Raw genomic sequence first — 115343 nt, forward strand, 5'->3', positions numbered from 1 at the left:
ACCTGATGAGCCTGGGCGGCCTGGCCATCGCCCTGGGCATGCTGGTGGATGCCGCGGTGGTGGTGGTGGAGAACATAGAGACCGCGCTGGCGAATGAGTCTGCGGGCGCAACGGCCATCGAAACGGCAGGCAGCGCCCCGCCGCAGGACCGGGCCGTGCTGATCCGCCAGGCGGTCTCGGCGGTCTCCGTGCCCATGTTGGCCGGCGTGTCCATCATTGCCATCGTGTTCCTGCCGCTGCTCACGCTGCAGGGGCTGGAGGGCAAGCTGTTCGCGCCGGTGGCGCTGACCATCGTGCTGGCGCTGGGAGCCTCGGTGCTCATCGCCTTCACCGTGGTGCCTGCGCTGGCCTCGCTGCTGCTGCGCTCGCATGGCGGCGATGAACCCTGGCTGATGCGGCGCGTGGCCCGGGGCTTCGAACGCATGCAGCGCTGGAGCCTGGCCCACCGGCCTGCGGTCTTCGGCATTGCCGGGGCATCGCTGGCCGGGGCGGCCGTGCTCTACCTGTCCGTGGGCAAGACCTTCATGCCCACCATGGATGAGGGCGACATGATCGTGCAGCTGCAAAAGACGCCCTCCATCTCGCTGGCCGCTTCGCTGGACATGGACGGGCGCGTGCAGCGCGCGCTGCTGGAGCAGGTGCCCGAGATCCGCTCCATCGTCGCGCGCACGGGCTCGGACGATCTGGGCCTGGACCCCATGGGCCTGAACGAGACCGATACCTTCCTGGTGCTGCGCCCGCGCGACGAGTGGCGCGGCAGCAAGGAAGACATCGCCGAGGCCATACGCCAAGTCATGCAGGGCTTTCCGGGGCTCATCTACGGCTTCACCCAGCCCATAGAAATGCGTGTCTCCGAAATGCTGACCGGCACGCGCGGCGACGTGGCAATCAAGATCTTCGATCCTGACCTGGCGCGGCTGGACACTGCCGCCCAGGCCGTGGCCGCGCGCATGCGTGCGGTGGCCGGGGCCTCCGAAGTCATCGCGCCCAGCAACAGCGGCGTGCAATACCTGCAGGTGGCGCTCAACCGCGCGGCGCTGGGCCAGTCCGGGCTCAGTGGCGATGGCCTGCAGGCGCAACTGCGCGCCCTGGTGGAAGGCGAGCGCATTGGCATCGTGCCCGAAGGCGTGGCGCGCACGCCGCTCATCCTGCGCGGCGGGGCGGCGCTGCGCCAGTCGCCCGAAGGCCTGGCCGGGCTGCTGGTGACGGCGGCGGACGGCAGCAGCTGGCCGTTAACTTCCCTGGCCACGCTGGCGGCCCGCGACGGCCCCGTGCGCGTGGACCACGAAAACGGCGCACGCTTCGCCGTGGTGCAGGTCAACGTCGAAGGGCGCGACCTGGCCAGCTTTGTGCGCGATGCCCAGGCGGCCATCGCCAGTGATGCCGGCCTCAAGGACATGCGCATCGTCTGGGGCGGCCAGTTCGAGAACCAGCAGCGCGCCGCCGCGCGGCTGGCGCTGGTGGTGCCGCTGGCGCTGGGCGCCATCTTCGTGCTGCTGGTGCTGACCTTCCGCTCGCCCAGGCAGGCGCTGCTGGTCATTGCCAACATCCCGTTCGCGCTGGTGGGCGGCATGGCAGCGCTGAGTGCGGCGGGCGAGTACCTGTCGGTGCCTGCCTCCGTGGGCTTCATCGCGCTGCTGGGCATTGCGGTGCTCAACGGCGTGGTGCTGGTATCGCACTTCAACAACCTGCTGGCTGCGGGCCAGCCCCTGTCCCAGGTGGTGCGGCACGGCGTGCGCGACCGGCTGCGGCCCGTGCTGATGACGGCCTGCATCACCGCGCTGGGCATGGTGCCGCTGCTGCTGGCCAGCGGGCCGGGCTCGGAGATCCAGCGGCCGCTGGCCATCGTGGTGGCGGGCGGGCTGGTCAGTTCCACGGCGCTGACCCTGCTTCTGCTGCCCTTGCTGTTCGAACGCTTCGGCCTGCCGCGCCGCCAGAGGGAGGCCCGGCCATGAACGCCACCCGCACCCACACCACCTCCCCCCACTGCAGGGCGCAAGGCCTTGCCGGACTCTCTTTCAGGAACATGCCCATGAAACCCCTGCTGCATGCCTGGGCCGCTGCCTTGCTGTGTGCCTGCGCTGTCCAGGCCCAGGCCCAAAGCCATCTGCCGCCCGAGGCCGCCGTGCGCGAGGCCGTGGCCCGCTCTCCTGCCGTGCAGGCGGCCGACGCCGCGCAACGCGGCGCTGCGGCGCGCGCCCAGGCCCTGCGCGCCGGCCCGCATGAAACCGTGGTGCGTGCCAGCGGCCAGCGCCGCTGGGTGCACGACGGCTCGGGCCAGCGCTTTACCGAGGGGCAGATCGCCATCGAGCGCCCGCTGCGCCTGGGCGGCAAGGCCGAGTCCGATGCGCAGCTTGCCGAAGCGACCCAGGCCGCATCGCGCGTGGCGGCCCAGGATGTACGGCACGAAGCCGCACGCCAGTTGCTGGCGCTGTGGTTTGCCGCACAGCGCGCAGGCCAGGCGCAGCAGACCGCCCGGGACAATGCCGACGCTGCCGCCGAATTGGCCCGCGTCACCGAACGCCGGCTGCGCGCAGGCGATGCGGCCAGGCTGGACGCCGAACTGGCCGCAGCCGAGCACGCGCGCATGCAGGCCGCGCTGGCAACGGCGCAGGCCGCGTACCAGGCGGCCCAGGCCGACCTGCAGGCACGGTTTCCGGGCCTGGAGGCTGCGCGGACGAAGGAGGGGGAGGCTGCGCCACCGCTGCTGGATCTGCCACCGCAGCCCGATCTGCCACCGCTGCCGCAGCAGCCACCGGCCCAGCTGCGCCTGCGCTACATAGAGCACAGCCACGAATACCTGCTGGCCCAGGCCGAGGAAACCCTGGCCCTGCGCCAGGCCCGCCGTGCCGACCTGGAACGTCGGCCCGATCCCACCGTGGGCGTGTTCGCCACCAGCGAGCGAGGGGGAAGCGAGCGCATTGCGGGCGTCAGCCTGTCCGTGCCCCTGGGCTCGGTGCACCGCCAGGCCCAGGCCGACCAGGCCCTGGCCGATGCAGATGCCGCGCTGTCCCGCCGCCTGGCGGCCGAGCGCCGCCTGGGCGCGGAGTTCGACGTGCTCTGGAGCCTGCTGGCCGGCAAGCGCGCCGCCGCCCAGGCCCAGGCCCGCGCTGCCGCACTGCAGCAGGGCGCCGCCGACCGCGCGCTGCGCGCCTACCGCGCCGGTGAATCGGGCCTGACCGAACTGCTGGCCGTGCGCCGCACCCTGGCCGAAGCGCTGCTGGCCGAACGCCTGGCCCGCAGCGAGGCGCTGGAGGGCGACAGCCGCCTGCGGCTGGATCTGCATGAGCTGTGGGATTTTGATGACTGAGTGCGGCTGCAGCCCTCGACAATCCGTGTACAGCGACCCAACCCCAGCCAATCCATGAGACCCAGGATCCCTCCCCTCAAACGTCTGCTTGTTCTCGTCATGGTGGTGGTGCCAGCCCTGGCCTGGTGTCTGGTCAAGCCAGTGCGCGTGATGGCTCCCGGGCTGGTCGGTGTGTCCTGTACGGCGGACCGGATCTGCGTGGACGATGTCTCGCGGCTGGAGCAGGCCAGCGCCATGGTGGAGGAGGCCCATGGATTCCTGGCGGCGCGCCTGGGCACTGCGCCGCACCGGCCCCGGGTGGTGTTCTGCGCCACCCAGGCCTGTGCGGACAGCTTCGGGCTGGGCGCGCGCTCTGCCATGAACCTGGCGGGCCTGGGCACGGTCATAGGCCCCAGGGCCTGGACCGCCTACTACCTCCGCCATGAACTCATCCACCAGGTGCAGAGCGAGCAACTCGGCATCGTCCGCATGCTGCTGCGGCCCGCATGGTGGACCGAAGGCATGGCCTACGACCTCAGCGAGGACCCGCGCCCCGTGCTCGCCGAGCCCTGGCAAGGCTACAGAGCCAGATTCCATGCATGGCATGCCCGGGCTGGCGACGCGGGGTTGTGGACTGCGCCGCTCTAGGGTCGACCACCACCCAGCGTCGCAATCAACTGCCCGTACATGGCATCCACGGCCGCCGAGCCCTGCGAGGCCTTGCTGCGCAGGGCCGACACTTCCATGGACACCAGCGGCGGCAGCTCGAAGCCGGCCGGCAGGTTTTGCAGCACCTGCAGGTGCGGGGGCACGCTGCAGCGCGTGAACACGGCCACGGCCAGGCCGCTTTCCACGGCGGCCAGCTGGCCGGCAAGGCTGGAGCTGTGATAGACCACGCGGTGCGCGCGCCGCTGGGCCGCCAGGCTGGACAGCGCCGCCGTGCGCGCCAGGCTGGCGGCCTCGTAGACGGCAATCGGCAGGGGATTCTTCCTCCACACCTCGTGCTGCGGCGCGCCCACCCAGACCAGAGGCTCGTGGAACAGCAGGCGCCCGCGCTGCGGCCTGTCGCGCGAGACCAGGGCCAGGTCCAGCGTGCCGCGCACCACTTGCGGGATGAGTGCGGTGGACTGCTCGCAGGTCAGCTCGATCTCCACGCCCTGGTAGCGGCCTGCAAAGCTGCGCAGCACGGGCGTCAGATAGGTGGATGCGTAGTCGTCCGGCACGCCCAGCCGCACGCGCCCGGACAGGTCGGGGCCGAACAGAGCCGCCTGCGCCTGGGCCTGCAGCTCCAGCATGCGCCGCGCATAGCCCAGCAGCTCCGCGCCGGCTGGCGTCAGTTGCAGATGGCGCGGGCCGCGCAGCAGCACGGGCTGGCCCAGGGCGGTCTCCAGCTTCTTGATCTGCATGCTCACGGCGGCCTGTGATCGGTGCAGCAGCGGCGCGGCAGCCGACAGCGAGCCCGCATCCACCACGGCCACCAGGGCACGCAGCCAGTCGATCTGCAAGTCGGGGTGGTTCACGGCACGCTCCATGGATTCGAATATCGAATACTAAACCTGCAAACTATTTGCTTTACGAGAATTTCCTGCCACGAGACGATCGCGGCCATGCAAGACAGAACCCATTCCTTACGGGCCGCATCCGTAGCCTCCGCCGCGCCCGCACAAGCCGCTTCCACAGCGCAGGAGACACGCGGCCAGTGGCTGATGATCGCGGGCGGCGTGCTGCTGGGCACGGTCGGCATATTTGTGGAAGAGGCCCGCCAGCACCCGTTGGTCACCGTGCTGTTTCGCTGCGCCTTCGGCGCGCTGGCGCTGCTGGCCTGGGGCCTGGCCACGGGCCGCATGGGGGAGTTGCGCGTGCGCGGCAGGAGTTGGCCGGTGGTGGTGGCCACCGGCGTCCTCATGGTGATGAACTGGGCGCTGTTCTTTGCCGCCATACCGCGCACCTCCATTGGCGTGGCCACCATCGTGTTCCACATCCAGCCGGTGTGGATCATGCTGTTCGGCACCCTGGTGCTGCGCGAGGCCGTGGCGCCACGGCAGGTGGCGGCCATGTTGGCGGCGTTGCTGGGACTGGTGTTGAGCACGGGGCTGCTGGGTGGCGATGCGGCAGCCTGGGGGCCAGACCATGTGTCCGGACTGCTCATGTGCCTGGCCGGCTCGCTGTGCTATGCGGCCGTGACCATCCTGGCCAAGACCGAGAAAGTGGTCACGCCGTTTGCGCTGGCCTGGTGGCAATGCGCGGTCGGCACCGTGCTGCTGCTGTGGGTGCCGCTGGTTCATGGCTGGCCGCAGGCGCCGTCGTCCTGGGCTTGGCTGGCAGGGCTGGGCGTGCTGCACACGGGCCTGGCCTACGCCATTCTCTTTGCGGGCATGGCCCGCCTCACGCTGGGCCGCATCGCCGTGCTGCAGTACGTCTATCCGTTGACGGCCATCGTGCTGGACTGGACCGTCTACGGGCGCGCGCTGGGCGCTGTGCAACTGGCCGGTGTGGGCCTGATGGCCGGGGCGCTGCTGGTGGTCAAGGCCCGACAGCTGCGATGAGCCGTGCGGGCCCTGGCATAGGGCCTACTCCTTGCACAGCGCCTTGTACTGCTCGTACAGCTCGTCGGCCAGCCGGCGCAGGGCGCGGCCTATGGCGGCGTACTCGTACTCGTTGAGGTTGGCCAGCGAGGCACGGCCGGAAGGCCGGTCGGACCCGAAGCCACGGCCCGGCAGCAGCACGATGCCGGTCTCATCGGCCACGCGGAACAGCATGTCGCCCGTGGACGACTGCTGCACGGCCCATTGCGAGAAGGCCTCGCCGTAGAGCCGGCAGGTCACGTTCTGCAGGTCGATCAGCGTGTAGTAGTTGACCGAGTTGGGATTTTCCAGCGGGGGCATGCCCAGTTCGCGGTACAGCGTGGCCTCGCGGCGGCGGATCAGCTGCTTGAGCGCCTGCTTGTAGGCGTCCGCTTCATCCATGAGCGCAAACAGCGAGAACAGTACCATCTGCACCTGCTGCGGCGTGGACAGGCCGGCCGTGTGGTTCAGCGCCACCACGCGGCTGTCGGCCACCAGGCGGTCGATGAACTTGAGCGAGCGCACATCGGGCAGCAGCGAGCGGTAGCGGTGGTCCAGCGCCTTCTTGGCGGACTCGGGCAACTGCGCCAGCGCATGGTCGAACACGTTGTCCTTATGCGCCGCGATCACCCCCAGGCGCCAGCCCGTGGCCCCGAAATACTTGGAGAACGAATACACCAGCAGCGTGTTCCGGGGGCAGACCGAGAACAGCGACTGGAATTCATCGGCAAAGGTGCCGTAGACATCGTCGGTGAGGATCAGCAGGTCGGGCCGATGCTCGGCCACGATGGCGCGCACGCGGTCCAGGCTGCGCTGGTCCATCTTCACGGACGGCGGGTTGCTGGGGTTCACGCAGAAGAAGATCTTGACGTCCGGGTCCTTGAGCTTGTCCAGCTCGGCGTCGGAGTACTGCCAGCCGTTGTCGGGGTCGGCGTGGATGGGCACTTCCTTGAGGTCGTACTGGGCCAGTTCGGGGATCTCTATATATGGCGTGAACACCGGCATGCCGATGGCCACCTTGTCGCCGGCCTTGAGCAGGCCGCTGATGCGCAGGCTTTCGAAGATATAGGCCATGGCCGCCGTGCCGCCCTCGACCGCGAACAGGTCCACCGACTCGGGCGGCACTGCGCCGCCTGCCATCTCGCGGACGATGTACTGGCGCACGACCTGCTCGCTCACGGTGAGCATGCGCGGCGGCACGGGGTAGTTGCAGCCCAGGATGCCGTCCACCATCTCGTGCAGGAAGGCGGCGGGGTCCAGCCCCAGCTGGTCGCGCACATAGCTCAGCGACTTGCCCAGGAACTTCACGCCCTCCTGGTCGCGGTGCTCGGCGATGAAGCGCTCGAAGCGCCCCTCGATGCCGTCGAGCTTGGCCAGCCCGCCCACGCCCACCGTCATGTAGGAGTACGACAGCTCCGACTCCGCCGCCGCGAACAGCCCCAGCCGGAAGAAGGCCCGGCGCGGCGTGGTCGCCAGGAAGTTGGGATTGCCGCGCCCCGCATTGAGCATGAGGCGGTTGGCCTTGCCCGAGGCCACCTTGATCAGTTCGTCCTTGAGTTCGAACGGGCTCAAATTCGCCAGACTCCGATAATCCTTGCTCATTGCGCAGCTCCTTGTGATGGTCCTTGGTGGTCCTTGGGAATAGATCAGGGGTGTTCAGGCAAAGGCGATGACCAGCGGGCCCAGCAATGTGAGGAACACATTGGCCAGCGCATAGGTGATCGCAAACGGTGCCGTGGGAATCGAGTTGCCGGCCTTGTCCAGAATCTCGCCAAACGCCGGGTTGGCGCTGCGCGCCCCCGACAGCGAGCCCGCGAACACGGCCACGTTGTCATAGCGCAGCACGTACTTGCCGAACAGCATGGCGATCAGCAGCGGCACGATGGTCACCACCACGCCCAGCAGGAACAGCGTCAGGCCCTGCTGCATCACCGTGGTCACGGCCTGCTGGCCCGACTGCAGGCCCACCATGGCCACGAAGCCGGCCAGGCCCAGGTCGCGCAGCAGCGTGGAAGCGGCCGTGGGCATGTTGCCGAAGGTGTGCTTGCGGCTGCGCCACCAGCCGAACAGCAGGCCCGCCAGCAGGGCGCCGCCGCCGCTGCCCAGCGTGATGGGAATGGAGCCCAGGCGCAGCACCAGGAGCCCAATCAGCAGGCCCACCGTGATGCCCAGGCCATGGAAGACAAAGTCCGTCTTGTCGCTGGGCACGATGATGGGCCCCACCGACTGCGCAGCCTTTTGCACATCCTGCGGCGTGCCAAACAGCGTCACCACATCGCCAGGCATGACCATGGTGGCCGGCGCAATCGGCACCGGCGTGCCCGCGCGCATCAGCGCCACTGCGTACACGCCGTGCTTGAACTCCTGCGACAGGCTGTCCAGGATGTCCTTCACGCTGCGGTTCAGGTACTGGTTGTTGGAGATGGCCACGTCGCGCCGCACCATCACCACGTCCATGCCCTCGGCGCCCTGCAGCTCCTCGCCCACCGAGGCGCCCAGCGCCACCACGGCCGCGCGCCGGCCCACCAGCAAGATGATGTCGCCGGCCTCCAGCGCCAGGCTGCCGTCCACGCCCACCATCGCGTTCCTGCGCTGTATGCGCTCCACCGTCACCGTGCCGCCGTTGGCGGTGGCGCTGGCCTCCAGTTCGGCCACGGTGCGGCCTGCCTGTCCCACGCGGAAAATGCGCCCCACCAGATCCGGCACGGCCGGTGACTCGCCGGTTCCGTACACGCGCACGCCCTTGAGCAGCTCCTGCTCGGCCTGGATCGCGTCCTCGCGGATCTTGCGGCCCGTCAGCCACTGCAGCACGTTCACGCACATGATGATGGCGCCGAAGGAGCCGAAGATATAGGTCACCGCATAGCCGATGGCCACATTGGCCTGCATGCGCTGCACCTCGTCGGGCGCCAGTCCCAGCTTCTCGATGGCAGAGCCCGCCGTGCCGATGATGGCCGACTGCGTCAGCCCGCCCGCTGCCAGCCCCGCCGCCAGCCCCTTGTCCAGATGGAACACCCGGGCGATCACCACCACCGTGACCAGCCCCGACACGGCCACCACCAGGGCCATCAGGATCTCCTTGACCGACTGCCGTCCCAGCGAGCGGAAAAACTGTGGCCCGCTCTCGAAACCCACGGCATAGATGAACAGCGCGAACAGCACCGCCTTGATGCCCGAATCAATGGTCACCCCCACCTGGCTGATCAGCACCGCCGCCAGCAGCGACCCCGCCACGCCCCCCAGCTGGAACGACCCGAACCTGAACTTGCCCACCCAGTAACCGAGCGCCAAGGCCGCGAACAGCGCGATTTCCGGAGCCTGATGAAAGATGCTTCTGAGAAAGTCCACAGCCACCTCTGCTTCTGGGTTGAGGTCCACGGCGGTGCAAGGCAGCGGGGAAACGGGAACGGCTGCCCGCGAAGGGCAGGGGGCTTGCGTGCGCGTGGACCTGGGGGAAACGGTGTGTTGCTATTAGAAAATGCCTATCGATATCTGATGAATGCGGCGGTTTTCGTATTCATCAATATTCAATTGGATATGGCGTTTCCATTGGCTTGCTTGAATCAGTATCTTGTCGAAAACAGAGCCACTATTCATGACAAAAAGGAGTGGCGATGTAGGACTTGGCCGTCAGCCTGGAGGCGGCTGATGTCGTAGAAGCTGGACAGGCAGGGCTGCACGGGCCGCCCTGCGCCTGGGCAGACCCTGTGCCATTCACGCTCTCAAAAAATATCCGGCTCCGGCACAGCGCTCCCAAAACCCGTCTCCAGAAAATCAAAATCGCATCCCTCATTGGCCTGCAGGATATGGCGGCCGAACAGCCATCCATAGCCGCGCTCGTAGCGCGCGGGCGGGGGAATCCATGCGGCGCGGCGGGTGGCGAGTTCCGTGTCGCTGACTTCCAGGTGGATGCGGCGGGCGGGCACGTCCACCGTGATGCGGTCGCCCGTGCGCACCAGGGCCAGCGGCCCGCCCACGGCGGACTCGGGCGAGCAGTGCAGCAGGCAGCCGCCGTAGCTGGTGCCGCTCATGCGGGCGTCGGACAGGCGCAGCATGTCCTTCACGCCTTGCTTCAGCAGCCTGGTGGGAATGGGCAGCATGCCCCATTCGGGCATGCCCGCGCCCTTGGGGCCGGCGTTGCGCAGCACCAGGATGTCTTCGCCGTTCACATCGAGATGGGGGTCGTCCACGGCCTGCTTGAGGCTGGGGTAGTCGTCGAATACCAGCGCGCGGCCTGTGTGGCGCAGCAGGTGCGGGGCGCAGGCGCTGGGCTTGATGACCACGCCGTCCGGCGCCAGGTTGCCGCGCAGCACGGCCAGCGCCCCTTCGGCGTAGATGGGGCTGGACAGGGGGCGGATCACGTCGTCCTGGTGGACCTGGCTGCCCGCAATGTTCTCGCCCAGGGTCTTGCCGTTGACCGTCATGGCCCCGGTGTCCAGATGCGGGCGGATGCGTTCCAGCAGGGCGCGCAGGCCGCCTGCATAGAAGAAATCCTCCATCAGATAGCGGTCGCCGCTGGGCCGGATGTTGGCGATCACGGGCACGCGGCGGCTGAAGGCGTCGAAGTCATCGAGGCTGACCGGATGGCCCGCGCGCCGCGACATGGCGATCAGGTGAATGATGGCGTTGGTGGAGCAGCCCATGGCCATGGCGCAGGCAATGCCGTTCTCGAAATGCGCACGCGTGAGCATGCGGGCGGGCGTGAGGTCTTCCCACACCATCTGCACGATGCGGCGGCCGCACTCGGCGCTCATGCGGATGTGGTTGGCGTCGGCGGCCGGAATGGACGAAGCGCCGGGCAGCGCCAGGCCCACGGCCTCGGCAATGCCCATCATGGTGGCCGCCGTGCCCATGGTCATGCAGGTGCCGTGGCTGCGGGCAATGCCGGCTTCCATCTCGCGCCAGGCCTGCTCGTCCAGGCGGCCGGCGCGGCGTTCGTCCCAGAACTTGAAGGCGTCCGAGCCCGAGCCCAGCACCTGCCCCTTCCAGTTGCCGCGCAGCATGGGGCCGGCCGGCAGGTAGATGAAGGGAAGGCCCATGGAGATCGCCCCCATGGTCAGCCCCGGCGTGGTCTTGTCGCAGCCGCCCATGAGCACGGCGCCGTCCACCGGGTGGCTGCGCAGCAGCTCCTCCGTCTCCATGGCCAGGAAGTTGCGATAGACCATGGTCGTGGGCTTGACCATGCTTTCCGACAGCGAGATGGCCGGCAGCTCCAGCGGAAAGCCGCCCGCCTGCAGCACGCCGCGCTTGACGTCTTCCACGCGCTGCCTGAAGTGGGCATGGCACTGGTTGGCATCGCTCCAGGTGTTGACGATGGCGATCACGGGCTTGCCCATCCAGTCCTCGTAGCCATAGCCCATCTGCAGCACGCGCGAGCGGTGGCCGAAGGAGCGGAAATCATCGGGAGCAAACCAGCGTGCGCTGCGCAGGGATTCGGGGGAACGTGTCATGGTTGTGGGGCTCCTCAGTAGCTGCCGGCAGTGGATGCGGGCCCTGGCGGGTTCGCGGCCAGCGGCCTTTTCCTGAAGCGCGCCGCCGCCGCATCCAGCCCGTCGCGCAGCAAGAGCGTGTCCAGCGCCACGGCCACGAACTGCGCGCCCAGCTCCAGGCATTCGCGCGCCCGTGCCTCGTCCACCATCAGGATCCCCGGCGCCTTGCCGCAGGCGCGGATGCGGGCAATGGCCTGGTCGATGGCCCGGTTCACCACAGGGTGGCGCGCCTGGCCCGGATAACCCAGGCTGGCCGACAGGTCGGCGGGGCCGATGAAGATGCCGTCCACGCCATCGACGGCCGCAATCGCCTCTATCTGCTCCAGCGCCTCGGCCGTCTCCACCTGCACCAGCAGGCATAGCTCGTCGGCCGCACGTGCCACATAGTCGGCCGTGCGCCCGAAGTTGGCCGCGCGAGTGGAACCGCCCATGCCGCGCATGCCCTGGGGTGCATAGCGCATGGCGCGCACGGCATCCCGCGCTTGCTGCGCGTTCTGCACAAAGGGCAGCAGCAGGGACTGGGCGCCCAGGTCCAGGTAGCGCTTGATCAGCACCGCATCGTTGCAGGCGGGCCGCACCACGGCATGCACGGGCAGGGCGCCCGGTGCGGGCAGGGCGGCGGCCACGGCCTGCAGCTGGCCCAGCATCAGCGGCACGTCGGTGGGCGTGTGCTCGGTATCGAGCAGCACCCAGTCGTAGCCCGCGCCGCCGATCATCTCGCAGACAAAGGGAGAGGGAATGGTGGACCACAGGCCGATCTGCGGGCGGCCTTCGCGCAGCGCGCGCTTGAACGTATTGGTGGGCAGCATGCTCATGGGGGCTTTCCTGAAGCTGTTCATTGGACCTGGATGTTTCCCTTGCGCACCACCTCGCTCCAGCGCGCCACCTCGGCGGCGATGAAGCTGGCGGCCTGGGCGGGCGTGCCCGGCGTGGGCTCGTTGCTCATGGCGGCCAGCCGGGCCACCACCTCGGGCTCGGCCAGGAGGGACTGGCAGGCCTGGTTGAGCCGCTCCACCACATCGGCCGGCATGCCCGGCGGCCCCGCCAGGCTGGTCCATGAATAGTTGACGACCTGCGGCTGGCCGGCCTCGGCCATGGTGGGCACATCGGGCAGGGCCGCCAGACGCCGCTCGCCTGCCACGGCCAGCGCACGCAGCTTGCCCGCCTGCGCAAAGCCCACGGCCGAGGTGGCGGGCACGAACAGCAGGTCGGCCTGGCCGCCCATCACATCGGTCATGGCGGGCACATCGCCCTTGTAGGGAACGTTGTTGAAGCTCACGCCGGCCGCCTGGCGCAGCAGCTCCGTCGTCACATGGCTGGACGAGCCAATGCCCGTCAGCGCCACATTCACCGTGCCGGGGCTGGCCTGGGCCAGGGCCACCACATCGGCCACCGAAGCGACCTTCAGCCTTGGCGAGGCCAGCAGCAGCATGGGCCCGCGCCCCAGCATGGCAATGTGCGTGAAATCCCGCCGCGCGTCGTACCTCACGTTGGAATTGACCAGCTGGTTGATGGCATGCGTGCCCGGCCCGCCAATCACCAGCGTGTAGCCATCGGCCCGCGCCCGCGCCACGGCCTCGGAGGCCAGCGAGCCATTCACGCCGGGCCGGTTCTCCACCACCACGGGCTGACCCAGGCGCTGCGACAGGCGCTCTCCCACCAGCCGGCCCACCACATCGGTCTGGCCACCGGGAGGGAAGGGAATCACCAGCGTGATCGGCCGGATGGGCCAGGCGGCCTGGGCGTGGGCCTGGGACTGGGCCGGTGCCGGGGCCAGCATCGAGGCCGGAGCCAGGGCCGCAGCCAGCAGGCGCGCCATGGCGCTGCGGCGGTTGGAGAGCGAAGGGCGCATGGTGGTCTCCTCTTGAATGATTGCGCAATCATTTCAAGCAAAGGCAGCACTCTCCATTCGGACGTACGAGAGGAAACAATCAGACCGTGCTGATGGACATCATCGTTAACATGACCACGCAATCATCCTCAAGCCGCCTCTCCATCGCCATTCCAGGCAAAGGCCTCGCATGACCCTCCGCACCCTGCGCAACGCCAATGCGCCCACGCTCAAGGACCTGGCCCGCATTGCCGGCGTGTCGCCCATCACCGCCTCTCGCGCGCTGCACCGGCCTGAACTGGTGGCCGAGGCCACGCGGCTGCGCGTGGCGCAGGCCGTGGAGCAATCGGGCTACGTGCCCAACTCCCTGGCTGGCGGGCTGACCTCGCGCCAGACGCGGCTGGTGGCGGCCATCGTGCCCTCGGTGGGGCACTCGCTGTTTTCCGACATGCTCGATGCGCTCATCCACACCCTGGCCGCGCAGCGCTATGAAACCACGCTGGGCATCTCCAGCTATGACCCGGAGCATGAGGAAACCTGGCTGGCCGCCATGCTCAGCCGCCGCCCGGACGGCATCGTGCTCACCGGCACCGAGCACACGGCCCGCACGCGGCGCCTGCTGGTCAATGCCGACGTGCCCGTGGTCGAACTCTGGGACTACCAGCCCCATCCGCTGGACATGGTGGTCGGCTTCTCGCAGGAGGACGCAGGCCGCGCCGCCTTCCGTCACCTCGCCGCCTGCGGCTACCGGCGCCCGGCCATCCTGCGCGCCGACGACAGCCGCGCCGCCCGCCGTGCCCTGGGCTTCACCCGCGCCGCCGCGGAAGCCGGTGCCCCGGTTCCCGCGCAAATCGTCTTCTCGGAAGCCATCCCCCAATCCGGCCGTGGCCGTGATGCCTTGAACGCCCTGCGCGCCCAGGTACCGGAGGCCGATGCCGTCTTCTGCAGCTCCGATGCGCTGGCGCAAGGCGTGCTCTCCCACGCCCACGCGCTGGGCCTGCGCATGCCCGAGGAATTCGGCGTGCTGGGCTTTGGCGACCAGGCCCTGGCGCTGGACGCCTGGCCCGCCCTGTCCACCGTGCGCGTGGACGGCGCCGCCATCGGCCGCCTGGGCGCAGAGGCGCTGATTGCGCGCATGGCCGGTGGCGTGGCGGCGGCAGCGCAGGATATGGGGTTTGAGGTGGTGGGGAGGGGGAGTACGCGTGGGCACCAAGATGCGCGCTGAACGCCAGCGTGAGGCGATGGCCGGGCAGCGACAGGAAGACCGGCTTTATCTCAGTATCAGCAAGACGCCGCGCTAGTCCATAACCGGGCCCCAGCCCACGCCCAGCAGGCCGGCGCCCAGTACCAGCCAATGCTCGCCGGGAAGGCCGGGCCGGGTCCTGTTCCACTGCCATGAGCGCGGGCGCCAGGGCGACGGCGGTCCGGCCCGGGCGCCTGCGCCAAAGGTAGGCGTATTACGACGCACAGGAAGGCGTTGGCCCGATGGCTGTACCGAGGGCCACACCGCATCCTGAAGGCGTTACGGACCAAAGCCCCACCATGAACACAGAACTGCTGGACCCCCCACGTACCGAACTGGCCGCTGGCGCAGGCACGCTTGAGCCTTCTTTCCTGCATGTGCCGCTCTACGAGCGCCTGGCCAACCATCTGCCCACCGAACAGGAGCGCGAGGCTGCTGCGGACTTCCTGCACGGCGTGATCGCCGAGACCTCTGCCGATGCCGATGGCCTGCCGGACAACCCGGAGCACCTGACCGACTGGATGCGTGCCAATGTCGAAAAAGTGCACGCCCAGTACCAGGCCTACCTGGCAGAGCGCAAGGCGGGTGCCGCTCGCCGCTACTTCGGCAACCGCGCCCATGCGCTGTACTTCCTGCGCAATGTGGCCCCTACCAAGCTGGTGGACGGTTCCTGGCTCTACGGCCTGTGCGCGCACGCGGGCAACTCACGCATGTCGGACCTGGTCACCACCTATGTGGAAGAACTGGGCGACGGCATGGCCGACAAGAACCACGTCAAGCTCTACCGGGAACTCCTGGCCAGGTATGGCCTTGATCCCGTGGAGGACCTGCCCGACGACCTGTACCGGCAGGGGCTGGTACAGCTGGCGTTGGGCTGGAATGCGCAGCAGTTCCTGCCCGAGATCGTGGGATTCAACCTGGGCTATGAGCAATTGCCGCTGCACCTGCTCATCACCGCCTACGAACTCAATGAACTGGGGATAGATCCCTACTACTTCACGCTGCATGTCACCGTGGACAACGCCGACACCGGCCATGCCCGGCGCGCCTGCATTGCCGCCTGGGAGAACGCGCCGCGCATTGACGATGGCGGCGAATACTGGCGCCGCGTACGCGCAGGCGCCCGGCTGGCAGACACGGGCACCAGCACGCTGGACGTGATCAGGTCGTTCGATATCGAAGCTGAGGTGGTGCGCATCCTGGCGCGCAAATCGCCTTCCGGGCATGGCGCGCACTCGGACTTCTGCAAGGTGGCCGGCCGCAGCGTCAATGACTGGCTGTCCCGTCCGCAGGACATGCCTGCCTTCCTGGGCGCGCTGGAGCAGGCACGCTGGATACAACGCAACCGGCCTGCGGAGGAAAGCCGCTTCTGGCAGCTGCTGCAGGGCGAGCGGGCAGAGATGTTCGGTGTTTTCTCCCCCTATGAGCTGCAAGTCATTCATGACTGGCTGCGTGGGCCGGCCAGTGCGGATGGCGCCTCCTTCGAATCCGTGGCCGAGCCCGGCAAACCGGCGCGGCGCATGAGCTTTCGCGTGGCCGAGCGCCTGCGCACATCCCGTGGCGCGCGGCCGGACCCGGGCCGCAGCGCGCAGGAACTGGACACCGACCTGATGCTCTTCGAGCAGCGCTACTCCACGCTCGATCCAGCGGCCCAGCATGAGTTGCTGGTACAGGCCATGTCACCGGGCCTGCACTGGACGCCCCTGGGCCTGCGCGCCACCCGCCTGTTCCTGGGCCGGTAGGCCATTCGACCCCTCTTTACCTACCCGGGAAAATCATCGGGTCATTGGGCAAGACGGGCTTGCTCTTTGACCCATTCCCGGCTTTTGCCACGCACGCACCATTCTGGGTTTTTGACCCAGTCCATAGAATCTTTATTTGAGTGGCCTTCTAGAATATTACAGTGTGTATATCCGAGTTGGGGCATGGCGTAGTACTGCAAAGGTAGTATTGCAAAAAATCCGACAGCGGCAAAGAATATATTGACGAAAGTGGAAGAGAGGAGAATGCATTCCACCTTTTTAAGTGTTCGCTTTTTGAAAGGAATTGCGTTGGCAATAACTGCCACTATCAATGTCAATGGGATTGCCCAGAAGGAGCCTATCATTGGAGATAGCGGTGTTATTCTAACGACTGGTGAAAGATTAAAGAGATCTAGAGTCTCCGGTATAACAATTTCACGGATAAGGTAAAAATCGGTAATAAGCAGCACTATGGCAAAAGGAATAGCCCAAATAATATTTTTTCTGTTCTGCTTGACGCGATCTTGCATTGTGTATTCCTGGCTGCTAATTTTTGCTGCTGTTTCTGCGCGGCAAGACTGCTTGGTCTTTGATCAATAAAATTGAGCCAATTTCAGTAAATATAGTAACTGCAGCCGTTGCGTTCAAAAAGGTACGGCTGCCTTATTTCCCCAAACGAGCTTGCTCATTGACCCATTCCCGGCTTTTGCCTCGTATACACCAATCGGGATTTTTGATCCAGTCGGTGAAATATATGGTGGGATGATCTTCCAGAATGTTGCACCGTGTATAACCAAGCTTTGGCATGGCATAGTATTGCAGAGGGGTGATGACAAAGAAACAGAGAAGCACAACGCCAGTCCCTGTGAATACTGAGAAGGCAAAGATACGCTCCGCTATTTTTAAAGTCGGCTCTTTGCAGGGAATTGATTTTTGTATCATGGCAATAATTCCTGTGACTGCAATTACTGGGAAATATAAAATTGCCAGATGAAGTGGTGTAATTCTCACTGACGCAGAAGAACTCTTTAGGTCAATGATGGTGTTGAGAAAGGAGTATTTGATGCTCCAGATTGATAGAGCCAAAATCAGTAAAAATGATGGAATACTCCATATTAGAGATTTTCTGATTTGGGCTATGTCTGTTGCTTGCATTTAAGTTCTTGTTAATTTTTTAATAGGCGCTAGCCTATTGATAGATTAGGGTGAACAGGTACACGTCATTGGTCAGTATGGGATGATCTGATCTTCATTCGCTACCTATGCTGTGACGAATGATCAGATTCAAGTGCTTGGCTTAATGTCTAAGGAAACTCGAAGGACCTGCGGGGAGCCTGCGAGGAGTCTTTCTAGTACATAGGGAGTCAAACTATGCGGGATAGGCAAAGAATACTGCGTGCCTTGTGGTCTGTGCCTTTTATTTATGGATTTGACTCAGTGCTACCGGCTAGTCGGGCTTGCTGTTTTACCCACTCTCGGCTTTTGCCACGCACGCACCAGTCAGGATTTTTCACCCAATCTGAATAATAAATATTTGGGTGGCCTTTTAATATATTGCAACGGGTATAGCCTAGTTTTGGCATGGCATAGTGCTGCAAAGGAGTAATAATAAAAAGACAAAAAAGCATAAGTAAAATGCCGGCAAATAGAGAAGTTTTTAAAATCCGCTCCGGAATTTTTGTTATGTCTGCCTTGCATGGAATTGCCTTTTGTATCATGATGGTAATTCCTGAAGCTGAAATGATTGGTGCGCATAGTGCAACCAAATCGGAAGGCGTTATTCTTATTGTTGGAGATAGATTTCTCAAGTCATATATTGTTTCAAGAAGAGAATATTTTATACTCCAAATTGATATGATCAGCATCAATAAAAAAGACGGTATACTCCATATCAAAGATTTGCGGATTAGACTGAGGCTTCTATCTTTCATCTGACTGATTAATAAATTATTCGATGAAAAGCGTACGGAAAGTTGCCTGACTATTCTGGTTGGGATGTTTATTTTTTCGTTTCACTGTTGCAGTGAAAATCTTCTGGCATTTTGACGTTGTCATTAAGATTCAGTACCTCTGTATGCATAGAAAAAGCACATGGCCACCATTTGCCAAATCTCCACGGCGAACGGTCGTGGTAAAGCGCTTGGCTCGGCGTTTGCGTTGAAAAGGAATGATGCTTAGGTATTCAGCGAAGAGTTGTTCTTAAACGCATGCAACGACATTACGCGGATAGGACAAGAAGGGCGTAGGCCTTATGATCTGCACTTTTCTGTTTATGGATTTAGCGCGGTGCTACTGTCTAGGCGGGATTGCTCATTAACCCATTCCCGGCTTTTGCCACGCACACACCAGGCGGGATTCTTTACCCAGTCTGTAAAATAAATGGTGGGGTGGTCTTCCAGAATGTTGCAGCGGGTATAGCCTAATTTGGGCATGGTGTAGTAATGCAAAGGCGCTATTATAAGAAATGCGATAGCGATAGAAATCACATTGACGCCAACGGAAAATATGGAAATATATTCAAAAATTTTAAGTACTTGCTTTTTCAAAGGAATTGCGTTGGCAATAACTGCCACTACCATTGTCAATGGAATTGCCCAGAAGGTAATTACTAGAGTAAATAGTGGTGTTACTCTGATGACTGGCGAGAGATCAAAGATATCTCTAATATCCGGTATTGTACTTTCGTGTATAAGGTACACATTGAAAATGAGTAGCGCAATGGAAAAAGGAATGATCCAGATAGTATTTTTTCTGTTGTGCTTGACGCGATCTTGCATTGTGTATTCCTGGTTGCAAATTTTTGCTGCAAGTTCTGCACGGCAAGACTGTTTGGTCTCTGATCAGTAAATTTGAGCTAATTGTCGGCAAATATAGTCGCCGCAGTCTTCGCGTTCAGAAAAGTACGGTTGCCTTATTTTTTCAGATGGGCTTGCTCATTGACCCATTCCCGGCTTTTGCCGCGCACGCACCAATCCGGATTCTTTACCCAGTCCGTGAAATATATGGTGGGATGATCTTCCAGAATGTTGCAGCGGGTATAGCCAAGTTTTGGCATTGCATAGTATTGAAAAGGCGTAATTGCAAAAATACAAAAAAACATAATAAAAACTCCTGCGGCTATGGCGGATAAAAAAATACGCGTTGGGATTTTTATGGCGTCTTCCATGCAAGGGATTGCTTTTTGTATTGCAATGATAATTCCTGTGATTGAAATTATTGGCACACACAACGCAATTGGATCAAATGGTGTGATTCTTACTGATGGTGCGAGTTTATTCAAATCATTTACGGTTTCGCATAGAGAATAGAAAATACTCCAAATTGACATTGCTAGAAGCAGCAGAAAAAGTGGAATACTCCATATTAGTGATTTTCTGATTTCGGTTAAATTTCTTTTGTCCATTTCAAGACTAATCAATTTTTGCGATTGATAGGGGATAGTAAGTTTTTAGGATGGTTCTGGGGTATTTCTTTGATCTCTGTTGTTTCATGATTGCCACTCAACTGTTCTGTGACGAGAGCGTCAGTATTAACGCGGTATATGCCAGAAGGTGTGCTGTTTGTCAAAATTTTTAATGAAGTAATAACATTTTTCTTTATTTCCCAACTTTTATCGATTCCATTTAAAGCTATCCCGGTAAAAAGTACCATTAAGGCCATGGCACCTAAAGAAAAAACAGCAATAGTGGTTACGCTTGCGACAAAAATTCCCGCCCCTATACCAACCATCGTCGCCAACCCCGCCTTGACCGCTTCCACTCCAATCCCTCCCACAAGGTCATGCATGGTTTTCTCGTCGTTGAAGATGAAGTCCAATGTCTCCACACCGATGCCAACGACCAAGCTCAAGATGAAGCCCCCTCTGGCCACGCCCTGAAGGCCGCGCATGCCCAGACCCATCTGGACCATGCGGGGATTGGTGGTGAGAAAGCGAGTGCCCTGCAGCAGATTGCCGCGAAACCCGGCTCGACCCGTGATGATGATATAGGTGCCTTTGGGCGTCGCCTTGACATAGGTGCGCGCACCGGCAAGGCGCAATGCAATCAGCGTTCTGGTGAACAGGTACGCGTCATTGGCCAGCATGGAGGCGGGGATGGTCCAGGGTTTGCCGGCGTTGGGGCTGGCCGTCTGCGTCCAATACCGGCCCAGGGCGCTTTGGGCCAGGATGGCGCGCAGGCTGGCCTCCAGGCGTGGGTCATTGCGCGATCTGTCTTGCAGAACGCCTATGAACTCTTGCGGCGTGAGTACCACCACGTCCACCTGCTGGCTGTCCATGGCACGGGTGATCTGCCTGTTGAAGGCCTTTTCATAGCTGATATACGGGCGGGTGAGATCTGTGGATGTTGCCATGGCCTGCAAGCGAATGGTTAATGGAATGAATAAGGAAATGGTGGTTTGCCAAATGCCAGAAAAATCACAAACGCAGGCCTACCCTCGGTCCTGTGAGAAATCAGGTCCGATCAAGGTATGGGAGTGGGAATTGCGCGTTCGCAATCATTCCCAAGGCCAATGTCAATCAATGGCCTGGGAATTCCGTTGTGGGAGTCCGGCTATTTGATTTCTTGGGTATCTGGAAGTCAAGCAGAAAGGCTTGTGGCTGATTATTTTCAGATCATTCCTAGATGCATATACGAGATGCATGCCTTGAGTGCAGTCGATATGGATTTGGAATGGGGAAGAGGGCTGTGACAAGGCTTTGCCAGTCAGTGCAGCCATTTGCCCCAGTGGACGCAGGCCGCCGGCACCGCCGTGCTGCGAGCCTTTGCGGCCACAGGCACGGCACCGTGGTGATGCGGTCATGAAGACCCGGTACAAGGACACCGCGCGCAGCGGGCTGGCGTTCCATATCATCGAGTGCTGCGCGGGCCTGGCGGCGCAGCCCCAACGGCAACAGCCGGCCGCCATCATCCAGCCCGGTCACAACCTCGTATATCCATGACAGCCGGTGAAAGATTGAAGGCTTGGGCACGACGCATCAAGCGCGATGGCGTCACCCTGTGGTTTGCCTGCAAGAGCCCCCAGACGCCCTGGTACGGTAGGGCCTGCTCACACTAATGTGGGGTCGCGAAGCTGCCTGCCAGCCCGCCAATCAAGGCGCGCGACGCCGTGCGTGTGCCCACACGCACAAGGAGCGCAACGCCGAGTGGCGGGCTGGCAGGCAGCTTCCCTTCGGGTTGCCCGGCTGCGGGGCCGTCTGCGGCGTTGCACGCGCTTGCAAGGCACGGGCCTTGCTGCGCACGTGCGCCTTGCATACGACCCCGCAGCCGGGCAACGCGATCCCCAGATTAGTGTGAACAGGCCCTAAGACCCTGGGCGCCTTCGTGGTCGCCTACGCCCTGAGCCCCATCGACCTGATCCCTGACTTCATCCCCGTACTGGGCTATGTGGATGACGTCCTGCTGCTGCCCGCGCTGATCTGGCTCACCGTGCGGCTGCTTCCCCCTGCCGTGCTGGCCGACAGCCGCCAGCAGGCCGAGGCCTGGATGCAGGCCCAGGGCCGCAAACCCCGAAGCCATGCCGGAGTCGCCCTGGTGGTGGGCGTCTGGCTATGCGTTTGCGTGGGGGCCTTCCTTGTGTTCCGAGGGCGCTGGGGTCTTTGAGCGCGGAGCCTTGCCGGGCTTCGCGGCGGCGGGCGGACAACAGGCAGGGGCGGGCGCTGCGCCAGAGCGCTGTATCATCTCGCCCAGGTGCTGAACACACCTTCACAGGCGGTCCCGCCACACTCCCGAAAGCAGTTGGACGTACTCACAGGAGGCCTTATGGCTGCTTTCCTTGCGGGCGTATCAATGCCCGAACCCTCTCCCAATCCATTGCATGGCCCCGTGCTTCTAGCGCATGGGCATTCCTTTGCTTCAGTCGCCAAGCGCGCTCATTGAGGAGTTGCCATGCTGTACTTTCAACTTTCCGAGCCGGAGTACAACAGCCTCCGGCGCGTGCAGGATCAGTTGGGGCTGATTTCCAGTTTGATCATTGGCGCCTACCCAGGGCATGCCTTGGAGCCGGTGACTCCTGGGCAATTGCTTGCGTTTATTCAGGCGCAGGAAGAGGCAATTGAGGGGGTGATGGGGGGAGTTAGTGAGCGCGGGGTAGTGCGGGGGACAGATTGACTGGGGTGCTGCACTGGGAGGCCACGCATGATATGCGTGGCCTTTCTAGGTGGTTTAGGGTTGCTAGCGGTGTTTGGAACATGTGGAAAGTCAGTCTCTTGAGGACTGCTCTCGGCCAAAGACGAAAATTCATTAGAATTATTGCGATAAAACAAAAAATCGGAAATTTTTTGCATTAATAAAAAGTAAATTTTTCCTATAAACTAAGTAATTCCATCTTTCTTTTTAGGAAAACCATATTCGCGAAAGCCGATAAGGAATTGAATTTGAAATAAGTATATTTGCGCAAATCGAGATTGCCATTGGAGTGAATGGCCTGGAATTTATACGCTTCATCTCGAGATATGTATTTGTAATTCATTGCAAGGATGTCGCCTTGCTCTTTGCCAACAACGCCCTCTAAATATTCATTTATAGTGATTTCTGAATCGCCAATTAGCTGATGTGCGTAAGTGTGGCGAATGTCTTCGCCTTCATAGTTGTCGTCTAATACCACATACCACTGGAAAGCACTGAAAAGTTCTACATGACAATATAGCAGGCGATCATTTTTTGAGCCAGTGAGTACTAGTCCATGAATCGGGTAGTGAGGTCCATTCAATGCATTTCTCTCGAATTTAAGTTCGACATGGCTTTTCGGAATTGAGGGAATGATAATAATTTTTTCTCGAAATTCTTTATTTTTAATATCAATGACGTCTCTCATGGATTCGCGAGGCACTCCTTTAAGTGCCGCAAAGCCTGCGGAAATTTTTGCAAGTCCCTGTTTGAATATTTTGTTGTCGAGTGTAAATTTTAGCTCAATACCTCCGGCCATGTCGTCAAGGACTTCTATCACATCTGAATTGGTGATTTTTCCTTCTTTTAGCAAGAATTTTTTATAATCATTACCGGTTTTTTTTGAATCAGCATATATTATCTTCTTGTCCTGATCAAAAATTGGTTTTGATGGATAAAATCTGTTTTTCTTAAATATTACATCCGCCCCGTATGCATTGTGAATTCCGCGCATGCTGGGCGTGGTTTTTCTATCTTTCTCTAGCTCTAACCGCAAGCAAAAAGATTCAAAAATCTTCACGAACTCCTTATCAATAAAATTGTTTAGTTTTTGATTAGAAAAGTGCGAAAGAATATCTTTGGATTTTAGTTTTCCGCCCAAGGCATTGGGAAGAATATGCTCTAGAGATTCCAAGTCATTTTCTGAGGTGCTTTCGCTTTTAATCTTGAGGTCCACACCTGTTAGATAACATCTTCTCATGATTGTTTTGTCGAGTAATATAATTGGAAATTATGTTTAACAGGAATTTTCGCAATTTCGAAAATCCGCTTCAGGTCGAGCAGCGAAAGTTACGGCAACAAATGCAACAAACGGCAGCCAGTCACGACCATCGTGACTGGTCAGCGATTCCGGTATGGGTGGCCAGTTTAGCTAGAATACGAATGCGTAACACCTAACGCAACTTTGACCCTCTCCTGAGAGAAAAATTGTGCATCTCTCATGGCTTTGGGAAAGGACCAGCGCTTTGTGTATTTTCCGATAAAGTCAGAGAAAAACAATCTGGACGAAACTCCGTCCTGATTAGCCGCGACCGCCTCTCTCAAGACGGATGACAAATTGATCTCACCAGCTGCAACGCAACCCATTGTTCGTTCGAAGTCCTCAATGGAAAGGATGAAGACGTGTGAGAGCGGTAGACGCTGCTGTGCAGCTGCGTTCGGATAGTCGAACATTCCCGGCGCATAGAGCCTCTGCATAAAGTCACCGTTGCCAAGATTCAACTCTCGGCTTGTGACTACAAGCAAAAAGTCTTGCTCTACTTGGTACTGCGCATCGAAATCTCTTCCAGGTTTTCGGATCTCTTCGCCAACCTGCCAACCTTGCTTGATAGCTTCGCGAACCCGTTTGGTCTTTTGGAATACTGCATTCTCATTATCCTGTAGCAGCACATCATCAGCGAACAAACTCATCTTGGCTTCCACCAGAATATTGCAATCTTCGCCTTTGATAATTACCTCGACAGCTGACGCGTGAAGCCCCATTTTCGACTTATAAGCGGTCTCATCGAGTACGGGGAGCCCGCTGTCGGCCGCAAGGTTGGTCACATATTGCTCGTAGATACGGCTGAACTCGTTCACATAGTCAGCGCCAAGGGCTGACAGCCGTAAGTGCACCGCGTCCTCGATACCCCTAGCAAATACCAGCCGATGCCAGCAATAGAGTTGACCATTGCGCTGGCGCAGGAGGGGAAAGCGGCGCAGAAATGGGAACTCAAATAGCTCCTGCTTGCCTCGAATTCGCTGCGCCTCATCGGACTGCATTTCTGCTCGCAAGCTAGGAAGATCGCGGACAAATAGGTGGTAAATTTGATCGACCGCCTTGCCATATGCTGGTCGAAAGGCCGCAAGCGGATCATTCGCAAGAAGCATCTGCCCCTTCATCACAGCCGCGTACAGGCCATATGTCATGTCGATATAGGCCTCCGGCTCCATGCCCATAACCTGCACGAATTGCTTGCGATTCTTAGTCCCTGGCTTGAGTTGTGCATAGAGGGCAGGCCACCTTAGAAAACCCCATGATTCAGGGCGTTGGAATTCCAACTGAACATGAATGATGTTGCGTAACATCAACCAACTGTTGGACTGGTCAATGCAGCACTCATCCTGGAGCTCCCACAGTTTTTGACGAAGGTAATAGAACTCTTGATGCGAAATAGCGGGGCCCACCCGCATATTGACCAAGTTGTCCTGCATCGCCCATTTAACAAGAAGCAGTGTGTGCCATGGAGCAGCCCTGACTGCCTCACCTAGGCCTTGGGGTGGATTCCAAAGAATCTGAAACGCCAGCTCAAGGATTGAGTTGCCGTTGTAGCAGCGCAGCTTATTGAGAATCGACTTGTAGGCTTTCTCTATGCCCTTTTTGGGCTGCGGGGCTACATGCTGCGCCATCTGGTATACCAGGGGCACGGGAGGAAAATTGATGTACTTATTCATTGACGTAGTTATCACTGTCAAAAAGCATCCAACGCTAGCGCATCGTTCCACCAAATCTGCGTGAAAGACCGCTCACGCCGGTAAATTAAAACGCTAGCGAGTGACTGCAAAAGGTCGGCTTGTGACAGTCGCAGAACAGCCAGAAGCAGCCTGTGGAAGCGAATGGAAGCAGACGCCCAACGCCGGAGTTGACGGGCACGCACCTGCAAGGCGCCGCAAGACGTATTCTCTGCGCACGGCTTACGACGCCATGCCGGCGCTTGTCCGCGTCGAACGACCTGTTAGTGGGCATCGGTCGGAACTCCCCAAAAGCTCTTCGAAGCATTGGACAACTGGTGATCGAGGCAGTCCCACGCGAATCCAGCGTTGCGGACGATGAGCCCAATTAGTTCGACGAGCCGCTGCATTGACTCAATGCTCGCACGCAGATCGCGCCATTTGATGCCGAGAGTACCGATGTCTATGAGCTGGTATTTATCGACCACGAACCGCACCTCTGTATGTGCGGAGACCTTATCTCGTACGGTGAGGAACCCCGTCATCGCGGGGGTGGTGGAGAGCTTGATCCAGAGCTCACGAAGTTCCACCAGGTGCTCACGAAACTGCTCTCTTCGTTCTGCGCGCTCGCGCTCTTCCATTCTCTTCAGAGCCATAGCGATTTCTGGATTGGCTTCTTCTTCGACGGAAGGAATCAACCATATCGCGTACCGATCCTCCAGTTCGGAAACAAGGGTGGTTTCGTCAAGCTCACCAACGAGATTACGGATGCTCGGCGTGCGTTTGTCCACATCAAGCGTCAGCTTCGCGATGTCTTGAGCACACGACAGGAACAAGGAGCTCCGCAGAATCTGAAACCCACGAGCTTGCTCCCGGGAACCTCGGTTCTTATTTGTATCGGGATCAAAGAGCATCGGCTCGAGCATTGCGTACTTCTCCCGAAGGCCGATGAATGCGTCGAGCAGATGGCTAGCATGGGCTTCCAGCTTTTCGATTTGCGATGGCATACAGTTCACGCTAACGTTAATGCTCAGTAGGTGGCGTAGTCGGCCGCTGCAGCAAAAGGTTGAATCCACCGTCGAAAGCAGTCCATATACAAAAATCAATTGCCATTCCTAACCATCTCCCGAGTCCCCCGACACCCCGCACCAAACGCCGAGCACCCCCCAAAACGCCTTCCCAGCCGCTGGCCCACGCTTCGCAACCCGCTGAACCATGGCTTTCCCGCATTGAGGACAGCCAGGTATTGGGGAAGCGGCCGGTTGCACTGTGTCAAAAGCAGGCTCCGTCTTGACGGGCTCGGCCACAGGCACAGGGTTCGCCAAAGGTACAGAAGTCCGGGCCTTGGTTGCTGAAGTCGCTTCTGTCTGGGCCTTTGCATCCTTCAGCAATCTCATGAGCGCGGCGCCGTCCATGAGGTGGATATTCCTCCCTGCAGCAAACGCCACAGCCTCCTGAGTAAACCGGCCAGAAGTCACCACAAAGCCGGCAGCGGCCCCATCAGCCGCCATGACGCCATATAGCTCGCGCACAGTGGAAACGCCCACCTTGACGGCTTTCCACTGCTTGCATTGCACCAGTGTCTTTTCGCCATTCTTCGAGAGGACCAGGTCCACGCCACCATCGGGCCCGCCGCCACCGGTTTCCTTGACGCTGTAGCCGCGCCGACGAAATCCCTCACCCACCAGCGTTTCAAACTCTCGCCATGACATGTTCTGCAGCGCATCTGCGCTGGAGCTGGCCGAGGTGGTTTCGAACAACCGGCTGCGGCGGCGCTTGCGCACGGCGGAAATGGCCGCGCCGGCCAGGCAGATGAGGGGCAGGATGTATTGGCCCCCGATAGCCAGGCCCTGCCAGATGGCCGTGGTGGCCAATTGGCCGATTTGCTGCGGGCTTTGTGCTGCAGGCAGGGGGCGGATGGCAATGGAGTGCAACACCATGTAGCAGGCAATTGCCAATGCAATGCCGGCCCACCATGGGCGCATGGCGATCAGATCCATGAGGTCTTCCGCCGTGCTGGACTTGCTTTTTCTTGCCACTCCTGCCCCTCCATTGCGTCAAGTTGCAAAACATTTTGCGACATTTGAGGGCTGAATGCATTCCTGAGTCAATGGGTGCGGTGAAATGCATAGAAATTGACAATGACGATTTTTTCTGAAATGGCAGTCAATTCTTGCTATTTGCTATTGATTGAGTAGCGGGCAATGCAAGCCTGGCCTATGCAATTGTGGAGGCTTGCCTTTTGAGGCAATGGCGTGACCGTGCTCATTGCCGTGAGTCGCGCAGGTGACAGGAACCTTGGGATGTGAGATGGCAATCCGGTTGCTGTCCTTATCCCCAGTGCTGTATGAATTTGTGTCACTTGTTTGGGGGACATACAGGGCCATGGCGGCTACCTAGCATCCGGTCGACTGGAGCGCAAAAGGAGGGCGGGCGATGACTGCGGTGCGGTCATTTCTTCAACGCCGCCGCTTGTTTGCACACCGATTCGAGGCCGAATCCGGCCTTTCACCATCAGGAGCCTTCGCCATGTCCGACTCTGCAAATTCAACGAATGCATTCACACCGTCTGCCGATATCTACAAGGGAATTTCCGTTCTCAGTTCAGAAGACTGGATCGGGCTGACGACGTTCTTCGAGTCTGCAGTCACCGACAACCCGACCACTACGGAGCTGATGCGCGCCATGCTGGGCATGCAGAAGCAGGATGCTTTCAGGCCGGAGTTTTCCGAAGCGGTGGAGCTGTTCGTCACGCTCAAGGGTGTCGGCCAGAAGTTCAAGGCCGATGTGCAGGACAAGATGCTGACCCTTGCCGACGATATCGTTCAGTACAACGATGTGGCGGCAACCACCTATGAACGGCTGATCGAGCTGGTGGACCGTTTCGATCTGGAGGGGGCGCCCACCCCATCGGCGGAGCCGGCGGTGGAAGCGAAATGGAAGGCCCTGGTCAAGGTTTGGGAAAGCGATACGCCCAGCGGGCGTTCGGAGCAGATCAAGCGCAATTTCAGCAGCGCGCTGGAGCAGTTGATTGAAGACGCCAATGCACGATCGGTGCGTGCCTTCGCGCTGCAGAACTCCATTCTTGACAACGGAAACGGAATACTGATGCGCCTGAATGCCTGCAAGACCGCGTTCAACGGGCAAAAGCAGAAGTTCACGACCACGCTGGGCGCCGAGGGTGCTGCCAACCAGAAGCTGAAGGCCGCCATGGAGAAGCTTGAGAACGACTTGAAGGCCCTGCGCCGCAAGGAAAAGGATGAAGTCATCGTGCTGTCCACGTCTCCGGCCTATCTGGCGATTCCGCTTTTCGGGCCGCTGATTCTGGCGGGGGTGGATATCGGTGTGGGTGCGGACCTTGCGGTCACGCGCAGGAAGATTGCCGAGAAGGTGGATGAGGTGAGAACCATCCAGGCCACGATGGCCACGAACGAGCGCTTCATCGGCTACTACAACCGAAGCAATGATCGCTTTGACAGCATCAGCAAGAGCATCGAAGACCTGGGTCCCAAGCTCAAGACGCTGGGCGAGGCATGGCGTGCGATTTCTGCCGATCTGGGCAACATACACAAGGTCTTGAGCACCACCGGCCGCAAGTCCCTGCAAGGGGAAAACTGGTTCAGCCTGACGGTGGTGCTGGGCACGGCAAAGAAGGGCTGGGCGCGTGTCGCCGGACAGGCAGACCATTTCCGTCGTTTTGGCGGCACGCCGAAGAAGGCGCAGAGCGTGGACCAACTGGTGGAGCTTGCCAGCAAGAAGGCAGCCTGAGCGATCTGCTCCGGCCTTTGTCCCACCGCTGCACAGGTGCAGTGCCTTACCTGGAACCACCCGCCATGACTTCAGCAATGACTCCCGCGCTCACTGCCGCGATAACTCCCATTGAATTGCGAACCCTGATTGATCGCTACCGTGCCGAGGGCCTGGTGCCGCCAGGGCCGCTGGTCTGCAGCGGTGGCCGCGCGCCGGACGGCAGCTTCAATCCCTTCGGCACCGTGGCCGATCTGGTGGTGGACCTGAAGGTGTCGCTGGACGAGGCCGACGCGGCTGGCCTGCAGGCGCTGGACATCCATGCCGATACCGTGGTGGTGCCCGAGGGGTTCGACAGGCGGCTTGACGGTGCGGTGCGGCGGCTGACGGTGGTTGCCCGCCGCATTGTTTCCGAAGGCACGACGGTGCTGCGCATGCTGCATGACGAGGACAACGAGCTCAGCAGGGTGCGCATTTTCGTGGAAACCGTGGAGGGCCGGTTCACGCTGTACGGCGGCCCCACGCGCGACACCCCTTATGCGCTGGAGGAGGCCTGGGACACGGTGGCGCGGCCGCAGTTCAGCAATTTCCTGTGGCAGGACAACCGGGCTGTGGTGAAGCACACCCCCGTGCCGCCCGGCCTGCTGGAGCATGGCGAGCCGATGCACAGGGTGCTGGCCGCGCTGTTTGCCCTGAGCGCCGGCATGGCGGGCAGGCCCGGCCATAGCGCGGCCGAGCTGGCGTTGTGCCATGAGGCGCTGGGCTGGATCACGCGCTGGTCAGGGGTCGAGTCCGGGTTTGGCGAGTTGATCCAGGCGGCGGGTTCGCTGCAGCGTCTGCTGCCGGTCATGGGCGTTGACGGGCTGGCCAGGCCGATTCCTGATCTGAGCGCAGGCAGCTATCTGTCGCTGGCCAAGGCCCGGCAGGAGGTGATGGCGGCCATGGAGGCCCACCTGCGCAGCCTGCGCGCCAGCGGCGAGCTGGCAGGTGCCGTGGGCAGCGTCGCGCAGGCGTTTGCCGACCGGGACACCTTGGACCTCAAGACGCTGGAGGCACGTTGCACCGAGCTGGAGCAGCGGTTGATTCAGCAGATCGAGGCCCTTGACCGCGCCGCACGCACGGTGCGCCAGGAGGAGCTTGAAGCGGAACTTGCCGCCATGCGGCTCAAGCTTGAAAGCGACGTTGCCCAGATCGTGCGCACCGTGAAGATGAGCCTGGAAATCGCCTTTGGCGTCATTGCGGTCGCGGGCAGCGTGGCGGCCCTGTGCGTGGGCGTGCCGCCCGACCCGAAGGCGCTGACCGAGACCGGTCAGAAAGGCGTGCTCGGCCTGAAGGATTTGTACGGGCAGGCCAAGACGCTTGGCGGCAGCATCGACGGCCCGCTCAAGGCGCTGAAGGCCCTGGGCCAGTCGTTTGCCATTCCACTGCAATGGGCCAGGCACAACTCCAGCACGCTCAAGAATCTGGTGGATCCCGCCAAGGGCGCATTGAATGCGGTGCTGCCGGTGATCCGTGGGCCGCTGGGCGGGCTGGATGTCGAGGGGATTTCCCGGGAGCTGGGCGACACCATGCGTGCACTTGCGCTCATGCCGGATGCCAATGAAGCCAAGGCCGCCTGGACGGTGCTGGAAAACGATGCAGTCAACCGGCTGGATCTGGTGCTTGCCACGGAAGGCACCGAGGCGGCCGTGCGCAACGCTGCCAACACCCTCAAGACACAGGTGCAGAAGGTGGCCGTCTATGGCCGCCTGCTGGCAGAGCAAAGCGCATCCAAGAATGCCATTGCCCGTGAGCTTGCCACGCTCAAGCTGGAATACGTTGCGGTGATCGGCAAGCGCAAGCGCCTGCAGGCGCTGGAGCAGCAGGCGCTGACAGAGCTGGAGCGCAGCGCGCGGCTGCAGGGGGAAATCACCCTCAGGGCAGAAAGTGCGCGCCGCGGCTTCTTCGTGGACTGCTTCGGGGTCCGCGCCGCACAGGCCTACGAGACAGGCAAGCAGCCTGGTCACCGTCTTTCGATGCCGGGCACGGCCGCTGCCATGGCAGATGCACACGCCACCCTGCTGGCAGACCACGCCAGCGCGCAGGCCGCCAATGCGAGGACCCAAGGGGATCTGCGGCGGGAATTGCGGGTCACTGACGCCGCGCTGCTGCAGCAGCTGGCGCATGGGCAGCCCATCAGCCTGTCCATTGCCACCAGCCATCCGGCACTGGCCAGCTACCGCCGCATCCGCCTTTCGTCGGTGCAGGCCTGGCTGGAGTTTGCCGATGCCTCGGCCCAGCGCATCAATGTCGACATGGTGACTGGCCGCGACTTTCACGACAGCACGGGCAACGGGGACGAGAGGCTTTTCTGCTCGCCCCTGAAGATCAACTTCACCTACGCCGGCGACCAGATCGAGTTCTCGCAGCATCTGGGAGACGTCTGCCCGACGCCGTTCACGACGTGGCTGATCGAAGTGCTGGAGCCCCGACGGATGCCGGCAGCGCCTCGGGCCCTGCGCCTGTTGATGGCCGGCACTGCAGCCAGATGACCCGGCTTCTGTGGCTGCCCGCCGCTGCCACGGCGCTGTGCTGCGGTGGCGCCCTGGCATCAAGCTGCCGCGTCGAAGCCGAGCCCGCGCGTGAGCCAGTCTCAAGGCAGGTATGGACCGATATCGCCGAGTTCTCGTTCCTGACCGGGCTTGATCTGGACGATGCCAGCGGCCGCATGACGCTGGTAAGGAGCCTGGAGAGCATGCAGTCGTTCCCTTCGCTGAAGGCGGCATCGGCCGCTTGGGGCACGCTGCGTGCCCGTATCGACGGGCTGGCCGATACGGTGCAAAAGCTGGGGCAGGCCGTCGGGCGTTTGCAGCAGCTGTGCGACCAGCTGGATGCCGTTTCGCTGGCCCCCGACGCACCGCTGGACGAGGCCCGATGGAATGCGGGTGTCGCAGCCGTCGAGACGGAGATGGATACGGCCATTGCGGCGGCTGCACCCGTCGTGGCGCAGCTGGAAAGTCATGCCTCGCTGCTTCGCGTGGCCGCCGCGCACCATGCCAGGCAGCCGCCACCCGCAAACGCGGTGGTCCGCCTTGGGCCCGCGCCGCAGGCGATGGCAACGGAATTCAGCACCCTGGCATTGCGCTGGCGGGCCGTGGCCTCCGACCTTGCAAATGCTCGCCGCATCTTGCCGGTGAGGCCGGTGCGTGGTTCATCCGCGCCCTTGATCGCCATGACGGCCGCCATGCGGGAACTGGCACGGATCTCCGCCGAGGCGCATGCACTCTCGGCCCAGCGGCTCAGCGATGCGGATTTTCGGCGCTACGAGACGGGCGACTACCTGTACGACCAATGCCCCATGCTCAAGGACCGCCAATGGGTCGGGCTGCAGAACCTGTATTGGAGCGAAAGGCGCAACGCGGTAGCGCTGCTGCAGGGCACGGGCCTTGTGTCGCCTCCCGGGCTGTTCAACTTCGAGCCACGGCAGATTTCCGTCCCGGCCATGATTCTGGGCGCCGACAGATGGAGGTTCATGCGCACCGGCAAGGGCTACTGGCTTGTCCAGAATGCGGCGTTCGGACCGGGCACCATGGCGCTCGATGTCACCAGCGTGGCCGGGAAACCGCATCTTGAGCTGAAGATGACGGCGTCAGCGGGAGACTCCCCCCGCTTCAGCGGCCAGCAATGGCGCTGTGCGCCCAGCGCCCTGCCGGGCCAGTTCCATCTCTACAACCGCTTCCTGTCGGATGCCGTCGTGCTGGATACGGCCAATGACAATGGCATTGCCGTCATGCTGCCGGCCGCCAGCCGCTCCTCTGGCCAGTATTGGCGCGTGATCGAGCGGTAAGAGGTACTTGGGGGCAGGACCCCCTTGATCTCAACCGCACTTGAGGTTGCATGCTCCAGGCTTCTCGTCGCCATGGCACTGCGCCATGGCCGGCGCAGACCCTGCAACCAAGAAGCATCCATGCCCCATCAAGATTCCCTCACGCTGGACGATCAGGTCCGGCCGACGACCACCGAGAGCTGGTCCATCCTGTCCTCCCCCTACCGCCTGACGACGATCGGCATCGTCTCGCTGGTGGCCTTGATTGCCTTTGAGGCCCTGGCCGTGGCCACCGCCATGCCAGCGGTGGCCCGCGCGCTCGATGGGGTGCCGCTGTATGCGGTTGCCTTTGGCGTGACCCTGGCCACCAGCGTGGTGGGCATGACGGTGGCCGGCGGCTGGTGCGACGCGCGCGGGCCGGCGGCGCCGCTGTGGTCTGGCATGGCGTGTTTTGTGGCGGGGCTGCTGCTGGCGGGCTTTGCGCCTTCCATGCCGGTGTTTCTGGCGGGGCGGCTGGTTCAGGGGCTGGGGGCCGGTGGCATGTCGGTGGCGCTGTACGTGCTGGTGGGCCGGCGGTATCCCGAGGCACTGCGGCGGCGCATTTTTGCGGCGTTTGCCACGGCCTGGGTGGTGCCCGCGCTGGTGGGACCGGCGTTGAGCGGCCTGGTGGTGGAGCACCTGGGCTGGCGCTGGGTGTTCCTGGGCGTGCCCCTGCTGGCCTTGCCGGCCGGGGCGATGCTGCGCCCGGCGCTCCAGGGCCTGGGCGGCCATGGCCAGGGCATGCAGGGCGGTGTGCGGCGCGGGCTGTGGGCCCTGGGCGCGGCCACGGGCATCTGCCTTCTGTATGTGGGCGGGCAGAGGCAATCGGCGGGCGCCTTGGGGGCGGTGGCGGTGGCCGCGGCCTTGTCGCTGGTCTGCACCTGGAAGCTCTTGCCGGCCGGCACGCTGCGCGCCGGGCGCGGGCTGCCCAGCGTGATCGCCTTGCGCGGGCTGGTGTTTGCAGCGTTCTTCGGGGCCGAGGCGTTCCTGCCGCTGGTGCTGGCGCGCGAGCACGGGCTGTCAGCGCCCATGGCGGGGCTGGTGCTGAGCGCGGGTGCGCTGGGTTGGTGTTCCGCCTCCTGGTACCAGGGGCACAGCCGCAACGGCTGGAGCCGTCACCGCTTCCTGCGCGTGGGCACCAGCGCGGTGCTGGCAGGCGTGCTGCTGACGGCATCGGTGGCCTGGCCGGCCGTGCCCGTGTGGGTGGCGGTGGTGGGCTGGATCGTGTCGGGGCTGGGCATGGGCCTGCTGTCGGCAAGCCTGTCGGTGCTCACGCTGTCCATGTCCGCGCCCGGCGAGCAGGGCGCCAACAGCTCGGCCCTGCAGCTGTGCGAGGCCATTGCCGTGGCGGCCACCCTGGCCATTGGCGGATCGCTGTTCGCGGCCTTGCTGGAGACTTCGGCCCAAGCGGCGTATCTGGCGAATTTTGGGGTTGCGGCCGGGGCGGCGGTGCTGGCGGCGGTGATCGTGGGGCGAACGGATACGCGGCAGGTGTTTGTGGGGTGAGGGGGCAGGAGGCTGATCCAGCCGCAGGCAGGGGTATCCACAGTCTTTTTAGTGCCATGGGGTGGCGGGGCCTGGGCTCGGGTTTGGCGCAGGCACCGCTGCGCGGACGGGGTGCCGATCGCTCACGCGATGGAGCGGCAGAAAGAGCGACAAACCGTGGGCTATCATCATCCGTCAGGTCCATCCGCGTAACAGCCGTCTGTTGCGCTGGCAGTGCGGCCTGCAACGTCTGGAGAGCGGCTATGACCACCACTACGCACTATGAGAACGCCAATTTTCTGCGTGAACTTGCGGAGAATCTGCCACGTATCCTCCCCACCAGTGGCTCCGACAAGATGGAGCTGCTGCAGCGCCTGGCGGATGAGGAACTGGCCCAGGCGGAATATGACGATTGGGTGCGCGCGAAGGTGGCAGCCGCCCGTTCGGACAAACAGACCGGGATGAGTACGGATCAGGTGCGGCAACTCCTGCAGGATCGTGCCGAGGAGTTGCGTGGTGGCGCATAGGGTCGACTGGCGTCCGCCTGCAATTGAGGATATGCGGGCGCTTTTTGAATATTTGCTCGAGCATGCTTCGCTGTGGGACGCGGAGAACGTCACGGAGCAAGTGCTGCGCTCCACAGACCGCCTTGCCGAGTTTCCGCGCTTGTATGAAGCCGATCCGCGCTATGGCGATGGTGTCCGCCGCGTCAGTGTTGCCGGTCAGAACCTTTTGTATGAAGTGGATGACCAGGCGCAAACTGTCAATATCCTCGCCGTAGTTGGGCAACGCCAGCAACCTCGGCTGAGGAAGTGCTGATCGCCCGAACGGGGTCGGCAATGCACCCGGCCGACTGGATGCCGCATCCGTCCGCCCCGTCTCCTCAACGCAATTTGAAGATGGCCTTGTTCGTGTCGAATAGGGAGGAATGCCCGGGACAGGGTCGTCGATTCTGTTTCTGTAGGACGTGCGCGCAGGGGCTGGCGCGCCCCGGGACCACGCCTTGCCCTGTGGCGCCTGTGCTGTGATGGCGGCTTGTCCAACCAACGCACAGGAGAAACACATGTCCGAGAAAACCGCTTCCGTCCATTGGGAAGGTGCAGGCAAGACCGGTCAGGGCCGCATCAGCACGGAGACCGGCGCGCTCAAGGACCATCCCTACGGGTTCGGCAGCCGCTTCGGGGATGACCGCAAGGGAACGAATCCCGAGGAGATCGTGGGCGCCGCGCATGCGGCGTGTTTCACGATGGCCTTTGCCTTTGCCTGCGAGAAGGCGGGCATCGCCACCGAGATGCTGGACACCACGGCCAAGGTCCGGCTTGCCAAGGATGGCGAGGGCTTCAAGATCGACCGCATTGCCCTCACGCTGCAGGCCAAGGTGCCCGGCATCGACGATGCGCAGTTCCAGAAAATCGCCCAGGAGGCCAAGTCCCAGTGCCCGCTGTCCAAGGCGCTGGCAGGCGTGCCCGAGGTGACCCTGGTGGCCACGCTGCTGCATTGAACGCGCAGGCCCTTTGGGCCTTTGCCGCGCGGTGACGCGGCCTCAATCCTCCAGTACCAGCCTTCCCCGCATGGGCAGCGCATGCGAGGGATACGAGCAAAAGTAGGTATAGCTCTCGCCCTTTTGCAGGCGCGCCACGGGGAAGGTGACCGAGGCATGCTCGCCGCCCGACAGCATTTGCGTGGCGGCGATGACGCGTGCGTCGGCGTGGTCCACCCAGGCCCGGTCGGGGCCGGCGCGCAGGCCGTCGGCGATCACGGCGTCAATGTCGGCGCTGCGGGCCAGCACCCAGTTGTGGCCGGCTTCCTGCCATGGCTTCTTGCCGGTGTGGACCAGGCGCACGGTGAAGTTCTCGCAGCGCGCGCTGACGCGGATTTCGGCCAGGCTGAAGCGTTTTCCGGGCTGGCCTTCAATGGTGGTTTCGCAGGCGGGATGGGCCACGCTGGATGCGGGCGTGGGGTGGGCATGCTGGGCCTGGGCGTTCATGCAGAAGGCGGCCAGCAAGGCAGCGGTGGCGGTGATGCGGGTATGCATTCGGAATCTCCAAAAAAAGCGGATGGATCTGGAATCGGCAACCGGGCTCAGGCCGCAGCCGTCAGCCCGTCCACGATGACCTGGGGAAGGCCCTGGGAGCAGGGCTCCACCCGGGCCTGCACGCCGTAGACGCGGGCCAGCAGGGCGGGGGTGATGGCCTGGGCAGGCGGGCCGTCGGCCAGCAGCTGGCCTTGTTTGAGCACGATGACGCGGTCGGCGTGGCGCAGGGCGGCGCCCAGGTCGTGCAACACGACCAGGGTGGTCATGCCGTGGCGGCGCGTTTGCTCGCGCACCAACTGCATGACGTGGAACTGGTGGTTGAGGTCCAGGGCGGACAAGGGTTCGTCCAGCAGCAGCACGCGCGGCTCGCGGATCAGGGCCTGGGCCAGGCCTGCAAGCTGGGACTGGCCGCCAGACAGCTCATCCAGGTGGCGCATGGCCAGGTGGGCGATGCCCAGGTGCTCAAGCAGGGCGGCGGCCTGGGTGACCGCATCCGGGGAGCCGGCCTGCTGCGGGCGCGTGGTGTGTGGCGAGGCCTTGCGCGCGGCCAGCAGTGATTCGATGACGCGCAGGTGCACGGCGGCCGGCAGGGCCTGGGGCAGGTAGACGATGCGGCACGCGCGCTCGGCCAGGCTGGCGTGCTGCAGTTCCTGGCCTTCCAGCGTGATGCTGCCCTGGGCGCGCACCAGGCCGGCCAGGGCACGCAGCAGGGTGGATTTGCCGCTGCCGTTGGGCCCCAGCACCACGGTGAGCGTGCCGGCGCGCAGCGGGGCGATGTCCAGCAATTCGATGACGCGTCGGCGCCCGTAGGAGACGCTGAGACCCTCGATCTGCAGACCATCTTGCGTGAGAGGTGGCAGATAGGTGGGTGCGAAGTGCGGGGTATTCAGGGAGGTGTTCAGGGTGGTGCTCATGTCCGCCCCCGCGTGCGCAGCACGATGGCCAGGAAGAAGGGAATGCCCACCAGCGAGGTGACGATGCCCACCGGGATGATGACGCCGGGGATCAGCGTCTTGGACGCCACCGAGGCCAGCGACAGCACCAGCGCGCCGACCAGGGCGGCGGCGGGCAGGTAGAAGCGGTGGTCATCTCCCACCATGCGGCGCGCGATGTGCGGTGCCACCAGGCCGATGAAGCCGATGCTGCCCACAAAGGCCACGGACAGCGCGGCCAGCAGGCTGATGCGCAGCAGGGCGCCCAGGCGCAGTCGGCGCACGTCCACGCCAAAGCTGGCGGCACGGTCCTCGCCCAGGCGCAAGGCGGTGAGGCGCCAGGCGTTGAGCAGCGAGAACGGCAGCACCAGGGCCAGCGCGGCGGCCAGCCCGGCCACCTTGGGCCAGGTGGCGCGCGAGAGGCTGCCCATGGTCCAGAAGACCAGGCCCTGCAGCGCCTCGGCCGTGGCCACGAACTGCAGCAGCGAGACCAGGGCGTTGAAGCTGAACACCAGGGCAATGCCGAACAGCACCACGCCCGATGCGCTCATGCCGCCCCAGCGCGCCACCAGGTCCAGCAGCAGGGCCGAGGCCATGGCGAACAGGAAGGCGTTGGCAGGCACGGCCCAGGCCGTTGGCACGCCGGGCAGGCTCCAGTCCAGCACGATGGCCAGGGCCGCGCCGAAGGCGGCGGCCGACGACAGGCCCAGCGTGAACGGGCTGGCCAGCGGGTTGGCCAGCACGGTCTGCATCTCGGCGCCGGCCAGGCCCAGGGACAGGCCCACGGCCACGGCCATCAAGGCGTAGGGCAGGCGAATGTCCCAGACGATGACGCGCAGCGCAGGCGGGGCCTGGTCGGCATGGCCCAGGGTGGCGATCAACTGGTCCAGCGCCAGCCCGGAGGGGCCGGTGGTGAAGTCCAGCAGCAGCGCGCCCACGATGGCCGCAGCCAGCAGGGCCAGCACCAGCACGCGCAGGGCGGTCAGGCGCCGGTAGCCCCTGGCCAGCGGCGTGGCGCTGGCGGCCGTGCTGGCGAGCTCCACGGGCAGGTCGGCGGCCATGTTCATCGCGCGGCTCCGCTGGCCGCTGAGGCCGCTGCCTTGGCAGGTGCATCGCCCCAGAAGGCGCCGTGCATGGGCAGGGCGGGCAGGAAGCGGCGGTTGATCTCGTCCAGTGTGGCCTGGGGATCGATGTCGCCAAAGCGCTCTGGGTAGAACCACTTGGCCATGGCCTCGATGGCCAGGATGTTGGTGGGTGCGTCGTAGAAGTTGTGCCACAGGCCGTGGGCGCGGCCCTGGCGAACGGCACCCAGCACCTCGAAACCGGGGCGCGCGGTCAGCGCCTGCAGGCTGGCCGAGAGGTCGGCCGGCGCCACGCCGCTGCCGGCCTTGAGCATGAGGCGGTTGCTCTGCGGGCGGCTGCCGGTGGCGATGTAGACCTCGGGGTCGGCGGCGATCAGGGCTTCCTGGTGCATGTCGCCTATGGCGCCGGGCACCTTGCCGGCCGCGACGTTGATGCCTCCGGCCGCCTCGATGAATTCGCCCATGTTGCCCTTGCCCACGGTGTGGCAGCAGCCGTCCCAGACGCCGGCCAGCAGCTCGGCGAAGACGCGCGGGCGCTGGCTGGTGGGAATGCCCTCCACGCGCTGGCGCACCTGCTGCAGGTGCTGCTCGTAGAAGCGCGCATAGGCCTCGGCCTGTTCCTCGCGGTGCACGGCCTTGCCCAGGATGCGCATGCTGGCCAGGGTGTTGCGCACGGGTTGGGCGCGAAAGTCGATGAAGACCACGGGCACGCCGGCCTTCTTGAGATCGTTGACCAGGCCGCTCTGGCGCCCCGGCCCATGTCCGCCCAGGCCGAAGATGGCGATGTCGGGCCGGGTGGAGACCGATTGCTCGGCACTGACGCTGTCTTCCGAGGTGCGGCCGATGACCGGGATGCGGTCTATGGCCGGGAAGCGGCGCCGGTAGTCGGCATAGCCGTTGGGGTCGGCGAAGGGCAGCTCGCCCTGCCAGCCGGCGATGCGGGCCAGGGGCTGATCACCCTCGATCAGGGCCAGGGCGTAGAGGAAGCGGCCCTCGCCCAGCAGGATGTGCTCCACCTTGGCGGGGATTTCGACCGTGCGGCCGACGATGTCGACCACGGTGGTGGCCGGTGCACTGGCAGCGGTGCCGGCAGGCGAGGCCGCAAGCGCGGAGGCGGACAGCAGGGCGGCGGCGCAGGCTGCGGCCAGGGCCAGCAGGGCGCGGCGTGTGGGGAGACGTTGGGTGGATGTCATGGTATGGCCCCGGCTCAGAAGGACAGGTCCAGGCCCGCCGTGTAGGTGCGGCCCGCGCCCGGCACGCCGTACAGCTGGAAGCCGTCCAGCGAGGCGCCGATGCGGCTCCAGTAGAAGCGGTTGGTGAGGTTGTTGATGTTGAAGCGGGCCGTGAGCTGGCGGTTGATGCGCCAGCTCAGCGCCAGGTTCTGCACGAAGTAGCTGGGCGCTTTTTCGTGGTCGGCCACATAGATGGGGTGCACGCCGTTGGGGCCGTTGACGGTGCTCGACGTATTGTTCTGGCCGCCCACCATGACGTTGTCCGTATAGCGGCGCTCGCCCACGTACTGCGCGCCCCAGCTCAGGGTGACGGCGGGCGTGACCAGGAAGGAGGTCCAGACGCTGCCGCTCCAGTCGGGCACGTTCCTGGCCTCGGCACCTTCGTTCGCGCCCTTGGTGAGGCGGCTCTTCAAGTGGGACAGGCCGGCGTACACCGACCAGCGCGACGTGATCTCGCCCTGGGCGCCCAGCTCGAAACCCTGCACCCGCTTGGCGGGCAGGGCGCGCACGGGCGAGACGCTGTCGGGGCTGTACTCCCACGATTCGCTCAGCTCGGTGCGGAACACGGCGCCGGTCAGCGACAGGCGCCCGCCCAGCACGTCCCACTTGCTGCCTGCCTCCCAGGTGCGCGACAGGGCCGGCGCATAGGCCAGCTGGGCGGCCGTGCCGTAGACGCCGTTGTTCGTGGTCACGCCCATGGCCGAGGGCTGGGCCGCGCGGCTGTAGGAGACATAGATGGAGCCCTCGCTGGCCGGCTTGTAGACCAGGCCCAGGCGGCCGCCGAGCGCGCCGTCCGTGCGGCTGGCGCCGCCGTTGTTCGCCTGCCAGCGGTCGTAGCGCAGCGCCGTCTGGGCCTGCCAGCGCGGCGAGAAGGTGATGGTGTCGTTCACATACACGCCCGCGTTCTGCACCGTGGCGCGCGCACTGCCCGCGCCCACCACCGTGGGCGTGCCCGGGAAGATGGTGGCCGGGTTGGTCATGTCGAAGCCCAGCGTCCCGGTGGGCAGGTCCATGCTGCGCTCGCGGTCGCCATAGGTCTCGCGGTACAGCTCCAGCCCTGCCGTGAGGTCGTGCTTGAAACCTGCCGTTTCGAAACTGGTGCGCACATCGGTCTGGTTGTTGGCGATGGTGTAGCGCTTGGACACGGACACCGAGGCCAGGCGCAGCGAGGCATTGGCGCCCGCCGTGTCCACCAGGCCGTAGTCGCCATAGGACAGGATGCCGCCCGGCGCCGTCACCAGCCCGCCCAGGCCCACATAGCCCAGCGAGTTCTTGCTGCTGCCGCTGTTGAAGCGCGCGGGCGCCAGCACGCTCCAGTTGTCCGAGCGCTCGTAGCGGAACTGGTTGCGCACCGTGGCCGTGGGCGAGAGGTCATGCTCCACGCGGGCCGTCACCATATCCGTGCGCGACTGCTGGGTGTAGAGGTTGGAGGCGCCGTACCAGGCATTGCGCGGCACGCCCGGCATCACCTGGCCGCCCGTGCCGCGCTGAATGGGCAGGCCGCCATCGGGCGTGTTGTCGTCCACCTGGTGGAAGACGTTGACCACGGTGCGCGTGGACGTGCCCAGGCCGTGGGCGAACGAGGCTGCCACGCCGTAGCGGTCGTAGTCCACCACGTTGCGGCCGGCCACGTCGTTCTGGTGCTTCATGAGGTTCAGGCGCACGGCGCCGGTCTCGCCCACGCTGCGGTTCAGGTCGGCCGTGGCGCGGCGGTAGCCATCGCTGCCCACGCCCACCGAGCTGTTGTAGAACGTGTCGCGCCTGGCTTCCTTGCTGACCAGGTTGACGCTGCCGCCCACGGCGGACACGCCAGACTCCACCGAGCCCGTGCCCTTGTAGACCTCGGCCTGCTCCAGGTTGAAGGTGTCGGTGCGGCTGGCCATGCCGCCGTCGCGCACGCCGTCGATGGTGATGGCCTGCTCGGCCGAGAAGCCCCGGATGGTGAAGAAATCTCCCCAGCCCAGGTTGCCCTCGCCCGAAGTGAAGGTGATGCCGGGCACGTTCTGCAGCACCTCCTGCAGGCTTTGGGCGTTTTGCTCGCGGATCAGCTCGGCCGGCACCACGCTGATGCTTTGCGGCGTGTCGCGCAGCGGCTGGGTGAGCTTGGGCGACTGCACGGCGGCGGGCTGGTAGGCCGGCGCCTCACGCGTGGAGCGGACCTCGACCGTGCCCAGGGGCGATGCCGGAGCGGCCGCAGTCTGGGCCACGGCCAGGGTGGAGAAGGCGCCCAGCGTCAGCGCAAGGCTGGTGGACAGGGCCGGAGGGAAACTGCTGGAGTGCTGAGAAGACATGGCGACGAATCACTAGAATGAAAATCGTTCTTATTGACGAGCAGGACTCTAGTGACGCGACAGCGCAGACAGGCCAGCGGCCGCCGGGCAAATGCAATGCTCCATTGCACAGGCCGCTGCCACAACATTCCATTACAAAACGCCATGCGCCAATGCAATCCATGAGCGCAACAGCCGCCGCATCCCCGGCCGCCCAGGGTCCGCGCATCCTGGTGGTGGACGACGATCCCGACATCCGCGAGCTGCTGTGCGACTACCTGCGCGCCTCGGGCATGCGCCCGGCCGCCGTGGGTGACGGCCAGGCCATGTGGGACTGGCTGGGCCGGCATGCGGCCGACCTCATCGTGCTGGACCTGATGCTGCCCGGCACGGACGGCCTGGCCCTGTGCCGCAGCCTGCGCGAACGCACCCACATCCCCGTGGTCATGCTCACGGCGCGCGGCGCCTTGCTGGACCGCATCCTGGGCCTGGAGATGGGGGCCGACGACTACCTGCCCAAGCCCTTCGATCCGCGCGAGCTGCTGGCGCGCATCAAGGTGGTGCTGCGCCGCGTGGCCCAGGCACCGGCGCCGGCCAGCGAGCCGGAGCATCTGCCCGTGCTGCGCTTTGCCGGCTGGACGCTGGACATGCGCGCGCGCGAGCTGCGCTCGCCCCAGGCCGTGCTGGTGCCGCTGGCCCAGTCCGACTACCGCGTGCTCTGCGCCCTGGCCAGCAACCCGCACCGCACGCTGAGCCGCGACTACCTGGCCGACCATGTGTTCGGCCGCGAGCGCCAGGCCCAGGACCGCGCCATCGACGTCTGCGTCAGCCGACTGCGCCAGCACCTGGAAGACCCTGCGCGCCAGGCCAGCCTGATCCGCACCGTGCGCAACGCCGGCTACGTGCTGACCTGCGACGTGGTGCCGCAGGCATCGTGATGGCTTGGGTGCCGGCCGGCGCGCTGCTGCGGCGCCTGTGGCCGCAGACGCTGTCCGGGCGCGTGGCCCTGATCCTTGTGGCCGGAATGCTGGCCGCCCAGGCGCTGACGGGCACCATCTGGTGGGAAAGCCGGCGCAGCCAGCTGCTGGAGGTGCCGCTGCGCCTGCTGGGCGCGCGCGCCGCCGATTCGCTGCTGCTGCTGTCCTCCCTGCCGCCCGAGGCGCGGGCCGCCGCCGTGGGCACGCTGAGCACGCAGGGCTACCAACTGACCCTGATCGATGCGGCCCGTGCGCGGCGCCTGATGGAGGACCTGGCGTCCCATCCCGCCGATGCGGCCGACGCCATGGCCGGCGATCTGCTGGCCGACGTGCTGGCGCGGCGCGTGGGCGCGGCCGTGCCGTTCCACCTGCTGGCGCTGGAGCTGCACGGCGGCGCGGAAACCCTGCTCACCGCCCATGAGCCCGAAGCCCATGTGCGCATGCTGCTGGGCCTGGGCAACGGCCAGTGGCTGCAGGTACAGGCCGTGGAAGGCGAAGCCGGCTACCCCGTCAGGCCCTACTGGGCGCTGGCCGACTACGTGCTGCGCATCTATCTGCTGCGCATCATCGTGGTGGTTGTGGTGGCTCTGCTGGCCGTGCGCCTGGCCATGCGCCCGCTGGCGCGCATGGCCAGCGCGGCCGACGCGCTGGGCAAGGACCTCAAAAGCCCGCCCCTGCCGCTGGACGGCCCGCGCGAGGTGCGCCAGGCGGCCCAGGCCTTCAATGCCATGCAGCAGCGCATTGCCGATGGCGTGGCCGAGCGCACGCGTTTCTTTGCAGCCGTCTCGCACGACCTGCGCACGCCCATCACGCGGCTGCGCCTGCGCTCGGAAATGCTGGAGCCCGAAGCCCTGCGCGACAAATTCCGCCGCGATCTGCAGGAGATGGAAGCCATGGTCACCGCCACGCTGGACATGCTCACCGGCGCCGACGCGCGCGGCGAGCACCAGGCGCTGGACATCAACGCCCTGGTGCAGGGCGTGGCCCAGGACCTGGGCGAGGCGCATGGAGTGCACATCCCCATCACGGGCCGCGCCCTGCGCCCGCTCGATTGCTATCCCCACAGCCTGCGCCGCTGCCTGCAGAACCTGCTGGAGAACGCGCTGCGCTATGGCCACGACGCCGAATTGCGCATCAGCGACAGCGACGATTTGCTGCGCATCGACGTGCTGGACCGGGGGCCGGGCATTGCCCAGGAGCAACTGGCCCAGGTGCTGGAGCCGTTCTACCGCATGGAGACCTCGCGCAACGCGGGCTCTGGCGGGTTTGGCCTGGGCCTGTCCATTGCCGATGCCGTGGCCAAGGCGCACGGCGGGCGCATTGTGCTGGGCAATCGGGAGGGAGGCGGGCTGGAGGCGGTGCTGGAGCTGCCGCGCAAGACTCCTGTCCGCTGATCAATCCTGGGCTGTGAAGCCTTTGCCGCAATCGCCGCAGATCAGGTTCAGCCCCGGCTTGCCCCAGACATTGACGGGCGCCGCGCAACCGCCGCAGCGGTACTTGACGCGCAGGGACTTGTTCACGGGCTGCACCATGGTCTCGCCGGTGGTGGAGCCCGGCACCGCCACCGAGGTGCCCACGGGCCGCACGGCTTCGGCCAGGGCGGGAACGGAGGACATGGGCGGCTGGGTGCCCTGCATGCCCTGGATCTGCGTGGCCATGCTCCACTGGCCCGTGACCACATGCTCGATAGCCGGGAAGCGGTCGTACCAGCTCAGTTGGAAGCGCGTGGTCAGCAACTGCTCGCAGGCCGCGAGAAAGGGGCCGCCCGCCATGGCGTAGTCGGCCATCATGTCGCCCGTGCGCCGGCCGCCGGGCCGGCCCGTGGACGAGGGCATGAGGCCCAGCGATTCCAGCTTGTCCGCCCATTCCTCGTTGTGATACCGCGCGCGGCCCGGCTTGCCGAAGTGGTGCTGCCACAGGTGCGTCATCTCATGCACCAGGGTCTGCAGCGTCTCGATGATGGGCACGGCCGCGAAGTAGGCGGGGTTGAGCGCAATCTCGTCCGTGGTGCTGCCATCCAGCGACGCAAAACGCGCCGCAGAGAAATAGCCGCAGGTGCGTTTCTCGCGCTGCAGCGTAATCAGGCAATGGGGCAGGGCATCGTCGAACAGGCGCTGGTTGAAGTGCTCGTAGGCCTGCTGCAACTCGGAATAGGTTTCGCGCGTGGGGACTGCGCGCGAAGAGGCAAGGGAAGATGCAAGGGAAGAGGCAGTGGCCGAGAGCATGGCTGGATTGTGCAATACAGCCATGCCGACATTGGCGAGTTTCAGGGCGATCCGTCCTGCACGTTCAACGCCTGCCCAATCGCATAGAACTGCCCACCCGCCACATAGTGCAGGCTGCGCAGCGCGGGGTCGGCGTCCTCGAAGTGCCAGTGGCCGTCGCTGAACACGCGGGTGTCGGACCAGGCGCCCACGATCTCGCCGATGAACAGGTCGTAGGTCTGCTGGTTGTGGGGCTCGGGGATGAGTCGGCAGGCCAGCCAGCCGGCGCAGCCGTCCACGAAGGGCAGGTCGAACCCTTCCATGCCGAACAGCTGAACGCCGCTGGTGGCGAGCTTGCCGGCATCGGTAGACAGGGTGCGCGTGCCGACCTGGTGCGTGAGCTGCAACTGGGCGGCCGTGGGCACCTGGATCACGAACATGCCGCTTTGCTCGACCAGGGCGCGCGTGGCCGTGGCCTTGTCCAGCACCACGGTGAGCTTCGGGGGCGCAAAGTCCAGCGCGCAGCACCAGGCTGCGGCCATGACGTTGTCCACGCCGCCATGGCGGGCAGAGACCAGGACGGTGGGGCCGTGGTTGATCAGCCGGTAGGACTTGGCGAGATCGACCGGGGCGATATGCGGGTTCATGCAGGGGTTCCTGAAGGGTTCTGTTTTTGCGCGTGCAGGCGCCGGGTTCATTCGGCCAGCGCCTCGGAACCCACGATATGGACGCCGGGCCTGGCGTTGACAGCAGCCTCTATCAAGGCCTGGGCAATGCGGTGCGCGGGGTTGAGCCGCCAGCGCCGGGGCAACAGCGGGCCCAGGGCGCCAAGAACGCCGACCATGAAGCGCTCGCCCGCGCGGTGTTCGGTGCGCGGGCCGCTGATCAGGCCGGGGCGCACGAAGGTGAGGGACGCAAAGCCTTGCGCCTGCAGGTCGCGCTCGAGCTCACCCTTGACGCGGTTGTAGAAGATGCGCGAGCCGGCGTCGGCGCCCATGGCCGAGTTCAGCACATAGGTGGGCGTGCCGTGGCGATGGGCCAGGCGGGCGGCCAGCAGCGGATAGTCATGGTCCACACGCTGAAAAGCCGGCTGGCTGCCGGCTGTCTTGATGGTGGTGCCCAGGGTGCAGACCAGGGCGTCGGCGCGCCACCAGTCGGCATCTTCGGGCAGGCGTTCGAAATCGACGATGGGGGCGAGCAGCCTGGGGTGCTCCGGCAGCGCCCGGCGTACCGGGGCCACGATGCGGGTGATGCGGCTGTCGGTCAGGGCCTGTTGCAGCACCTGGCTGCCCACCAGCCCCGTGGCGCCCACGATCAGCAGTTGCATGGCTTGGTCTTTCGCTTGGTCATTCGATGGGGACGCAGGTCAGCCAGTGTGCCGCAGATCGTGGGGCGGATGGCCGGCTCAGGCGGCCACTGGCCAGTCCGTGTAGCCCTGGGCGCCGCCGCCGTAGTAGGCCTCGTGCGGGGCCACGGCCAGCTCCTTGCCGTGGCGCAGGCGGGCCACCAGGTCGGGGTTGGCGATGAAGGGGCGGCCGATGGCCACGGTGTCGATCAGGCCCTTGGCGCGGCGGTCCATGGCCAGTTCCAGGTCATAGCCGTTGTTGCCCATGTAGGCGCCGTCAAAGAGCTTGCGCAGCGCGTCCAGGTCCACGCCCGGCGGCAGTTCGCGCGAGCCGCCGGTGGCGCCTTCCACGACGTGCAGGTAGGCCAGGCCGAAGCGGTTGAGCTGGGGGATGAGGTAGCCGTAGAGGGCCATCACATCGCTGTCCAGAGGCGTGTTGCCGGCGTTGGGCGTGACGGGCGACAGGCGGATGCCCACGCGGTCGGCGCCCCAGACCTTGGCCACGGTGTCGGTGACTTCCAGGGTCAGGCGGGCGCGGTTTTCGATGCTGCCGCCATAGGCGTCGCTGCGGTGGTTGGTGGAGTCGCGCAGGAACTGGTCGAGCAGGTAGCCGTTGGCCGAATGCACTTCCACGCCGTCAAAGCCGGCACGCTTGGCGCATTCGGCCGCATGGCGGTATTGCTCGACGATGCCGGGGATTTCGCTGGTTTCCAGAGCGCGGGGCATGGATACCTCGGCCACGCCGTTGGGCGTGAAGGTGACGCCTTCGGCCTTGATGGCAGAGGGGGCGACAGGGGCCACGCCACCGGGCTGCAGGTCCACGTGCGAGTAGCGGCCCACGTGCCACAGCTGGGCCACGATCTTGCCGCCGGCCGCGTGCACGGCGTCGGTGACCTTCTTCCAGCCGGCGACCTGTTCCTCGGTCCAGATGCCGGGCGTGAGGTTGTAGCCCCGGCCCTGGGCGGAGATGTTGACGGCTTCGCTGATCAACAGGCCCGCGCTGGCGCGCTGGGCGTAGTAGGCGGCGTGCAGTTCGGTGGGCACGCCGTCGTCACCGGCGCGGCTGCGGGTCAGCGGGGCCATGACGAAGCGGTTGGCGAGCGACAGGCCGCCCAGTTGGGTGGGGGAGAACAGATCGGTGTGAAGGCTGTGGTCGGTCATGGTGTGCAGTGGTGGTGGTTGAACAAAAAGGAAGAGGGATGGGTAAAGGGTGAAGGGTTTGAAGTTGACCAGTCGTCTACAAACAAGGCAAATAAAAAGCGGCGGCCAGGCCTGCTCAGCCCAGCAGCCGCTTCGTGGACACAAGGGCTGCGGCAAATGGCTCCTCATGCCGGCCCAGCTTGGACAGCAGTGAGGCGCCCAGCCACAGCTGGTACAGCGATTCGGCCAGCGCAGGCGCGTCCAGGTCGGATGTGATGGAGCCATCGGCCTGGCCGGCGCGCACGCAGTCGGTCAGCCGGGTGATGATGGCGTCGGTGCCGGTGCGCAGCACCGAGCGCATGTCGTCGGACAGGTCGCAGACCTCGGGGCCCAGCTTGACCACGAGGCACTGGCCTCCTGCATGGGCCGAGCACTGGTTCTGCGTCCAATGGCGGAAGTAGGTCATCAGCCGGGAGATGGCCGGATCGGGCGTCTCCATGAGCGCATCGATCTTGGCCAGGTACTCGTCGAAATACTCCTGCAGCAGGGCCTGGCCGAACTCTTCCTTGGACTTGAAGTAGTAGTAGAAGGAGCCCTTGGGCACGCCCGCGGCCGCGACGACCTCGGCCAGACCGACGGCCGTATAGCCTTTCTGGGTCATCAACGCCTTGGCCACATCAAGGATGTGCTGGCGTGTTTCCTGTGCGGGTTTCTTCATGGGATCGAAGTCTAACGCAAAAACCGACCAGTCGTCTACAAACTTTGTTCCCGCGTCATTCCGGCGGTCGCAAGGCCTGCGCCGTGTCGGGCAAGTCACCCGGCCGGATGATGCGCGCAAGGCCCATCCTGTCGCTCAGAAAGTCGATCAAGGCGCGGGCGGCGCCGGACTGGAAGCGGTTGGGCATGTACAGCATGAACATGCGGCCCTGGTTGATGCTGAATTCGTAGTCCTGCATGGCCAGCACGACGCGGCCATCTTCCACCTGGCGGCGCACCATGTAGTCGGGCACCAGCCCCACGCCTAGGCCGCCAGTGATGCAGTCGCACAGGAAAGGGTAGCTGCGCGACATCAGCGTGGGCGTGATGTCCAGCTCCTCCAGCGGCTGGCCGTTCCGCGCAATCTGCAGGCGCACCTTGCCGCTTTCGCCGCCCGATGTGATGAGCGGCGTGCGCGACAGCTCGGACGGGGTCTCCGGCAAGCGGTGGCTGCGCAGCCAGTCGCTGGAGGCGCACAGGCTGTAGCGCACCGGCCCCATGTCGCGCGCCACCAGCATGGGCGGCGGGTCGGACATGACGCGGATCGCGATGTCCACGCTGTCCTTGAGCAGGTTGTCGATGAAGTTCTCCAGGCGGATGTCCAGCACCACCTGCGGATGGGCGCGCTTGAACTCGATCAGCCACGGCGCCATGACCAGGTGGCCGTAGCCGGTGGGCACGCTCAGCCCGATCTTTCCCGAGATGTCGTCCGTGCTGCTTTGGGCCAGCTCGCGCACCAGCTCGGTCTCGTTGAGGATGTTGCGCGCATGGCGGTAGATGCGCTGGCCGACCTCGGTGGCCTCCACGCCCTGGGGCGTTCTGCGCAGCAGCGATGCGCCCAGGGACTTCTCCAGCCGGGCCAGGTGGTAGCTCACGTTGGCCCGCGACATGTTCAAGAACTTTGCCGCCTGGCTCAGGTTTCCGTGCTCGATGATCTGGACGAGGATGTTGAATGCCAGGAGATCCATGCGCTGAAGTCCGAGGGGGTGTCAATATTGTTTGACATGATGTCAACCGCCGCCGCCATTGTCAAAGAGGGTGCGCTGGGCAGAATGGGCCAGCCAGAACACATAAACATTCAAGGAGACAAGATGGCAGGCATCACAAAAAGACAGGCGTTGGCCAAGGGCATGGCGCTGGGCGCCATCGGCGTGGCTGCGTTCGCATCGCTGTGCAGCGCGGCGCAGGCCAATACCGATACCGGCGCCTGGCCCGACAGGCCGATTCGCCTGGTCGTTCCCTTCCCGCCAGGCGGACCCACCGATGGCGCGGCGCGCGTCTACGCCGAGGCGCTGGCGCGCCAGCTGGGCCAGCCCGTGGTGATAGAGAACAAGCCCGGCGCATCGGGCGCGGTGGCGGCGGGCCAGTTCCGCACGGCAGCGCCTGACGGCTATACGCTGATGATGATGGTCACGCCCACCATCATGGCGCCGCATTTCTTCAAGAACGTCAAGTTCCACCCGGCCACGGATTTCGCCCCGGTCACCAAGATCTATGACCTGCCCAATGTGATTGCGGTCAATGCGCAGTCGCTGCCCAAGGTGACGGACCTCAAATCGCTGTTCCAGTACGCCAAGGCGCAGCCCGCCACGCTGGACTACACCAGCTCCGGGGCGGGCAGCTCTGGCCACCTGAGCATGGAACTGATGAAATCCGCCAAGCTGCACACCATGCAGCACGTGGCCTACAAGGGCAGCGCGCCCGCCATGAACGACACGCTGGGCGGCGTGGTGCCGGTGATCTATGCGGACATGGTGTCGGCGCTGCCCCATATCCGCAGCGGGCGGCTGAGGGCGCTGGCGGTGGGCACGCCGCAGCGCGTGAAGGCGCTGGACGGCGTGCAGACCATGGCCGAGCAGGGCTTTGGCGGCTATGAGGCATCGTCCTGGGGCGGCCTGGTGGCACCCAGGGACACGCCGCGCGCCATCATCGACAAGCTCAGCGCCACCTCGCGCCAGCTGCTGGCCACCGACGAGGTGCGCGACCGCTTCGAGAAGATCGGCGTGACGGCCGCCTACCTCAACCCCCAGGACACCGAGGCCCTGATCCGCAGCGACTACACGCGCTGGGGCGAGGTGGTGCGCACCAACGGCCTGGGCGCGGAGTGAGCCCATGGCCATGAGTCCTATCCCTGTGCAATCCATGTTCAGGCCCCTGCGGGCCGTGCGTTCCCTGGCCGATGTGGAGGCCATCGAAAGCCAGCCCATGGCCGGGCTGATCACGGCGCAAACGGTCTACGACCTCTTTTGCAACTCCGCGCGCGAGCACGGCCAGGGCAGGGCGCTGAGCTTTCTGCCCCAGGCCGGCAGCGTGGATGACGCCCGGCACCTGAGCTATGCCGAACTGCTGGGCAAGATCCACCAGACGGCCAACGCCCTGCATGCGCTGGGCATGGGCGCCAGCGACACGGTGGCCATCCTGCTGCCCGGCTGCATGGAGTACCACTTTGCGCTGTGGGGCGGCGAGGCGGCGGGCATCGTGCAGCCCATCAATCCGCTGCTGAGTGCCGAGAAGATCTCTGCCCTGATGCGGACCACGGGCGCGCGCTTTCTGATCGCCTGGGCGGACGAGGACGATGCCGGCATCCGGGACAAGGTGGCGTCGCTGGATGCGGACCTGGCGCATGTGCTCTGGGTCTCGCATGAAGGCCGGGTTCCCCGGGGGGATGGACAGCGCTGGCCCGCCAGCGATCTGCATGCCGCCCTGGCCGCCCAGCCCTCCGACCGGCTGGTGAGCGGGCGCCAGCCCCAGGCCGGCGACGTGGCGGCCTACTTCCATACCGGGGGCACCACGGGTGCGCCCAAGATCGCCGTGCAAACGCATGGCGCCCAGGTTTACACCGCCTGGGCCAGCGTGCAGATGCAGGGCCTGAACACGGCCGACCGCACCATCAACGGCTACCCGCTGTTCCATGTGGCGGGTGTGCTGCCGGGCTCGCTGGCCTGCTTCTCGGCCGGGGCCCACGTCATCATTCCGACCACGGGGCTGTTTCGCAACAAGGCCGTGATTGCCGGCTTCTGGCGCATGGCGGCACAGTGGAAGCCCACACTGATGTCGGCCGTGCCCACGGTGCTGGCCGCGCTGGTGGAGGTGCCGCTGCAGGGGGCCGATGTGTCCTCCATCCGCTACTTCCGCACGGGCGCCGCGCCGCTGTCGCCCGAGGTGGCGGCGCGCTTCAAGGCGCACAGCGGTTTCCATGTGCACGAGAGCCTGGGCATGACCGAGATGACGGGCATCTCCACCATCACGCCGCCCGGCCTGCACGCGGCGGCCGGACATGTGGGCCTGCGCCTGCCGTTTGCGCGCCTGGCCGTGCGCCGCATGGGGCCGGACGGCAGGCCATCGGACCAGGAAGCCGCGCCCGGCGAAACCGGCATGGTGGTGTTCCAGTCGCCCAACCTGTTTTCCGGCTACCTGGGCGGCATCGAGCCGTCCAGCTACCTCACCGATGACGGCTGGCTGATCACGGGCGACCTGGGCTCGGTGGGCGACGATGGCCTGCTGCGGCTGCGCGGGCGTTCCAAGGACGTCATCATCCGCAGCGGCCACAACATCGATCCGCAAGTGATAGAGCAGGCGCTGGAGCGCCATCCCGCCGTCAAGGCCTGCGCCGCCGTGGGCGCACCCGATGCCTATGCGGGCGAGGTGCCTGTGGCCTTTGTCGCGCTCCACCCCGGCGCCCAGGCCGATGAGACCGAACTGCTGGCCTTTGCCGCAGCCGGCGTGGACGAAGCGCCCGCGCGCCCGCGCTATGTGCGCATCATCGATGCGCTGCCCACCACCAACGTGGGCAAGGTCTACAAGCCGCGCCTGCGCAGCATGGCTGCTGAAATCTACGCCCGCACCCTGGTGGCCCAGGCGCATGAGCGCATGGGCCTGCCGCTGCCGCTCGCCGACAGCACCACGCATGCGGAAGGCGAGGGCTTTGTGCTGCGCCCGGCCAGGGCGGCTGACCGGAGCCCTTGGGAGCAGGCCGCCAAGGCGCTGGCCTTCACGGGCGAGCCGGTGCGCATCGAGGATGCCGCCTGAACGCTGGGCCGGACCCTATTGCAGCCACCTGGTGAACTGCGCCGGGGCGGTGTGCAATGCGCATAGAATGCAAACCATTCGCATTCAATAATCAATGCGGCGCCATGCGGCCGCACCCCACTCCCCAAGCACGTTCATGCCGTCGGCCCGTTGTGGCGCCGATGGCTGTTTTTTTGTCCTTTGAGGAAGCTGCAATGAAGAAACACTGGATTCTTGTCTCCGCACTCCTGGCCGCCAGCGGCGCCAGCCAGGCCCACCAGATATGGCTGGAACAGCCGGCCGGCGAAACCGCCGTGATCCGCTTTGGCGAATTCGGCGACAACCTGCGCGAGACATCGCCGGGCCTGCTCGACAAGTTCGGCAAGCCCGTGGCCACCCTGGTGTCTGCCCAGGGCGAGAAGGCGGCCGATGGCCGCAAGACCGGCACCGGCTTTGCGCTGCCCTTCAAGGCCGGCCAGGGCGACAGCATCGTGGCCGAGGATGCCGGCTACCCGCTGTACACCAGCAAGAAGGGCGAGCAGGAACTGCGCAACTGGTACCACCCGGCCGCGCGCCTGATCACCGGCTTTGCCGCCCAGGCCCCGCGCCTGACGCTGGATGTCGTGCCCTCAGGCAAGGCCGGCGAGTTCAAGGTCATCTACAAGGGCCAGCCCCTGCCCAAGGCCAAGGTCGTGCTGACCGTGCAATCGGGCTGGAGCAAGGAAGCCCATGCCGACGAGCAGGGCCTGGTGCAGTTCGACATGCCCTGGAAGGGCACCTACGTGGCCGAAGCCACGCACGACGAGCGCAGCGGCGGTGAGCGCACCGGCCCGAACGGTGCAGAAAAATACGACGGTGTGCACTATGTGACCTCGGTCACCTACGTCAAGCCCGAAGGCGTGGCGCCCATCGCTGCCGGCCCTGCGGCCAAGCCCAACAAGTAAGCGCTGCGGCCAGACACCTTGGCCCGAGACGCAGGCAGCCATGCCTGCCTGCCGGCCTCCATGCCTCATGCATGGAGGCTTTTTTATGGGCGCTGCAGTAGGAACACATGGGTGGGTGCGGGATTCGTCGTATACGATTGAATATTTCGTAAAGAGAGGGGCGTGGGCTTCAACGCCGCGTTCTAGAGGAGGAAATCTATGTTCAAACGCATACGGTCCCGCGGCCTGGCGCCGCTCCTGGCGCTGTTGTTGGCTGGCTCGGCCAGTCTGGCCCATGCCGATGAAGGCCTGCTGCTGGCCGCTGGCGCCGGCTACCGCAAGCCCGTGCTGGAACTGCTGCAGGCCTTCAGCCAGGCCACGGGCATTCGCGCCGAGGCCAGCTTTGGCAACATGAAGCAGATCGAGACGCAGGCCCGCCAGAACCCCGAGATCGCCGTGCTGATCGGCGACCGCGCCTTTGTCGAGCCCATGCAACTGGCCGAGCGCTACATCACGCTGGGCCAGGGCCAACTGGTGCTGGTGGCCTCGCGCGGCCAGCGCCTGGAAAGCGTGCAGGACCTGGCCAGGCCCGAATTCAAGCGCATTGCCATCGCCGACCGCAGCAAGGCCGTATACGGCAACGCAGCGCGCATCTGCCTGGAGCGCCTGGGCCTGGCGCAGACGCTGGGCGAACGCCTGGTCGAAGTGGCCACGGTGCCTCAGGTCAGCGCCTATGTGACCACCGGCGAGGTGGACGCAGGCTTTGTCAACAAGACCGAGGCCCTGGCCCTGAAAGACCGCGTGGGCGCCAGCGTGCCGGTGGCGGCCAGCTGCCATCCGCCCATCGAACTGAGCCTGGCCGTTCTCAAGGGCCGCGCCTCATCGCCGCAACTGCAGGCGCTGCTGGACTTCATCGCCACGCCGCAGGCCCGCCAGGTGCTGGAGCGGCACGGCCTTTGATGGGCCACCCATTGCCTGCTGGCAGCTGACAGTCCATGACCGCCTCCGTTTGCGCCCAGGCGCCGCTGGCCCTGACCGCGCATGTCATTGCCTGGAGCCTGATGCTGCAATTGCTGGTGGGTGCAGGCCTGGGCTGGCTGTTGGCGCGGCGCCGGTTTGCGGGGCGCCAGCTGGTCGATGCACTGGTCAGCCTGCCGCTGGTGTTTCCGCCCATCGTGCTGGGCTATGGCCTGCTGGTGCTGCTGGGCCGACAAGGGCTTGTCACCCAGATGCTGCCGGCCGTGCTGCGGCCCGACATCGTGTTTTCGCAAACGGGCCTGATCATTGCGGCCTTCGTAGCCGGGTTGCCGCTCATGGTCAAGCCCACGCAGGCCGCCTTTGCAGGCACTTCGCCACGCCTGCTGGAGGCGGCGGCAATGCTGGGGCACCGCCCCTGGTCGGTGTTCTGGCGCATCGAGCTGCCGCTGGCCCGGCGCGGCATTGCGGCCGGCCTGATCCTGTCGGGGGGCCGTGCGTTGGGCGAGGTCGGCCTGTCGCTCATGCTGGGCGGCAACATCATTGGCCGGACGGAAACCCTGTCACTGGCCATCTACAACAACGTATTGGATGGCAATCTGGCCTGCGCCAATCAGCTCTCTCTGATGCTGGGCGTGGTGGCCATGGCGGCCTTCATGGTGCTCAGGCGGTTTGGCATGCTGTAAGCAGCGGGCAGGGCGCAAGCTGGAAAGGAGTCAGGGCAGGAACGGTGAAGACAGCAGCCGCAAGCCGATGGAAAACCACCGCTCCTGCGTGCTGCTGCCTGCGCGATTGCCGTAGGTGGCATCGATCTGCACATGTCCAGGCACCAGCCAGTAGCGCAGGCCCATCTGGTAGAAGGGCTTGCCCTGGTTCTGGCCGAATGTCTCGGCAATCAGCCAGGTGCTCTGGCTCAATTGGGCCTCGGTGGCCAGGCCCCAGGTCATGAGGTTGCGATGCGCCTGCGCCGTGCGCAGCCAGCCCACGTTGGTGTGGAAGAACAGCCGGTCATCGCGCAGCGAGAACGTGACGGGCACATAGGCGTACAGATCCCCTCGGCCCTGGCCCTCGTCATTCGGATGCCGCGCATTGCCCACGGCCAGGCCCCAGCCCCAGCCATTGGGCTGCAGTTCCTTGAACAGGGTCTTGCCCTGGATCACCACATCGGTGGTCCGGCTGCTGCCGTCCTCTCGCGTGCGTGCCGCGCCCAGCGTCAGCTCCAGATTGCCCGTGAAATTGCAGGCCGGCTGCGCCCAGAACTCCGTGCTGTCCTTCCTGGACTTGACCCAGCTTTCCAGCTGGCAGGACTTGGCATCGACGATGCGGGCATCGTCCGTGATCATGGGCCGGGCTGCATGGGCCGGGCCGGTGCCGAGACAGGCTGCCAGGCCCAGGGCTGCCGCCGTCCAAAGGGAGTGGGAATTGCGCATGGCCCGCCATCCTAAAGCCGAAAAATGACGCCACCAGAACATTGCTGTGCCAGGAGCGCCACAACAACGGCTGTGCACGGATTGGCCCCATATGGCCCTATATGCCCTTATATGGCTGGCACATCGAGGCACAGACGCAGACCCGCCATCTGCCCGGGCATGTTGGCCAGCGGCAGCTGAAGCTCCGTCAGCAGCATGGCCTGCTGCATGGGATGCTGAAACGGATAGAACGCCGCCGCACCGCCACGGATGCGCCACTCGTGCGGGCTGGCCTGCAGCCGGGTGAACGTGGCCACGGCCAACGCCGCCATTCCCCAGGGATTGGAGGCCGCGCGGTTGAGCTGCCCATCGCCAAACTGCGTCAGGCACACATCACCGGACAGATCGCGCTGGGGAACTGCGTCCCCGCTGGAGAAATCAGGCCGCTCCAGCCCATCGCACAGCTCCACATGCTCTTCAATCTGGTGCTCGGCGCTGTAGCGAAAGCGCTGCACGGTGTGCCAGCCGATGCGGCGCTCCACGATGTTGCCGTGCAGGTCGTACTGGAAGCGCAGGTCCTGGTAGACGGCGAGTCGGTTGGTGGGCACCTGTTCGCGTTCGTTGCTGGTGCCGCCGCTGCTGAGGTCTCCACCACGGTTGGGGTTGAGCAGGTTGCCTGCGGGGTCGAACGCGAAGGTTTCCAGGTTCCGGCCCGAGGTAGGCGATCCGCCGGCAGCATTTTTCTGGGCGGCGAGGATGCGGCCCAGGGCGTCGTAACGGTACTGGCTGTCGCCGCGCAGGCCGTCGCGCGTGGCGACGAGGTTGCCTGTGGGGTCGTACTGGTACAGGCGGGCGATGCGCTGGCCGGAGGGCAGGGGAGTGTCCCGGTCCCAGAGGGCCTGGGGTGAAGGCCTGCCGGGCTGACCTTATGGGAGGTAAGGCGACCTATTGGGTTCCAGCCATAGCTAGTAATAAGCCAAGTCGTTCATAACCAATGGATCTTGAGCTTTCATTTATGCGCTGCCTAGTTGACTAATATTATTGAAGTCAGCAGTGCTATCTGGATATAGATTATCCTAGAGATGCTAGCACCACATCAGGCGGTTGGCCTGGAAAAAATAAGAAATTCTCCTGATTTCCAGTCTTCTTGGCCTAACCAACCGTAGGGAAAACCCTGTCTTTTATATATGCTGAACATGTTTTCGAAATATGGATGCGAATCAGTCATTAATAATCTTGATGATGCACAAAGAAGCAGATCATTGCTGATTGCATCGGCTATAAGCTCGGCTTGATCTTTGCTGAATTCTTTAATCGCCAATATTCTTGGAGCGATAAGTTTATAAAAATTTTCTTGCTCAGCAAATTCTATTAAAGAACGCCTTAACGTTCGAAGTGGCTCATCCATTGGGTACGGAATTTCTGAGGAAGCATCCTGAGTTATTTCAACCAATGGGAAATGTGGTGGACTGATATCTTGATCAAGATACTCAGCCAATATTTTTTTTATATCTGTAGCAACATTTTTATCGTCTCCATTGGGGATGTATTCTCGTTCCATAATGGAACCTTGCTTTATGTAATTTAGAACTTCAACAACTTTTGCAGGAAATGAATTTATATCAATCATGTTAAAATCTAGAGTTTCGTAAGATCTTATCCCATTGAGAGAAGCTAGCTCCCTCTTTGTTCATCATAGGCGTTCCTTTTCTTAGTTCCTTTCTTATGGTTCTTTGCATCTCTCCAAGCATTTGTGAGAGCTTTTTGGGGCAGCTTCCTGCTTTTTGAGCTGCTCTCATAACGGAATCTTCGATTGCTAGAGAATATGGCGTATGGTTTGTATTATGCGTTGATCTTCCAAAGTACTTTCCTTTTTGTCCTTTGTAACGCCCTCTTTCTGTTGGAGGATTAATTAAATTATCCAAATGATCTTTGTCTATACAATTTAGTATAGGGAATTTCTTGAAAACCTCTTTGGGGATCATGTGGTGAGTTTGATGACTTGTATGCTGCCCCACTTTCTTATTCATTCGATTACGGTGGGTACTGAGTCCTTCAGGATCAATCCAATCCAAAGGATTCGCTCCATAGTGATATAAATTTTCTCCCCCTCCAGCCCAATCGGATCCTGATGCACAAACCTCCCCACCACAGGATCGTAGTACCTGAACCGGTTGTAGTGCAGCCCCGTCTCGCCGTCAAAGTACTGTCCCTGAAACCGTAGCGGTTGCTCCGCCAGCGCAAGGCTTTGTACCTCACCCTGGGCGGCCAGGGCCAGCGGGCGCTGGTCGTGGGGGAACACCGCCGCATCGTCCGTGCCGGTGCGCAGGTACTGCAGCTGCTGTGTCTGGCCCCAGACCTTGTAGCTGGCGGCCCAGACGATGCGGCCGGCTTCGTCGGTGAGTTCCTGGGGGGCGCCGATCTGGTCGCAGTGGTAGTAGTAGGTGGCGAAGCTGGCTTGGTCCGCTTCTGCCTGCGCGTTGCGGTTTTCTTCGCTCTTCCATTCCGACTCCAGCTTGGCCAGGGGCACGAAGCTGTCGGGCTCGTAGAGGTATTCGCTCAGGCGTGAGCCACGGATTTCCCCGGCGAGCAGGTCGCCGTAGAGAAAGGTGGTGCGCCCGAAGGCATCGTGCTTATCGATTCGCCGGCCCAGTGCGTCGTGGCTGTCAGTAGCCTACGTACGCACAGGCTTCTTGAGAGGAGTTCTGCAAAATCTAGTTTTCTGCGATTTCAACTCAATGAAATTAAATTTCATGGGTGATGATCGTTTGAAAACAGTTTTTTGCGAATCAATTTTCAATTGGACAAGAATTTAATTCTTGGAATAAACCACAAAACTACCTTTGTTCGGATTACTACTACCTTTCCAACCACAAGGAAATCCCGATGACTTATATATTTTAAATACTCTTTCAAAGAAATCTATTTTTTCCTCGGAGAATAATCTGGATTTTGCGCAAAACACCAAATCTTCATAAAATATATTCATTAGAAATTCATAATCATCGTCATCTATACCTAATTCAATAATAAGATGTTTGTTGTTATTTGTTATTTTTTCGTAATAATTTTCCGAGTCTCGGTGTATTGCAAATTTTTCTAAATAATTGGGTGGAGGTGGAATATCAATTTTCTTTTGTGCGGAGGAGAATATATCTTGTAAAAAATAATAGGGTTTTTTGATATCCTGATCTGTATATATTTCTAAGGCCGTCTGTATATTTGTGACAATTTCTGTATTTTTATCACTGCCTTTATATATAGTGCTGAGAAATTTATGATCCCTCATGAAAATTAAAATCTCCTGCACATCTGCCGGAAAATCAGTTATGGTCGTCATTAGAATCCTCCTTTTTTCAAGAGATCGTCCCAAAGTTTGAATGTAGATCCTTCACGTTTCATTATTGGCGTTCCTTTTTTTAACTCTTTGTGTAAGAAATCCTGCATTTCATTTACTCTTTTTGAGAGTTGCTTGGGACATCCGCCCGATGATGCTATTTCTCTATCTATTGCAGATAATATGGCGTCGGAATAGTCATTGTGATTAGTATTGTGGGTGGATTTTCCAAACCATTTTCCCTTCTTTCCTCCAAATTGCCCTGTTTTCTTGGGTAAATTGATAAGATTCTCTAAAGCGTGTCTGTCTATGCAGTTGAGAATAGGTCTTTTGTTAAAAATATCTTGTGGTACTTTGTGATGTGTTTGATGATCTGGAGATTTACCTGCTACCCGATCCATTCTATTTCGATGGGTTGATAGACCAGCAGGATCAATCCATTCCATTGGATTGGCCCCATACAAATAGAAATTTTCACCGCCAAACAACCCAATCGGATCCTGATGCACAAACCTTCCCACCACAGGATCGTAATACCTGAACCGGTTGTAGTGCAGCCCCGTCTCGCCGTCAAAGTACTGTCCCTGGAACCGTAGCGGTTGCTCCACCAGCGCCAGACTTTGTACCTCACCCTGGGCGGCCAGGGCCAGCGGGCGCTGGTCGTGGGTGAACACCGCTGCATCGTCCGTGCCGGTGCGCAGGTACTGCAACTGCTGGGTCTGGCCCCAGACCTTGTAGCTGGCGGCCCAGACGATGCGGCCGGTTTCGTCGGTGAGCTCCTGGGGGGCGCCGATCTGGTCGCAGTGGTAGTAGTAGGTGGCGAAGCTGGCTTGGTCCGCTTCTGCCTGTGCGTTGCGGTTTTCTTCACCCCGCCATTCCGATTCCAGCTTGGCCAGGGGCACGAAGCTGTCGGGCTCGTAGAGGTATTCGCTCAGGCGTGAGCCACGGATTTCTCCGGCGAGCAGGTCGCCGTCGTAGAGGAAGGTGGTGCGCCCGAAGGCATCGTGCTTGTCGATGCGCCGGCCCAGCGCGTCGTAGCGGTAACGCGTGGTCTGGACGGTGGCGGCAGGCTCTGGCTGCGTGTTCGATCCGGCGATCTTCGGTTCGGGCCTGTCGTGGTAGCGCGTGACCGTGGATTCGAGCATCTGGTGCTCGGCGCTGTAGCGAAAGCGCTGCACGGTGTGCCAGCCGATGCGGCGCTCCACGATGTTGCCGTGCAGGTCGTACTGGAAGCGCAGGTCCTGGTAGACGGCGAGTCGGTTGGTGGGCACCTGTTCGCGTTCGTTGCTGGTGCCGCCGCTGCTGAGGTCTCCACCACGGTTGGGGTTGAGCAGGTTGCCTGCGGGGTCGAACGCGAAGGTTTCCAGGTTCCGGCCCGAGGTAGGCGATCCGCCGGCAGCATTTTTCTGGGCGGCGAGGATGCGGCCCAGGGCGTCGTAACGGTACTGGCTGTCGCCGCGCAGGCCGTCGCGCGTGGCGACGAGGTTGCCTGTGGGGTCGTACTGGTACAGGCGGGCGATGCGCTGGCCGGAGGGCAGGGGAGTGTCCCGGTCCCAGAGGGCCTGGGGTGAAGGCCTGCCGGGCTGACCTTGGAGTGCGCCTTGCTGGCTGACCTTGTGCGAGGTGAGGCGGCCCATGGGGTCCCAGCCATAGCGGCTGGTCAGCGTGCCTTGGGTGCGTTCGATTTCCTGGTGCAGGGCGTCGCGTTCGATGTCGCTGAGCACCTGGCCGTCGGCGAGGATCTGGTGCAGGTGGCCCGAGCCGTAGTAGAGCCATTGGACGTGGCGGCCCCCGGGCAGCCAGCAGTCCGTGCGGTTGCTCAGCGCGTCGTAGGCGTGCCGATAGCTGTAGGTCGCCAGCGCCTGCTCGTCTGCACTGGGCGCCATGTGTACCTGGGTCTCTTCCACCAGCCGCGATAGAGCGTCGTAGGCGAAGCGCACATGTGCATCGGGGTTGCTGGCATGCAGCATGCGGCCCAGCAGGTCGTAGCCATAGGTGGTGGTTCCTCCGTCTCCATTACCTGCCGCGTCGCTGCCCACGTGGATCTTGGCGACAAGGCGGCCCAGCACATCCCTGCGAAACAGGGTGCGCTTGGGCAGGGCTGCGTCGGGCCGTGGATCGTAGGGCGTATCCGGGGGCAGGTGGGCATCGCGCTCGTGCAGTTCGGTCAGTTCGCTGGCGGCGTTGTAGCGGTAGCGCTGTATGCGGCCGTCAAAACCGGTTTCCTCGATCAGGTTGTCTGCGGCGTCGTAGGTGAAGCTGGTGACGGCGCCGTTTTCGTTCTGCAGGGCGATGAGCCTGCCCACGGCGTCATAGCGGTAGCGCAGCGTGCCGCCCAGCGCATCGCGGCGCTCCACGGGCTGGTCCAGGCCGTTGTAGGTGTAGCGGGTGATGGCGCCTTGCGGGTCGGTGTAGGAAAGCAGGTTGCTCTGGGGGTCGTAGGCATAGTGATGTTCGGAACCATCAGCGCCCCACATCCGGCGCAGGCGTCCAAGCGCGTCGTGAAGGTAGCGCGTGGTCTGGCCCAGGGCGTCGGTGGAGGCCACGAGGTTGCCCAGTATGTCCCACGCATATCGCGTGACCTGGCCCGAGCAGTCGGTGTAGGCCACGAGCTGTCCGGCTTCGTCCCACTGCAGATGGCGGGTTTTGCCCAGCGCGTCTTCTATGGCGACGGGCAGGCCGCGCGTGTCGTATTTCCAGCGCGTGGCGTGGCCGAGCGGGTCCAGGCGCTCGACCAGGTTGCCCTGGGCGTCGTAGGCCTGCCGCCAGACATGGCCCAGCGCGTCGGTGACTTCTTCGGGCAGGTTGAGCTGGTTGTATTTGAGGCGGGTGGTAGCACCTGATGCGTCCGTGACGGCCAGCAGGTTGCCCTGGCCGTCGAATTGCCAGCGGGTGGTGCGGCCCATGGCGTCCCGCGCCTGTTGCGGGTTGCCGGCGGCGTCCATGCGCGTCTCGGATCGGACGGGCTGGCCATCCGGCCCGGGTTCGACGATGGCGATGACCTCATGCCGGGCGTTGTATTCGTAGCTGCTGCGCCGGCCCAGGGCGTCGGTGACATGGGTGGTGCGGCGGCCCAGGTCGTAGTCGAAGCGGGTGTCCAGCGTGCCGGGCTCGTCGGTCCAGGTCCGCACTACGCGGCCGCCCGCGTCAAGCCGGCTCCATTCCTGGTGGTAGGTGAAACCGGTGCGGCTGCTGTAGGCCACCATCAGGTGCTGGCGATAGCGATAGTGCGCCACGCCGCCCATGGCATCCGTGGCGGACTGGAGGTTGGCGTGGGCGTCATCCGGGACGTTGCCATCCGTCCCATAGGCATAGCGTGCCAGCAGGCCGCCGACCTGTTCCACACCGTTGATCACACGGGATTCCAGGTGGATCTCCTGCAGGAGCGGGCCGGAGGGGCCCAGGTCTTCACTCCAGGTGAAACGCAGCTTGCGGCCAGCGCTGTCGGTCAGTCCCAGCGGGCGGGGCGCGCGGCCATCGATGCCTGTGGCGGTGTAGGCCGGGTAGTGAAGGCTGATGGTGTTGCCATTGCGGTCCATCAGGTGCACCAGTGGCAGACGCCATTGGCCGGTGGCCGGGGGGGCGAACAGGTGCCGGGTGCCATCGGCGCTTTCAACGCTCCAGCCGCCTTGCTGGTGGTGGGTCACGGTGATTTTTTCGCGCGGGTCGACGTGGCTGGTCCCGGCGGCAATCACGGGCAGCTGTATGCGGCGCCCGCGGGCGTCGTAGTAGTGCACCGCATCGTGGACCAGCACCAGTTCGGTGGACAGGGGCGTGCTCCATCCCCATCCAAGCCAGCCGGGGCGGCGGTCGCTGGAGCGGTAGTACCGCTGCCAGGTCAGGGCCATGGGGCCGGGCAATTCGAAATCCGTGTCGCGCAGGATCTTGGTGCCTGTGGCAAAGATCACGGGATGGCATGTGCCCAGCTCGCAGGTCGGTGGCGTGGCAATGCTTCCCTTGGAGGCGTTATCGATGATGTTGCCCTGCGTGTTGGGATTGACGCTGTTGTCCGTGCGCTGTGCCACGGGGTTGCGGCGCGACTTGGCGCGCTGGGCGATCTTGCCCAGGACAAAGCCAATGGTGATGGCGGCCACGCCATCGGCGATCACTTCGGCGATCTGGTCGATTTTTTCGTCGGTCAGGGGCGGTGTCAGCAGCTCCTGGATTTCCTGGGCAAGTTCGGCGACTTGCTCGGCCGCCTGGGCCATGGCGGCCCCTCCGACGACGAGGTTGACGCCGGGAATGAGCTTGCCCACGAGCTTGAGGGCGGGTCCGATCAGCGCGCTGGGATCGGTCAGGCTTTCTCCAAGGGCCGACAGCTGGCTGGAGAAGGCGCCCGGCAGCTTTTCGATCACCTTCTGCGCCAATTGGTCATAGGGACCGGGCAGCGCCTTCATGGCAAGGCGCATGGCCCAGCCAGGATTGATGACCATGGCGTTGCTTTTGGTCGTGTCGAAGGACCGCACGCTGCCCCGGCTCTCGAACTTGGTATCGCTGCTGTAGCTGGTGGGTTCGGCCGCGCCGCCGACAACGCCGGAACGCACGCCCGCGATGCCACCGACCTTGTCGGGCGTGGCGGGTATGGACTCGAAGCGGCTGCCGGCAACGGCCACGGGGTGCCCATCGATCTTGAGCGTGGCCGTGCCGTTCTTCAGTCCCGGGCCATGGGCCATGTTGAGGATGGGAACCGGTGGTCCCTGGGGCTTGGGAAAGACGGGGTTGATCGGGCCAGGAATCATGGCCGGATTGCGGCCTTCGTGGATCGCGCGGCGGTCGTTGACGTAGGTGGCCATGGATGGACTCAGGACTCTTGGGAAATGGAGGATTGGCGCCGCCCGGCTGCGGAAGATCTTCCTGCCGTGCGGGCATGGCGATTCCAGGTGGCGCTCCAGGCGGCCACGCGGGTGTTCAGCCCGGTGACCGTGAGCAGGCCTGCGTGGCCTGCCAGGGGCGACGGCATGACGGGGTGCGTCAGCCACTGGCGCATCTCATGGAACAGGCTGAGCATGAGAGGCGCCCAGGCCGCGCCCATTTGACCAAGCAGTGCTGCCGGGTCCTGGGCTTGCGGCAGGCCGCCCTTTGACGCCAGCGCCGCGGAGAGGCTGGCCAGCTCTGCGCCCCGCCATGCCGAGCCATCCATGTCGGACCAATAGGAGTGCAGGGCGTTGACCGGCATGTGCGCTGCCTTCAGCGCACCGTGGCTGGCCTCGATCAGTGCGCGGCCATCGGGCAGGGTGTCGCTGTCCAGGCGTGAGCGTGGCTCGTCTGCAAAGAATGGTGGATAGACCGTGACGAAATCTGCAGTGGCCGGCTTGCGGGACAGCCGTACAAAGGCTGCGCCTTCCGAGGCAATGAAGCCTTCGCACACGCCGTTGACCTTGGCCCAGCGACGCTGGTAGAGCACGTCCGCGATCTCCGTGTCCACGAAGCTGTCCACTCCGCCGATGATCACTTCGGGCACCGAGGGGTTGTCGTGCATGAAACGATAGGCCTGCGACAGCGCATCGGCGCCTGCCACTGCGCCGCCCGGGTAGACCTTGATGGGCAGGAACTCTGCGGCGAGGTCCAGTGCGCGGGGAAGCTCCAGTGCGAATCGGCCGGTGTCTATCCAGCCCGGCAGTTCAGGCAAGGAGTCGGGCAGTGCCACGAAGAGGGGGATGGGCCGCTGCAGCGGCCAGCCTGCGGCAGGCGCCGGCTGGCCGCGCAACGCTTCGTGCAGGGCAGGGGCTGCGAGCCGGATCAGGCGTTCCGTTCCTTTGCAGGCTGCATCAATGGCTTGCACCCGGGATACGGTGGCACGGTGCTCGGCCTGACCGGTGATGGCCTGCCGGGTAAAGCTCGACTGGCGTGCAGTGAAGCCGCAGCCGGTCTGCCAGGCCCGGGTCCCGATGGGGGTGCATGCGCCAGTGGCCGCGATGACGAGAGGGTTCATGGTTGTGCCCTGCCGATGTTGAATGCCGCACGTTCGATCACGGAGGCCGTGCTGCAGGCCAGGGCCTGAACGACGGCCAGATCGTCGGCCTCGATCCACAGCGCTGCGCCCACGCGTGAGAGGTGTTCCAGATAGAGCAGTCGTCGCAAGGGCGCTCCCACCATGGCCGAGGACTCTTGCAGAACCACCTGTGTGCGAGGGCGGCCCAGACGCAGTGCAGGGCCTGAAACAGGAAGCGCGGCCAGGGCAGCATCCACGCAGGCGGCACGGCCGGATGCCTCATTGCCCATGTCGAAGGCGATATCGGCAGGCTCTCCTGTAAGCAGGGCCGTGGCGTCAGCCAAGGTGCGGCAGGCCTCTTCATCCTCCCAGGCCGTATGGGCAGCAAGCTGGCGAAGCAGAGGAATGTCTCCCACAAGCGAGGCCGCATATACCTGCAGGCCCCAGGGCATTTGGGGATGCCGGCCTTCCCGCAAGGCGCTTGCCAGCGCATGTCCATCCCTGGCGGCCAGCAGGGCCAAGGCCACGGTGGAATGCGGCATCCGGGCCAAAAGAGTGCGTGCCACAGGCGTTTCCTGCCGGCTGCCCATGAGCGCCAGTGCCAGCAAGGCAGCCTGCGCATCGCTGTCTTGTTGCGTGGCTGCGATGGCCTTGGCTTCATCGCCACGCCCGGTGCATCGCCAATCACACAGGGCCGCCACGCCGCCCGGCAGACCGGATGTCCATGCAGAGATGGCTTGTGCGAATTCGTCGCTGACAGCCGGCCGGGAAATTGCGAGGCGCTGGAGCAACTGTGCCAATGGCGCGCTCTGCCTGTGCTGTTCCTGGGAGAGCAGCCAGGTGAAGTATTCGGCGACGGTGTTGTCAAAGCAAAACCGCATGGCGTTGAAGACCGCGTTCGGCTGGGCCTGGAGATGGGCTCCCAGCGTTCGCTCCAGCCCATCGTGAACGTGCTTGCGTTGCAGGTGCAGGGCTTGCAGGCAGGCCAGCGCGAAGATGCGGGAGGGCTCATCCAGGATTTCAGCGCCAGCTGTTTCGATGGCCTGCTGGCAGGCTTGGTCCAGCTCGGGTGCGTGCATCAGGTGTTGCTTCAGGCCACTCAGCGCCTGCACGATGCTGTCGTCGAACACGGCAAATGCGTCGGGGCGCGACGCGGGGCGCTGCAGCAACTGGGAGCGGCGCCAGTACTGCGTTACCAGCGTGCGTGCCAAGCGGGGCGCCTGCCCGTCCATGACGGGGATGTCGATGGCCCGGGGAATGGGGAGTTCAATAACGGTCATGATGAAAAGAGGCTGGTCGCTACGTCGCAGCGGCATTGCATCAGGGACAATGCCGCCCAGGAGGAACCCAAGCGATGCTGGACAATCTGACGCCGTTTGCTGCGGAAATACTGCCGGGACACAGCGCCGACGGCGGCCTGTGCTCCACCGTGGTGATCAAGGCCACGCTGGATTTCGCGGGCCGCGCAGTGGCACAGGGCAAGGCGGTGCCGGTGTTTCGCGGTGATGAGTCCTTTGATGGGAGCGGGCACGTGGTGCGCCACGAGGCCGATATCGCCCCGCTGAAATCCCGCGTGGATGTTCTGTTCAATGGCCATGCCCATGCACCTGGCGGCAAGGCTGTGGCACGTTTCGACGCGGGTCTGGCCATTGGCGGCGAAAACCGCGTCATCCGCGTCTTTGGCAAGCGCGTTTGGCGCCGCAAGATGGGGCTGGTGCCTGTGGTGCAGGAGCTGGAGCCTGCGCTCAAGGTTCCCCTGACCTACAACCTCGCCTTTGGCGGTGCGGATGCAGAAAACCCCGAAATATTTCACGGCCCCAATCCGGTGGGGGCGGGCTTCAGTGCAGGCCTTCCCCAGGACGGAGCGCCGATGCATCAGCTCGAATGGGCCGATGACCCGCTCCGATCGCCAGCCGACCGGATTTCGCCAGCCGGCTTTGGCTGCATAGGACGCAGCTGGTTGCCGCGTCGTGCCTTGTGGGGCAGCTATGCGGCTCGGGAGCTTGAACAGTCGCCGGGCCTTCTCTCGCGCATGCCGGCCTCTTTTGATCCGGCTGCATGGAACTGCGCCCATCCGCGCATGCAATTCAGGCGGGACCAGGTACGGGCGGGAACGAGGGTTGCCTGGGTCCACCTGAGCGCCGAGGGCGAGGGGGAGACCATCATTCCTGCTATCCGTCCGCAGCTCAGTTGGGTGATGCGTGGTGAGCGCGGCGCTGCAAGTCCCGAATTCGATACGCTGATCATTGAACCCGAGCATGGGCATCTGGTGCTCATATGGCGGCACACGCTTGCAGGGCATGTCCTGCGTGGTCTCGAAAGCGTTCAGGTCCATCTCTGATCCAGCCTTCAGTTGATGCGGACTTCGGCCGCATCCAGATCCAGCAGGTCCCGCGCGTCCTGCTCAATCGTCAGTGCGACCAGACGGACAAGGCCCTGGGCTGTCAGCTTCAGCGTGGCTTGCCCGCAACTGAGCGTGATGCAGTCCTGCGACTGCAGGCGGATGGCACGCTGCCCCCACGGCGCTGCAGGAGAAGGCGAGAGAACGGCTGTAATGGTGGCCCGCCCGGTGGGCAGGACTGCGAGCAGGACCTCGTCTCCGGGAACCAGTTCCGGAAGCAGAACGCCAGCGGGAGCCTGAAGCGAAACCACGGGGTCTTGCGCAAGGGCCACCAGATACAGGTCTTGTTCCTGAGCTTCGATGACTCGTCCAGCCAGGAGCTGTACGTTCGACACGGCGTGCTGCAGGCTGCCGTCATCGGACGGTTCGACAGGAATGCGTGCTTGTGGGATTGCCATGGGATTTCCTTCAAGCGGGGTTGATATGGCTGTCCGGAGACGACACGGTCACCTTGGAGCTGCCGCTGATGGAGATCGTCTGTCCGTTGACCTGCACGGTGCCGTCGCTGGTCATGCGCAACACGGCCTTGCCGCACTTGATCTCGATGGCGTCGCCCACGGTGATGGCCATTTCCTTGCCCACCGTGATCGTCTGCACCTCGCCAACGGTGGTGGCCGAGTTCTTGCCGACCGTCGCCGTATGGTTGTCGGCCGTGTCGTCGGTGCGGTTCTTGCCCACGCTGGTGGACTGGTTCTGACCCACTGAAACACTGCGGTTCATGAGCACCGTCGTGCTCTGGCTCAGCCCCACATTCACCACCATGGCCGCGCCCACATTGACGTTGTAGGCGGCGCCGATGTTCACGATCTTGGCCAGGCCCACGTTCTGCATGTAGGCCAGTCCGATGGTCTCTGTCTTGAAGCTGCCCACCTTGATCGACCAGTTGTTCCCTATCTTGTCCTTCTCGTTGCGGCCTATGGTCTTGCTGCGGTTCTTGCCGATGGAGATGTTCTCGTCGATGCCGACGTCTTCATTTCGGTTGTCGCCAATGCTGATCTTCTCGTTGTGGTCCACCCGCTCCGTGCGGTTGTTGTGCACGGTGATGGTCTCGTCGCGGTCCACGGTCTCGGTGCGGTCGCGGTGGATGACGTTGGTCTCGTCCCGGTCGATGGTCTTGCGCCGGTCGTTGCCCACCCATTTGTCCTCGTCGTTCTCGACTTCGGTGAGCTGGTCCTTTTGCGCATGCAGCCACAACTGTTCTTGCCCGGCCTTGTCCTCGAAGCGGATGGCGTTGGCGTCGCCCTGGCCGTTCTTCATGCCCGCGCCCGGTGCGCCGCCCTTGCTGGATCTGGTCTTGATGCCCGATTGCGTGGCGTTGGCCGGCAGCGCCCAGGGCGGCATGTTGGAGGCGTTGTAGACGCAGCCCATGACGATGGGGTAGTCCGGGTCGCCGTTGAGGAAGTCCACGATGACTTCCATGCCGATGCGCGGGATGTGCACCGCGCCAAAGCCCGGCCCGGCCCAACTGGTGGCCACGCGCATCCAGCAGCTGGAGTTCTCGTTCATGCCGCCGATGCGGTCCCAGTGGAACTGCACCTTGACGCGGCCGTACTGGTCGCACCAGATCTCTTCGCCTGCGGGGCCCACGACGACGGCGGTCTGCGGGCCCGTGGTGCGTGGTTTGGCGGTGATGCGTTCGGGCTTGAAGGGCAGGCTGGTGGGCTGGGCCTGGAGCACGAATTTCTGTGTCGAGCCCTCGCCGCTGCCGCCGTCGCTGACGCGCGGGTTTTCTTCGAAGGCGTAGTCCACGGCCGTGACCAGGTAGGCCTGGTTCTGGTCGCCGCGCGGGTAGTTGTCCAGCGTGAAGGTGTAGCCCGGCGCCATGGCGCGGTGGTTGGAGCTGCCCTGCACCGTGCTCTGGCGCGTGAGGCTTTGCTGCAGGCGCACGCGGATGTAGTCCTCGCCGTCGCCGGTTTCGGTGTAGCCGCCCGGCCATTCGTAGATTTCGTAGGCGTCGTGCGCATGGCCGGGCGGGTTGCGGCGCATGTTGGACAGCTCGGCGCGGGGCTTCTTGAAGTCGTAGTCGTCGTTGTAGTGCCGGCCGGGCTTGACGCGCTGGTGCAGTTCCCAGGCGTGTATGCATTCCTCGCGCGCCACGGCGGCCTTGCCGGGCGGGTGGAAGGGGATGACGGCGCCGCCCTGCAGCGGGTCGTGCGAGGCGACGATGTCGTCGCCCAATGTCAGCACATGCTGGCCCGCGCTGTGCTGGTGGTAGTAGCAGATGCCCTCGTGCTCCATGAGGCGCGAGACGAACTGGAAGTCGGTCTCGTTGTACTGCACGCAGTACTCCCAGGTGCGGTAGGAGCGCGTCAGGCGCTGCTGCATGGGGTGGCCGTAGATGCCCAGGACCTCGTTGATGATGTCCGGCACGGTCTTGTTCTGGAAGATGCGGAAGTCGCTGCGGCGCGTGGCCAGCCACAGCCAGGGCGACAGGCGCGCGCGGTACAGGAAGTTGCGGTGCTCGTCCTGGCCGCGCATGCCAAAGGCCGTGACCAGACCATCGATGTAGCGTTTGCCGCCGTCCTGGGTCTCCACCACCACGGTGGCGCCCTTGCCCAGCAGGGCCTTGGGATCGATGCTGTCGCTTTCGCTGAGCAGGTCGATCTCCAGGGCGAACAGATGGCTGATTTCCTCGCGACCCTGCAGCCGGCGCAGCTGCAGCTGGTCTGCCAGGGGGGTGTTGATGGTGACTCTGCGTGTCATGGTGTCGGATCTCGCGGTGCTTGGGGTGGAAGAGGGGTCGGGGCTTCAGGCCTGGATGGCGGGGCCTGCGTGCGCCGGTCGATGAAGGGCTTGCATGGGGTGGCTTGAAGGTCCTCTGCTGCTAGCGGGCTGCGTACACCAGCCCTGGACGGGCGCCGTCGGCGTCATCCTGGGCGTCATCCATGACAGGGTCGCTGTCGAAGGGCTGGCCCAGCGCAATGAACTGGTAGTTGCCGCGCCGGTCGGTGAAAACCGCCAGGCCGCCCGGCGTCAGGGCTACGTTGAACCAGTCGTTGTCGGTTCTGGGCTGGTCCGGATCCAGCGAGCCTGGCCGGCTCCGGGCCAGCACGCTGCCGGCCAGGCTGGCCTGGTTCAACGCCCGGGTCTGCCGGCCATCCACGCCATACAGCCGTAGCTCCCCGGTGGCTTCGACCTTGCGCAGACCCTCGCCCAGAGGGACGGAGCGCTTCAGGCTGGCCAGCACGAACCGGCCACCCGGAGCCAGATGCAGGTCGGGCGGGATGTCGTTGCCACCGCTGCGGAACTCGGCCAGGTGCACGATGCGCGCCTCGGCGCCCAGTGCCAGCGCGGCGCCCATGCCGCGCTGCCCGGGCAAGGCATAGATCAACAGCACATTGCCTGCCGACCATGCCTGGGCGCTGGTCCAGGCCATCGCATCCGCGGCCGTCCGGGCCCGGGCCTGCGCGGCCATGGAGGCGGCCGGGTCCTTGTCCTGGGGCAGCACGGCCAGGGCTCCATCAGCGGCGCGTGCCAGGCGGGGCAATGCATCGAAGCTGCCCAGATTGCGCGCTTGCTGCAGCGTCCAGCCCGGCAGGGCGAAGGTCAGCAACTGGTAGGGCTTGCGGCCGTCCGCATCGGGGTCCAGCCGGCTGCTGGCGATGATGTTCACCAATCCGTCACTGCTTCCCTGTGCATCCTGCGTGACGACAGGGCGGGCAAGGCAGCCGCCAGGTCGAACTCCTGGCCGTGGCAGCGCCGCAATGGCCGTAGGGCTGCCGCTGCGCTCTGACAGTTGAAAACTGCCTGTCTTGGCCTGGTTCTTCAGATCGAGTCGATCCACCCGGCCATTGCAGTACACGGCATACAGGTAGCGGTACTGGCTGCGGTCGGTGGGATCTGCGGGATCGAGTGCCTTGGCCGCAACTGGCGTAGCGAGGGCAACCCGCATCTGGTCGGTGCTGGACGAGCAGCCCGCTGCCAGCGCGCTGGCAGCCATGACTGCGCAAGTCACGAAACGGGCGGGGGTCAGGTGCGGTGGCATGGCGGCAAGGGCTTGTGGGTCTAGCGCGACGCCTGCGCGGCGCGGCTGCGATCCAGGTGGAGTACGGCGGCGTCCAGCAGCGGGTCGCCACCGGCCTGGACGGAGGCGGTGAATGCCGCGTCCACGGGCACGCGCAGGCGCGGGGTCACGCCTTGGGCTTGTGCGGCGGTGTTGTTGCCGCCAGCGGGGCCGGTTTCTGCGAGCAGGGGGACTTGCACGATGAAGCCGGCCGGCAGGTGCACGCGCGTGGCCGGGCCGGTGGCGCCGGCCGTGGCGCTGGTGGCGACGATGTCGGCACGCTGGCTGTGCTGCAGCCAGGCGGCGAACAGTTCGCAGGGGCCTGCGCAGCCGGGGCTGGTGAGCACGGCGACGGGGGCCGTGAAGGGCGTGCCCGAGGCGGCCAGCGGCAGCTGGGCCGGCAGGCCCAGGCCGCCACGGCTGCGCCAGACGCGGGCAGCGGGGTCGAACAGGCGCTGGGCGGCGTCCTGCATGCGCAGCGGCTTGTCGCGCGTGTAGAGCGAGGCCAGCATGTGGGGCACCAACTGGTAGGCGTCGTCGCCCCGATGGGCGCGCAGGTCGATGACCAGGCCCGTGACCCTGGCCTGGGTGGCTGCGGCCAGGGCGCCCTCCCAGCGGTTGAGCTGGCCGGTGGCGCCGTCGGAAAAGCTGTCGAGGGCGATGTAGGCCAGGTTGCCGCCCTGGGCGCTGCGCAGCAGGAAGGAGGCGAGGGCGGGCTCGGCCGCAGGCAGGGCCGTGGTTGCGGCGGGGGCGGCGTCCAGGCGCAGGGTCTGCTCCTGGCTGGCCGAGGGCGCGCCGGCTGCGGTGCGCAGGCTCAGCGTGGCGGGCGTGCCCAGGTCCAGCGCCAGCAGGTCGGCGCGGCGGGCGTCGGCACCGGCGCGCAGCGAGGCGGGGGCAATGCGGTCCAGGTAGCGTGCCGGGCTTTCCCCTTCGATGGCGAGGATGTCGCTGCCGGGCTGCAGGCCCGCCTTGGCGGCGGCTGAGCCTGGCGCCACGCTGGTGATGGCGATGCGGCCGTCCTCGCGCAGCCAGGTGCGCGGCATGGGCAGGTTGACGCTGCCGCGTGCCAGCAGCTGCGGGGACAGGCCCCGGTCTGTGCGGGCAGGCCAGGCCTGCCCGCCGGGCAGCAGAACGCGGTATTGGCCATCGCCCAGGCGCTGGCCCATTTCTGCCAGGGCCTGGGCCTGTGCGGCGCTGTCGCCGCGCTCGGCGGCGGTCTGCAGGCGCTGGCCGTAGTCGGCACGCAGCTTGCCGGCATCAAAGCCGCTGGCAGCGGCCAGCGGGTGGCGCTCGGCAATGAGGCCGATGAGGGCCTGGGCCGCATCGCCTGCGCCCAGGCGGGACAGGTCGATGTCCTGCGCGGGCTGGACGGCATGGAAGGCCAGGGCGATTTCCCGGGCGCGGTCGAAGCGCAGGCCCTGAGGCTCCAGCGTGACCACGGTGTAGCCGCGCGGCAGGGTGACCATGGGGTCGTCGGCGGTGAACAGGCGCCCGTCGGCGCCAAAGCCGGAAGGGAAGCGCTGCGTGGCATCGCTGGCCCAGACCAGCAGCTTGCCGCCCGTGGGCTCCAGGATGTCGCCGCTTTGGCGCGGCCATTCGGTGCGCACCGAGCTGGCGCGCAGCATGGCGTGCTGCTCTATGGCGTCCAGGCTGCGCCGGCCCGCGCGCTGGGGCACGTCGGCGTGGACGGACAGGGCGAAGATGCGCACGCCCCGGCCACCGGGGCGCGCGCGGCCGGTGGACAGGTCATAGGTCGTGCCTTCGGGGTCGCCGGGCAGTTCGATGGCCACGCCGGTGCTGTCGCCGCGCGGCAGGGCCAGCCATTGCGACTTGGCTGGCGCCACATGGGCGGCCTGGCGCTGCACGAGGTACGGCCCCTGGTCCATGAGCGCGACCACGGCCTGGCTGCGCCGGGCGCTGTCCGTCCAGGCGTCGCCCAGCACGGCCATGACGCGGCGTGGGCCGCCCTGGTCGTCCTGCACGGGGGCGGCGCCGGAGGGCGGTGACTGTGCCGCCTCGGGCTGGGCCTGGTTGCGATCCCACCAGGCACGGGCCTCGCTGGCGGCACCGGTGGCCGCGTTGGTGGCCGTGCTGGCCGCGCTGCGGCCGGCCTCCAGCGCCTGCTGGCCGGCCGTGGCGGCGCCCGAGGCCCGCTGCACGGTGTCGGCAGCCTGTCCGATGGCGCCCAGGTCCAGCGCCTGCGCGGCCGGGGCGGCCAGCAGCGCGGCGGCAATCACTGCCGTGGTGGCGCGTGGAAGACGGCGCCCGCTCATGCGGGCTCCGCAGCGCGGGTGCGCACGTCCAGCGTGAAGTCGTCGCCGCTGGCGCCGGCGTGCAGGCTTTGCAGTTCCTGGCCTTCCACGGTGGCCTGCAGGAAGTGGGTGGCCATGCGCGGCAGCAGGTTCTGGGTGAGGATGCCGTCCACCATGCGCGCGCCGGACTCGACCTCGCTGCAGCGGCGGCGCACCAGGTCCACGGCGGCTTCGTCGAAGCTGAACTGCGCACCATGGCGTTCCTCGATGCGCCGCTGTATGCGCAGCATCTGCAGCCGGATGATCTGCTCCAGCATGGCGTCGGAGATGGGGTAGTAGGGCACGACGGTCAGGCGGCCCAGCAGCGCGGCGGGGAAGGTCTGCAGCAGCGGCTGGCGCACGGCCTGGGCCAGGCCTTCCGGCGTGGGCGCCAGGTCCGGGTCGCGGCACATGTTGGCAATCAGGTCCGAGCCCACGTTGGAGGTCAGGATGATGACGGTGTTCTTGAAGTCGATGTAGCGGCCCTCGCCGTCTTCCATCCAGCCCTTGTCGAAGACCTGGAAGAACATCTCGTGCACGTCGGAGTGGGCCTTTTCGATTTCATCGAGCAGGACCACGCTGTAGGGGCGGCGGCGCACGGCCTCGGTCAGCACGCCGCCTTCGCCGTAGCCCACGTAGCCCGGTGGCGCGCCCTTGAGGGTGGAGACGGTGTGCGCCTCCTGGAACTCGCTCATGTTGATGGTGATGAGGTTTTGCTCGCCGCCATACAGGGCTTCGGCCAGGGACAGCGCCGTCTCGGTCTTGCCCACGCCCGAGGGACCGGCCAGCAGGAACACGCCGATGGGCTTGCCCGGGTCGTCCAGCCGCGCGCGCGAGGTCTGGATGCGGCGCGTGATGGCCTCCAGGCCGTGGCGCTGGCCGATGACGCGCTTCTCCAACGTGTCTGCCAGCGAGAGCACGGACTGCACCTCGTCGCGCACCATGCGGCCCACGGGAATGCCGGTCCATTCGGCCACCACGGCGGCGACCACGCCGGCATCGACCACGGGCTGCAGCAGCGGGGCATCGCCTTGCAGCTCGGCGAGCTGGCGGCGCAGCGCTTCCAGCGTGGCCACGCTGGGGGGCTCGGCAGGTTCGGTTGCGGTGGCTTCGGCGGCCGTCTCCGGTGCCGCAGCGGACGGGTCTGCGGCGGCGCCGGTGGAGAAGACGGGCGGCTTCAGGCCCATGAGGGCGGCCTCGGTTTCCAGGATGTGGCGTGCCAGCGCGCTTTCCTGACCGAAGCGCTCGGCCAGCGTGGCCTGGCGGTCGCGCAGGCTGGCCAGGTCGGTTTCCAGCGCCTGCAGGCGCTCGGCCGTGGGCAGGCCGAGGGCGGCCTCGCGCAGCAGCACTTCCTGCTCCACGCCCAGGGCCTCGATGCGGCGCTGCACGGCTTCCAGCTGGGCGGGCGTGGCATGCAGGGCCATGGCCACGCGCGAGCAGGCCGTGTCCAGCAGGCTGACAGCCTTGTCGGGCAGCTGGCGCGAGGGAATGTAGCGGTGCGACAGGCTGACGGCCGCGGCCACCGCGTCGGCCGCAATGCGCACCTGGTGGTGGTTTTCCAGCTTGGCGGCCACGCCGCGCAGCATGTCCACGGCGCGGGGCTCGTCGGGCTCGTGCACCTGAACGAGCTGGAAGCGGCGGGTCAGGGCCGGGTCTTTTTCGATGTATTTCTTGTACTCGGCCCAGGTGGTGGCGCCGATGGTGCGCAGCGTGCCGCGCGCCAGGGCGGGCTTGAGCAGGTTGGCGGCATCGCCCGTGCCGGCCTGGCCGCCCGCGCCCACCAGGGTGTGGACTTCGTCGATGAAGAGCACGATGGGCGTGGTGCTGGACTGCACGGCGTCCAGCAGGCCGCGCAGGCGGTTCTCGAATTCGCCCTTCATGCTGGCGCCGGCCTGCAGCAGGCCCACGTCCAGCACGCGCAGCTCCACGCCCTGCAGCGGCGGCGGCACGTCGCCCTGGGCGATGCGCAGGGCCAGGCCTTCGACCACGGCGGTCTTGCCCACGCCGGCCTCGCCCACCAGGATGGGGTTGTTCTGGCGGCGGCGCAGCAGGATGTCCACCATCTGGCGCACTTCGTCGTCGCGGCCCGTGACCGGGTCCAGTTCGCCCGCCTTGGCGCGGGCCGTCAGGTCCACGGTGTACTGCTGCAGCGCACCGCCCTGGCCGGGTGCGGCGCCCGTGGCCTGGCTGGCTTCGCCCGGCGTGCCTTCCAGCCCGCTGCCATCGGCCGCGCGCATGCGTGCCTCGGGCGAGTCGGGCAGCAGGCGGGCGAAGGCATCGCTGAGCGCGGGCTCGGAGATCTTGTCGAATTCGCGCGAGATGGAGCGCAGCTCATTGGCCAGCGAGCGCGTGCGCACCATGCCCGACAGCAGATAGGCGCTGCGGATCTGGCTGTCGTTGAACATCAGCGTGGCATAGACCCAGCCGCGCTCGATGGCGGTTTCTATGTGCTCGGAGAAGTCGCTGATCGAGGTGGCGCCGCGCGGCAGCTGGTCCAGGCGGCGAAGCACGTCGGCCGCCAGGCGGTCAGAGGCGATGTCGAAGTGGCGCAGGATGCGGATCAGGTCGCAATCGTTTTCCTGCAGCAGCTGGTGCAGCCAGTGCACCAGCTCCACATAGGGATTGCCGCGCAGCTTGCAGAACACGGTGGCGCCTTCCAGCGACTTGAACAGCAGCGGGTTGAGTTTGCCGAAGAGGGATTGGCGGCTGATTTCTGTCATGGGTCTTGGGTGCGGAAAAAGAGTGGATGAATGGGGGCCGGGAATGCCGGCTAGCGGAGGGGGCGGACTTCGACCTTGCGGCCCTTGGCCTGGCACTGCGCCAGCAGCCGGTCGACCCAGGCGCGTTCGACGAGGAAGCTGCTGCCGGTGATTTCCTGCGCCGTTTCACGGACGTCGGCGGCGAGGTGGATGGTCTTGGCTTCGGACAAGGCATCGCCATCCCATTGCGCTTCATCCGGCGATGGTTTGGCGGTGAAGCGGCGCTGTCCCAGATTGGCGATCTGGCGACCTTCGAGCCAGACCATCCAGACCGACGATCGCGCAGGGACTGCGCTGCGGTTGTGCTGTTGCACGAAGCAAAAGCGCTGGAGGGCTGCAGGCTTTCCGTGGCCAGTCGATGCCTGGCGGCTCTTCAAATAGATACGCAGGGCGGCTGGAGAAGGAATCAGGGACTGCGCTGGACGCGAGAAATCGGAGGCCCGCCCGCTTTCAGGCGCTGCCAGCAAAGGCAGGGCCGATCCCGCCAGGGTGGCCAGCAGACACCTTGCGAGCAGGCGACGGCCTTGCCTGACACGGCATGGCCCGGGAAAGCGGTTGTGTCCGATATGCGGCATGCGGCTATCGGGCAGGAGCCACTTTGATGGTGCGGCCCTTGGCCTTGCACTGCGCCAGCAGTCTGTTCACCCAGGCGCGTTCGACGAGGAAGCTGCTACCGTAGATTTCCTGGGCCGTTTCCCGCACGTCGATCGCGAGCTTGATGGATTTCATTCTTGCTAGGCTTTCACCATCCGCTTTGGCGTCTTCTTTCGTCAGCGTTTTGGGCGAATAGAGATGCCAGCCCATATTGACGATCTCGCCGCCATTGAGCCAGACCATCCACACGTTCGGTTCGGGATCGGACGGATGGTCGGGACGCTGCTGCACGAAGCAAAAGGTATTGCTCTGGCGGGCTCTTTGGGTTTCCCAGACTTCATCCTTGAACTTCAGGTATTGCCGCAGCGCAGTCATGGACGCGACTCTTTCCTGCGCAGGCCGAGAGTAGTCGGCAGCCGTCGGCTCGGTTTGCTGGCTGCTGATTTCAGCCGGCGATGCTGGTGGCTGCGATGATTCGGAGGCTTGGGCACCCATCAAGCAGGCGCTCACTGCAATGGCAGTGGCAAGGCTGGCCATTGGGAAATGGCGATACGGTTTCAACGTGCTTGATCCAGTATGGGTTGGTGACATGGAGTGGCCTCCTTGGTTTTCGATGTTTTTGGGGATCAGTCGCGTTTGCGCAGCCGGGCATGTGTGTAGAACATATTTCTAGCCAGCGCGGCGTGCTGAATGAAGTCGGCACCGGGAGAGCTGGATTTCGCAGTTCTCCAGGCGAACAGGCCTGTGGGGGTTGGGTCTGGCGGCACCGCGCCGGTGGCAACGTCCAGGGCCGCCTGCACAAAGTCCAGATAGGCCTTGCGTTTGGGATGCAGGCCGTTGTTGGCGTTGTCCACATAGTCGCGGAGGTTCTTGGCAATGTCGGGACCCAGCTTCGGATAGACGTTGAAGCCATGGAATTGGACCGATCCCCGGTCATCCGCCATGACGATGTCCTCGACGCTGGTGGCACCGCGGGCCATGAAGTCTTCAGGCTTTCCGCTTTTCAAGCGGTTCTCGATGACTCGGCGCATCCATTGCATTCCGGTTTTCACGTTGTCGAGATTCCAGGCCAGTGAGGTGTCGCCCGGCGAGACGCTTTCCGCCAGGAACAGCCTTGCCAGCATCCCCTCCGTCGTGCTCTCCGCAGGCAGCGAATTGCTTTTCTCCACCTGCACGGTGATGGCTGCGGGCATGACGCTGAGCCCGGTTCCCTGCACCGCTACGATGCTGAGCTTGGTGAGCCCGGGCTGCTGCGCCACGAAGTCGAATTGCCAGCTGTCGGCGCGGGCGTTGTGGGCGGGGGGCTGGGCCGCAAGAATGCTGGGCGCATCGATCCTGGCGCCCAGCTTGTAGGTCTTTGCGACGGCCTCGATCTTGACGCGCAGGCGGTTGCCTTCGACCAGCGTCAGTGTGGAAGGGACCGGTGCGTTGTGCGGGAACTTGATCTGTACGGTGGGCATGTGTGCAAGCAGGGAAGTGGTGATTCAGTGGTTCGGTGATTCAGTGGTTCGAGGGCTGGGGCCGGGGCGCCGGCCCCGCACGGGCTGGCGGCGCTGGCGCAGCCAGGCTTCGGGGTCCAGGCGGAAGTCGCGCGCGTCCTGGGCGGGCTCGGCGTGGGTGAGCCAGGTGGTCCAGCCCAGCTGGGTGCTGCTGCCCAGCCGGGCGGCAGGCACTTCCTGGCGGCGCAGCACCAGCACGTAGTCCCAGGCGAATTCGATGCCCAGGTAGTTGCGCACCCAGTCCACCAGGGTCTGGAACAGTGCGGCCTGGGGCAGCAGCTGCCGGTATTGCTCCAGGCCCAGCGGGCCGAGCACCAGGCGGAACTTGCTTTGCGCATCGGGCACGCGCGAGCCCACGACGGCGTCCACGCCCAGGCGCGAGTTGCAGGGGCGGCCCTGCAGCCGGGTCTGTTGCTCGGGCTCCAGTTCCAGGTGGTGCAGGCAGTTTTCTTCCAGCTTCACGGGAATCTGGAAGTAGTGCGACAGGGCCTGGCACAGGCCTTCGGGGTTGCGCGTCCAGCGGGTCAGATGGCCGGCCATGAAGCGCTTGGCGTGGTCTGGCACGTCGTCGCGCGCGCGCTGGCTGGGCAGGCCGGCGCCTATGAAACTGTCTATGTAGCGGCCAAAGGGGTCTTCGCCCGGGCGGTCCAGCGATGCGGTGGGCTGTGCGTCCGACCAGGCGCGGAACAGCAGCAGCAGCATGCGGTGGTGAAAGATGTCGGAAAAGCGTGCCAGCGTGGCGTCGTCATGCTGGCGCAGGCGCTCGCGCACGTATTCGGTGATGTGCGTGGGCAGCGGTCCGTTGGGGCCGTAGAGGCCGAAGTTCCAGACCGTCATGCGCTCAGGCTCGCCGGCGCGCGAGGGCAGGATTTCGGCAATGGTGGCGGGGGCGAAGGCCAGCGACGGGTCCTGGCCCAGGCGCAGCGGCTCGTCCTTGGGGCGCGTGGCCTGGCCCAGGCGCGGCAGCGCGGGATGGCGTGCCTGCAGGTAGCGCAGGCTGTGCATCAGGTCGAACTGGTAGGGCTTGGCGCTCAGGCGCTGCCAGAACAGGCGCGCCCGGGCGTCGTCGGGCCCGGCGGCCTGCACGGGCGCACGCGCGGGCGCCGGCACTGGAGCCGCCGACTGGAGGTGTTCCGGTTCGGGCAGGGGGGCGTGGGCGGCGTTGCTCATATGCCGGGCCTTTGTCCGGGGCGCGGAGTCCAGCGCGCGACGGGGCCGCGCTGGCGCGAGTGCAGCTGCAGCTCGGTGAAGCTGTTGACGCCCACATGGCGGGCGAAGAATCGCTCCAGCACATTCGACAGGGGCCAGGGGCTGACGCCGGCCATGGCCGGCTCGTCCACGCTCAGGTGTACGCCCACGCCGCGGCCGTAGACCAGCTGGCGGTGCTGGGGCAGGCGGCGCGTGATGGGTTCGATGCGCATGCCCTGGATGGCGGCGATCTGCCCGGCCAGCTGGTGGTTGCCCAGGTCCAGGTACAGGCGCAGCAGCTCCTGCAGCGTGGCCGCGCCTTCCTCGTCGGACAGATCGGTCATGGCCAGGTAGTTCAGGCTCAGGTGGGAGATCAATCGCCAGGTCAGGCCTCCGTCGGCCACGGCGGGGATGGGCGCGCTGGGGCCGGCGATGGCGCGGGCCCATTCCACGGGTGCCGATTCCTGCAGTGCAAAGTCGCCGCCCGGCTGGTTGACGCGCATGAGCAGGGGCAGATCGCGGTTGGTGCACAGGGTGTGCATGGACAGCTGCTTGAGGTCGTCGGAGAACGGGGCCTCGCGCTGGTCCACCAGGGAGATGAAGACTTCCGAGCCCAGGTACTGCGTGCGCGGTCCGCTGCGCAGGCTGCGCTCGGAAAACAGCCGGGGCTCGCGCCGCGTGGTGAAGTAGGCCTGCTCGGTGGAGTGCAGGCCGTGCGTGGATGCGTACAGCGGCGCGAATTCGCGGTCCTGGGTCTTGCCTTCGTGGTGGCCGGTGACGGCCTGCACGCCGTAGACCTCGAAGTCCAGCGGCCGCGTGCGGTCGGGAATGACGTGGTACTCGTGCACGTTGGAGGCCACATGCAGGCGGTCCGCCGTGTACTCGAACAGGTTGATGGCCGGAATGCAGTGCATCAGCAGCTTGGCCGCGTCGATCTGCGGCTCCAGCGTGGGCGCGGCGCGGCGCAGCAGCACGGTGATGCCCACGCCGTCATGGGCAATGCGGCGCATGCTGCGCGACAGGCCGTTGATCGAGAAGAACCGCTGCCGCGCGGGAAACGCAAAGTACTCGTGCAGCAGACGGTGGCCCTGGAAGGCGCGGTGCGAATAGGGAATCAGCGCCTGCTCGCTGTCATGGCCTTCGGCCCGCAGTGCATCGGGCTGCAGCACGTCCCAGACCTGGCGCGGGTCCTGCGGGTGGTGGACAACGATGGCCAGCGTCTGCGTGTGGATGAGCTCCTGCAGGTGAGAGGCGACGACATCGCCCGCATGGATGTAGACCCACAGCTGGTCCATCGCCAGCTGCATGCACTGCGAGGCGTCCAGCGTGGCCAGCTGCAGGCGCAGGTGGCCGCCGGCCTCGCCCAGCTGGGGCACGAGGGCATGGGGCAGGTCCAGCGCCGGGCCGCCCAGGCGCGCCTGGCGTATCTCCAGCGGCCACAGCGTCAGCGGCCCGCCGGTGCGGAATTCGCAGATGGTCTGCTCTTCCTGTGACTTGTGGGTGCGCAGCACGCTGCCAGAGGGCAGGGTGAAGCCGTCCACGAGGTTGCCTTCCTTGGCGCTGGGCTTGAGCTGGACTACCACCATGGATGGCGTGGGCGCCAGGTAGTGGGGGCAGACCATCTCCATCATGCGCTGGGACAGGCGCGGAAACTCCGCATCCATCTTCAGCTGGATGCGCGCGCTCAGAAAGCTGAAGCCTTCCAGCAGGCGCTCCACATAGGGGTCGGCCACATCGGTGTCGTGCAGGGAAAGGCGGCCCGCCACCTTGGGGAAGGCGGCGGCGAACTCGGCGCCCAGCTCGCGCAGATAGGCCAGTTCGCGGTTGTAGTACTCGACGAGGCGGGGATTCATGGTGTGTGTGGCGGCGTCCGGGCTCAGGCCCTGAGGTTTTGCAGCGAGACCTGGCCGGTCTCCAGGTCCAGGCTGGTCTTGAGCAGCAGCTCCAGCGGATAGGGCATGGACCAGAACTGGCAGCGGATCTCGAACTGCAGCGTGTTGTGGTGGTTGAGCTGCTCGGTGGAGGCCAGCAGCGTCACGGCCAGCGTCTTGGGCAGGATGCGCGGCTCGAAGGCCAGGATGCTTTCGCGGATGCTGCGCTCCACATGGCTCCAGTCCAGCTCGGACAGCAGCTGGCCGGCCAGCGGCGGCATGCCGTAGTTGATGACCGAACGCTGCACATGCTCCAGCCCCTCCATCTCCACGTGGTCCCAGGCATCGCGCGCATTGAGCAGCCAGCCCAGGTCGCGCAGCAGGGCCTCGCGCAGGCGGGATTCGTTCACGAAGACCGCGTCGGGCCGCTCGGTGCGCAGATGGGGCTCATGGTCGGTCAGCCGGTCCAGCAGGGCGGGCTGCAGCCGGTCCTTGGCTGCGGTCGCCTGGTTCTGGCGCGTGCGCAGCGTGGGCATGGGGTTGAGGGGACTGGGGCGCATGCAGGGTCCTCAGGAGCTGAAGTGGCTGGAAAGGGAGGGCAGGCTGGAGGACTCTTTCGTCCGCAGCGCCTGCTCATTCACCCATTCCCGGCTTTTGCCGCGCACGCACCATGCGGGGTTGCTGACCCAGTCGGTGAAGTACATGCTGGGATGGCCTTGAAGGATGTTGCAGCGCTCGTATCCCATCCGGGGCATGGCGTAGTGCTGCAGTGGCGCAATCACCAGAAAGGACACGGCAATGGAAAGCACATTGATGGCGAGGACGCCCATCAGTGCGTACTCCACCTTCTTGAGCACGGTCTTGCTGCAGGGAATGGCATTGGCGATGACGGCCGCAACCATCACCAGCGGGAACGCCAGCGCTGTGATGGCCAGTGGCGACAGCGGCGTGATCCTGACGGCGGGCGCGCGATCGAGCAGGCCCCGGATGTCGGGCGCAATCTCCGCCAGCACCAGGTACGCATTGGCCGCGAGCAGGGCCATGCCAAGGGGGACGGCCCAGATGGCGTTCCTGCGGTTCTGGCGGACGCGGTCTTGCATGGAGTATTCGGTCCCTGTCACTTCTGACGGTTGATGCTGCACAAGAGGCCGGTACTGCCGGGGCCGGGCGCGCAGGCGATGTCACCGTCGGGCTGCTGACCGTTGTCCTGGTTCAGCTTCTTCCATTCGGGCGACTGGGTGTTGACGCGGTACAGGCCTTGGGGCGTGTCATCGGTCAGGGATTTCAGGGCGGAAATCACCTTTTGCTTGATCTGCCATTTCTGGTCGGCTGCATTCAGCGCCATGCCTGTGACCAGCACGGCCACGGCCATGGCGGCCAGCGGGAGCACGGCCACGGCGGTGGCGCCAGCCACGGCAGCGCCTATGCCAAGGCCCACCATGGTGGCCAGGCCGGCCTTGACGGCCTCCACGCCAATGCCGCCGACCAGGTCGTGCATGGTCTTTTCGTCGTTGAACATGAAGTCCAGCGACTCGATGAGGCTGGAGACCACCACGCCCAGGATGAAGCCGCCCCTGGCCACGTTCTGCAGCCCGCGCATGCCCAGGCCCATCTGCACCATGCGCGGGTTGGAGGCCAGGTAGCGCGTGCCGCGCAGCAGGTGGCCGCGCAGGCCCGCATGGCCCCTGATGATGATGTAGGTGCCGCTGGACGTGGTCTTGACATAGGAGCCCACGCCGGCCATGCCCAGGGCCTGTAGGGTTCTGGCGATCATGTAGGCATCCATGGAGCCCAGGGCCGCAGGCGCGACCCAGGGCTCGCCCACGTTGGGGCTCATCACCTTGGTCCAGTACTCGCCCAGCGGCGTCTGCGCCAGGATGGCGTGCAGCCGGGAGGCGAGCCGCGGGTCGATGCGTGCCTTGTCCGCGAGGATGCCCAGGTACTCCAGGGGCGTGAGCACCAGGACATCCAGCTGGCGCCGTTCCATCTCATCGGCGATGGACTTGGCGTAGTTGACTTGGAAGAGGGTGAAGGCAATCGATGCGGACATTGTGGGCAGGTGTCTGGTCTTGCGGGTGATGAAAAAGGGGCGGGGGATCAGGAAGCGGTGCTCAGCGTGAGCTGGCGCACCTGCAGCATGGGAAAGTCCTCGGAGTCGGTGACCCAGGTGCGCTGGCCGTGGCCGGCCACGTGGCCCGAGGATTCGTCAGGATCGGAGGAGGCTGCATCCAGCGGGCTCCACTGCGTGCGGCGCGACATGCGGACGGCGTCGTCATCGCCGGGCGCCAGCGGATAGCGCGCAGGCATGAAGCCCTGCAGCGCGCCGCCCTCGCGCAGCGTGACCTCGCAGGGCAGCCAGATCAGGTCGCGCAGGTCCTGCACGGGCTCGAAGCCGATCTGTGCAATGGCGTCGAAGGGCAGCCAGTAGTAGCTGCCGTGCGCCAGCAGCTCGCACACGGGCCCCAGGCGGGTATCGCTGTCGGCCAGCCATTCGAAGCGGTGCTCGCCCATGTGGCCGGCCGTGGCGGGCGCCTCGTCCAGGGCGCGGGCGCGCAGGTCCTGGGCGGCCACTCCTTCATGGGCCAGGGCGTCGATCAGGCAGGCCAGCCATTGCGCGGGCTCGCCCATGAGAAAGGGCTTTTTCTTGCCGGCGAAGACCTCGGCGCGCAGCACCTCGCAGCGGATGGCCTCGCGGTAGGCGCGCGCCATGGGCTCGCACGACGGGTCGAGCTGGGCGCACAGCTGCAGCTGCTCCAGTGCCTTTTGCCATTCGCCCAGCACGCACAGCAGCTGGAAGTAGTAGACGCGCAGGGGCGCCGAGGCCGGGGCCTGGCGGATCTGGTCCTTCAGGGCCTTGAGTTGCTCGTCCAGGGAAAGCTGTGAGGTGAAGCTGGGCAGGGGCATGGTGAAAACGCAGGAAAAAGAGAGGGGCGGGGTGCGGCTGCGCCCCGGTCAGTCGTCGTAGGAGCGGCAGCCCCAGCGCACGGCGTCGGGCGCCTCGCCGGCCACATGGCCGATGACGATGCGCGGTGGCGTCTCGTCCACGCCCTTTCTGAGCGGCATGGCGCGTGCGTACTGGGCGGGCAGCTCGCCGAAACCTTCCAGGTTCCAGCTGCTGCGCGCCTGTGGCCGGGCCTTGGTGCGCTGGACCAGCGCCTGCAGGCTGCCCGTGGCGCGCGCCGCGACAATGCTGCCGCTGCCGCCGCGCACGGTGATGGAGGACACCTGCGTGCCATCGATCTCCAGCGGCGTGGCAAACAGGTAGAGCAGGTCCAGGCTTTCGCCGGGCGCGCGGTCCACCACGGTCACGCCCTGCGCGCGCAGGCGCTGGGCCAGCGCTTCGTCGCGGCCGTCGGGAAACTCGATGCGGCAATGCAGGGCGTCGGTGAACAGGGTGGTGATGTCCGCTGCCGTGGCAGGGGCGGCTTGCACCGTGGCGCAGGCCGTGCCGGCCAGCAGCAGGGTGAAGAAAGCTTTGGAACAGGCGTTCATGGCGTGGGTCAATGGACTCATCAGGGATGGCGGTAGATCTTGAAAGCGGGCTTGTGGGTGCGGTAACCGGGGCCTGCCCAGAAACCGTTCTGCTTGAAGTCCGAGATCCAGACGCTTCCGTCGAACATCTGCATGTGGCCAGCGGGCGATGAGGTGAAGCCCTGCATCACGGCCACATCGCCTTTCTTGTAGCCACCTTCAGGCATGGCGTCGTAGCGTGTGAAGCCGGCGGCCACCAGGCTGGTGCCGTAGTCCTTGGCATCGCGCGTGCGCTGCAGTGCGATGCCGCCAGCGCCGATCGCATCGCGCACATAGCGCGCGCAGTAGCCGGCGGAGCTGGCGCGGGCATTGGTCTGCAGGGTGGCGACGGCGTTGTCTACATTCCAGGGCATGAAAAGCCTCTCTGAGTTGGGTCCTGGAGGGGAAAGCTTCTCCAGGCCTGTTTCTTGTTATGGGGCCTGGCCCTGGTGCGAGCGTGTCGGCACCAGGAGCCAGGTGGGCGGGCAGTCTTACTTCGCGCCCTGCTTCACGGAAGGCAGCTTGGACACCAGGCGCAGCGAAACCGTCAGGCCTTCCAGCTGGTAGTGGGGGCGCAGGAAGAACTTGGAGGTGTAGTAGCCGGGGTTGCCCTCGACTTCCTGCACCTGCACCTCGGCGGCGGCCAGAGGCTTGCGGGCCTTGGTCTCCTGCGAGGAGTTGGCCGGGTCGCCGTCCACGTAGTTCATGATCCAGTCGTTGAGCCAGCGCTCCATGTCGGTGCGCTCGCGGAAGGAGCCGATCTTGTCGCGCACGATGCACTTGAGGTAGTGCGCGAAGCGGCAGCAGGCGAACATGTAGGGCAGGCGCGCCGACAGGTTGGCATTGGCCGTGGCGTCGGAGTCGTAGTACTCGGCGGGCTTGGCCAGCGACTGGGCGCCGATGAAGGCGGCCACGTCCGAGTTCTTGCGGTGCACCAGGGGCATGAAGCCGTTCTTGGCGAGCTCGGCCTCGCGGCGGTCGCTGATGGCGATTTCCGTGGGGCACTTCATGTCCACGCCGCCATCGTCGGTGGGGAAGGTGTGGGCCGGCAGGTTGTCCACCGCGCCGCCCGATTCCACGCCGCGGATGGAGGTGCACCAGCCGTAGTACTTGAACGAGCGGTTGATGTTGACCGCCATGGCGTAGGCCGAGTTGGCCCAGCAGTACTTGCCGTGGTCGCCGCTGTCGGTTTCTTCCTCGAAGTCGAATTCATCGACCGGGTTGGTGCGCGCGCCGTAGGGCAGGCGTGCCAGGAAGCGGGGCATGGCCAGGCCGATGTACTTGGCGTCATCGGACTCGCGCAGGCTGCGCCAGGCGGCGTACTCGGTGTTGGTGAAGATCTTGGTCAGGTCGCGCGGGTTGGCCAGCTCCTGCCAGGATTCCATCTGCATGATGGCGGGCGCCGCGCCCGAGATGAAGGGGCAGTGCGCCGCGGCGGCCACCTTGGCCATTTCACCGAGCAGCTCCACGTCCGGCGGGCTGTGGTCGAAGTGGTAGTCGCCCACCAGGCAGCCGAAGGGCTCGCCGCCGAACTGGCCGTACTCCTCTTCGTACACCTTCTTGAAGACGGGGCTCTGGTCCCAGCCCACGCCCTTGAAGCGGCGCATGTTGCGGTGCAGCTCCTTCTTGGAGATGTTCATGACGCGGATCTTGAGCATCTCGTCCACCTCGGTGTTGGTCACCAGGTGGTGCAGACCGCGCCAGGCGCCTTCGAGCTTCTGGTAGTCGTCGTGGTGGATGATGCGATTGATCTGCTCGGACAGCTTGCGGTCGATCTCGGCAATGATGGCCTGCACCGTCTGGTAGGCATCGTTGGACAGCGTGATCGCCGAGCCCAGGGCTTGCTGGGCCAGCGTCTGCACGGCCGCTTCCACGGCTTCGCGGGCCTGGTCGGTCTTGGGCTTGAATTCCTTTTGCAGCAGGCTGCCGAATTCGCTGCCGGCCAGCGCCTGGGTCGATTGTTCGAGTTGGGTTGCGGTATTCATGACGTGCTTGCCTTCCTGATGTGCTGCCTCAAGCCTCGGATGCAGGGCCCGAGGCCTGCGGGGCAGTGATGTTGGGCGCGGCGGCCAGCGACTTGAGCAGCGCAGGGTCCTTGAGCACCTTGCCGATCAGCTCTTCGGCGCCCTGCTTGCCGTCCATGTAGGAAAGCAGGTTGTGCAGCTGGGTGCGTGCCTCCAGCAGCGAGTTGAGCGCGCCCACGCGCCGCGCGATGGCGGCGGGGGAGAAGTCCTCCATGCTCTCGAAGCTCAGGTCGATGTTGAGCTTGCCCTCGCCCGTCAGCGTGTTGTCCACCTGGAAGGCGACGCGGGGCTTGATGGACTTCATGCGCGCATCGAAGTTGTCGATGTCGATTTCCAGGAACTTGCGGTCGGCGATTTCGGGTAGCGGATCGACGGGCTTGCCCGACAGATCGGCCAGCACGCCCATCACGAAGGGGATCTGCACCTTCTTTTCCGAGCCATATATCTCGACGTCGTACTCGATCTGCACGCGCGGCGCACGGTTGCGCGCGATGAATTTCTGACCACTCTTGCCGGTTTTGGTGAGCGACATGCGGGTGTTCCTTTCAAGAAAAAAATGGGTCGCAGAAGTAAAAAGCCTGGAGTCCCGCCTTGCGGCGGACCGAAGGGCTGAGGGCGCAAGAGGCCGTGTGGAAACAGGTGGACGGGGTGGGTGTCATGGGGCAGCCAGCTCCTTGAAAGCGAAGTCCGGGTCCAGCAGGTCCGTGTGGGGCCTTCATGTCTGCTGCTCCTGCAGGTGGGCGCCCGTGATCACTTCCACCTGAGCCAGGCTGTCGGGTGACAGTTCGCGCAGGATGTCCATGAAGCCCATGCGCATGAAGCGGGCGGCACGGCGGATGAGCAGGGGGGCGGGGTTGGAGGGTTCGGTGCGCTCCACGAAGGCGGCGATTTCCAGCAACTGGGCAATCGCCTGTTCGCGGTTGCGCGCCGGGGCGGGTGCCGAGCCTGGCGCGGGGTGGGCCACCGTGCCGCCCTCTGTACCGGTTTGTGCGGCCGGATCGGCTTCGGCGGCCGTGTCGGCATCGCCTGTGGACTGGGGCTGCCATTGCTTGAGGGCCAGCAGCAGCTGGCGCAGGCCGTCGAGCTCGGGCTGCTGGTGGCTGGGCAGGTGCTGTTCGCAGCAGGCGCGGATCTGGTCGAGCTCCTGCAGTGCGGGGGTGACGGCCAGCAGGGTTTCGTGGCCCTCGGCATGCGCGCGGGCCGAGGCCATGCGCAATTCGTCGGCGGTCAGGTGCGGCAGGTCCTCGGGCACGTTGCCCTTGGCCATCAGTTCGGCGTCGCGCACGCTGATCTGGCCCAGGGCGCCGCGCAGGAAGTCGGCGTTGCGCAGGTCACGCACAAAGCCTGTCACGTCCGACAGGGTGCCCAGGGCATTCATGCGCATGAAGTAGTCGTCGCCATCCTCGGGCAGGGGGTGGACATGCTCCCAGTGGCGTTCCAGCAGGGCGCCGCACAGCTGCAGGCCCTGCAGCGTGCCGGGCAGGCCGTGCAGGATGGTCCAGGCACGGCACAGCAGCACGGCCACGCGCAGGTCCTTGGTGCGCTGCATCAGGGCCGAGGCCTGGCGCTCCACGTCGCGCCAGTCCGGTGGCTCGGCGGGGATGACGGTGTCGCCGAACTGCTGTTCTACCTTGCCCTGCGCAGCGCTTTCCATGGCCTGGAAATCGTTGTCATAGGTAAGGTCCGGGCCGCAGGGCGGCTCGGCGGCGGTCTCGGTCAGCAGGTCCTGGATATTGGCCATGGGCGGGTCGGTGTTGCTTGGGTATGGAGTGGACGGTGCGATCTGGACGAACTCAGGCACCCTTGAAGAGCCGGGTGAACAGGCGGCGGTGCAGCACTTCGTGCTGGACCACTTCGTCAGGGGCGTGGCGGGGCGTGGCCGAGATCCACCAGACGGAGGTGGTGGAGCCCGGGCGCATGCAGGCGCGCCAGTCCATGCGGGGCAGGCGCGCGGCGTTGCCTTGCGAGGCGCCCATGTCAAGGTCGGCCAGCAGGCTGTGGATGGAGGTGCTTTCGGACGCGCGGCCGTCCTGCTGGAACGGCCATTGCAGGGTGGCCAGCCGCTCATCGAGCTGCTGGGCCGACAGGGGCAGGCGCCGGGCGTCGATGAGCGCATCACGGGCGCCGCTCAGAAAGCGTTCGATGTCCTGGTCCGACGCCGGCATGCCGGAGCTGCCGTCCACCGTGGCCATGATGGCCAGCGGAAAGAGCCGGCCGATGCGGTCGGAGCTGGGTCCGATCACGCCCACCATGGGCTGGCCCAGGATGGATGCGGGGCACAGGAAGAACCACAGCGGCGAGTGCACGAAGCGCGTGGACCAGTTGTCGGCCGCATCGCTGCGCAGCTGGTCCATGCCGTTGCGCAGCCACTCGTCCCAGCGCATGGTCAGTGCGTGGGGCATGCGCCGGCCGACGAAATCGCCCTGGCTTGGCAGCTTGCCCCACCAGGCGGCGCAGGGTCGCTGGAGGGTCATGGCGTTCACAGCCGGTCCGGACATTCGAATTCCTCCATGGCCTTGAGCCGGAATGGGTTGAGGACGCTGCTGGTGGTGACTTCCATGCGCAGCTTGCGTCCGTCGATGGTGAAGATGGCCGTGAAACGCTCGGGCGAGTTGCCCGGCAGGATCTGGGCACGGTCGAACAGGCGGTGCAGCGCCCAGGGGCCTTCGGTCACGATGCCGGTGTTCTGGGCGCCGGCGGCCGTGATCTGCAGGCGGGCCTGGCCGGTGCCGCGCGTGCCGGGCCAGGAGACGGCCTTGGGGATTTGCGGGCCGTGCTGGTAGCGCACGATTTCGCCGTCCACGTCCAGCACCATCTGGGAGATGGAGGCGTCCATGTCCAGCGGCTTGATCTCCAGCCGGATGCCGGGCGTGTTGCCGCCTGCGCGGAAGAACACGTCGCGGATGGAGGCCGCGCGCTGGAAGGCTGCCAGCGAGGCAGAGCCTCCTACCGGCGTGCCGTCCACACCCTGCTTGAAGGTCCAGGGCACGGTGGAGATGTCCACCATGGTCTGCAGCTGGGTGCGGAAGAACTCGTCCATGGTGCCGCCGGTGGCGAACAGGCGGGCGAAGTCGTCCGTGGTCACGTCGCGCGTGGCGCTGCGCGTGAAGGGGTAGCGGCCCAGGATGGCACGGCGGCAGAAGTCGCCGATGGTGGCGTTGAGGTTGCCGCCCAGCGTGCTGCGCACGCTGCTTCCCACGAAGGACGAGGTGGACGTGGCCAGGGCCTCGTACATGCTGTTGAGCGGAGGCGGCACGCGCTTGGCTTCCGAGCGCACCTTCTCCAGCGTGCCGCTGAGCGAGGGAGGCACGCCGCCGCCCTGGATCACCTGCTGGCGCGCCGAGGCGATGACGGCCGCCGCCTCGTTGAGCACCTGCAGGCTGGCGGTGATGGGCGCCGGGCCCGAGCCGTTGCTGGTGGCAAGGCGCCGGTATTCGCGGAAGCGGAAGTCCACGATGTCGGCTTCCAGCGTGCCCGTGGCCAGCATGCCGCCCACGTTCAGCGGCTTGCCGGTCAGGCGGCTGAGCTGGTGCTGTTCCTCGCGGATGCGCTGCAGTTTCTCGCCCAGCCAGCTGCTGGTGCTGCCCGAGCTGCCGCCTTCCTGCTGGTCCGGGCGGCGGGCCAGCGTGGTCTCGCGGGCCACGGCGCGGATGAACTGCTCCAGGCTGGAGTTGGCGGACGAGTACAGGCGGGCCTGCTCGCCGGCCTGCTCCAGCGAGGCCGTGCGTATGGGGCGGATGTCGGCCAGGAAGGTTTCCCACAGGCGCGCGTACTCCATCAGGTACAGGCGCTTGACCTCGTTGGCCAGCTGGCCCGTCAGCACTTCCTGGGCCACGCTGCGCCGGCCTTTGGCCTGGCCCAGCACCCAGGTTTCCTCCTTGGCCAGCAAGGTGGTGACCTTGGGCAGCTCATGCAGGAAGAGGCCGTGGTAGCCGTCATAGGTGAACAGGCCGCTGATGCCCTGGGTGAGCGGCTTGCCGCTGGCACGCGCAAAGACCTGGGGCGCCTCGGGACCGCTGGCACGCACCACGCTGAAGTCGGGCGGCAGCTTGTCGCCGGTGTTCAGCAGCTGCTTGAGGCGGCTGTAGGCGCGCTGGGCGGGCGACATCTGGGCCAGGCGCTGGCGCACTTCGGCGACCAAGGTGGCGTCGATGGGCTGGGCGGAAACCACCACGCGGCCGTCGATGAGGCGGTCCAGGTGCTCGGACAGCTGGTCCACCAGGCCGGCCTGCACCAGATGCTGGGGCAGGGTGTTTTCCCAATCGCTGCGCAGCCAGGCCTTGACGAAGGTGGCGTCGAAGTGGTCGGGCTCATAGAGCATGAGATAGGCCTTGAGCGTTTCGTAGCTGGCCTCGGGGCTGCCGGTGCTGACCTGGCGCAGCGAGCGCGCGACATGGCTGCTCAGGCGCGGCAGCCAGGCGTCTTCCAGCAGGCGCAGGTAGGTGGCGTGGGCGGCCGTCTGCACCTTGGGCACCTGCAGCAGGCCCCAGCGCCAGCCCAGCGGGGCCGATTCCTCGAAGCGGCTGCTCTGCGCCACGCGCGCCGCATGGTTGAGCATGGGCACCAGGGCGACCACGTTGTCGGGGTCGGTGGCCTTGGATTCCTCCACGGCCTGGCGCAGCGTGCCGGCGTTGTCGGCCACTTCGTTCAGGTAGCGCTGGTTGTTCTCGTAGCTCAGCGTCCAGGCCAGGGCCGCGCCGCCCAGGGCCAGCAGCAGCGCGCACAGGCCGGCGGCCTGCATCAGGCGCAGCTGGCGCTCTTTCTTGGCGTTGCGCCCGGTCAGGCCGGACTCGTTGAACATCACGTCCTTGAACAGCGACTCCAGGAAGTAGCTGCGGCCCTGCTGCGGCACATCATCGGCCGGCAGGCGGCCACGCAGCGCAAAGCGGCGCGACAGGGCCGACATCACGCGGTCGAAGGGCATGCCCTCCTGCGTGCCGCTGGTGAAGTAGACGCCGCGCAGCAGCGGCTTTTCCTTGAAGCGCGAGGCGGAGAACGCCGCATCCAGCGTGTCGCGCACCACGTCCTTGAGGCCGGCAAACTGCTGGGGCAGTGCGTAGAGCAGGCTGCGGCGCGCAAGGTCGGGCTCGGTCATCAGCCGCTGGGGCAGCAGGCGGTTGATCTGGGCGACCAGGGCGTCGAACTCCTCCATGTACAGGGCGCTGGCGGCCTGCGGGTCGCTGGCGGGCGAGCGCTGGGTCTTTTCGTCATAGGGATAGGTGAAACCCCAGACCTGGGCGCGCTCCTCGCGGCTCATGGCCCCGAAGAACTCGTTGAAGCCCGCCAGCAGGTCGCTCTTGGTGACCAGGACGTAGACGGGGAAGCGGATGGTCAGCTCCTCGCACAGCTCGCTCAGGCGCAGGCCGATCAGCTGGGCCAGCTGCGCGCGCTCGGCGTCGCTGGCACTGAGCAGTTCCTGCACGCTGAGCGTGACGATCACGCCGTTGACGGGCTGGCGTCCGCGAAAGCGCTTGAGCAGCTGCATGAAGCCCTTCCAGGCTGCCTTGTCCTGCTCCGCATCGCTTTCCTGGGTGGTGTAGCGGCCGGCCGTGTCCAGCAGCACGGCCTGGTCGGTGAACCACCAGTCGCAGTTGCGCGTGCCGCCTATGCCGGGGATGGCACGCTTGCCGAACTGGGCCGCCAGCGGGAAGTCCAGCCCCGAGTTGATCAGGGCCGTGGTCTTGCCCGAGCCCGGCGAGCCGATGATCAGGTACCAGGGCAACTGGTAGATGTAGCGCTTGTTCCAGCGGCCGAACAGGCCGCCTTCGGTCTGGCCGAAGCGGGTCTTGCTCAGCGTGTCCAGGGCTTCCTTGAAGCGCGACTCCAGCTCGGCCACCTCTTCGGAGCCTGCTGCGGGCGTGCCGTCCGCCTCGCGCGGCGAGGTCAGGCGGGCCAGGCCGGTCATGAGGTGCTCGTTCATGCGCTGTGCGCGCCACCAGCGCAGCAGCAGGCGCAGGAACCAGAGGATGAACAGGCCGGCAATGATCCACCAGCGCACGGTGGGGCTGCCCAGCGGCTGGTAGGGCTGGATGAAGACGAGCGGGCCGACGAACCAGATGAGCAGGCTCAGGGCCACCAGGCCCAGAAGCTCCAGCATGTAGCGGTTGAACAGCCATGAGGCGATGCGACGGATCATGGGATCAGTTCCTGGTCTCGGGTGCGGCAGGCAGGGCCTGCAGTTGCTGGTCACGTTGCTGGGGCGCGACCAGCAGGACGATTTCCACCCGCCGGTTCAGCGCCCGGCCTTCTGCCGTGTTGTTGGGGGCGACGGGGTCGCTGTCGGCACGGCCCTCGGCATGCAGGCGCTGGCGGTCGCGCAGCGAGCCGCCCAGCATCTGGGACACGGCCTGGGCACGTTCCTGCGACAGGTTCCAGTTGGACGGGAAGCGCGCCGTGCGGATGGGCAGGTTGTCGGTGTAGCCGTTGACGACGACCTTGCCCGGCACTTCGTCCAGCGCCGCTGCCACGCGGTGGATGACCTGCACGTAGCGGGGCTTGACGACGGTGGCGGCCGGGTCGAACAGGCCGTCGCCGCGCAGGATGACGGTGCTGCGGTCGGCCTCGTCGCGCACGCTGACCAGGCCTTCGCGGATCTCGGGCTCCAGGAACTGGCGCAGCCGCGGCTTGAGCGTGGCGACGGTGGCGGCCGCCGAGGTGCGCGGGAAGCGGATCTCGTTGATGGCGGCGAACAGGTCGTCCGAACTGTTGGACAGCCGGTAGCTGAACCACAGGTAGATGAAGAACGCCAGCAGCAAGGTGATGGCAGCCGCCACCCACAGCGGCACCATGGCCCAGGGCGGCGAGGCCAGGCGCTGCACGCCACGCCAGTGCACGGACAGCAGGCTGCTGCGGTCGCCGCGCGTGGATTCGATGAGCTGCAGCAGGCGCGCCTTCAGCGTCTCCAGCTGGGCGCGGCCGTTGTCGATCACGCGGTAGCGGCCTTCAAAGCCCAGCATCACGCAGTAGTACAGCAGCTCGATCAGGTCGATGTGCTGGTGCGGCGTCTGCACCAGGCGGGCCAGCAGCTGGAAGAACTTCTCGCCGCCCCAGGTTTCGTTGTGCAGGGCGACCAGCAGGCTGTGCTTGGGCCAGACGCCGGCACTGCCCCAGGGCGTCTGGGCGGCGGTTTCGTCCAGCACCGTGCAGATGCAGTAGCGTGCACCGATGATGGTTTCCATGGGCACGCCGCTGGCGCCTGCGCGCTGCTCGAACTCGCGGATGTGCTCGAGCAGCAGTTGTTGCAGCGCGCGCGGGTCCTCGTTGGTGACCATGGCGCGGATCTGGGGGATGAGGTTCAGCAGCCGGTTGGCGGCGGCCACCAGCGGGTTGCCGCCGCTGACCACGTCGGGCAGGTTCGAGCGCAGCGGCTCCTGGCCGGCAGGCGCGGGCGCGGCGCTGGCCGCGCCTTCGGCACGGCCCGTGTCGGCGTCGCCGCCCCAGGGCATTTGGTGGCTGATGTTGGAACTGTTCATGTCGGAAGATGCGTCGCGCCGTCAGCGGCGGATGGCCCAGAACTCCAGTTGCAGGTCGGGGAATTCGCCGGAGACGTGCATGGCAAGGCCGCCGGAGCTTTGCAGCTGGTTCCACAGATCGTGCGTGGTGTCCACCTCGAAATAGTTGTAGCCCGCGTGGTAGGGAATCTCGCGCGGGGCAATGGGCAGCGGCCGCAGCGTGACGCCGGGCAGGTGCAGGTTCACCAGGTCGCGTATGCGCTCCACGGGGCCCAGCTTGGTCTGGGTGGGGAAGTGGGTGCGCAGGAATTCCGGCGTGGTCTGGGCATGGGCGGCCAGCACGAAGTCGCAGGTGGTGAGCAGTTCGGTGGACGGGATCAGCGCCACGCGCACGCCGTACTGGCGGTCGTGCAGCGGGATCTGGATGGCGTTTTGCTCCAGCACCGAGGACAGGCTGCGCCGCAGCTCCAGCATCAGCGGAGGGAAGCTGCGCCGCAGGTCGTCATGGTCGTAGGCGGGCAGCACCTCGGGGCGGCGGCGCTCGTGGTCGAAGGTGGTCAGCTCGGCGGCCAGGCGCAGCAGTTCCTCGAACAGGCGCTCGGGGTGGATGCTGGCGGTGCGCACCCAGTGCTGGGCCGCGCCCGTCCAGTGGTTGATGAGCTGCAGCAGCAGGAAGTCGCCGACCTCGCCGATGCCGCCGCGCTCGGGCTGGATCATGCGCTGGGCCAGTACTTCGCCGCGCTGGCGCAGCAGGCCGTGGATTTCCTTGCAGAAGGTGTTGAGCACCGAGCTGGGCCCGTTGTTGACCACGGTGGGGATGAAGCCGGGCTCCAGCAGCACGCCGCCGCTGGCCTGGCGCTCCACCACATGGGCCACGGGCAGGCTGACCCAGCCTTCGGTCAGCTCGTGGGCGGGGCGCAGGCTCAGGCGCAGCCGGCCCAGCTGCACCTCGGCGGGCTGGGCACCCACGTCGTTGCTGTCCGCCACTTCGGTCACGTCGCTGAGATAGCGCGCAGGGCTCTGGGAGCCTTCGCCAAAGGTCACTTCGCTGCCCGAGAAACGGCGCAGCGGCAGCGCCAGGTGGACCACCACGTCCTTGAAGTCCTTGCCGATGTCCAGCGGGGTGGGCGCCTCGTCGTCGCCCGGCAGCTGGAACGGCGTGCCGTCGGGCAGCACGCCGTGGGCAGAACGGATGCCCAGCTTGCCCATGCGCAGCAGATCGGTGTCCAGCTCCAGTTCCGAGAAGCCCCAGAAAAAGGGCTGCCCCGGCAGGCTGCGTGACTGCAGTTGCCGGAACAGGAAGCGCTCCTGCTGCTGGAAGTGCTGGGGCCGAAGGAACATGCCCTCGGCCCAGATGACTTTGCGTTGCCAGACCATGGTGGATAGATGTGCGTTTATTGGGATGCGGGTTGAATGCGGACGGTGACCTCTTCGCGGGTCAGGTGCACCTGGTAGCGCACTGGCTGCAGCTTTTCGGTGGAGCCCATGCCCCACCAGCGCCGGCGCAGCTCCACGGAGTTGGGCGCGACGGCCGAGGCGCGCCAGGTGCTGCGCTCCAGATCGCGGTAGGCGGCGAACAGGCCGAAGGCGCGCACATCGGGGTTGCCCTTGCGCTCAATCACCTGGCGCTGGCCGGGCGCGACCAGGAATTCCTCGCGCCGCACGAAGTCGCTGCCCAGCTGGCCGTCGTCCTTGTCCTGCAGGTCGAAGAAGCCGGCGCGGTCGAAGGCGGCGGAGGCGCGCAGCTCGTAGATGCGCAGCAGCACGGGCTTGGGAATGCCTTCACGGTCCGGGTTGATGTCCATGTCCGCCACCACTTCGAATATGGCGGTGGGCACGGCTGTGGGCGCCACTTCGGGCGCGCGGCTCAGGGGGTTGAGGGAGCCGCAGCCGGCCAGGCCGGTCACCACGGCCGTGCCCAGGCCCAAGGCGCCCAGCGTTTGCAGCGCCTGCCGGCGCCCCTGCGGTTCCTGTGATCTCCACATGGCTTCTCCTGTCTCGATGTCAGTCATTGGTTTCACGCGGGCAGATCCACACCGTCAGCGCGCTGAGGTTGTCCTGGTGCGGATTGCCGCTGGATACGACGCGGCCGACCATGCGCTGTATCCATTCGTCGGGGCGCTGGCTGGCGGCCAGCAACTGCTCCATTTCCGACTCGTGCATGCCTTCCCACAGGCCGTCCGAGCACAGCAGGAAGACATCGCCGGGCTCCAGGGCCACGGCGTCGGCGCGGATGCTGGGCGGCACCTGGCCCTCGGCGCCAATGGCGCCGGCCAGCACGTTGCGGTTGGGCAGGCGGCGCGGGTCGTTCTCCTCGTACAGGCCGGCGTGCAGCAACTGCTGGACCAGGCTGTGGTCTTCGGTGCGCAGGTGCATGCGGCCCGCGCGGAACCAGTACAGGCGCGAGTCGCCCCAGTGCGCCCACAGGGCACGGCCCTGCTCGGGATCGATGCACAGCACCACCACGGTGGCGCTCATGTGCATGCGCGAGACCGAGGTGGACTGCTGGCCGCTGACGCGGTGCTCCGCCTGGGAAATCAGGGAGGCCAGGCTGGCGGGGGCGAACAGCGGGTTCTGCCGGAAGCCATCCACCACGGCCTGCACGGTGAGCTGGGCGGCGAGTTCGCCATGCCCATGCCCGCCTGCGCCATCGGCCAGCGTGCAGCACAGGCCGCCGGCGCCCAGGTCCATCAGGCCCATGGCGTCTTCGTTGCTGGAGCGCCTGCCGCTGTGGGATGCGCTGGCCACCTGGATGCTGTAGCGGTGGCCGTCTCCGTCGAGGTAGGCGATCACGGCTGGCCTTTCACGGACTGCTCGGCGTTTTCGTAGGCCTCGACGAAGGTGCGGCCCGAGAAGGCCATCAGGTCGTCCTCGGCATGGCGGCGCAGCACGTCGAAGTTGTGCTTGTAGTCGTCCCACAGCGCGGCCTTGCGGCCATTGGTCAGCAGCTTGTCCAGCAGGCCGGGGTTGGTTTCGGTGCGGCGCTCCAGCTCGGTCGGATCGAACCGGGTCAGGGCCTCGGCATAGGCGGCGCGGATGCCGGCCATCAGGGCCAGCTGGTGCACATGCAGGTCCTGGAAGGCGTCCTGCATGGCGGGCAGCGGCTTCATGAAGCCCGGGAAGGTCTGGTGGACCATCTGCATGAGCACGCCCTCGGAATTGGGCAGGAACTTGAGCGGGTTGTTGGCCCCCGTGGCAATGATGGTCACGCCGGCGCGGAACTCGCGCTTGATCTCGGAGCGCGCGGCCAGCAGGTCGATGGTTCCCTGCACCGCAATGCGCAGGGCTTCGCCGAAAGTGCGCATGAATTCCGGTGTGACCTCGAAATGGGTCTTGGCCGGGTTCAGGCCTGCGCCCTCCATGAAGGCGGCGGCCAGTGCCTGCAGATCGGCGCTCGCGGCCGGCTGGGGCTGCACGGGAATATCGACAGGCGCGGCGGTGGAGGGCAGGGCGCCGATGGGGATGGCGGCGTCGCCCTGGCCGAGGATGCTGGAGGCCGCGGGGATATTGACGTTGATGCCTGTGTCAAGGGGGGCCGAGGTAGGGGCAACGGCAGCCCTGGCGACGGGCGCAACATGGGCAAGACCGGACTTGAAGAGGTCCAGATCCAGTCCATTGGTGGGCAGCAGACCGTCCAGCGCGGCCGGCTCGGCGGGGATCTGGGGCACGGGCGCCGGTGCAGGCGCAGCAACCGGAATGTCCTGTGCCCGTGCCTCTACCACCTGTACAGGAAGCTGCTCCTGCACTGCAGGAATCACGGTATCGATCACGGGCGGGAGTGCGTGCTGGGCCGGTGCTGCCGCCTCCTGCGGTGGCACCGGCTCTGCGGGCTGTGCATGCGATTGCATGCGCGGCAGATTGAAGGCCTGGCCCAGTTCGGAGCCCCGGCCCGAGGCCTGCTGCAGCGGCTGCGCATCGGGGGGCAGGCCACCCTGGTCGAACAGCGCAAGCGGGTCGAGCTTTTGGGATTGCTCGAAGCACGAAGGCAGGCCGGTATGGGAGGCATCATGCAAGGCCTCGGTGCTCAGGCCCTTGAGCGGCAGGGTGTGGACCATGCCGTCATGGCGCTGCTGTATCAGATCGCCCGTGCCTTGCGATGGCAGGCCGGCCCAGCCTTCCTCCTGCTGCCGAGCCTGCTGGGGCGGCGGAGCAAAGGGGTCGAAATCATTGGGGATCAGCAGGGGGCGATGCTGCGGCTTGGCGGGCTGCGGCATCGCCGGTGCAGCCTGCTCGGGCGGGATGGCGCTCTCGATCGAAGGCACGGCAGGGGTCTGGATGGCATCCAGGCTCAGTGCCGTCAGGCCTTCCCAGGGATCGGCGATGCCGGGGGCAGCGGCAGGCAATACGTCTGCCAGCGGCGCTGCTTCCGGCAGCGGGGGCTGTGCGGCGACGGGAGGCGGGACGATCTGGGGCTGCGGGGCGGCTGTGGCGGGTGGGGCCGCTGCCTGCGTTGCTTGCGCGGCTTGTGTGGCTTGCGCGTTTTGCATTGCAGCCGAAGGCGGTGCCTCGAAAGGCGTACCCGGCGCCACGGCGGCCAGGGTGTAGGCGCCGATACGGATGCGTGCACCCAGGGGCAGGCCCACTTCCTGGCCCGAACGCACGGGCTGCTCTGCCACCCAGATGGGATCACGCTCGCTCAGGTTCGCAACAAAGGCTCCCTCGGAATCCAGCCTGACCATGGCGTGCACGCGCGCGACGGAAGCGTCCGGGTCCGAGATGATGAGCTTGTTCTGGCCACTGCGTCCGATCGTGCCGCCGGCCATGCCGAATACGGCATGCCAGTGGCGATCGACCGGAACGCCATCGTGGTCCACGACCCTGAGTTCGATTTTGTCCATGGAGTCTTAGGCTAGGCAGTTTTCAGGAAGCGTCGGGATGCCTCAGGAGGCTTTGCGCGCGGGCGCAGGGCGCTTGTTGCGCAGCGCGGCACGGGCGTTGTTGAACTCCCGGCCCCAGATGGGATGGCCCTTTTCGGCCTCGGTCAGCTGGAAGGTGGGGTCCAGGGCCAGGGCCATGTCGAAGTGCTGGCGGCAGGGCTTGCGGCGGCCTTCCACGCAGTGGCTGAAGGCGATGTACTTCAGCGCCTTGACCTGGCTGCTCATGGGCAGTTCCTGTGCGGTGGACAGGGGCGTCAGCGCCGTGATGGCGTCCTCATAGCGGCCGTCCACATAGAGCTGGATGGCTTCGACCAGCTCCTGCTCCTTGATCACCACGGGGTCCACGGGCTTGACGGGCTCCGGAGGCTGGACCACGGTCGGGGCCGGCTCGGGCTCCACGGGCTTGGGCGCGGTTTCACACGCGGCCAGGCCGAAGGCGACGGCCAGGGCGAGGGTCAGGCGCTGGATGGAGTGAGGAATATTCAGGGTCATGGACATGGGCATGGTCAGCGGGCATCAAAGTCATGGGAAAGGGTCACCGACTGGCCGTCGGTGATGCGGATCACCTGCCGATAGCTCTCGAAGCCGGGATTGCGCAGCTCCACCGTGTGGGAGCCTGGCGCCAGCTTGAGCAGCACGACGGGAGGGGTGACGCCGGACGGCTTGCCGTTGATCAGCACATTCGCCCAGGGGCTGACCCTCAGGCGCAGGTTGTGATCTGTCCGTGGCGTCTCAGACCGTGCGGCCAGCGCGGCGGAGCGCGCTGGAGCAAGGCCGGGTGTCAGGGCGGTGATCGAGGTGACCACGCGGCTGTTCAGTGCAAAGCCACCGGCCGTGGGTGCCGCAGGCGCCGTGCGCAGCCGCTGCGCTGAAGGGCAGCGCTGGATCCAGCGGTCCTGGGCGCGGCTGTAGGCGTCCCGCCACGGCGTACCCGTGATTTCGTAGGCTTGCAGTGCAAAGCCCGGGTGTGCGGAGAACGCGGAATCGAAGGCCGCCTCGCAGCGCGCCCATTCCTTGTGCGTGCAATAGGTGTAGGCCAGGTACTTGTGGGCAGAGGCCCGCTCCATGGGATCGGCCAGCCCGCCAAACAGCGCAGCCTGCAGCGCACGCTCGGCCTGGGCCAGGTCGCGCGCCTCGAACAGCGCAATGCCCTGCGCCAGCTGCGGGCGTCCTGCCGAGCCGGTTTGGGCGGGCGCGGCCTCTTCGCATGCCGCCTGGGAATGCGCCAGGCAGGGCAGGCCGAGCACTGCAGTGCACAGCATCCATCGCCAGCGGTGGTTCATCAGTCGAGCCATGGGCCGCGCTCATTCGAAAAGATGGTTCACGGTCACCGACTCGCCCTTGGTGACCGTGATGGTCTTGGTCACCGTGGAGGCCGCACCCGGGTTGCTGATGTCGATGCGGTACTCGCCCTCTGGAAGCTCCATCTGGGTCAGCGGCGGGCTGGTCCGCGCAGGGGCGCGGTTCACGGAGACATAGCCCCAGGGCACGACCCTGAACACCACCTTGCCCGTGGCCGCTGCAGGCTTGACGGGGCGGGCCTCGGTCTTGGGCGGCTCGGTGGGCAACGGCTCGGACCCGGTGGCCACCGTGACGGGGACGACGGGCGTGCTCTGCTCGGGCTGCGAAGGGGCAATCTCGGGCAACGCGGCCTGCTGCTCGGGCGAGGTCATCGGCTGCACCTGCTCCGTGGAGGCCAGCGAGGCCTCGTTGAGCAATTGCTTGAGCAGCGCCTGGGCCTCGGTGCGGTGCTGTCCTTCGGGGAAGCTGTCCAGGTAGTCCTGCAGGCGGGCCAGGCTGGACTGGCTTTGCGCCTGCTGCCAGGCCAGGCTGTCGCGTGCTGCCAGGGTCTTGGCGCGTGCCTGGTCCTGGGAATGGTCGTACCACAGCACGCCGCCGCCTGCGATGGCAGCCAGCACCAGGGCGCCGATGGCCAACGGTACGGCCATGCTGCTGCGCCTGGCCTTGGGCGCAGCCTGGGCCCCCGCAGCTGGAGGCCGGGCAGCCGGAGGCTTGGCCTGGACGGCCGGCGCTGCGGCGGGCTGCTCGGGAACGGGTGCAGGTGGTGCAGCCGGAACCGGGGCCTGACCCGTAGCCTGAGGCGCCGGCATGCCTGGCAATGCCTGGTCGATGTCGATGAAAGGCCCGTTGCCCAGGCCCATCGGGTCGGCGGCAGAGGCCTGGGGTGCAGATGGGGGTGCCATCTGAGGCGTGGCCATGGCAGCAGGAGCGGGGACCGGCGATGCCGGGGCCACGGGTGGAACCGTTGCAACAGGCGGCACGGGCAGCGCAGGCGCCACAGGTGCCACAGGTGCCACCGGCATGACCGTCGCCACGGGCGCAACCTGCGGGGTGGGTGCGGGAACGTAGGTTTCCGTGATCGGCAGGAACCGGGGTGCCTGCGCGGATGCCGACTCACTGGCCATGGCGGCCTGAACGGCCGCAGGCGTCGTGATCGGGATGTAGATGGGGCTGGGGCTGGGCTCCACAGGCGCAGGCGCCGCCCGGTTTTCGGCAGACAGGCCCAGCAGGCTGCGCAGTTCGGCAATCGACTGGGGCCGGTCCTGCGGGCGCACGGCCAGGGCTTTTTGCATGCCCTGCAGGAAGGCGTCGGAGTAGCCGGGAACCTGCTCGGAAGTCAGCGGCTGCATGGGGTCCGTGACCATGCGCGCCACTGAGGTGGCAGGAGTGCGGCCCGTGGCGGCCTGGTGAATGAGGGCGCCGACCTGGTAGATGTCCGTCCACGCGCCCTGGGGCATGGCGCCGTCGTCCACGTACTGCTCGATGGGCGCAAAACCGGGCTTGAGCACCATGGTCAGCGCCTGGGTCATGTCGCCGATGATGCGGCGCGCGGCGCCGAAATCCAGCAGCACGGGGCTGCCATCGCGCTGCACGAAGATGTTGTCCGGCGCGATATCGCGGTGGAAGCAGTCCTGTGCATGCAGGACCTCCAGCACATCGAGCAGCGGGGCCAGCAGGGTGCTGAGCTGGGCTTGGTCGATGCGGCCCGACGATGCCTGCAGCACGCGGCCCAGCGTCTGGCCCTCGTAGTGGCGCATCACCATGTAGGCCGTGCCGCCGGCTTCAAAGAATCGGTAGACATGCACCAGGGTGGGGTGCGAGAAGCGCGCCAGCAGGCGGGCCTCGTTGATGAAGCTGCGCAGCCCGGCGTCGAACGCGCCACGGTGCTGCGAGCGCACATGCACCTGATGGGAGCTTTGCCGCCCGGCCAGGGCCGAAGGCATGTACTCCTTGATCGCGACCTCGCGGTCCAGCGAGAGGTCACGGGCCTTGTAGACGATGCCGAAACCGCCTTCGCCGATGACATCGAGCACGCGGTATTCGCCAATCTGGACACCTGCCGGAAGGCAGTTGGTCGAACATGCTGCTTCGCTATCCATGCAATCCCACCCAAGATGTTGTTTCACACCCTGGCGGGCGATGTCTGTCGCGCAGCCAGGGTGCCGAACCTGTTCGAGGCCATTGGACAAGGAGAAAGCCGGCATCACACCGGCAATCTGTCTCTGTAAACCGTTGGTTTTCCTCAATCAGCCTATTGTCTGAAGCCAGGGGCCAAAGACGAGCGTCATGGATTCGTCATGAATACAAGATCGTATTTCAATCGGACTCCGAATGCGGCGTGAGTGTAGCTTGAGTTCCGCAAAAAGCCATGACACGAATCGAATGGATATGAGGTGGATACATTTTTTTTCAGATGTATCCGCCGTAACAATTCAGTCTGCTCAATTGTTTGTATTTTGCCGGCCTTATCCACTATCATCGCGGCTCCAACAAAGGAGGGCGGTTCACGACAGTGAGGATTGCAGGCGATTGTCAATACATTCCTTGACCATCCAGGGTATGCGCCGCACTGATCTGAATCACGTGTTAAGTGAATCGGTTTCGTGCGCTCTACCCGAGAGTGGTTTCCCCTTTGTTCGCGTGTGAACTATCCGATGCAATCAGGCTATTGGGTTGCATGCGAACGTTTAATCCATTAGTTCGAGAGGTGTGCAATGTCCGTTGATATGTTCATGAAGGTCGAGGGCGCCAGTGGCGAGTCCCAGGATTCCAACCACAAGGGCTGGACCGACATCGACTCCTTCACCTGGGGTGCTACCCAGCCCAACACCATGTCCAGCGGCGGTGGTGCCGGCGCCGGCAAGGTGAGCTTCCATGACCTGAACGTCATCGCCAAGGTGGACAAGTGCTACCCCGCCGTGCTCAAGCACTGCGCCACGGGCAAGCACCTGGGCCAGGTCGACATCTCGCTGTGCAAGGCCGGCGGCTCGCAGATCGAGTTCACCAAGATCACCCTGACCGACGTCATGGTGACGAACGTGACCGTCAGCGGCGCCAACTCCTCTGACACCGTGACCGTGAACTACTCGTTCCAGGCTGCCAAGGTCAAGACCCAGTACTGGGAACAGACCAACCAGGGCGGCAAGGGCGCCGAGAGCCAGATGGGCTTCAACATCAAGGAAAACCGCGAAGCCTGAGCTTCCTCCCGCAGCTGTGCTGCTGCGGCAACCCGCGTCGGACTCGTCTGGCGCGGGTGTTGCCGTGGACGTGCGGGAATATGGCCTCCATCTATCGATGGAGGCTTTTCAGTATGGAAAGCCGAAATCAGGCCGTTGGGGGAATATTGGAGAGACGTGCCTTGAGGCCGCGTGGGTAACCGCGTGCCTGGCTGGTTTTTGTTTCATTTTTTTGACGTGGGCCAGCTTTCCATTCCTGTCAAAAGCTGAATGTCGTTCGGCTTGTCAATCTTTGACAAACACGAAAACCCATGGCCGCGGGCATGGGGAATCGACTTGCTCGCTGCACTATCGATGTGCGGAAAATTTCTGATAAAAATGGATTGCCGTGGATATGCGCAGGATTACCGCGCGTGGGCTCCTGTGTCTATTGATCAGGCACATTGAATGCCTGGTGCCGGGGCCTGCGAACCGTTGTGGTGCGTTTGGCCTGTACTGCGGCGAGTGGCGGAGCATACACGAACATCGAACGTTGTCGAGAATATTTTTGCCGGTCCAATTATTAAAACGCAATTCGTTTCTTTAATAAATTCCACTGCCAACTTGTGTACAAGAAAGAGTACTAAATGCGTGAATGGACCATTGCCCATTGCCGGCGTGCAAATCCGTCAGAGAGATTGCAGCAGCAATCGGCGTATACCCTGTCACCGGCCGCAAATCTGCCCGTTGCCGCAGGCATGGCGTCGCTCTTTTCCACCGCCTTGAGCCGGGTCCTGGCTGGCCTTGGCTGTCGCCAACGGCAGGGACGGTGTTCTCCAACCGGCATGGCAGTCGCATGAGCATCGCGGTTGCCTCCCCGCCCGTGTGCGAGACGCGCCAGGGGCCTGCAAGCAGCGCGCATTCGCTGGCCGCGCAGATCTACGCTTGCCTGAAGAACGACATCTTCGACTTCCGCCTGCTGCCCGGCGACCGCTTCAGCGAGGGCGAAATCGCCACGCGCATGCAGGTCAGCCGCACGCCTGTGCGCCAGGCGCTGTTCTGGTTGCAGCGCGATGGCTATGTCGATGTGCATTTCAAGAGCGGGTGGCAGATCAAGGCCTTCGACTTCAAGTACTTCGAGGATCTCTACGAGGTGCGAACCCTGATGGAGACCAGCGCCGTGGCCAGCCTGGTGGGCGAATCGCTGAAGTCATTGCAGCCGTTGCGCGAAGTCTGGTGCGTGCCCGAGGAGCAGCGCGAGACCGACCCCGCCGTGGTGGCCTCGCTGGACGAGGCCTTCCATACCGGCCTGGTGGCCGCGACCGGCAACCAGGAGATGGCGCGCATCCACCTGGACATCACCGAGCGCATCCGCATCATCCGGCGCCTGGATGTCATCAAGCTGCCGCGGGTCTCGGCTACCTATGACGACCATGCCGCCATCCTCGCGGCCATCGAGGCTGGCGATGCGGCGCGGGCCCAGTCCTGCCTGAGGGAGCACATCGCCGACAGCCGGGCCGAGGTCAAGCGCATCACGTTCTACATGCTGCAAACGGCGCGCGAGCGCTATGGCGCCCTGACGCAGATGGCCTGAGGGCTGCAATGTGTTGCTGGAGGGCCTCTTCGGAGGCCCTTTTTCATGGCCGGGCCGCTGCGGGAAGGCGGCGGACATTCGTTCCGGCGCAGCAAAGCCTTCAAGTCGTGGGCAAGGGGCCTGCTTTTCCCCGCATCGCTGCGGCGGCGTCCCGGTAGTCTTCCTGCCAAACCGTGGACGGGCCTCGCGCCCGCGCCATCTGCCAACTCACAGGGAAGAGAACATGAGCATCAGAACCGACAACCTGAACGTGCAAAGCCTGCTGGCCCGCGCCCAATCCAAGCTCAACAGCACGACGCAGGCGGCTTCGGATTCGGCCGGCAAGAAGAGCGCTGCGGAGACCAGCGCCACCAAGACGGACAGCACCAAGGCGGAGACCACCGAAGCGGAGAAGGTCCGCAAGCTGGCGCCGTCGCTGACCAAGGCGCACGAGCGCATTGCGGCCCAGGCCCAGGCGGGATCGACCTCGCTGTCGGCGTTGGGGCAGTTCAAGTCATCCCTGGTGGACCTGGCCTCGGCGGGCAAGGATGTGGCCGCGCTCTCGGCCACCAGCACCACCCAGTCGGTGCAAGGCGCGCTGGAAAAGCTGGTGGCGCGCTATAACTCCAGCGTTGCCAAGGGCAGCGTGAGCGCGGCGGCCGGTTCTTCCACCGATGTGGGTGCCACCCGCGCCCTGCGCGAGTTGCGCTCGGCCATCATGAGTGTCACGGGCAGCGCGACTGCGCCCAGCCTGGGCAAGCTCGGCATCGTCCAGCGCCAGGACGGCACGCTGGCGGTGGATGCCAAGGCCCTGGAAAAGTCCATGGCCGCCGATGCCGCCGGCGTGACCTCGGCCCTGGCCGGCATTGGCAAGGCGGTGGAGAGCAGCGCCAACTCTGCGCTGTCCACGGGCAGCCGCCTCAGCTCGTCCATGGCCAGTCTGGGTGACCGGGTCAAGACGCTGCAGCAGCAGCAAAGTGCGGTGGTTGCCACGGCCGAGAAGCTGGGCGATTCCCTGGTCGGTTCGGCCAACTGGAACCGCATGGTGCTGGACGCCTACCTCAAGAACTGATTTCAGCACCATCCCGCCCTGCATCCTGCTCCCGGAAAACATGAAAAACCTGCGCATCGGCCTCCGTCTCGGAGGCGGCTTCACCATTCTTTTGCTGATCATGCTGTTGATCAGTGTCACCAGCATCGTCAGCATGGGGCACATGGCCCGCTCGACCACGGAAATCACCGAGGTGGCCCTGGCCAAGGAGCGGATGATCAGCGACTGGTTCCGCAACATCCACTCGGGCTCGCGCCGGACCACGGCCATTGCCAAGAGCAGCGATCCTTCGCTTGCCACCTTCTTTGCCGAAGACGCGGCCGAGTCTTCGCGCCAGTCGGGCAAGCTGCAGGACCGCATCGAGCCGCTGCTGCAGACGCAGGAAGAAAAGGACATCTGGGTCGAGATCAAGAAGGCGCGCGCCGGCTACCTGGCGGGCCGCGACGTGGTGACCAAGGCCAAGGCCGAAGGCCGTGCAGAAGATGCCGAGCGCCTGTTCACCCAGGAGTACCAGCCCGCCACGCAGCGCTATATAGAGATCGTGCAGCGCCTGCTGGACATGCAGCGCGCCGCCATAGACAGCTCCGCCGGTGAAGTGCAGGTGCGCTTTTCTGCCAGCCGCGCCACCATCATCGCCGTGGTGTCCCTGGCCGTGGTGCTGGGCGCGCTGGCCGCATGGTGGATCACGCGCGGCATCACCGTGCCGCTGGCCGAAGCCCTGCGCGTGGCGCGCACCGTGGCCAACAACGACCTGACCAGCCGCATCACCGTTGATTCGCGCGACGAAACCGGCCAGTTGCTGCAGGCGCTGCGCCAGATGAACGACAACCTGGCCCAGGTCGTGGGGCAGGTGCGCTCGGGTGCCGACAGCATCGCCACGGCTTCGGGCGAGATCGATGCGGGCAACCAGGACCTGTCCTCGCGCACCGAGCAGCAGGCCAGCTCGCTGGAGCAGACGGCTGCCGCCATGGAGGAGCTGACCAGCACGGTCAAGCAGAACGCCGAGAACGCACGCCAGGCCAATCAGCTGGCCGCTTCGGCATCGCAGACTGCGGTGCAGGGCGGCAAGGTGGTGGCGGGCGTGGTGGACACCATGGGCGGCATCAGCGAGTCCAGCCGCAAGATTGCCGACATCATCGGCGTCATCGACTCCATTGCCTTCCAGACCAACATCCTGGCGCTGAACGCTGCCGTGGAAGCGGCCCGCGCCGGTGAGCAGGGCCGTGGCTTTGCCGTGGTGGCGGGCGAGGTGCGTGCGCTGGCCCAGCGCAGCGCCTCGGCGGCCAAGGACATCAAGGACCTGATTGCAGACTCCGTGTCCAAGGTGGACGCGGGCACGCGCCAGGTGGCCGAGGCCGGCCGCACCATGGACGGCATCGTGCAAAGCGTGCAGCAGGTCAGCGACCTGGTGGCCGAGATCACGGCCGCCAGCCAGGAGCAAAGCAGCGGCATCAACCAGGTGCACCAGGCGATTTCGCAAATGGACACGGTGACCCAGCAGAATGCCGCGCTGGTCGAGGAAGCAGCAGCTGCGACCGGCTCGCTCAAATCCCAGGTGAATCAGCTGGCGGCCGCCGTGGGCGTGTTCCGCATCGACGGCGTGGCGCCGGCCCGTGCAGGGACAGGAGCCGCTTCGTCTTCCGTACCTGCCGCGCGCGCGCCTTCTGCGGCAGCGCCCATGCGTCCTGCGGCCCGACCGCTGGCCGCGTCCGCCGCCGCTGCTGGCACGGCACCCGCTACTGCCCCACGCAGCGCATCTGCCGCCCCAGCGCCCGCCGCAAAGCTGCCGGCCGCCAGGCAGACCGTGGCGGCCAAGGGCAGTGACGACGGGGACTGGACTTCGTTCTGAGTCCGCCCGGCTACGGTTGAGTTCTGCCGGGTTTGGCCGAGTTCAGCTACTTGGGGGCGCCCAGTTGGTACTTGGAGCCCTCGCCCTGGCCATCGGTGATGGCGGCAGCCTGGCCGGCGGCCGGGTTCACGCCGCCGGCATCTTCCTTGTTCGTGGCTCCTGCGCCGCTTGCGGGCTCCGATGCCTTGGCGGGCAGGGGCGCGGCTGGCGGCAAGGGCTCGTGCGGATCCCCCTTGGCATGGGGCATGACCTGCTCGGCCATGATCACGGGCTGGCCCAGCAGGGGCTTGTCCGGCGGGGGCTGGTTGAAGCGCGGCACTTCGGCCATGGGAAATCCCGCGCGCGTCGACGAGGTCTCGCCCGAGCAGGCGGCCAGCGTCAGCAAAGAGGTTGCGGCGACGCCCAGGGCCAGCCGTCTGGCGAGTGTCGTGGCCTGCACAAATTCATGGGGCATGGTTGTTCTCCGATGTCGATCTTCCGGCCGACATGCTCCCATGTGTCCAGGACTGGTGGCGTAGGTCCATGCCGGATTCCCGGTGACAGGCCACCGCAATCCTTGCTCAGGGCTGGCTGCCGCTGGCCTTCCACGATCCATCGGACTGCTTGCAGAACCAGAAACGCCAGTTTTCCGAGGTCTTTTTCAGGCGCACATCGGCCGACAGCAGGCGGCAGCTTCCGGCCGAGCCGGTCTGCACGGTCTGCTGCGGCTGCAAGGCCATCGTCACGCGCTGGTTGGTACGGTTCGGGCGGCTGGTCCATTCGGTCACGGAGCCGTCGGCAGCCTCGTTGAGCACCTTGGCCACGGCGGCCTTTGCATCGGGCAGGTCCCTGGCGGGAATGCGTGCGGCGATGGTGTCGTTGAGGAAGATCAACGCTGCCGCATTGGCGCTGGTGGACACCAGCGAGGCGGCGGCGGCCAGCGATGCGACGGTGAGGGCAAAGGTTTTCATGCAATGGTTCCTGGAGTGTGGGCCGACGACCGCAGCGGGATGTCGGAAGGAAGGTATCGGGCCATGTTAACGGCTGCCGTGGTGGCGCCGGGCGTCGCGCACCGCTGAAACCAGCGCGGACTGCGGCCGAGTGTGGTCGAGTGCTGCCGAGGGCCGCGCAAAACCGTTACAGTCCCTGGCGGATTCCTTCGTCCATTTCCGCCAGAAATTCCACTGCATGCCACGATCTTCCAGCCACCAGACCACCCAGCGCTTTGCCATTCCATGGACGCTTGTTGCAGGCTTTGGTGCAGCGGCCCTGGCCACCCTGGTCATCGCCTTCGTCAATTTCCGGGCGTCCGAGGCGCGGGGCCAGGCCGTGAATGCCATGGACCGCACGACGCTGGCCATGCGCCAGCTCAGCCAGCTCAACGCCTCGCTCAAGGATGCCGAAACCGGGCAGCGGGGCTTTCTGCTGACGGGTGACCAGGCCTATCTGCAGCCCTACCAGCAGGCGCGCGATGTGCTGCAAAAGCAGCTGGAGGCGCTCAAGGCGCGCACGTCCAGCGACTCCGTCCAGCACCGGCTGCTGGACCAGATCGAGGACATCTCGACCCAGAAGCTGCGCGAGCTGCAGGAAACCATAGACTTGCGCAAGGCCGGCGACCTGGACGCCGCCATGGCCCTGGTGCGCCTGGACGTGGGCAAGAACGCCATGGACCGGCTGCGCGAGCTGATCGATGATCTCTACACCCGCCAGACCCGTGAGCTGGAGCAGCGCCGCCAGCTGTGGGTGGAGGCCTCCACCACCTCGACGTACTACTCCTGGGGCGGCTCCCTCATCTTGCTGGGCCTGATCCTGGCATCGGCCGCGCTGACGGTGCGCGAGTACCGCGTCAAGGCGCGCCAGTCGTGGGTGACGTCCGGTCTGTCCGGCCTGGGCCAGCAGTTGCAGGGCGACCGCCGGCTGGAAGACCTGGGCCAGAAGGCACTGGAATACCTGGCCACCTACCTGCGCGCCGAGGTGGGCGCCGGCTATGTGGTGGACTGCACCGACGGCGGTCTGCGCCTGTTCGGCGGCTATGCCTTGCCGCGCGATCGCCTGCAGCACAAACTGCTGCCCGGCGAGGGCCTGGCGGGCCAGGCGGTCACCTCGCGCAAGCTGCTGCATGTCAGGGACGTGCCCGCGCAGCACCTGCCGATTTCCTCGGGCACCGGCCAGTCCAGCCCGTTGCAGCTGATGGTGGCGCCCGCCATGGAGAACGGCGAAGTGTTCGCCGTCATCGAACTGGGCTTTCTGCGCGGGGTGAGCGAGGCAGAGCGCAGCCTGCTGGAGCGGGCGTCCGAAATGCTGGCCGTGGCCATCCGCTCGGGCCTGGACCGTTCGCGCCTTGAGACCTTGCTGGAAGAAACGCGCCGCCAGTCGGAAGAGCTGCAGGCCCAGCAGGAAGAGCTGCGCGTGAGCAACGAGGAGCTGGAGCAGCAAAGCCGCATCCTGCAGGAGTCGCAGACGCAGATGGAGCACCAGCAAAGCGAGCTGGAGCAGACCAATGCCCATCTGGAGGAGCAGACCCAGCAGCTGGAGTACCAGCGCGAGCAACTGCTGCGCGCCCAGGGTGCGCTGACCGACAAGGCGCACGAGCTGGAGCTGGCCAGCCAGTACAAGAGCGAGTTCCTGGCCAACATGAGCCACGAGCTGCGCACGCCGCTGAACTCCACGCTGATCCTCGCCAAGCTGCTGGCCGACAACAAGCCCGGCAACCTGCAGGCCGATCAGGTCAAGTACGCACAGACCATTCATGCGGCGGGCAGCGACCTGCTGGCGCTGATCAACGACATCCTGGACCTGTCCAAGATCGAGGCCGGCCAGGTCAGCGTCCTGGTGGAGCCCATGACCATCGCCACCGCCTTGCAGGCGCTGATGGAGCCGCTGCGCCCCATCGCCCGCGAAAAAGGCCTGGAGCTGGCATGGACGGTGGACCCCGGCGTGCCGGCCTCCATGCAGACCGACCCCATGCGGCTGGCCCAGGTGCTCAAGAACCTGCTGTCCAACGCGCTCAAGTTCACGGCCAAGGGCTCGGTCGACCTGCAGGTGTCCCGCGTGCCCGGGGGCATGCTGGCGTTTGCCGTGCGCGATACCGGCATCGGCATTGCCGAGCAGCAGCAGCAATTCATCTTCGATGCCTTCCGCCAGGCGGACGGCAGCACGCATCGCAAGTTCGGCGGAACGGGCCTGGGCCTGTCGATCTCACGTGACCTTGCCGGGCTGCTGGGCGGCACGCTGACCGTCTCCAGCACGCCGGGGCAGGGCAGCGTGTTCACGCTGACCGTGCCTGTGATCCTGGAGCTGGTGGAGCCTGGCCGGGCCTTGGCTGCCGCGCCGCTGCCCCGCCCGGCGCGGGAATCGCTGGCGAATGCGCAGACACAGACACAGACGCAGGTGCCGGTGTCATCGCCCGCGTCCGTGCCCGCCGTCGCCTCGGCCCATGTCGCGCCGGCTGCCCCCGCGTTCGCGCCGGCCATGTCGCCAGCCATGTCTGCGCCGATGCTGTCGCCTACTTCGTCCGCGGCGAATGCCCTGCGAAAGAGCGGGCAGAGCGGGCGCCGCATCCTCGTCATCGAGGACGATCTGCGCTTTGCCGACATTCTTTCCGAGCTCGCGCGCGAGATGGATTTTGAATGCGATGTGGCCAACACCGCGTCCGACGGCCTGGCCATGGCGGCAAGCAACCAGCCCAACGCCATCGTGCTGGACATCAACCTGCCCGATTTCTCGGGCCTGGGCGTGCTGGATCAGCTCAAGCGCAACCCCGTCACGCGCCACATTCCCGTGCACGTGGTCTCGGTGGCCGACTATTCGCAGGAGGCCATGGGACGCGGCGCCGTGGGCTACGCGCTCAAGCCCGTCAAGCGCGAGGAGCTGGTCCATGCCCTGAAGCGGCTGGAGGCCAAGTTCACCCAGGACCTGCGCCGCGTGCTGGTGGTGGAGGACGACGAGCGCCAGCGCGAGAGCGTGCGCCACCTGCTCAGCCGCAGCGACGTGGACATCGTCTGCGCGGGCACGGCGGCGGCGGCGCTGGAACATCTGCGCGGCGCCACCTTCGACTGCATGGTGATGGACCTGAACCTGCCCGACATCAGCGGCTACGAGCTGCTGCAGCGCATGACGGACCAGGACGATGTTTCCTTCCCGCCTGTCATCGTCTACACGGGCCGCGCGCTCTCGCGCGATGAAGAGCAGCAGCTGCGACGCTTTTCCAAGTCCATCATCATCAAGGACGCGCGCTCGCCCGAGCGCCTGCTCGACGAGGTCACGCTGTTCCTGCACCAGGTGGAGTCCGAGCTGTCGGCCGAGCACCGCCAGATGCTGCAGGTGGCGCGCAGCCGCGAGTCGGCGCTGGAAGGGCGCACGGTGCTGGTAGTGGAAGACGATGTGCGCAATGTGTTCGCGCTGTCCAGCATCCTGGAGCCCACGGGCATCCGCGTGGAGATCGCGCGCAACGGGCGCGAGGCGCTGGAAACCCTGGAAGCGCGGGGCACGGCGCAGGCCGGCATCGACCTGGTCCTGATGGACATCATGATGCCCGAGATGGACGGCTACACCGCCATGCGCGAGATCCGCAACCGCCCGCAATGGCGCCGCCTGCCCATCATCGCCCTGACCGCCAAGGCCATGAAGGACGATCAGGAGAAATGCCTGGCCGCCGGTGCCAACGACTACATCGCCAAGCCGCTGGACGTGGAGAAGCTGCTGTCGCTGGTGCGGGTGTGGATGCCCAAGTAGCAAGGAGGACGCGATGCCGCAGCTGAATAGGAGGACGCGATGCCTCAGCTGAAAAAAGCCCGCACCGCCGACATCGAGCAGCGCCTGCTGATCGACGCCATCTACCACCGCTACCACTACGACTTCCGGGGCTACGCCCAGGCCTCGCTCAAGCGGCGCTTGCACTCGGCCCTGGTGCAGTTCGACTGCAAGACGCTGTCGCAGCTGCAGGACCGTGTGCTGCACGATACAAGCGTGTTCCCGGCCCTGCTCGAGTACCTCACGGTCCAGGTCAGCGACATGTTCCGCGACCCGACCTACTTCCGCTCGCTGCGCACCGAGGTCGTGCCGCTGCTGCGCACCTATCCCTCGCTCAAGGTCTGGGTAGCCGGCTGCAGCGCGGGCGAAGAGGTGTATTCGCTGGCCATCCTGCTGCATGAAGAGGGCCTGCTGGACCGCACCCTGATCTACGCCACCGACATCAATCCCCATGCGCTGAAGGCGGCAGAGCAGGGCGTGTTCGACATGGCGCGCGTGGCGGCATTCACCGACAACCATGCGCGCTCGGGCGGGCACAGCTCGCTGTCGCACTACTACACGGCGCGCTATGGCCGTGTGGTCTTCGACAAGGGGCTGCGCGAGCACATGGTGTTCTCCGACCACAGCCTGGCCACCGACAGCGTGTTCGCCGAGATGCACCTGGTGTCCTGCCGCAACGTGCTGATCTATTTCGAGCGCGAGCTGCAGGACCGGGCGCTGGGCCTGTTCCGCGATGCGCTGTGCCATCGCGGGTTCCTGGGCCTGGGCTCCAAGGAGTCGCTGCGGTTTTCAGGACATTCGGAGGCCTTCGAGGACTTCGTGCTCGAAGACCGCATCTACCGCAAGAGGGCCGGGCTGTGATGCCCGCGACCACGAACCCACCCGCCTCGGACGCCGCCACAGCCTACGAGGCCATCGTGATCGGCGGCTCGGCCGGCGCGCTTGATGCGCTGTCCGTGGTGCTGCCCACGCTGCCCGCCAGCCTGCGCGCTTCGGTGCTGGTGGTACTGCACCTGCCGCGCGACCGGCGCAGCCTGCTGGGCCAGCTTTTCGGGCCGCGCTGCGCCCTGCCGGTGCGCGAGGTGCAGGACCAGCAATGGCTGGAGCCGGGCTGTCTGTACTTTGCGCCGGCCGACTACCACCTGCTGGTGGACAGCGGGCCCAGGCTGGCGCTGTCGCTGGATGCGCCCTGGCATTTTTCGCGGCCCTCGATCGATGTGCTGTTCGAGTCGGCTGCCGACTGCTATGGCGAGCGCCTGCTGGCCGTGCTGCTGTCCGGCGCCAACGAGGATGGCGCTCAGGGCATGGCCAGCGTGCACGCGGCTGGCGGCCTGGCCGTGGTGCAGTCGCCAGACAGTGCCGCAATGCAGACCATGCCGCGGGCGGCCCTAGCCCGCGTGCCACAGGCCCAGGTGCTGGCGCCGCAGGGCATTGCCGCGCTCATCGCATCGCTGCACGGCCAGGGGAGGCTTTGAATGTCCATTCAGCGCGCTCCCACCAGACAAAATACCGAGAGAGAATCCATGTCCCAAACAGATCGCGTCAAATGCCTGATCGTCGATGACATTGCCGAGAATCTGATCGCCATCGAAGCGCTGCTGCAGCGCGACGGCATCGAGTTCCTCAAGGCGCATTCCGGCCCCGAGGCGCTGGAGCTTTTGCTCGACCATGGCGATGTGGCGCTGGCCCTGCTGGACGTGCAGATGCCCGAGATGAACGGCTTCGAGCTGGCCGAGCTGATACGCGGCAGCGAGCGCACGCGCCACATCCCGCTCATCTTCATGACGGCCGGCTCGCGCGAGCACAACTGGCAATTCCGCGGCTATGAAAGCGGCGCCGTGGACTTTCTGTACAAGCCCATCGACCCGCACATGCTGACCACCAAGGCCAACGTGTTCTTCGAGCTGCACCAGCGCAAGCAGGCGCTGGCCCAGCAGCTGCAGGAGCGCACCGAGGCGCTGCGCATCAACGAGATGTTCATGGCCGTGCTCAGCCACGACCTGCGCACGCCGCTGCAGTCCATCAAGGCGGCGGCCACCGTGCTCACGCGCCAGCCCGATCCCGGCAAGGTGGCCAACATGGCCGAGCGCATGCTCAGCAGCAGCCAGCGCATGTCGCGCATGATCGAGGATCTGCTGGACGTGACCCGCATCCGCCAGGCAGAAGGCCTGCCGCTGTCGCCCCAGCCGGCCAGCCTGCAGACGCTGCTGCAGCGCACGCTGCAGGAGGTGGAGACGGGCTTCCCGGAGCGGCGCCTGGAAAGCGAGATGCTGGGCAATCTGGAAGGCATCTGGGATGGAGAACGCCTGTGCCAGGTGCTGACCAACC

The 115343-nt window shown here is 65.2% G+C and carries 95 protein-coding genes and 3 pseudogenes (2 of these 98 running past the window's edge); 31 read left to right on the forward strand and 67 right to left on the reverse strand.

Annotated features, from left to right (window positions below; genetic code table 11):
• The 3 genes from IB269_RS07580 to IB269_RS07590 all read left to right on the forward strand — a co-directional run.
• Positions 1-1955, forward strand: the 3' portion of a protein-coding gene (locus IB269_RS07580) for an efflux RND transporter permease subunit (protein ID WP_192366792.1). It extends 1162 nt beyond the left edge of the window; 1955 of the gene's 3117 nt are visible here — the last part of the coding sequence; the start codon falls outside the window, past its left edge; the stop codon is at positions 1953-1955.
• A gap of 77 nt (positions 1956-2032) precedes the next feature.
• The gene (locus IB269_RS07585) at positions 2033-3310 is read left to right on the forward strand and encodes a TolC family protein (protein WP_192366793.1); all 1278 of its coding nucleotides are present in this window, start codon (positions 2033-2035) and stop codon (positions 3308-3310) included.
• Between the two features lie 54 nt (positions 3311-3364).
• A complete protein-coding gene (locus IB269_RS07590; protein ID WP_192366794.1) occupies positions 3365-3937 on the forward strand; it encodes a hypothetical protein in 573 nt (190 codons plus the stop codon).
• Here the strand turns inward: IB269_RS07590 and IB269_RS07595 are convergent.
• Positions 3934-4821, reverse strand: a complete 888-nt coding sequence (locus IB269_RS07595) for a LysR family transcriptional regulator (protein WP_192366795.1) — start codon at positions 4819-4821, stop codon at positions 3934-3936. The two genes, IB269_RS07590 and IB269_RS07595, sit on opposite strands and share 4 nt — an antisense overlap.
• 75 nt (positions 4822-4896) lie before the next feature.
• On the opposite strand from IB269_RS07595, the gene IB269_RS07600 reads away from it, so the two are divergent.
• On the forward strand, positions 4897-5835 hold the full coding sequence (locus IB269_RS07600) for a DMT family transporter (protein WP_192366796.1): 939 nt from the start codon (positions 4897-4899) through the stop codon (positions 5833-5835).
• 24 nt (positions 5836-5859) lie between these two features.
• Here the strand turns inward: IB269_RS07600 and IB269_RS07605 are convergent, their stop codons facing one another.
• The 5 genes from IB269_RS07605 to IB269_RS07625 form a co-directional block, all read right to left on the reverse strand.
• Positions 5860-7455: a bifunctional aspartate transaminase/aspartate 4-decarboxylase gene (locus tag IB269_RS07605; RefSeq protein ID WP_192366797.1), complete on the reverse strand. Its 1596-nt coding sequence runs from the start codon at positions 7453-7455 to the stop codon at positions 5860-5862.
• 54 nt (positions 7456-7509) lie between these two features.
• The gene (aspT, locus tag IB269_RS07610) at positions 7510-9201 is read right to left on the reverse strand and encodes an aspartate-alanine antiporter (RefSeq protein WP_034398603.1); all 1692 of its coding nucleotides are present in this window, start codon (positions 9199-9201) and stop codon (positions 7510-7512) included.
• A 374-nt stretch (positions 9202-9575) separates the two neighbouring features.
• Positions 9576-11303 carry an L-arabinonate dehydratase gene (gene araD, locus IB269_RS07615; RefSeq protein ID WP_192366798.1) on the reverse strand — a complete coding sequence of 576 codons (1728 nt, stop codon included), beginning with the start codon at positions 11301-11303 and terminating at the stop codon, positions 9576-9578.
• 14 nt (positions 11304-11317) lie between these two features.
• Positions 11318-12157 (reverse strand): HpcH/HpaI aldolase family protein, encoded by an 840-nt coding sequence (locus IB269_RS07620; protein ID WP_192366799.1) that lies wholly within the window; start codon positions 12155-12157, stop codon positions 11318-11320.
• A 20-nt stretch (positions 12158-12177) separates the two neighbouring features.
• Complete coding sequence (locus IB269_RS07625; RefSeq protein ID WP_192366800.1) at positions 12178-13194, reverse strand: Bug family tripartite tricarboxylate transporter substrate binding protein; 1017 nt, start codon at positions 13192-13194, stop codon at positions 12178-12180.
• A gap of 169 nt (positions 13195-13363) precedes the next feature.
• On the opposite strand from IB269_RS07625, the gene IB269_RS07630 reads away from it, so the two are divergent.
• The gene (locus IB269_RS07630) at positions 13364-14398 is read left to right on the forward strand and encodes a LacI family DNA-binding transcriptional regulator (RefSeq protein WP_192366801.1); all 1035 of its coding nucleotides are present in this window, start codon (positions 13364-13366) and stop codon (positions 14396-14398) included.
• 317 nt (positions 14399-14715) lie between these two features.
• The gene (locus IB269_RS07635) at positions 14716-16158 is read left to right on the forward strand and encodes an iron-containing redox enzyme family protein (protein WP_192366802.1); all 1443 of its coding nucleotides are present in this window, start codon (positions 14716-14718) and stop codon (positions 16156-16158) included.
• 41 nt (positions 16159-16199) lie between these two features.
• Here IB269_RS07635 and IB269_RS29015 read toward each other — a convergent pair whose 3' ends face one another.
• The 6 genes from IB269_RS29015 to IB269_RS07665 form a co-directional block, all read right to left on the reverse strand.
• The gene (locus IB269_RS29015; protein WP_225613986.1) at positions 16200-16688 is read right to left on the reverse strand and encodes a hypothetical protein; all 489 of its coding nucleotides are present in this window, start codon (positions 16686-16688) and stop codon (positions 16200-16202) included.
• Between the two features lie 133 nt (positions 16689-16821).
• Positions 16822-17313: a hypothetical protein gene (locus IB269_RS29020; protein ID WP_225613987.1), complete on the reverse strand. Its 492-nt coding sequence runs from the start codon at positions 17311-17313 to the stop codon at positions 16822-16824.
• A gap of 266 nt (positions 17314-17579) precedes the next feature.
• Positions 17580-18089, reverse strand: a complete 510-nt coding sequence (locus IB269_RS29025; protein ID WP_225613988.1) for a hypothetical protein — start codon at positions 18087-18089, stop codon at positions 17580-17582.
• A gap of 339 nt (positions 18090-18428) precedes the next feature.
• Positions 18429-18935, reverse strand: coding sequence for a hypothetical protein (locus IB269_RS07655; RefSeq protein ID WP_192366803.1), 507 nt, complete (start codon positions 18933-18935; stop codon positions 18429-18431).
• A gap of 134 nt (positions 18936-19069) precedes the next feature.
• A complete protein-coding gene (locus IB269_RS29030; protein ID WP_225613989.1) occupies positions 19070-19561 on the reverse strand; it encodes a hypothetical protein in 492 nt (163 codons plus the stop codon).
• Between the two features lie 11 nt (positions 19562-19572).
• The gene (locus tag IB269_RS07665) at positions 19573-20508 is read right to left on the reverse strand and encodes a hypothetical protein (RefSeq protein ID WP_192366804.1); all 936 of its coding nucleotides are present in this window, start codon (positions 20506-20508) and stop codon (positions 19573-19575) included.
• 953 nt (positions 20509-21461) lie between these two features.
• Between IB269_RS07665 and IB269_RS07675 the strand changes: the two are divergent.
• A pseudogene (locus IB269_RS07675) lies at positions 21462-21758 on the forward strand (YkvA family protein); the annotation flags it as partial.
• Positions 21759-22043: 285 nt separating this feature from the next.
• Positions 22044-22265, forward strand: coding sequence for a hypothetical protein (locus IB269_RS07680; protein WP_192366805.1), 222 nt, complete (start codon positions 22044-22046; stop codon positions 22263-22265).
• A 196-nt stretch (positions 22266-22461) separates the two neighbouring features.
• On the opposite strand, the gene IB269_RS07685 is transcribed toward IB269_RS07680, so the two are convergent.
• The 4 genes and pseudogenes from IB269_RS07685 to IB269_RS07700 form a co-directional block, all read right to left on the reverse strand.
• Entirely contained in the window at positions 22462-23499 is a 1038-nt protein-coding gene (locus IB269_RS07685) for a hypothetical protein (protein ID WP_192366806.1), read from the reverse strand.
• A 191-nt stretch (positions 23500-23690) separates the two neighbouring features.
• Positions 23691-25256: a hypothetical protein gene (locus tag IB269_RS07690; RefSeq protein ID WP_192366807.1), complete on the reverse strand. Its 1566-nt coding sequence runs from the start codon at positions 25254-25256 to the stop codon at positions 23691-23693.
• Positions 25257-25537: 281 nt separating this feature from the next.
• Positions 25538-26260: a hypothetical protein gene (locus IB269_RS07695; RefSeq protein WP_192366808.1), complete on the reverse strand. Its 723-nt coding sequence runs from the start codon at positions 26258-26260 to the stop codon at positions 25538-25540.
• A gap of 95 nt (positions 26261-26355) precedes the next feature.
• A pseudogene (locus IB269_RS07700) lies at positions 26356-27292 on the reverse strand (restriction endonuclease).
• A 490-nt stretch (positions 27293-27782) separates the two neighbouring features.
• Between IB269_RS07700 and IB269_RS07705 the strand changes: the two are divergent.
• The 7 genes from IB269_RS07705 to IB269_RS07735 all read left to right on the forward strand — a co-directional run bounded on the left by IB269_RS07705 (position 27783) and on the right by IB269_RS07735 (position 35830).
• Positions 27783-29021 carry an alpha-xenorhabdolysin family binary toxin subunit A gene (locus tag IB269_RS07705; protein WP_192366810.1) on the forward strand — a complete coding sequence of 413 codons (1239 nt, stop codon included), beginning with the start codon at positions 27783-27785 and terminating at the stop codon, positions 29019-29021.
• Positions 29022-29086: 65 nt separating this feature from the next.
• Entirely contained in the window at positions 29087-31531 is a 2445-nt protein-coding gene (locus IB269_RS07710) for a hypothetical protein (protein WP_192366811.1), read from the forward strand.
• Positions 31528-32826 carry an RICIN domain-containing protein gene (locus IB269_RS07715; RefSeq protein WP_192366812.1) on the forward strand — a complete coding sequence of 433 codons (1299 nt, stop codon included), beginning with the start codon at positions 31528-31530 and terminating at the stop codon, positions 32824-32826. The genes IB269_RS07710 and IB269_RS07715 overlap by 4 nt, the downstream gene beginning before the upstream one ends.
• Positions 32827-32946: 120 nt before the next feature.
• A complete protein-coding gene (locus IB269_RS07720) occupies positions 32947-34350 on the forward strand; it encodes an MFS transporter (protein WP_192366813.1) in 1404 nt (467 codons plus the stop codon).
• Between the two features lie 242 nt (positions 34351-34592).
• A complete protein-coding gene (locus IB269_RS07725) occupies positions 34593-34856 on the forward strand; it encodes a plasmid stabilization protein (RefSeq protein ID WP_192366814.1) in 264 nt (87 codons plus the stop codon).
• Positions 34846-35148, forward strand: a complete 303-nt coding sequence (locus IB269_RS07730; protein WP_071956011.1) for a type II toxin-antitoxin system RelE/ParE family toxin — start codon at positions 34846-34848, stop codon at positions 35146-35148. The genes IB269_RS07725 and IB269_RS07730 overlap by 11 nt, the downstream gene beginning before the upstream one ends.
• Before the next feature lie 244 nt (positions 35149-35392).
• Positions 35393-35830, forward strand: a complete 438-nt coding sequence (locus IB269_RS07735) for an OsmC family protein (protein WP_016447025.1) — start codon at positions 35393-35395, stop codon at positions 35828-35830.
• 42 nt (positions 35831-35872) lie between these two features.
• Here IB269_RS07735 and azu read toward each other — a convergent pair whose 3' ends face one another.
• Genes azu through IB269_RS07760 form a run of 5 tightly spaced genes read right to left on the reverse strand, consistent with a single transcriptional unit; the run spans position 35873 to position 41901 of the window.
• The gene (gene azu / locus IB269_RS07740; RefSeq protein WP_192366815.1) at positions 35873-36364 is read right to left on the reverse strand and encodes an azurin; all 492 of its coding nucleotides are present in this window, start codon (positions 36362-36364) and stop codon (positions 35873-35875) included.
• 47 nt (positions 36365-36411) lie between these two features.
• On the reverse strand, positions 36412-37278 hold the full coding sequence (locus IB269_RS07745) for an ABC transporter ATP-binding protein (protein WP_225613990.1): 867 nt from the start codon (positions 37276-37278) through the stop codon (positions 36412-36414).
• Positions 37275-38363 carry a FecCD family ABC transporter permease gene (locus IB269_RS07750; protein WP_192366816.1) on the reverse strand — a complete coding sequence of 363 codons (1089 nt, stop codon included), beginning with the start codon at positions 38361-38363 and terminating at the stop codon, positions 37275-37277. The genes IB269_RS07745 and IB269_RS07750 overlap by 4 nt, the downstream gene beginning before the upstream one ends.
• Entirely contained in the window at positions 38360-39571 is a 1212-nt protein-coding gene (locus IB269_RS07755) for an ABC transporter substrate-binding protein (RefSeq protein WP_192366817.1), read from the reverse strand. The genes IB269_RS07750 and IB269_RS07755 overlap by 4 nt, the downstream gene beginning before the upstream one ends.
• 14 nt (positions 39572-39585) lie before the next feature.
• On the reverse strand, positions 39586-41901 hold the full coding sequence (locus IB269_RS07760) for a TonB-dependent receptor (protein WP_192366818.1): 2316 nt from the start codon (positions 41899-41901) through the stop codon (positions 39586-39588).
• A gap of 152 nt (positions 41902-42053) precedes the next feature.
• Here IB269_RS07760 and IB269_RS07765 point away from each other — a divergent pair, with 152 nt between their 5' ends.
• Both IB269_RS07765 and IB269_RS07770 read left to right on the forward strand, forming a co-directional pair.
• Positions 42054-42818 (forward strand): response regulator, encoded by a 765-nt coding sequence (locus IB269_RS07765; RefSeq protein WP_043823070.1) that lies wholly within the window; start codon positions 42054-42056, stop codon positions 42816-42818.
• On the forward strand, positions 42818-44251 hold the full coding sequence (locus IB269_RS07770) for an ATP-binding protein (protein WP_192366819.1): 1434 nt from the start codon (positions 42818-42820) through the stop codon (positions 44249-44251). Before IB269_RS07765 ends, IB269_RS07770 begins: the two co-directional genes overlap by 1 nt.
• Here the strand turns inward: IB269_RS07770 and IB269_RS07775 are convergent, their stop codons facing one another.
• The 6 genes from IB269_RS07775 to IB269_RS07800 form a co-directional block, all read right to left on the reverse strand.
• Complete coding sequence (locus IB269_RS07775) at positions 44252-45082, reverse strand: SprT-like domain-containing protein (RefSeq protein WP_192366820.1); 831 nt, start codon at positions 45080-45082, stop codon at positions 44252-44254.
• Positions 45083-45123: 41 nt separating this feature from the next.
• Positions 45124-45708 (reverse strand): flavin reductase family protein, encoded by a 585-nt coding sequence (locus tag IB269_RS07780; protein ID WP_192366821.1) that lies wholly within the window; start codon positions 45706-45708, stop codon positions 45124-45126.
• Between the two features lie 47 nt (positions 45709-45755).
• Positions 45756-46388 (reverse strand): NAD-dependent dehydratase, encoded by a 633-nt coding sequence (locus IB269_RS07785; protein WP_192366822.1) that lies wholly within the window; start codon positions 46386-46388, stop codon positions 45756-45758.
• Between the two features lie 78 nt (positions 46389-46466).
• On the reverse strand, positions 46467-47567 hold the full coding sequence (locus tag IB269_RS07790) for an alkene reductase (protein WP_043823061.1): 1101 nt from the start codon (positions 47565-47567) through the stop codon (positions 46467-46469).
• 115 nt (positions 47568-47682) lie between these two features.
• The gene (locus IB269_RS07795) at positions 47683-48264 is read right to left on the reverse strand and encodes a TetR/AcrR family transcriptional regulator (RefSeq protein WP_012205713.1); all 582 of its coding nucleotides are present in this window, start codon (positions 48262-48264) and stop codon (positions 47683-47685) included.
• 55 nt (positions 48265-48319) lie between these two features.
• Positions 48320-49270, reverse strand: a complete 951-nt coding sequence (locus tag IB269_RS07800; protein ID WP_013802329.1) for a LysR family transcriptional regulator — start codon at positions 49268-49270, stop codon at positions 48320-48322.
• Positions 49271-49393: 123 nt separating this feature from the next.
• Here IB269_RS07800 and IB269_RS07805 point away from each other — a divergent pair, with 123 nt between their 5' ends.
• From IB269_RS07805 to IB269_RS07825, 5 genes are all read left to right on the forward strand, one after another.
• Positions 49394-50410 carry a Bug family tripartite tricarboxylate transporter substrate binding protein gene (locus IB269_RS07805; RefSeq protein WP_192366823.1) on the forward strand — a complete coding sequence of 339 codons (1017 nt, stop codon included), beginning with the start codon at positions 49394-49396 and terminating at the stop codon, positions 50408-50410.
• A gap of 4 nt (positions 50411-50414) precedes the next feature.
• The gene (locus tag IB269_RS07810) at positions 50415-52331 is read left to right on the forward strand and encodes an AMP-binding protein (protein ID WP_192366824.1); all 1917 of its coding nucleotides are present in this window, start codon (positions 50415-50417) and stop codon (positions 52329-52331) included.
• Between the two features lie 194 nt (positions 52332-52525).
• Entirely contained in the window at positions 52526-53254 is a 729-nt protein-coding gene (locus tag IB269_RS07815) for a DUF4198 domain-containing protein (protein WP_013802332.1), read from the forward strand.
• Between the two features lie 198 nt (positions 53255-53452).
• Positions 53453-54193, forward strand: a complete 741-nt coding sequence (gene modA, locus IB269_RS07820) for a molybdate ABC transporter substrate-binding protein (RefSeq protein WP_192366825.1) — start codon at positions 53453-53455, stop codon at positions 54191-54193.
• A gap of 35 nt (positions 54194-54228) precedes the next feature.
• The gene (locus tag IB269_RS07825) at positions 54229-54894 is read left to right on the forward strand and encodes a molybdate ABC transporter permease subunit (protein WP_192366826.1); all 666 of its coding nucleotides are present in this window, start codon (positions 54229-54231) and stop codon (positions 54892-54894) included.
• Between the two features lie 30 nt (positions 54895-54924).
• On the opposite strand, the gene IB269_RS07830 is transcribed toward IB269_RS07825, so the two are convergent.
• The 9 genes and pseudogenes from IB269_RS07830 to IB269_RS07870 form a co-directional block, all read right to left on the reverse strand.
• The gene (locus IB269_RS07830; RefSeq protein WP_192366827.1) at positions 54925-55638 is read right to left on the reverse strand and encodes a hypothetical protein; all 714 of its coding nucleotides are present in this window, start codon (positions 55636-55638) and stop codon (positions 54925-54927) included.
• Between the two features lie 107 nt (positions 55639-55745).
• Entirely contained in the window at positions 55746-56225 is a 480-nt protein-coding gene (locus tag IB269_RS07835) for a hypothetical protein (RefSeq protein WP_288898441.1), read from the reverse strand.
• A gap of 488 nt (positions 56226-56713) precedes the next feature.
• Positions 56714-57247, reverse strand: a complete 534-nt coding sequence (locus tag IB269_RS07840; protein ID WP_192366828.1) for a hypothetical protein — start codon at positions 57245-57247, stop codon at positions 56714-56716.
• A gap of 1 nt (position 57248) precedes the next feature.
• Positions 57249-57647, reverse strand: coding sequence for an AHH domain-containing protein (locus IB269_RS07845; protein ID WP_192366929.1), 399 nt, complete (start codon positions 57645-57647; stop codon positions 57249-57251).
• 15 nt (positions 57648-57662) lie between these two features.
• Positions 57663-58066 (reverse strand): annotated as a pseudogene (locus IB269_RS07850) (RHS repeat-associated core domain-containing protein); the annotation flags it as partial.
• 363 nt (positions 58067-58429) lie between these two features.
• Positions 58430-58957 (reverse strand): hypothetical protein, encoded by a 528-nt coding sequence (locus tag IB269_RS07855; RefSeq protein ID WP_192366829.1) that lies wholly within the window; start codon positions 58955-58957, stop codon positions 58430-58432.
• Complete coding sequence (locus tag IB269_RS07860) at positions 58957-63747, reverse strand: RHS repeat-associated core domain-containing protein (protein ID WP_192366830.1); 4791 nt, start codon at positions 63745-63747, stop codon at positions 58957-58959. Before IB269_RS07860 ends, IB269_RS07855 begins: the two co-directional genes overlap by 1 nt.
• A gap of 8 nt (positions 63748-63755) precedes the next feature.
• A complete protein-coding gene (locus IB269_RS07865; RefSeq protein ID WP_192366831.1) occupies positions 63756-64886 on the reverse strand; it encodes a 3-oxoacyl-ACP synthase in 1131 nt (376 codons plus the stop codon).
• Positions 64883-66055: a hypothetical protein gene (locus tag IB269_RS07870; protein ID WP_225613992.1), complete on the reverse strand. Its 1173-nt coding sequence runs from the start codon at positions 66053-66055 to the stop codon at positions 64883-64885. Before IB269_RS07870 ends, IB269_RS07865 begins: the two co-directional genes overlap by 4 nt.
• Before the next feature lie 185 nt (positions 66056-66240).
• Here IB269_RS07870 and IB269_RS07875 point away from each other — a divergent pair, with 185 nt between their 5' ends.
• Positions 66241-67227 carry a DUF2169 domain-containing protein gene (locus IB269_RS07875; RefSeq protein WP_192366833.1) on the forward strand — a complete coding sequence of 329 codons (987 nt, stop codon included), beginning with the start codon at positions 66241-66243 and terminating at the stop codon, positions 67225-67227.
• A gap of 8 nt (positions 67228-67235) precedes the next feature.
• On the opposite strand, the gene IB269_RS07880 is transcribed toward IB269_RS07875, so the two are convergent.
• From IB269_RS07880 to IB269_RS08020, 29 genes are all read right to left on the reverse strand, one after another.
• The gene (locus tag IB269_RS07880) at positions 67236-67685 is read right to left on the reverse strand and encodes a hypothetical protein (RefSeq protein WP_034393912.1); all 450 of its coding nucleotides are present in this window, start codon (positions 67683-67685) and stop codon (positions 67236-67238) included.
• Between the two features lie 10 nt (positions 67686-67695).
• A complete protein-coding gene (locus IB269_RS07885; RefSeq protein WP_192366834.1) occupies positions 67696-69990 on the reverse strand; it encodes a type VI secretion system Vgr family protein in 2295 nt (764 codons plus the stop codon).
• Between the two features lie 121 nt (positions 69991-70111).
• A complete protein-coding gene (locus tag IB269_RS07890) occupies positions 70112-71227 on the reverse strand; it encodes a hypothetical protein (RefSeq protein ID WP_225613993.1) in 1116 nt (371 codons plus the stop codon).
• Positions 71228-71292: 65 nt separating this feature from the next.
• Positions 71293-73563, reverse strand: coding sequence for a S41 family peptidase (locus tag IB269_RS07895; RefSeq protein ID WP_192366836.1), 2271 nt, complete (start codon positions 73561-73563; stop codon positions 71293-71295).
• Positions 73560-76301: a type VI secretion system ATPase TssH gene (gene tssH / locus IB269_RS07900; protein ID WP_192366837.1), complete on the reverse strand. Its 2742-nt coding sequence runs from the start codon at positions 76299-76301 to the stop codon at positions 73560-73562. The genes IB269_RS07895 and tssH overlap by 4 nt, the downstream gene beginning before the upstream one ends.
• Before the next feature lie 50 nt (positions 76302-76351).
• Complete coding sequence (locus tag IB269_RS07905; RefSeq protein ID WP_192366838.1) at positions 76352-76915, reverse strand: hypothetical protein; 564 nt, start codon at positions 76913-76915, stop codon at positions 76352-76354.
• A gap of 4 nt (positions 76916-76919) precedes the next feature.
• Complete coding sequence (locus IB269_RS07910) at positions 76920-77525, reverse strand: hypothetical protein (RefSeq protein ID WP_225613994.1); 606 nt, start codon at positions 77523-77525, stop codon at positions 76920-76922.
• Positions 77526-77560: 35 nt separating this feature from the next.
• Positions 77561-78394, reverse strand: coding sequence for a hypothetical protein (locus IB269_RS07915; RefSeq protein WP_192366839.1), 834 nt, complete (start codon positions 78392-78394; stop codon positions 77561-77563).
• Between the two features lie 24 nt (positions 78395-78418).
• Positions 78419-79603, reverse strand: coding sequence for a type VI secretion system baseplate subunit TssG (gene tssG / locus IB269_RS07920; RefSeq protein ID WP_192366840.1), 1185 nt, complete (start codon positions 79601-79603; stop codon positions 78419-78421).
• Positions 79600-81474, reverse strand: coding sequence for a type VI secretion system baseplate subunit TssF (tssF, locus tag IB269_RS07925; protein ID WP_012205684.1), 1875 nt, complete (start codon positions 81472-81474; stop codon positions 79600-79602). Before tssF ends, tssG begins: the two co-directional genes overlap by 4 nt.
• Before the next feature lie 23 nt (positions 81475-81497).
• On the reverse strand, positions 81498-82052 hold the full coding sequence (gene tssE / locus IB269_RS07930; protein WP_012205683.1) for a type VI secretion system baseplate subunit TssE: 555 nt from the start codon (positions 82050-82052) through the stop codon (positions 81498-81500).
• A 9-nt stretch (positions 82053-82061) separates the two neighbouring features.
• On the reverse strand, positions 82062-82592 hold the full coding sequence (locus IB269_RS07935; RefSeq protein WP_192366841.1) for a hypothetical protein: 531 nt from the start codon (positions 82590-82592) through the stop codon (positions 82062-82064).
• Positions 82593-82609: 17 nt separating this feature from the next.
• Positions 82610-83542, reverse strand: coding sequence for a hypothetical protein (locus IB269_RS07940; protein WP_043823013.1), 933 nt, complete (start codon positions 83540-83542; stop codon positions 82610-82612).
• 47 nt (positions 83543-83589) lie between these two features.
• On the reverse strand, positions 83590-84396 hold the full coding sequence (locus IB269_RS07945; protein WP_192366842.1) for a type VI secretion system accessory protein TagJ: 807 nt from the start codon (positions 84394-84396) through the stop codon (positions 83590-83592).
• 48 nt (positions 84397-84444) lie between these two features.
• Positions 84445-85005 carry a hypothetical protein gene (locus tag IB269_RS07950; RefSeq protein ID WP_192366843.1) on the reverse strand — a complete coding sequence of 187 codons (561 nt, stop codon included), beginning with the start codon at positions 85003-85005 and terminating at the stop codon, positions 84445-84447.
• Positions 85005-85376, reverse strand: a complete 372-nt coding sequence (locus IB269_RS07955; RefSeq protein WP_013802359.1) for a hypothetical protein — start codon at positions 85374-85376, stop codon at positions 85005-85007. The genes IB269_RS07950 and IB269_RS07955 overlap by 1 nt, the downstream gene beginning before the upstream one ends.
• A 117-nt stretch (positions 85377-85493) precedes the next feature.
• Complete coding sequence (gene tssC / locus IB269_RS07960) at positions 85494-86987, reverse strand: type VI secretion system contractile sheath large subunit (RefSeq protein WP_012205676.1); 1494 nt, start codon at positions 86985-86987, stop codon at positions 85494-85496.
• Between the two features lie 28 nt (positions 86988-87015).
• Positions 87016-87558, reverse strand: a complete 543-nt coding sequence (gene tssB / locus IB269_RS07965) for a type VI secretion system contractile sheath small subunit (protein WP_012205675.1) — start codon at positions 87556-87558, stop codon at positions 87016-87018.
• A 183-nt stretch (positions 87559-87741) separates the two neighbouring features.
• On the reverse strand, positions 87742-88767 hold the full coding sequence (gene tssA, locus IB269_RS07970) for a type VI secretion system protein TssA (protein WP_192366844.1): 1026 nt from the start codon (positions 88765-88767) through the stop codon (positions 87742-87744).
• 52 nt (positions 88768-88819) lie between these two features.
• Complete coding sequence (gene tagF, locus IB269_RS07975) at positions 88820-89524, reverse strand: type VI secretion system-associated protein TagF (RefSeq protein ID WP_192366845.1); 705 nt, start codon at positions 89522-89524, stop codon at positions 88820-88822.
• Positions 89506-93162: a type VI secretion system membrane subunit TssM gene (gene tssM, locus IB269_RS07980; RefSeq protein ID WP_192366846.1), complete on the reverse strand. Its 3657-nt coding sequence runs from the start codon at positions 93160-93162 to the stop codon at positions 89506-89508. Before tssM ends, tagF begins: the two co-directional genes overlap by 19 nt.
• A gap of 4 nt (positions 93163-93166) precedes the next feature.
• Positions 93167-94498: a DotU family type VI secretion system protein gene (locus IB269_RS07985; protein ID WP_012205670.1), complete on the reverse strand. Its 1332-nt coding sequence runs from the start codon at positions 94496-94498 to the stop codon at positions 93167-93169.
• A 21-nt stretch (positions 94499-94519) separates the two neighbouring features.
• Complete coding sequence (tssK, locus tag IB269_RS07990; RefSeq protein WP_012205669.1) at positions 94520-95854, reverse strand: type VI secretion system baseplate subunit TssK; 1335 nt, start codon at positions 95852-95854, stop codon at positions 94520-94522.
• A gap of 17 nt (positions 95855-95871) precedes the next feature.
• The gene (gene tssJ, locus IB269_RS07995) at positions 95872-96462 is read right to left on the reverse strand and encodes a type VI secretion system lipoprotein TssJ (protein ID WP_065346972.1); all 591 of its coding nucleotides are present in this window, start codon (positions 96460-96462) and stop codon (positions 95872-95874) included.
• Between the two features lie 19 nt (positions 96463-96481).
• On the reverse strand, positions 96482-97270 hold the full coding sequence (locus tag IB269_RS08000; RefSeq protein ID WP_192366847.1) for a PP2C family protein-serine/threonine phosphatase: 789 nt from the start codon (positions 97268-97270) through the stop codon (positions 96482-96484).
• Positions 97267-99315, reverse strand: coding sequence for a type VI secretion system-associated FHA domain protein TagH (gene tagH / locus IB269_RS08005; protein ID WP_192366848.1), 2049 nt, complete (start codon positions 99313-99315; stop codon positions 97267-97269). The genes IB269_RS08000 and tagH overlap by 4 nt, the downstream gene beginning before the upstream one ends.
• Before the next feature lie 42 nt (positions 99316-99357).
• The gene (locus IB269_RS08010; RefSeq protein WP_012205665.1) at positions 99358-99852 is read right to left on the reverse strand and encodes a TssQ family T6SS-associated lipoprotein; all 495 of its coding nucleotides are present in this window, start codon (positions 99850-99852) and stop codon (positions 99358-99360) included.
• An 8-nt stretch (positions 99853-99860) separates the two neighbouring features.
• Positions 99861-100649: a PEGA domain-containing protein gene (locus IB269_RS08015; RefSeq protein WP_192366849.1), complete on the reverse strand. Its 789-nt coding sequence runs from the start codon at positions 100647-100649 to the stop codon at positions 99861-99863.
• Between the two features lie 9 nt (positions 100650-100658).
• On the reverse strand, positions 100659-102755 hold the full coding sequence (locus IB269_RS08020) for a serine/threonine protein kinase (RefSeq protein ID WP_192366850.1): 2097 nt from the start codon (positions 102753-102755) through the stop codon (positions 100659-100661).
• A 615-nt stretch (positions 102756-103370) separates the two neighbouring features.
• On the opposite strand from IB269_RS08020, the gene IB269_RS08025 reads away from it, so the two are divergent.
• The 4 genes from IB269_RS08025 (at position 103371) to IB269_RS08040 (ending at position 108284) form a co-directional block, all read left to right on the forward strand.
• Positions 103371-103853 (forward strand): Hcp family type VI secretion system effector, encoded by a 483-nt coding sequence (locus IB269_RS08025; protein ID WP_013802370.1) that lies wholly within the window; start codon positions 103371-103373, stop codon positions 103851-103853.
• 814 nt (positions 103854-104667) lie between these two features.
• Positions 104668-105405: a GntR family transcriptional regulator gene (locus IB269_RS08030; RefSeq protein WP_013802371.1), complete on the forward strand. Its 738-nt coding sequence runs from the start codon at positions 104668-104670 to the stop codon at positions 105403-105405.
• Positions 105406-105628: 223 nt separating this feature from the next.
• Positions 105629-106456 carry a flagellar filament capping protein FliD gene (gene fliD / locus IB269_RS08035; RefSeq protein ID WP_192366851.1) on the forward strand — a complete coding sequence of 276 codons (828 nt, stop codon included), beginning with the start codon at positions 105629-105631 and terminating at the stop codon, positions 106454-106456.
• A 40-nt stretch (positions 106457-106496) separates the two neighbouring features.
• Positions 106497-108284 (forward strand): methyl-accepting chemotaxis protein, encoded by a 1788-nt coding sequence (locus tag IB269_RS08040; protein ID WP_192366852.1) that lies wholly within the window; start codon positions 106497-106499, stop codon positions 108282-108284.
• Positions 108285-108330: 46 nt separating this feature from the next.
• Here IB269_RS08040 and IB269_RS08045 read toward each other — a convergent pair whose 3' ends face one another.
• Both IB269_RS08045 and IB269_RS08050 read right to left on the reverse strand, forming a co-directional pair.
• The gene (locus tag IB269_RS08045; protein ID WP_034393841.1) at positions 108331-108738 is read right to left on the reverse strand and encodes a hypothetical protein; all 408 of its coding nucleotides are present in this window, start codon (positions 108736-108738) and stop codon (positions 108331-108333) included.
• 106 nt (positions 108739-108844) lie between these two features.
• On the reverse strand, positions 108845-109234 hold the full coding sequence (locus IB269_RS08050) for a hypothetical protein (RefSeq protein WP_013802375.1): 390 nt from the start codon (positions 109232-109234) through the stop codon (positions 108845-108847).
• A gap of 217 nt (positions 109235-109451) precedes the next feature.
• Between IB269_RS08050 and IB269_RS08055 the strand changes: the two genes are divergently transcribed.
• The 4 genes in view from IB269_RS08055 to IB269_RS08070 are tightly spaced (at most 48 nt apart) and all read left to right on the forward strand, a layout consistent with a single transcriptional unit that may run on beyond the window.
• Positions 109452-112997, forward strand: a complete 3546-nt coding sequence (locus IB269_RS08055; RefSeq protein WP_192366853.1) for a response regulator — start codon at positions 109452-109454, stop codon at positions 112995-112997.
• A 39-nt stretch (positions 112998-113036) separates the two neighbouring features.
• The gene (locus tag IB269_RS08060) at positions 113037-113876 is read left to right on the forward strand and encodes a CheR family methyltransferase (protein WP_192366854.1); all 840 of its coding nucleotides are present in this window, start codon (positions 113037-113039) and stop codon (positions 113874-113876) included.
• Positions 113876-114490, forward strand: a complete 615-nt coding sequence (locus tag IB269_RS08065) for a chemotaxis protein CheB (protein ID WP_192366855.1) — start codon at positions 113876-113878, stop codon at positions 114488-114490. The genes IB269_RS08060 and IB269_RS08065 overlap by 1 nt, the downstream gene beginning before the upstream one ends.
• Before the next feature lie 48 nt (positions 114491-114538).
• Positions 114539-115343, forward strand: the 5' portion of a protein-coding gene (locus tag IB269_RS08070) for a hybrid sensor histidine kinase/response regulator (RefSeq protein ID WP_034393830.1). The gene runs 326 nt beyond the window's last position; the window shows 805 of its 1131 coding nt (coding positions 1-805); its start codon is at positions 114539-114541; its stop codon lies off the right edge, out of view.

This window comes from Delftia sp. DLF01 (assembly GCF_014852125.1).
In the GTDB taxonomy this organism is placed as follows: domain Bacteria; phylum Pseudomonadota; class Gammaproteobacteria; order Burkholderiales; family Burkholderiaceae_C; genus Comamonas; species Comamonas acidovorans.

Excerpts from the sequence above, each read along its gene's own strand:
- IB269_RS07865 (WP_192366831.1), bottom strand. The coding sequence starts at position 64,886 with ATGAACCCTCTCGTCATCGCGGCCACTGGCGCATGCACCCCCATCGGG.
- tssA (WP_192366844.1), bottom strand. The coding sequence starts at position 88,767 with ATGGCCAATATCCAGGACCTGCTGACCGAGACCGCCGCCGAGCCGCCC.
- IB269_RS07955 (WP_013802359.1), bottom strand. The coding sequence starts at position 85,376 with ATGCCCTGGAATGTAGACAACGCCGTCGCCACCCTGCAGACCAATGCC.
- IB269_RS07845 (WP_192366929.1), bottom strand. The coding sequence starts at position 57,647 with ATGAATAAGAAAGTGGGGCAGCATACAAGTCATCAAACTCACCACATG.
- tssJ (WP_065346972.1), bottom strand. The coding sequence starts at position 96,462 with ATGTGGAGATCACAGGAACCGCAGGGGCGCCGGCAGGCGCTGCAAACG.
- IB269_RS07715 (WP_192366812.1), top strand. The coding sequence starts at position 31,528 with ATGACCCGGCTTCTGTGGCTGCCCGCCGCTGCCACGGCGCTGTGCTGC.
- IB269_RS07620 (WP_192366799.1), bottom strand. The coding sequence starts at position 12,157 with ATGAGCATGCTGCCCACCAATACGTTCAAGCGCGCGCTGCGCGAAGGC.
- IB269_RS07705 (WP_192366810.1), top strand. The coding sequence starts at position 27,783 with ATGTCCGACTCTGCAAATTCAACGAATGCATTCACACCGTCTGCCGAT.
- IB269_RS29030 (WP_225613989.1), bottom strand. The coding sequence starts at position 19,561 with ATGGACAAAAGAAATTTAACCGAAATCAGAAAATCACTAATATGGAGT.
- IB269_RS07655 (WP_192366803.1), bottom strand. The coding sequence starts at position 18,935 with ATGCAAGATCGCGTCAAGCACAACAGAAAAAATACTATCTGGATCATT.
- IB269_RS07605 (WP_192366797.1), bottom strand. The coding sequence starts at position 7,455 with ATGAGCAAGGATTATCGGAGTCTGGCGAATTTGAGCCCGTTCGAACTC.
- IB269_RS07940 (WP_043823013.1), bottom strand. The coding sequence starts at position 83,542 with ATGTCCGCATCGATTGCCTTCACCCTCTTCCAAGTCAACTACGCCAAG.
- IB269_RS07790 (WP_043823061.1), bottom strand. The coding sequence starts at position 47,567 with ATGACCGACCACAGCCTTCACACCGATCTGTTCTCCCCCACCCAACTG.
- IB269_RS08015 (WP_192366849.1), bottom strand. The coding sequence starts at position 100,649 with ATGGCTCGACTGATGAACCACCGCTGGCGATGGATGCTGTGCACTGCA.
- IB269_RS07625 (WP_192366800.1), bottom strand. The coding sequence starts at position 13,194 with ATGCGCCCTTCGCTCTCCAACCGCCGCAGCGCCATGGCGCGCCTGCTG.
- IB269_RS07890 (WP_225613993.1), bottom strand. The coding sequence starts at position 71,227 with ATGGCTGCCAGCGCGCTGGCAGCGGGCTGCTCGTCCAGCACCGACCAG.
- tssE (WP_012205683.1), bottom strand. The coding sequence starts at position 82,052 with ATGCGCCCCAGTCCCCTCAACCCCATGCCCACGCTGCGCACGCGCCAG.
- IB269_RS07595 (WP_192366795.1), bottom strand. The coding sequence starts at position 4,821 with ATGGAGCGTGCCGTGAACCACCCCGACTTGCAGATCGACTGGCTGCGT.
- IB269_RS08065 (WP_192366855.1), top strand. The coding sequence starts at position 113,876 with ATGCCCGCGACCACGAACCCACCCGCCTCGGACGCCGCCACAGCCTAC.
- IB269_RS07895 (WP_192366836.1), bottom strand. The coding sequence starts at position 73,563 with ATGAGCGGGCGCCGTCTTCCACGCGCCACCACGGCAGTGATTGCCGCC.
- IB269_RS08045 (WP_034393841.1), bottom strand. The coding sequence starts at position 108,738 with ATGCCCCATGAATTTGTGCAGGCCACGACACTCGCCAGACGGCTGGCC.
- tssF (WP_012205684.1), bottom strand. The coding sequence starts at position 81,474 with ATGAATCCCCGCCTCGTCGAGTACTACAACCGCGAACTGGCCTATCTG.
- IB269_RS07750 (WP_192366816.1), bottom strand. The coding sequence starts at position 38,363 with ATGAACATGGCCGCCGACCTGCCCGTGGAGCTCGCCAGCACGGCCGCC.
- IB269_RS07695 (WP_192366808.1), bottom strand. The coding sequence starts at position 26,260 with ATGCCATCGCAAATCGAAAAGCTGGAAGCCCATGCTAGCCATCTGCTC.
- IB269_RS29025 (WP_225613988.1), bottom strand. The coding sequence starts at position 18,089 with ATGAAAGATAGAAGCCTCAGTCTAATCCGCAAATCTTTGATATGGAGT.
- IB269_RS07690 (WP_192366807.1), bottom strand. The coding sequence starts at position 25,256 with ATGAATAAGTACATCAATTTTCCTCCCGTGCCCCTGGTATACCAGATG.
- tagH (WP_192366848.1), bottom strand. The coding sequence starts at position 99,315 with ATGGACAAAATCGAACTCAGGGTCGTGGACCACGATGGCGTTCCGGTC.
- IB269_RS07800 (WP_013802329.1), bottom strand. The coding sequence starts at position 49,270 with ATGGATCTCCTGGCATTCAACATCCTCGTCCAGATCATCGAGCACGGA.
- IB269_RS07755 (WP_192366817.1), bottom strand. The coding sequence starts at position 39,571 with ATGACATCCACCCAACGTCTCCCCACACGCCGCGCCCTGCTGGCCCTG.
- IB269_RS07635 (WP_192366802.1), top strand. The coding sequence starts at position 14,716 with ATGAACACAGAACTGCTGGACCCCCCACGTACCGAACTGGCCGCTGGC.
- IB269_RS07915 (WP_192366839.1), bottom strand. The coding sequence starts at position 78,394 with ATGCCCACCGTACAGATCAAGTTCCCGCACAACGCACCGGTCCCTTCC.
- IB269_RS07860 (WP_192366830.1), bottom strand. The coding sequence starts at position 63,747 with ATGGCCACCTACGTCAACGACCGCCGCGCGATCCACGAAGGCCGCAAT.
- IB269_RS29015 (WP_225613986.1), bottom strand. The coding sequence starts at position 16,688 with ATGCAAGATCGCGTCAAGCAGAACAGAAAAAATATTATTTGGGCTATT.
- IB269_RS07950 (WP_192366843.1), bottom strand. The coding sequence starts at position 85,005 with ATGAGTCCATTGACCCACGCCATGAACGCCTGTTCCAAAGCTTTCTTC.
- IB269_RS07600 (WP_192366796.1), top strand. The coding sequence starts at position 4,897 with ATGCAAGACAGAACCCATTCCTTACGGGCCGCATCCGTAGCCTCCGCC.
- modA (WP_192366825.1), top strand. The coding sequence starts at position 53,453 with ATGTTCAAACGCATACGGTCCCGCGGCCTGGCGCCGCTCCTGGCGCTG.
- IB269_RS07710 (WP_192366811.1), top strand. The coding sequence starts at position 29,087 with ATGACTTCAGCAATGACTCCCGCGCTCACTGCCGCGATAACTCCCATT.
- IB269_RS07720 (WP_192366813.1), top strand. The coding sequence starts at position 32,947 with ATGCCCCATCAAGATTCCCTCACGCTGGACGATCAGGTCCGGCCGACG.
- IB269_RS07770 (WP_192366819.1), top strand. The coding sequence starts at position 42,818 with ATGGCTTGGGTGCCGGCCGGCGCGCTGCTGCGGCGCCTGTGGCCGCAG.
- IB269_RS08040 (WP_192366852.1), top strand. The coding sequence starts at position 106,497 with ATGAAAAACCTGCGCATCGGCCTCCGTCTCGGAGGCGGCTTCACCATT.
- IB269_RS07775 (WP_192366820.1), bottom strand. The coding sequence starts at position 45,082 with ATGCTCTCGGCCACTGCCTCTTCCCTTGCATCTTCCCTTGCCTCTTCG.
- tssH (WP_192366837.1), bottom strand. The coding sequence starts at position 76,301 with ATGACAGAAATCAGCCGCCAATCCCTCTTCGGCAAACTCAACCCGCTG.
- IB269_RS07880 (WP_034393912.1), bottom strand. The coding sequence starts at position 67,685 with ATGGCAATCCCACAAGCACGCATTCCTGTCGAACCGTCCGATGACGGC.
- tagF (WP_192366845.1), bottom strand. The coding sequence starts at position 89,524 with ATGTCCGGACCGGCTGTGAACGCCATGACCCTCCAGCGACCCTGCGCC.
- IB269_RS07745 (WP_225613990.1), bottom strand. The coding sequence starts at position 37,278 with ATGAGCACCACCCTGAACACCTCCCTGAATACCCCGCACTTCGCACCC.
- IB269_RS07945 (WP_192366842.1), bottom strand. The coding sequence starts at position 84,396 with ATGCCCCTGCCCAGCTTCACCTCACAGCTTTCCCTGGACGAGCAACTC.
- IB269_RS08030 (WP_013802371.1), top strand. The coding sequence starts at position 104,668 with ATGAGCATCGCGGTTGCCTCCCCGCCCGTGTGCGAGACGCGCCAGGGG.
- IB269_RS08010 (WP_012205665.1), bottom strand. The coding sequence starts at position 99,852 with ATGTCCATGACCCTGAATATTCCTCACTCCATCCAGCGCCTGACCCTC.
- IB269_RS08025 (WP_013802370.1), top strand. The coding sequence starts at position 103,371 with ATGTCCGTTGATATGTTCATGAAGGTCGAGGGCGCCAGTGGCGAGTCC.
- IB269_RS07825 (WP_192366826.1), top strand. The coding sequence starts at position 54,229 with ATGACCGCCTCCGTTTGCGCCCAGGCGCCGCTGGCCCTGACCGCGCAT.
- IB269_RS07935 (WP_192366841.1), bottom strand. The coding sequence starts at position 82,592 with ATGCAAGACCGCGTCCGCCAGAACCGCAGGAACGCCATCTGGGCCGTC.
- IB269_RS07830 (WP_192366827.1), bottom strand. The coding sequence starts at position 55,638 with ATGCGCAATTCCCACTCCCTTTGGACGGCGGCAGCCCTGGGCCTGGCA.
- IB269_RS07665 (WP_192366804.1), bottom strand. The coding sequence starts at position 20,508 with ATGGCAACATCCACAGATCTCACCCGCCCGTATATCAGCTATGAAAAG.
- IB269_RS07630 (WP_192366801.1), top strand. The coding sequence starts at position 13,364 with ATGACCCTCCGCACCCTGCGCAACGCCAATGCGCCCACGCTCAAGGAC.
- IB269_RS07680 (WP_192366805.1), top strand. The coding sequence starts at position 22,044 with ATGCTGTACTTTCAACTTTCCGAGCCGGAGTACAACAGCCTCCGGCGC.
- IB269_RS07840 (WP_192366828.1), bottom strand. The coding sequence starts at position 57,247 with ATGATTGATATAAATTCATTTCCTGCAAAAGTTGTTGAAGTTCTAAAT.
- IB269_RS07815 (WP_013802332.1), top strand. The coding sequence starts at position 52,526 with ATGAAGAAACACTGGATTCTTGTCTCCGCACTCCTGGCCGCCAGCGGC.
- IB269_RS07910 (WP_225613994.1), bottom strand. The coding sequence starts at position 77,525 with ATGTCACCAACCCATACTGGATCAAGCACGTTGAAACCGTATCGCCAT.
- tssC (WP_012205676.1), bottom strand. The coding sequence starts at position 86,987 with ATGAATACCGCAACCCAACTCGAACAATCGACCCAGGCGCTGGCCGGC.
- araD (WP_192366798.1), bottom strand. The coding sequence starts at position 11,303 with ATGACACGTTCCCCCGAATCCCTGCGCAGCGCACGCTGGTTTGCTCCC.
- tssG (WP_192366840.1), bottom strand. The coding sequence starts at position 79,603 with ATGAGCAACGCCGCCCACGCCCCCCTGCCCGAACCGGAACACCTCCAG.
- IB269_RS29020 (WP_225613987.1), bottom strand. The coding sequence starts at position 17,313 with ATGCAAGCAACAGACATAGCCCAAATCAGAAAATCTCTAATATGGAGT.
- IB269_RS08020 (WP_192366850.1), bottom strand. The coding sequence starts at position 102,755 with ATGGATAGCGAAGCAGCATGTTCGACCAACTGCCTTCCGGCAGGTGTC.
- IB269_RS07590 (WP_192366794.1), top strand. The coding sequence starts at position 3,365 with ATGAGACCCAGGATCCCTCCCCTCAAACGTCTGCTTGTTCTCGTCATG.
- IB269_RS07780 (WP_192366821.1), bottom strand. The coding sequence starts at position 45,708 with ATGAACCCGCATATCGCCCCGGTCGATCTCGCCAAGTCCTACCGGCTG.
- tssB (WP_012205675.1), bottom strand. The coding sequence starts at position 87,558 with ATGTCGCTCACCAAAACCGGCAAGAGTGGTCAGAAATTCATCGCGCGC.
- IB269_RS08050 (WP_013802375.1), bottom strand. The coding sequence starts at position 109,234 with ATGAAAACCTTTGCCCTCACCGTCGCATCGCTGGCCGCCGCCGCCTCG.
- IB269_RS07985 (WP_012205670.1), bottom strand. The coding sequence starts at position 94,498 with ATGAACAGTTCCAACATCAGCCACCAAATGCCCTGGGGCGGCGACGCC.
- IB269_RS07725 (WP_192366814.1), top strand. The coding sequence starts at position 34,593 with ATGACCACCACTACGCACTATGAGAACGCCAATTTTCTGCGTGAACTT.
- tssK (WP_012205669.1), bottom strand. The coding sequence starts at position 95,854 with ATGGTCTGGCAACGCAAAGTCATCTGGGCCGAGGGCATGTTCCTTCGG.
- fliD (WP_192366851.1), top strand. The coding sequence starts at position 105,629 with ATGAGCATCAGAACCGACAACCTGAACGTGCAAAGCCTGCTGGCCCGC.
- azu (WP_192366815.1), bottom strand. The coding sequence starts at position 36,364 with ATGCATACCCGCATCACCGCCACCGCTGCCTTGCTGGCCGCCTTCTGC.
- IB269_RS07735 (WP_016447025.1), top strand. The coding sequence starts at position 35,393 with ATGTCCGAGAAAACCGCTTCCGTCCATTGGGAAGGTGCAGGCAAGACC.
- IB269_RS07805 (WP_192366823.1), top strand. The coding sequence starts at position 49,394 with ATGGCAGGCATCACAAAAAGACAGGCGTTGGCCAAGGGCATGGCGCTG.
- IB269_RS07905 (WP_192366838.1), bottom strand. The coding sequence starts at position 76,915 with ATGCCGCATATCGGACACAACCGCTTTCCCGGGCCATGCCGTGTCAGG.
- IB269_RS07585 (WP_192366793.1), top strand. The coding sequence starts at position 2,033 with ATGAAACCCCTGCTGCATGCCTGGGCCGCTGCCTTGCTGTGTGCCTGC.
- IB269_RS07795 (WP_012205713.1), bottom strand. The coding sequence starts at position 48,264 with ATGAAGAAACCCGCACAGGAAACACGCCAGCACATCCTTGATGTGGCC.
- IB269_RS08060 (WP_192366854.1), top strand. The coding sequence starts at position 113,037 with ATGCCTCAGCTGAAAAAAGCCCGCACCGCCGACATCGAGCAGCGCCTG.
- IB269_RS07785 (WP_192366822.1), bottom strand. The coding sequence starts at position 46,388 with ATGCAACTGCTGATCGTGGGCGCCACGGGGCTGGTGGGCAGCCAGGTG.
- IB269_RS07810 (WP_192366824.1), top strand. The coding sequence starts at position 50,415 with ATGGCCATGAGTCCTATCCCTGTGCAATCCATGTTCAGGCCCCTGCGG.
- IB269_RS07885 (WP_192366834.1), bottom strand. The coding sequence starts at position 69,990 with ATGACACGCAGAGTCACCATCAACACCCCCCTGGCAGACCAGCTGCAG.
- IB269_RS07760 (WP_192366818.1), bottom strand. The coding sequence starts at position 41,901 with ATGTCTTCTCAGCACTCCAGCAGTTTCCCTCCGGCCCTGTCCACCAGC.
- IB269_RS07875 (WP_192366833.1), top strand. The coding sequence starts at position 66,241 with ATGCTGGACAATCTGACGCCGTTTGCTGCGGAAATACTGCCGGGACAC.
- IB269_RS07765 (WP_043823070.1), top strand. The coding sequence starts at position 42,054 with ATGCAATCCATGAGCGCAACAGCCGCCGCATCCCCGGCCGCCCAGGGT.
- IB269_RS07855 (WP_192366829.1), bottom strand. The coding sequence starts at position 58,957 with ATGACGACCATAACTGATTTTCCGGCAGATGTGCAGGAGATTTTAATT.
- tssM (WP_192366846.1), bottom strand. The coding sequence starts at position 93,162 with ATGATCCGTCGCATCGCCTCATGGCTGTTCAACCGCTACATGCTGGAG.
- IB269_RS08055 (WP_192366853.1), top strand. The coding sequence starts at position 109,452 with ATGCCACGATCTTCCAGCCACCAGACCACCCAGCGCTTTGCCATTCCA.